The organism is Acinetobacter sp. BIGb0196 (assembly GCF_011759595.1).
GTDB classification, from domain to species: Bacteria; Pseudomonadota; Gammaproteobacteria; order Pseudomonadales; family Moraxellaceae; genus Acinetobacter; species Acinetobacter guillouiae.
In genome coordinates, this window is the sequence record NZ_JAAOZA010000001.1 from 1,038,086 (window position 1) to 1,153,428 (window position 115,343).

The window sequence follows — 115,343 nt, forward strand, 5'->3', positions numbered from 1 at the left end:
ATTGGTATATGCCATGCAGTACCAATGTTGAAAATCAATTAACTCAGATTGAAAAGACCAATATCCAGCGTATTAAAAAAATTCGCCCGTATATGGCGAAAATGGAATGGGGTCGTTGATCATTATTTTGATCATATCTGGTTTAAATGATAGCTAAAGCAAAAGCATTTTGATTTGATTTATATCATTATTTTTGCTTTAAAAAGCTCAAAGTCAGGTACTTTGAGCTTTTAAATTTTACGGAAAATGTTAAATAGCTTGGGTGTTTTCATTTAGCCAGTTTAAAACATCACCTTCTAGGTGAGGTGCTAATCGCTCTCTGACTGTTTGATGGTACTGATTCAACCATGCTTTTTCATCATGACTGAGTAGGTCTAAAACGATACACGTCAGGTTAATCGGACACAATGTTAGTGTTTCGAATTCCAAAAATTGACCATAGGTCGTATCTTCAAAATGCTTAATTTTGTTGACGACAAGATTCTCAATCCGAATGCCGTACTTGCCTTGATGATATAAACCAGGTTCATTGGAAGTAATCATCCCTTCGCGCATCTTGGTGGATGGTGTGACTGGGGCATAATATGAAATCACTTGTGGGCCTTCATGAACATTCAATGCATAGCCTACACCGTGACCTGTACCATGACGATAATCTAATCCGTATTTCCATAGCGTTTGACGGGTAATTGCATCTAATAGTGGTGATGCAATGCCTTCAGGGAAAACGCTTTGTGCAAGTGCAATATGGCTTTTTAACACCAAAGTGTAATCACATTTTTGTTCAGCGCTTGCTGTGCCTATGGGAACAACGCGGGTAATGTCTGTGGTTCCTTCATCATATTGTGCGCCTGAATCAATCAGCAGCAAACCATCACCACTAATCGCGCTAAAGCTTTCTTCTGTAGCGCGATAGTGGGGTAATGCGCCGTTGGCATTAAAACCTGCAATCGTTGAAAAACTTAAACCAATAAAACCATCTTGTTGTGCACGATATGCTGTGATTTTTTCATCAATAGTCAGTTCATTGATCGATTCTTTATCAGCCAATGCGTTATCTAGCCAATGAAAGAAATGACATAGGGCAACACCATCTTTGGTCATTGCACTGCGCACATGTGCAATTTCTGAAGGATGTTTACGTGATTTAAATAAACTGCTTGGATTAATGTCTTGGACTAAATGACTTTGCTGCTCAATGGCCTGTGCAGATGAAATTGAGACTTTAGCAGGATCAATTAAAATATTTTGTTGTTTAAGTTCGAGCAAAAACTTGATGCTTGCGTTATAAGCTAAGATTTCAATGTTATCCAAAGCAAATCTTTGCTGCATTTCAGTTGAAAGTTTTGCATCATCAATAAAAAGCACAGTTCGAGAATGGTCAATATATAAGTGTGCTAAGAACACGGGATTATATTCAACATCACGCCCCCTACAATTCAAAATCCAAGCAATATCATCGAGTGCAGAAATAAAATGCCCCGTTGCTTTTTTCTGAATAAGTTTGTGACGGATCGCAGTTATTTTTTCTAAGCGTGTTTGCGCATTTAAATCATCTGCCATTTGCCAAATGGGTTGTAGGGGCAGTGCTGGCCGTTCAGTCCAAATTTCATCAATTAAATCTAAGTCTGTTTGAATGACGAAATTGTGTTCTATCGCAAGCGCTGATAATGCGCTGTATTGTTGAGTTGAAATGGTATTTCCATTGACAGAGATTTTTGCATCTTTGGCTAAATGTTGTGAAAGCCAAGCCAAATGTGTTGAAGCAGGATCATGTGTCTGCTTTTGTAAAACGTAACCTGTATTTTCCAGTTGCTGTTCAGCTTGTACCCAATATCGACCATCTACCCACAAACCTGCGAAGTTTTGAGTAACTACAATTGTGCCGACTGAACCTGTAAAGCCTGTTAGCCATTGACGTATTTTCCAATAATCAGGTAGATACTCTGACATATGTGGATCTGCACTCATGGCGATAAAAGCATCCTGCTGATATTTCTTCATAATTGTACGAAGGTTTTCTAATTTGTTGGCAGGTGACAAACTGTTCATACTTTTTCCAATTGCATATCAATAGATTTTTGAGAGGGGGTCGATGTTTGATTGAGTAATTTACGAATCGGTTTTCTCATTAACCATAGAACGAGTGCGCCAAGAAGTAAAGCGATGACACATCGCACAAATAGCAAGGGTAATTGGTCAACTTCATGGATAGAAACATGACCACCAATTAAACCTGCCATCAAGTTTCCTAAAGCAGATGCTGTAAACCAAAGCCCCATCACTTGCCCACGAATGATAGTCGGAGCAAGTTTAGTCATGGTTGAAAGACCAACAGGGCTTAAGCATAATTCACCTAGTGTTAAAAGCAGGAGGCTTGATGCGATCCACAATGCAGAAACAGTTCCACCATTTTGGGTGATCAAGTAACTGGCAATGCTCATCACGAGGAAACCACCCGCAGCGAGAAGTAAAGCAATAATGAATTTGGTGATATAGCTAGGGTCACGATTTTGTTTGCCTAATTTAACCCAAAGCCATGCGATGATCGGTGCGAAAATAATAATGAAAAGCGGGTTAATCGATTGAAACCAAACTGCGGGTATTTCAAAGCCAAAGAATTGGCGATCTGTAAAGTCTTGGGCGAAAAGATTGAAAGATGTTGGTTTTTGTTCAAATGCTGACCAGAAAAGTGCAGCGGTGATGAGTAAAATAAAACAGATGATGATTTGTTTTTTCTCAGTATTATTCAAACCAGCAAAGAGCAATAGATAGCTGAAATATAAGGCAATACAAATACAGATTGTGATTGTGAAATATGTGGCGATCTGAATTGGATTGATGGTAATTACGCCAAGAGAAACTAGACCGATAATCAAGCCAACAACTGCAATAAAACCTATGATCATTTGGGGTGCTTTAGGATTGTAATGTACAGGACGAGCCCAGTTATTTTCATTGCCTTGCACATGATTAAATTGTTTTAATTGAGGCACAGTTATTAACTTAAAAATCAGTAAGGCGATTAACATTCCAACGCCACCGATTCCGAATCCCCAGTGCCAACCATGTTCTTTAACCAATAAACCAGTCAATAGTGGGGCAATCAACGAACCTAGATTAATTCCCATATAAAAAATGGAAAATCCTGCATCACGCCGTGAATCTTGAGCCTGATATAAAGTGCCAACAATGACGGAAATACAGGTTTTAAATAAACCAGAACCGATCACAATCAATACTAAACCAAAATAAAAAAAGAAATGTCCAAATAAAGCTGCTAATGCAATGGATAAATGTCCGAGTGCGATGATCAGTGAACCGTACCACACAGCGCGCTCCTGACCGAGATAATTGTCAGCAACCCATCCACCCAATACGGTCATTAAATACATACTGCCTGCAAATAAGCCGACAATTGCTGATGCTGTTGGGCGATCTAAACCGAGACCGCCATCAGCAACTAAAGCCGCCATATAGAGGATTAATAAAGGGCGAATACCATAATAGGAAAAACGTTCCCAAAGCTCGGTAAAAAATAAACCTTTTAATGGTTTAGGGTGACCAAAAAAAGCTTGATCTGGGTCGTGCACTTGTTTGGATAAATGTTGAGGCATCTTCAATTCCTTTGAAAATGTATTAATAAAAAAATTTTAAACAATATATAAAATAAAGTTATTTGTTGGGTGTTTTTTAAAGTAGTGATTTGTAAGTTTTATAGTAAAAATATAAATTTCAGTTTTCTATGCTTATTATTGGTATTGTTATGTTTTGATTTTAAATGAATTTTAAAATAAATAGATTATACCAAATGGTATGAATATGTAATAAAAAACCACCCCAAAGGGTGGTCTCTTGTTCGATCTGAACGCGTAACGAATTAACGTTTGATATCGCGTTGAGTTTCGCCAGTATAAAGCTGACGAGGACGACCGATTTTGTACGGGCCGCTGTGCATTTCTAACCAGTGGCTGATCCAACCAACTGTACGTGCAAGCGCAAAGATTACCGTAAACATTTCTGTTGGGATACCAATCGCTTTAAGGATGATACCTGAATAGAAGTCTACGTTAGGATAAAGTTTACGTTCGATGAAGTACGGATCGCTTAATGCAATACGTTCAAGTTCCATTGCAAGCGCAAGTTGTGGATCATTGATACCAAGTGCACTTAACACTTCGTCACAAGTCTCTTTCATTACTTTTGCACGTGGATCGAAGTTTTTATAAACTCGGTGACCGAAGCCCATAAGTTTAACTTCTTTAGTTTTTACTTTTTCCATGAACGGTGCAACATTTTCTACAGAGCCGATTTCATCGAGCATCTTAAGAACAGCTTCGTTTGCACCACCATGCGCAGGTCCCCAAAGTGCAGCAATACCCGCAGCGATACATGCATAAGGGTTAGCGCCTGTAGAACCAGCTAAACGTACTGTAGACGTTGATGCATTTTGTTCATGGTCAGCATGAAGCGTAAAGATACGATCCATTGCTTTAGCAAGAATAGGGTTAACTTTGTAATCACGATCTGCTGGAGTAGCAAACATCATGTACAAGAAGTTTTCAGCATAGCTTAAATCGTTACGTGGATATACGAACGGTTGACCGATTGTATATTTGTAAGTCCAAGCAGCTAAAGTAGGAATTTTAGCAACTAAACGAACTGCAGTGATTTCACGGTGGTCTACGTTTTCAACGTCAAAACCGTTGTGATAGAACGCAGATAACGCACCCACTACACCACACATAACCGCCATAGGATGAGCATCACGACGGAAACCATTGAAGAAACGGCTAACTTGATCGTGAACCATTGTGTGGTTGCGGACTTTGTTTTCGAAGTCTGTTTTTTGTTCAGCAGTTGGAAGCTCACCGCTTAACAATAAATAGCAAGTTTCTAAGTAAGAAGCTTGAGTTGCAAGTTGAGCAATCGGATAACCACGGTGTAAAAGAACGCCTTTATCACCATCAATGAAAGTGATTTTAGACTCGCAAGAAGCTGTCGCCATAAAACCAGGATCAAAAGTAAAGTGACCTGAAGCCAACACATCCTTAACGTCGATTACATCTGGGCCCAATGTGCCGCTGTAAATTGGTAATTCAATTTTTTTGCCATCAAGCTCTAGAACGGCTTTCTTGCCAGTTGCTGCAGACATTCAATAGATCTCCTGTCCTGGTGGATATTTTATCTAACTTGCTGAGTCATCTTGTAATGTACAAGTCAGACGGATCAAAAATTGCTATTTAGCTTAGTGAGTACTGAAATTTTGTCAATTATACTTATGGATGAAAAACAATGTTTTCATCAGTAGTTAGTCTAACTTTAACCAGTAAGATTGATCATTAAATTTCAGAGTCGGTCAGTATAATAAGGTAAATTCTAAAGAAGGTGCAGAAAAATAATTGTGATTGCTAGACAGGAAATGGCATTTTTGACCAATATTTTGTGGCTTTTGTAAGTTGCGAAATGCATTGTTGCTGTTTTAAAACCATCTGAATTTCACGACTTACATAGCTTTTGCCATTATTTTTGTGTAAAAAACACCCAAATGAGTTGATGAAATATTTATTTTCATTTTAATGCTTAATTGATTAAAAAATAGTTTTTATTGAAGCTTTTAAAGGATAAAAAATAATCGAATCAGTATAAAAATAGGCATTTAGTTGCCTTAGGAATAATCAAATACCATAAAATCTTGCAGCTAAATTATGAATTATTCACAAACTAAGTCTTTCTTTCTTATTATAAAGCTTTCAGTCAAATCACTGAATTAAATGGCACCCATTTAAAATAGGAATAAAGGACTATTTTAAAATAACATGTTGGGTATCTACTAAAGCTTAACCAGCTGATGAAAAATAAAACAGCAGGGAGAAATTAACCACAGGACGATTTTGTCCGTAATGTTGTGCTTTAGTCTAAATTTATAAAAATAATATAAGTCGTAATTATGTGTAAAAGTAATATGTTTAAATGTCATAAAAAATAACGAGATAGCCTTGAAAAACAGAGGTGGGGGATCTGCTTTATTTTTCAAATGGGTGTAAATGATTCTTATTTGAGTGATTTTTAAAGAAAAAGCCAATTTCGATGGTTTGTATTTTGACAGTGCACGTTTTATAATTCAGTGTCGTTTAAAGTTCAGGCAATTTAATTTGTCTGACAATGCTAGCTTTCCTTCGAATTAATTCCAACAAACTCCGGATGGAGTTTTTACTTACAGGATGCCCGCTGTGAAAAGCAACAGACCTGTCAATTTGTCCATGGGTCAAGTTTTAGATGTAAACTTAAAATCCCCTGTGGCTATTGCATCAATTCTACACCGTCTATCAGGTGTCATCGTATTTTTACTCGTACCGGTACTTTTGTGGCTTTTAGACAAGTCTTTGTCTTCGCCTGAAGGCTTTGCTCAAGTTCAAGCAATCTTTGGTGGCTTCATTGTACGTTTTATCGTATGGGTATTTGTCGCTGGTTTATTATTCCATTTCATTATGGGTATTAAGCACTTACTTGCTGACCTAGGCTTTGCTGAAGAGTTGCAAAGTGGTCGCGTAGCAGCAACTATTGCATTAATCTTGGCTGCGATATCAGTTATCGCTTCATTTGTATGGATCGTTCTCTAATGAAAAGTGCTACAGGTTTAACGGGTTCAGGTTCTCGTGATTGGTATATCCAACGCGTAAGTGCTGTAGTTCTAGCTGTTTATACTGTTGTGGTATTAGGTTGGATTCTGTGCAATGGCGGATTTAACTATGAGCAATGGTTTGGCTTTATGATGACACTTCCGATGAAGATTTTATCTTTATTGGCAGTCTTATCTCTTGTTGCGCATGCTTGGATTGGTATGTGGCAAGTATTCACTGACTATGTGACTACTCGTCAGATGGGTCCTTCAGCTTCAGGTTTACGCATCGTGTTAACTTCAGCAGTGATTATTGCTGTTATTGCATATGCGATCTGGGCAATCCAGATTTTTTGGGCGAATTGATAGGAAAATGTCATGGGCGCTTTAACCCCTAAAGAAGATTATTCAAATATTCCAAGCCAGTTCTTCGATGCAGTCATCGTTGGTGGTGGTGGTTCAGGTATGCGTGCTTCATATCAACTTGCTCAAGCAGGTTTGAAAGTTGCAGTGCTAACTAAAGTATTCCCAACACGTTCTCACACTGTTGCGGCTCAAGGTGGTATTGGTGCATCGCTTGGTAACATGCAAGACGATAACTGGCACTATCATTTCTATGACACGGTAAAAGGTTCTGACTGGTTAGGTGACCAAGATGCAATCGAATTTATGTGTCGTGAGGCGCCTAAAGTTGTTTATGAGCTTGAACACTTAGGTATGCCATTTGACCGTAATGCTGACGGTACAATTTACCAACGTCCATTTGGTGGTCACTCTGCGAACTATGGTGAAAAACCAGTTCCTCGTGCTTGTGCTGCTGCCGACCGTACAGGTCATGCGCTTCTTCATACGCTTTATCAAAGTAACGTGAAAATGGGTACTCAATTCTTTGTTGAATGGATTGCATTAGACTTAATCCGTAACGAAGCAGGTGATGTACTCGGTGTAACAGCAATTGACCAAGAAACAGGCAAAATTGCTGTATTCCAAGCCAAAGCAACATTGTTTGCTACAGGTGGTGCTGGTCGTGTTTACCGTGCATCTACCAATGCTTATATCAATACTGGTGATGGTCTTGGTATGGCTGCTCGTGCGGGTATTCCATTACAAGATATGGAATTCTGGCAATTCCACCCAACGGGTGTTGCTGGCGCAGGCGTATTATTAACGGAAGGTTGTCGTGGTGAAGGTGCAATCCTTCGTAACAAAGATGGCGAACCGTTCATGGAGCGTTATGCTCCAACTTTGAAAGATTTGGCTCCGCGTGACTTCGTATCACGTTCTATGGACCAAGAGATCAAAGAAGGTCGTGGTTGTGGTCCTAAAGGTGATTATATCCTACTTGATATGACTCACTTGGGTGCAGATACCATCATGAAGCGTTTACCATCTGTATTTGAGATTGGTAAGAAATTCGCAAACGTGGATATCACCAAAGAACCAATTCCAGTTGTACCAACAATCCATTATCAAATGGGTGGTATTCCGACCAATATTCATGGTCAAGTGGTTATTCCTGAAACAGCGAAAAATGCAGCAGATTTCTATGCAGGTTTTGATAAAGCTGCAAATGAATACACAACCAACGGTACAATGAATTACACAGTGCCTGTAAAAGGCTTCTATGCAATTGGTGAGTGTTCTTGCGTGTCTGTACATGGTGCAAACCGTTTAGGTACAAACTCATTACTTGACTTGGTTGTATTTGGTAAAGCTGCTGGTGAACACATCATCGATTACGTGACTAAACATCACGGTGATGAATACCAACCACTTCCAAATGATGTACTTGTGAACACGTTGAAACGTATCAATCATTTAGATGATTCTACTTCTGGTGAAAATGCACAAGAAGTTGCGGATGCGATTCGTGATATCGTTCAAGATCACGCAGGTGTATTCCGTACTCAAGCCTTGCTTGATGAGGGTGTTAAGCAGATTCTTGCGATTGAACCACGTGTACGTAACATTCATTTAAAAGACAAATCTAAAGTATTTAATACTGCACGTATTGAAGCTTTGGAAGTTGAAAACTTATACGAAGTAGCGAAAGCAACATTGATTTCTGCTGCTGCACGTAAAGAATGTCGTGGTGCACATACTGTTGTAGATTATGAATTGCCTGCTGATGATGAGCACTATTCATATGGTCGTCGTGACGATGAGTGGATGAAACATACTTTATGGTATTCAGCGGATAACCATCTTGAATACAAGCCAGTACGTTACAGCCCATTGTCTGTAGACCCAATTGAACCTAAACCACGTACATTCTAATCGGGAGAAATAAGATGAGTAGAGGTACACGTACATTCGAAATCTACCGCTATGATCCTGATAAGGATAAAGCACCGTATATGCAGACTTTTAAACTAGAGTTGACGGATAAGCATCGTATGTTGCTTGACGCGCTTTTAGCATTAAAAGTTCAAGACGAATCATTAACATTCCGTCGTTCTTGCCGTGAAGGTATTTGCGGTTCAGATGGTGTGAATATTAATGGTAAAAATGGTCTTGCGTGTTTATGGAACCTGAACGATTTACCTGAAAAAATCGTCATTCGTCCATTACCTGGTCTGCCAGTAGTGAAAGATTTAGTTGTGGATATGAATCAGTTCTACGATCAGTATGACAAAATTCATCCATTCTTAATCAATAATCAACCTGCACCACCAAAAGAGCGTTTACAATCTCCAGAAGAGCGTGAGCACTTAAATGGTTTGTATGAATGTATTCTTTGTGCATGTTGTTCAACGTCATGCCCATCATTCTGGTGGAACCCGGATAAATTCTTGGGTCCTTCAGCATTGTTGAATGCATACCGTTTTATTATTGATTCTCGTGATACTGCGACACAAGATCGTTTATCACGTCTTGATGACCCATTCTCATTATTCCGTTGTAAAGGGATTATGAACTGTGTGTCTGTATGTCCGAAAGGTTTGAATCCAACAAAAGCGATCGGTCATATCCGTAGCATGTTGCTCGATCAAGCGGGTTAATACGATGTGAAAAAAGGGCGTGCATCTTAGGATGTACGCTCTTTTTTTATTGGATTTTTAATGAGATGGTTGTTTTTTGTTCGAGTGAATGGGATCTAAGCTTTAAGCATTGAAAAAGGATCAACAGACCCGATATAAATGGATGGATAATAATAGATTATTTCTTGTATGTATTTCGCTAATTTATAGGTGGTATGTGTCAAAAAAATCAATTGAAGTGACAGATCATGTTACGATTTAACAAACCACTATATGTGAAAAACACACCATGTTTTTGGTACATTTTTTCTACATAAGTGTGATCCAGATCAGTTTATAAATAATTTTATAAGCAAAGTTTAGAACCGCTTTAGAAAAAGCAAAAAAGCCTTTGTTTTTTCTAAGTCGATTTGCAAAAAATTGCTCAGCTTCGGTTGAGTATATAAGTGAGTGATGATGCCATTGAGGGCGTTATGATTCATTGTATGCATTAGTAAAAGCTAATGTTTATAACGCCCCTTGGTCATGAGTATCTGATGGGTGAATGTCAATTTACCGATTTGGCATTATCAATCATGGGAGTGCTTAAAAAGCACCCTCTAATGTTTTTGCAATAGGAAATGGGTCCACAAATGCAAGAAGTTGCTGACGCATTGCGTCTTGATACTGAACTTTCCGCTGATAGTGCAGCGTATATTGAAGAGCTTTACGAACAGTACCTTTCTTCTCCAACCTCAGTAGGTGAGGATTGGCGTCAATATTTCGATAAATTCCCTAAAGGTGACCAACCACACGGAAATATTCGTGAGCAATTCTTATTATTAGGTCGTAATTCAAGTCGTGTTCAGCCTGTTGTGCAAAGTGAAGTAAGTACTGAGCATGAACGTCGTCAAATCGGTGTTTTGCAACTGATTGCAGCATACCGTAACCGTGGTCATCAAAAAGCGAAGCTTGATCCACTAGGTTTGGCTAAACGTGAAGATGTGCCAGATTTAGATCTTGCTGCACATGGTTTAACCAAGTCTGACCTAGATACAGTTTTCAATGCTGGAAATTTGGCGATTGGTAAAACTGAAGCAACTTTAGGTGAGATGGTTAGCGCAATGGAGGCAACATACTGTGCTTCTATTGGTGCTGAATATATGCACATTGTTGACACCAAAGAAAAACGCTGGATTCAACAACGTCTTGAAGGTGCACGCGGTCAGTTCGGTTTCTCGGCAGATCAAAAGAAACACGTACTTGAACGTTTAACTGCTGCTGAAGGCTTAGAAAAATTCCTCGGTAATAAGTATGTTGGTGCGAAGCGTTTTGGTGTAGAGGGTGGTGAATCTTTCATTCCAATGGTAAACGAACTTATTCAACGTGCAGGTTCTGTAGGTTGTAAAGAAGTCGTAATTGGGATGCCACACCGTGGTCGTTTAAACTTACTTGTGAACATCATGGGTAAAAACCCAGCTGATTTGTTTGGTGAGTTTGAAGGTAAAACTTTAGCTAAAAAAGGTTCAGGTGACGTTAAGTATCACCAAGGTTTCTCATCAAATGTGATGACACCTGGTGGTGAAGTTCACTTGGCTTTGGCATTTAACCCATCGCATTTAGAAATTGTTGGTCCTGTGGTTGAAGGTTCAGTTCGTGCACGCCAAGTACGTCGTAAAGACATTGGTGGTGATGACGTATTGCCTGTAATCGTACATGGTGATGCTGCATTTGCTGGTCAAGGTGTCAACCAAGAAACCTTCCAAATGTCACAAACCCGTGGTTATACCGTAGGTGGTACGGTTCATATCGTAGTCAACAACCAAGTTGGTTTTACTACATCTGATCCACGTGATGCACGTTCTACCGAATACTGTACTGACATTGCAAAAATGATTCAGGCGCCAATTTTCCATGTCAATGGTGATGACCCAGAATCTGTATTGTTTGTTGCGCAATTGGCACATGATTTCCGTCATACATTCCGTAAAGATGTTGTGATTGACATGTTCTGTTATCGTCGTCGTGGTCATAACGAAGCGGATGAGCCAGCAGCAACACAACCAATGATGTATCAAGTGATCAATAAAAAAGCGACTACACGTACGCTTTATGCGGATCAATTGGTACAAGAAAAAGTATTAGATCGTTCTGATGCAGATGCTTTAGTTGAAAAATATCGTGAAGATCTTGAAGCAGGTAACCATGTTGCCAATGCTTTAGTGCTTGAACCAAATGACAAAATGTTTGTGGACTGGAAACCGTATCTAGGTCATGAATATACAGATGTTTGGGATACGACTTTCCCAATCGAACGCTTAAAAGAAATTGGTACAAAAATGCGCGAATTACCGGAAGGTTTCGTGATGCAACGCCAAGTGTCTAAAGTGATCGATGAACGTTTGAAAATGCAAACTGGTGAAATGCCATTAAACTGGGGTGCAGCAGAAACTTTAGCTTATGCTTCTATCCTTGATGATGGTTTCTTGGTGCGTTTGACTGGTGAAGATGTTGGTCGTGGTACATTCTCACACCGTCATGCCAAGCTACATAACCAAGTTGATGGTTCGGTTTATATTCCGCTTTGTCATATCAAAGAAAACCAGCCACGTACTGCAATTTATGACTCATTATTGTCAGAAATGGCTGTGCTTGCATTTGAATATGGTTATGCAACAACATTGCCAAAAAGCTTGGTAATCTGGGAAGCTCAGTTCGGTGACTTTGCAAACTGTGCGCAAGTGGTTATTGATCAGTTCATCTCATCTGGTGAAACCAAATGGGAACGTGTGTGTGGTTTAACATTACTTCTTCCACATGGTTATGAAGGTCAAGGTCCTGAGCATTCATCTGCACGTCTTGAGCGTTTCTTACAGTTATGTGCTGAAGAAAACATGCAAGTGATTACACCAACGACACCTGCACAGATTTTCCATGCAATGCGTCGTCAGGCAATTCGCCCAATTCGTAAGCCAATGATCGTGACTTCACCGAAGTCATTGCTTCGTCATAAACTTGCAACTTCAACTTTGGAAGAGCTTGCAACTGGTACATTCCAGACTGTGATTGATGAAGTGGATCAAATCAACAAACAAGATGTAACACGTGTTGTACTTTGTGGTGGTAAAGTTTATTACGACTTACTTGAAAAACGTCGTGAAGAAAACTTGAACATTGCGGTGGTACGTGTTGAACAATTGTACCCATACCCAGAAAAACGTCTTGCTGAAGTGCTTGCGACATATCCAAACATAAAAGAACTTGTTTGGTGTCAAGAAGAACCGAAGAACCAAGGCGCATGGTTATTCATTGCTCCTCGTTTATACGAAGGTGTAATGAAGTCTGCTCTACAAGTTCAAATTAGCTATGCAGGACGTGAAGCTTCAGCTGCACCTGCATGTGGCTCACCATATTTGCATGCAAAACAACAAGCTCAGCTCGTGAATGACGCACTTGCGATCGTAGCTGAACAATCAGGAGAATCTAAATAATGGCAACCGAAATTAAAGCACCGGTGTTCCCAGAGTCAGTTGCTGACGGAACAATTGCAACTTGGCACAAACAACCAGGTGAAGCGGTATCACGTGATGAAGTCATCTGTGATATTGAAACGGATAAAGTTGTTTTAGAAGTTGTTGCTCCTGCTGATGGTACTATCTCTGCAATCATCAAAAATGAAGGTGACACTGTTCTTTCTTCTGAAGTTATTGCAACATTTGAAGAAGGTGCTGTTTCTGGCGCTACTCAAACTCAAGCAGTTCAATCTGAAGAGAAAGTAGAACAAGCTGCGGCACAAACTCAAGCGGGTAATGCACCTGTTGTTGAACGTGCTCAAGTACAAGATCAAGCACCTGCAGTGCGTAAAGCTTTAACTGAAACAGGTATTGCTGCTGCGGATGTAGATGGTACTGGTCGTGGTGGTCGTATCACCAAAGAAGATGTTGCGAATCATCAAACTAAACCAGCTGCTGCAGCTGTAACACCATTAAGCGTTGCTGTTGGTGAGCGTATTGAGAAACGTGTTCCAATGACACGTTTACGTAAGCGTGTTGCTGAACGTCTTCTTGCTGCTACACAGCAAACTGCAATGTTGACTACGTTTAACGAAGTCAATATGAAACCTGTGATGGAAATGCGTAAGCAATATAAAGATGCTTTCGAAAAACGTCATGGTGCACGTTTAGGCTTTATGTCATTCTTCGTTAAAGCTGTAACTGAAGCACTTAAACGCTATCCTGCGGTAAATGCTTCAATCGACGGTGATGATATTGTTTATCATGGTTACTATGATATCGGTGTTGCGGTTTCTTCTGATCGTGGTTTAGTGGTTCCAGTATTACGTAATACTGACCGTATGAACTATGCTGAAGTTGAATCAGGTATTGGTGCATATGCTGCAAAAGCACGTGAAGGTAAATTAGCAATTGAAGATATGACTGGTGGTACTTTCACAATTACCAACGGTGGTACTTTCGGTTCATTACTTTCAACGCCTATTTTGAACCAACCACAAACTGCTATTTTAGGTATGCACAAAATCCAAGAGCGTCCTATGGCTGTAAATGGTCAAGTTGAAATTCTTCCAATGATGTACTTAGCACTTTCTTATGACCATCGTATGATTGATGGTAAAGAAGCTGTAGGCTTCTTGGTAACTGTTAAAGAGTTACTTGAAGAGCCAGCTAAACTAATCCTTGACCTTTAATTCTTTAGAATAACAACACGAGTTTAGAGTGATCCTTTAAACTCGTTTTTGGAGATAAGCATGTCTCAGTTTGATTTAGTGGTAATCGGCGGTGGACCAGGTGGTTATGAAGCGGCAATCCGTGCTGCTCAACTTGGTTTCAAAGTTGCGTGTATCGAAAAACGTGTACACAAAGGTAAGCCATCTTTAGGTGGTACTTGCTTAAACGTAGGTTGTATTCCTTCTAAAGCACTTTTAGATTCTTCACATCACTATGAAGACACTCTTCATGGCTTAGATGTTCACGGTATTACAGTTGAAAATGTCCAACTTGATCTTCAAAAGCTTCTTGCTCGTAAAGACAAAGTTGTAGATAACTTAACTGGCGGTGTTGCTCAATTGCTGAAAGGCAATGGTATCGAGTGGTTACAAGGTACAGGTAAATTACTTGCTGGTAAAAAAGTTGAATTCACACCATTAGAAGGTGGCGATGTTCAAGTTTTAGAACCTAAATTCGTAATTCTTGCAACTGGTTCTGTACCTGTAAATATTCCTGTAGCAAAAGTTGATGAAGACCTTATCGTTGATTCAACAGGTGCATTAGAATTCCAAGAAGTGCCTAAACGTTTAGGTGTAATTGGTGCAGGCGTAATTGGACTAGAACTTGGTTCAGTATGGCGTCGTCTTGGCTCTGAAGTTGTTGTGTTTGAAGCATTAGATGCATTCTTACCAATGGCGGATAAAGCGTTGGCAAAAGATTATCAAAAACTTTTAACAAAACAAGGTTTAGATATTCGTATTGGCGCTAAAGTTTCAGGTACTGAAGTGAATGGTCGTGAAGTGACTGTTCAATATAACCAAGCAGGCGAAGATAAAACTCAAACTTTTGATAAATTAATCGTTTGTGTTGGCCGTAAAGCCTATGCAGAAGGTTTATTGGCTGAAGATTCAGGCATTAAATTAACTGAACGTGGTTTGGTTGAAGTGAACGATTGGTGTGCAACGTCTGTTGACGGTGTATATGCAATTGGTGACTTGGTACGTGGTCCAATGCTTGCGCATAAAGCAATGGAAGAAGGTGTAATGGCAGTTGAGCGTATGCATGGTCATGCTGCTCAAGTGAATTATGACACTATTATTTCAGTGATTTATACACACCCTGAAGCTGCGTGGGTAGGTTTGACTGAAGAGCAAGCTAAAGAGAAAGGTCACGACGTTAAAACCGGTCAATTCCCATTTGCGGTAAATGGTCGTGCTTTAGCTGCCAATGAATCTGCTGGATTTGTGAAGTTTGTTGCAGATGCAAAAACTGATCGTTTATTGGGTATGCATATCATTGGTCCAGGTGCTTCTGATATTGTTCACCAAGGTATGATTGCACTTGAATTTGTATCTTCAGTTGAAGATTTACAATTGATGACTTTCGGTCACCCAACTTATTCTGAAGTCGTTCATGAAGCAGCGCTTGCTGTTGATGGGCGTGCGATTCACGCGATTCAGCGTAAACGTAAATAACACAAAAAAGAGCGGTTTCGACCGCTCTTTTTACTTTTGATGGTTGTTTTTAATTGAATAATCATCTAAAAATAAAAGAACAAACTTTAATAAATGCCGATAGTTATTGCGATGGAAGTCTAATTATTGGTGTGTCATAACAATGTGAAAAGTAGTAAAAGGTAAAACATGAATCTACATGAGTATCAAGCGAAAACGCTGTTAAAAAAATATGGTATGCCAGTTCAAGAAGGCATTTTAATCACTACGCCCGAAGAAGCATCTGCTGCCTTTGAGCAAATTAGTGGCAAATTCGCTGTGATGAAGGCCCAAGTCCATGCAGGTGGTCGTGGTAAAGCGGGTGGCGTAAAAGTTGTTAAGTCAAAAGAAGAAGCAGCTGAATATGCAAAAAGCCTGTTAGGTACTCGTTTAGTCACGTATCAGACGGATGCCAATGGTCAGCCGGTAAATAGTATCCTTGTTTGTGAAGATGTTTATCCTGTAGAACGTGAATTGTATTTAGGTGCAGTGGTTGACCGTTCTAGTCGTCGTGTGACATTCATGGCGTCTACAGAGGGTGGTGTAGAAATTGAAAAAGTTGCTGAAGAAACACCTGAAAAAATTATTAAAGTCGAAGTAGATCCACTGGTTGGTTTATTGCCATTCCAAGCGCGTGATGTTGGCTTCCAATTAGGTTTAAAAGATAAGCAAATCAGCCAATTTGTAACCATCATGACAGGCGCGTACAAAGCATTTGTTGAAAATGACTTTGCACTATTTGAAATTAACCCACTTTCAGTTCGTGAAAATGGCGAAATCTTATGTGTAGATGCCAAAGTCGGTATTGACTCAAATGCACTTTATCGTTTGCCTGAAATTGCAGCGATGCGTGATAAATCTCAAGAAAATGAGCGTGAGTTAAAAGCATCTGAATTTGACCTTAACTATGTTGCTTTAGAAGGTAATATTGGTTGTATGGTGAATGGTGCTGGTCTTGCGATGGCAACAATGGACATCATCAAACTGTATGGTGGTCAGCCAGCAAACTTCCTTGATGTTGGTGGCGGTGCGACTAAAGATCGCGTAATTGAAGCATTTAAAATTATTCTTTCAGATTCATCTGTACAAGGTGTATTGATCAATATTTTTGGTGGTATCGTACGTTGTGACATGATTGCTGAAGCGATTATTGCAGCGGTTCAAGAAGTAAATGTAACCGTACCTGTAGTTGTTCGTTTAGAAGGGAACAATGCAGAATTAGGTGCTAAATTACTTGATGAATCAGGTCTAAAATTAATTTCTGCGAATGGCTTAGCTGATGCCGCAGAAAAAGTTGTTGCTGCTGTGAAAGCGTAAGGAGTATCAATCATGAGCGTATTAGTTAATAAAGACACAAAAGTATTGGTACAAGGCTTTACAGGTAAGAATGGTACATTCCATTCTGAGCAATCAATTGCATACGGTACAAAAGTAGTTGGTGGCGTAACACCGGGTAAAGGTGGTCAAACTCATATTGGTCTACCTGTTTTCAATACAATGCGTGAAGCAGTAAAAGAGACTGGTGCAAATGCAACATCAATTTATGTACCTGCACCATTTGTACTAGATTCTATTGTTGAAGCAGTCGATTCTGGTATTGAGTTAATCGTGGTGATCACCGAAGGTGTTCCAACCTTAGACATGTTAAAAGCGAAACGTTACCTTGAAACTTATGGTAATAATGCACGTTTAATCGGTCCAAACTGTCCAGGTATTATCACACCGGGCGAATGTAAAATTGGGATTATGCCAGGGCATATTCATCAACCAGGTAAAATCGGAATCATTTCTCGTTCTGGTACATTGACTTATGAAGCAGTTGCGCAAACGACTAAGCTTGGTTTAGGTCAGTCTACTTGTATTGGTATCGGTGGTGACCCAATTCCAGGTATGAACCAAATTGACTGCTTAAAACTTTTCCAAGAAGACCCACAAACAGAAGCAATCATCATGATTGGTGAAATTGGTGGTAGTGCGGAAGAAGAAGCTGCTGAATATATTCAATCTAATGTGACTAAACCTGTTGTTGGTTATATTGCGGGTGTAACAGCGCCTAAAGGTAAGCGTATGGGTCACGCAGGAGCGATTATCTCTGGCGGTAAAGGTACTGCTGAAGAGAAGTTTGCTGCATTTGAAAAAGCGGGTATGGCATATACGCGTAGCCCAGCTGAACTTGGTTCAACTATGTTTGATGTCTTAAAAAAGAAAGGCTTGGTTTAATTTAAAGTTTAAATTTTTAAGCTAGAAAATGGGAGCCGATCGGCTCCCATTTTTATTGGTTGAAGAGTATTGGTTGTATATTCTTGATTGTTAGCGTTTAATTTTGTGATCAAGATAGAAAAAAGGGAATTTATATGAGAGTGGTGATCTGTGATTAGCCTTTGACTAAACCACCATCCACAATCAAATTTTGTCCTGTTACAGCACGTGACCACGGTGATAAAAACATCAGCACGGCATCTGCAAACTGCTCAGGTGTGGTGACTTCTTGTAAGGGTGTGGAAGCAGCGATCAAATCAAACACTTGATCAGGTGTTGCACTGCTAGCATCAGTCTTACGTAATAGACCGCCTGAAAGCATATTTACATTAATACCATACTGACCTAAATCGTGTGACGTTGTGCGGGTAAAGGCCAAAAGTGCTGCTTTAGCTGCAGTATAATCATGATAAGGAACCACAGGATTCTGTACAAGATTGGTTCCAATATTGATGATTCGACCAAAATGATCTTTTTTCATATCTTCTAGTGCAGCTTGGGTGGTGTTTAAAGCGGCTTTTACTGCACTGTCCAATTGCTGTTGCATACTGTGCCAGCTCAAGGTTTCAACTTTTGGACGTAGATCACCATCAAATTTAAATGCCAATAGCGCATTATTAATCACTGAGGTGATTGCATGTCCATAATGCAGTTTTGCCTTTTTAAACATCGTGTTGACTTGATCTGCATCAGTTACATCTGCTTTGTAAATAAAAACTTGTTCGGCATGTTCCTTAGCAAGTTGTTGTGCGGATTCTTCACTATTGAAATAATTCACCACAACTCTTGCGCCTTCACGAATCAAAGCATGGGTAATTGCAAGTCCTAGACCACGTGCGCCACCAGTCACTAGAATAATTTGATCTCGTATTTCCATGTTCAAATCAACTCATTTGATATCAATTTAATTTTAGCACTTTTATCGATCAGACTCTTAGATTGAGAGATGAGTTACAAAGTTTATCAATTGCACATACTCAAGATGAAAAATATAAAAACATCTAGAGAAATTTAAGCATCTTAGTGCATTGATTACATATGAATATTCAAATAATTAAACTTTTTAAATCCTATTGATAAAATGATGGCTCAGAATGAAAGTTAATTGGTTTAACATATTGATCATATTATTTATAATTAAAACGAAACGCATTTGATATTGGGTGTGCTTCAGCCATTCTGATCTATATGTAGGCTACAATTAGACTGAACATTTAAGTGACGTATAAACAAACAGAGGAGACAACCATCTTGTTTTATGATTGGTATAACTCCGATAAAAATGATGAATTGATTAGGCAAAACATGCGACCTATTTACCCGCTCAATTTAATGGTCATTTTTATATTTTTTATAAATTCAAATGTTTATGCTTTTGATGATCTGGCACTTATGGCAGAAGAGGCACAAAATCAAATTGTGGAATATCAAGATGAATTATTAGGACAACCAGATCAATTGCAAGATGAGCAATTATTTAAAATTGAAAATCAAGAAAATAGCCTAAGTGATACTGAAATGAGCACTGAGCGAAATGATATTTTTTTTGAACAAGACCAATTGCAAAAAAAGCTAGCAGAACAGCATGAGCATGAATTGGCAGATTATTCAATTTTAACCAATAAATTTTATGAAAATGAGCGTATTCGTGTATTTAATTATACTGCTTACAATGTACAACAATTAAAGACATCATTACTCAACCCTTCAAATGATAATCCTGCATCAAGTGAGCTTTATCTTTCTTTTGGTTATGGTATTGAATTTAAGATCAATGCTTTAAACAAAGTGGGTTATGAATACATCTCTAGTTTTCCTTATGATCGTGGGCAATTATTGCGTCTGTTTTGGATTAGAACGCTGACCTATTAACCATAAATATTTTATCGATCATTTTTTATTACCGTGAAGAAATCATGGTGGAAATACTACAACTTGAAACATAAGCTTGTTTAGCACTACACATTAACAGACTAACTTAAGCAAAAATGAGATGAAGAGGTGAGTCATCATGTTAAACAAAGTTATTGTGTTGGGTGTAGTTGCTATTTCATTAACTGGTTGTATTGTTGCACCATTTGATGATGGTCATCGAGGTGGTCATGGTCGTTATGATCAGCGACATGATTCGGATCATCGCTGGGATCAGCGTCGTGATGGTGATCGACATCGTTATGACCGAGATCGTAATGATCGTGACTGGAATTGGAAAGGGCGTTAATTCTTTATCTTAAATATAAAAATGGGCAATGCATGCCCATTTTTTTCTATCTTGTTGTTTGAAAATATATGAATGAAGTAACTCATATATTTTTTTAAAAACTAATTTATATCTTTGTAGGGTGGCACTGCCGCATTTTACATTGAAAGTTTAAATATATTTGTGTAGGCAATAGCGTATTTTTTGTAGGGCATGCCACACGAGAACAATACCCTATATTATTTTTTTAAATAAACCTGCTTGTACTACACCAGCTTTGGTTTGTTTCTGTAATTGCCATGTTGAGGGTAAATTCAGTTGATTTAAGCCACGATCTGCTTCTACATAAATCAATGCTTGATCAGATAAGTATTGATCAGCTTTTTGAGCCAATTCATCCCATAAATTTAAACTATAGGGTGGATCTAAAAACATTAAATCAAACTGTTCATTTAAATTGGATAAGGCGTGTTGTGCTGTTTGAATTTTCAGCTGACAGTTTTCAGCTTTAAGCAACTGAATATTGTCTTTTAAAAATTTAGCTTGCGTGGCATTGGGTTCAATCATGATCACGTGCCTTGCACCACGTGAAAGTGCTTCAAATCCTAAAGCACCTGAACCAGCACAAAGATCTAAGACTTTGGCATTTTGAATATCCCACATCAGCCAGTTAAACAATGTTTCACGCACTCGATCAGGGGTAGGACGTAAACCATCGATATCAGCAAAAGGAAGAACTCGACGTTTCCATTCTCCACCAATAATACGTAATTGGTTTTTCACTTTATTATTCACTGATATCAGCCTCAGGTACAGGTGGGGGAGTGGGTTGTGTCGAAGTCGTACTATGACCTTGAGTTGGTATACGGTTTTGGGTAGCCGTATTGGTCTGCGTATTTGGCTTCGGTTTAGGCAAGGCATTTGGATCTGCTGCAAGAGAAACATCACCACTTGGCAGTTCACCCGGTTTGATCCCAGCTGTCATTAAGCCACCACTGACTTGATGGTTAAGCGGTACAATTGGATTCTTTTTGCGAGTCAGCAACCAGTAATCAAACACAGGACGAGCAATCTTGGCAGCAGAACCACCATGCTTACCATTTTCCCAAATCACCGCAATGGCAATTTCAGGGTTTTCAGCAGGTGCAAAACCAACAAATAAACCGTGGTCTAATTGTCTTGATGTCAGTGCAGCTTCGTTATAGCGCTTGCCTTGGGCAATACTCTTCACCTGTGCTGTACCTGTTTTACCTGCGATTTGGTACATTGGTGTACGGATACCACGACCTGTACCTGTTTGAATAACATCAACCATTGCATCACGCATTTTAATCCAGTCTTCATCTGTACCACTGAAGTTGATTTTTCCTGTCGGGGCATTGAGTACTTCATGCTTTTTCGCCCCTTTAGATTCACGTAATACGTGTGGTGTGACATGTGCACCATGGTTGGCGGTAATTGCTGTTGCCATCGCCAGTTGTAATGGAGTCGCGGTAAACGCACCTTGACCAATACTGACAGAAATGGTTTCACCCTTGAGCCATTTGCTTTTTCGGGTACGCATTTTCCATTCAGGACTTGGATATAAACCTGTACTTTCGCTTGGTAAATCTACCCCTGTCTTTTCACCGAAACCAAATTGGCGCATCCATTCATTCATGCGGTCTATACCCATCTGGTAAGACAAGATATAGAAGTAAGTATCACAAGAAACCACAATGGACTTATGTAAGTTGACTGAGCCATGTCCAGTCTTTTTCCAGTCACGGAATTTATGTGAATCGCCAGGTAAATGGAAATAGCCAGGATCGGAAATTGTAGTTCCCCAATCTACCGTTTTAAAGTGAATACCACCTAAGCCTTCCATCGGTTTAATGGTAGAGCCGGGAGGATAGGTTCCTTGGACAGCACGGTTATAGAGCGGTTGATCTAGGTTGTCACGCAAGGCTGTATAATCTGCGTGTCCAATACCTGTTACAAATAAGTTCGGGTTAAAACTTGGGCTTGAAACCAGTGCTAATATTTCACCAGTTCGTGGATCAATTGCGACGATTGCACCACGACGATCTTTAAGCTGTTCTGCTGCAATGGTTTGCAGACCATAATCGAGTGAAAGATATAAGTCATTGCCTCGGGTAGACTCTTTACGGCCTAAATGACGTAAGACATTACCATGTGCATCGGCTTCAATCGATTCATAACCAGGAACACCATGCAGTAAATCTTCATAGGATTTCTCTACACCAATTTTCCCAATCAGGTTGGTTCCTGCATAACTATCTTTATCAATTGCTTTGAGCTCTTTATCGTTAATACGACCCACATAGCCAATAACATGGGCAAATAGCTCACCATGTGGATAATAGCGGGTCATTTGTGTTTCGATATCAACACCCGGAAATTGAAACTTGATTTCACTAAAGCGTGCAATATCTTGTTCTGTTAGGTTTAGCTTTAAGGTGACTCGTTCTGTTTTTTTAGAGGCTTTAATACGGCTATTAAAACGGTCAATATCTTCTTGATTCAGATTTAAAATTGGAATTAAACGCTTAACCGTATCATCTATATCTTCGACATCGGCTTTGCTTAGGGTTGCAGTAAAAACAGGGTAGTTATCTGCCAGTAAAATCCCATTACGATCGTAAATATAACCGCGTGCTGGTGCGATGGGTTGTAGTCGAATACGGTTTTTATCTGATGCTTCACTAAACTCTTGATGATGAAAAATCTGCAGATAAGCATAGCGTGCAACCAGAAGGCACATAAAAAATGAAACAATACCAATCGCAAAAAAGACACGACTACGAAAGATGCGTTTTTCTTGTTGGACATTTTTTAGAGGAAACTGCTGCTTCATACGTCGTCGGCTTTAGTACTTAAAGATGGGTGAATTTAGGGGTCAAACATTTTACCCTAGATTGAGTCTTAAAAATTAAAAAACACAAATAACTCATCAAAATATATTTTAACTCAGTCTCTGCAACAAATTTGTTATGCCTTATGCAGGACCGTTGACATTTCACCTGAAAAATACGCATCGTTGTAAACATTGAGGAATTGTCAGCAGAGCCTGTATGGATTTGACCTTAGCGACATTAAATTTATAGCGTTTTGTATATGAGTGCTAAAATAATTCTGTTAAAGTCGAGCCTTAAGGATAAATAGATTCGACCTAAGTTAAGATTAGGGATAATGGAGAAAATAATGAAAAAAATCTTTCCCTTATTAATGTTAGTAGCTGTCGGAAATTTCGCGCATGCTGATGTTAAAGATTATTTGCCAGATATGAAGGGAATTTTACCAGAGGCAAAGTTTAAGCCTGAAGATGCTTCTAAATGGAATATCGGTGCGGGTGTAACGCAACAGATGGTCCATGCGAATGGTGAGTGGGTAAATCCTTATGGAATTGCGTATACTAAATTAGGTGTTTTTTATAATGGCGACCATGAGTTTGCAGGTCAAGTCGGCTATAGAATTCCTGTAGTATTAAATGGTAAAGATAAAAATGGATTCTATGTTGGGGTCTATGGCGGAACACTTAAAAGTAAAAAAGTGGACGGAAGTGATGAAGTTCAATATGGTGGTGGTGCCGATTTATCTTATGTTTTATTGAATAAAGAGCGTATAAGTACATTTAGTGTGGGGATGGGTGCAGGTAGTGAGCTTCATAATAAAAATGGAGATATGGTCCTGGAAACTCGTCCACAAATACAATTTGCTTATACCTTAAGTGTCGGGTTCTAAAGTTTTTATGATTTTATCCATATCCTTCGACCGCAAATAGAAATAAATACGAGAGTCATGCATGTTGGAATACGTTAATGGTTTGTGGCACGCTTTTACAGCTCGACCTGATCATCTTGCCATTTTAAGTATCATCCCAGTGACGGCCTTTGTAACGTGGGCACACGTTTGGATGGCACTGAAAATGGTATTTTATCCAATCACGTTCTGGGGGTTCCATATTGGTCCCTTACCCGTGGGTTGGCAAGGGATTGTGCCACGCAAAGCTGGGCGAATTTCAGGCATCATCACAGACAATACATTATCCAAACTGGGTTCTTTGCGTGAATTTTTAGATGCAATGGATCCTGAAGATATGGCTCGGATTATCGGTGAACAAGTCGGTTTTGAGCTTGAACATTTGATTGATGAGGTGATGTTAGATCGTAATGCTGTTTTGTGGGAAAACTTACCTTATTCGATTAAACGTCGAATTTATGGTCAAGCGCATAAACAATTGCCGGGTGTCTTAAGAGAACTCGTGACCGAACTGACCATGAACGTCGAGTCACTGGTCAACATGCGGGATATGGTCGTTACTCAAATGGAAGGCGATCGCCGTTTGATGGTCCGTATGTTTTTAAAAGTTGGGCAAAAAGAAATTAACTTTATTTGGCATATTAGTGCTGTAATCGGGAGTTTCTTTGGTATTTTCCAAATGTTTGTTTATGTCTTTGTACCACAACATTGGACGGTACCTTTCTTTGCAGCCGTTTGGGGCTTTTTAACCAACTGGATTGCAATCTGGATGGTTTTCAATCCAGTAGAGCCACATTACGTACGCTATCCACAATTTTTTGAACGTACAAAAGATCGAAAATTTCCATGGATTAAACCTGTTATTCCAAGAATTGGCACTTATAATGTTCAAGGTGCGTTTATGAAACGCCAAGAAGAAGTGTCAGATGTTTTTGCAAGTGTCGTGACTGAAGATTTGATTACGTTAAAATCAATCATGACTGAAATGATGTATGGTCCTAAGAAAGAAAAAACCCGTCGTATTGTAAAGCGTCATATTAACGAAATTATGGAAACTCCATTGGTTCGGACCTCTTTACAATTGTCTTTAGGACTAAAAGAGTATGCAAAACTCAAGACAGACTTGATTGATCGGTCAATTGAAATTACGATGGTGCCTGTTTGCGACCCTGCGTTTAATGCGAGCCGTGCACAGAAAATTTTTCAGATGTTTAAAGAGCGGATTAGAGAGTTAACCCCAAAAGAGTTTCAAAACCTGTTACGTCCTGCATTTCAGGAAGACGAATGGATTTTGATTGTACTTGGTGGTGTGACTGGATTTTTTGCTGGTCTAATACATTTATTTGTGGCTTTCTTATAAATTTGATGCCATTACGATGATAAGTTTTAATTTGTCATGGCAAACGGTATCATACATATTGTTTTAAATGAGGATGTTTTTTTATGCGCATTATATTACTCGGACCACCTGGAGCAGGTAAAGGTACACAAGCTCAGTTGATCTGTAAGCGCTACAATGTCCCACAAATTTCAACCGGTGATATGCTCCGTGCTGCAATTCGTGAAGGTACTGAATTAGGTCTTAAAGCTAAAAGTGTAATGGAATCAGGTGGTTTAGTATCTGATGAGCTTATTATCGGTTTAGTGAAAGAACGTATTGCACAACCTGATTGTGTAAATGGTTGTATTTTCGATGGTTTCCCACGTACGATTCCTCAAGCTGAGGCTTTAGAGAACGAAGGGATTAGCATTGACCATGTAATCGAAATTGAAGTACCAGACGAAGAAATCGTAAAACGTCTTTCTGGTCGTCGTCAGCACCCAGCATCTGGTCGTGTTTATCACACGATTTATAACCCACCGAAAGTGGAAGGTAAAGATGATGAAACTGGCGAAGATCTTGTGCAACGTCCAGATGACGAAGAAGCAACGATTCGTAAGCGTTTAGGCTCTTATCATAATGAAACTGAACAGCTTGTTGGTTTCTATCAAGGACGTGCAGCTTCTGGGGAAAATGCACCGACTTATAATAAATTGAACGGTTTACGTCCAATAGAAGATGTTCAAAAAGATTTATTTGCGATTTTAGATAAATAAGACCGCATTCAAAGCATTTTTTTAAGCTTTGACAATAACAGAGACCTGATTCATATTAGGTCTCTTTTTTTTTTGCAAGAGTGGCGTAGAGAGTGAAGTTTGTATTAATTGCCTTGGTCATTTTGAGTATATTGCTTCTTTTGGGCTTATTGTATATGAGCTTTAAATTGTTACGCAAAGCACAAAAAGAAGAGCTTCAGCAACGCCGTCAAATGAGAAAATCAGGCAATTACCAAGTGCATCCACAGGTGGCTGAAGAGTGGAAACGGCTTGAAAAGTTAAAGAAAGATTTGGAAAATAAAAAGTAAAATAATCAGGGAGATTAATGCTGAGGATAAATTAATCCTTATCTATCATCGAGCTTCATTATTCCAAATTGATGAATTTGTATGATTGAGATGTGCAAGCAATTAATTCTAAGGGTTTTGTTTATCCATCTACATGCTAAATTCACAGCATTCATATTATAAGAAGACTGTCCAAATGAAATTGATTGCCATAGCAGCACATCGTAGCGAATATTTAGAGCCTATTTATTTTTCAAAGGGGACTTTGCTCAACATAGGCGAAAAGTATCAAGGCTCGGAGAATTGGGACAATTGGTATTTCTGCACAGTCGACAGTGGATTAGAGGGGTGGGTTCCTACTCAAATCATTGAATGGATCAATAAGCATCAAGGCTATGCAATCGCAGATTACACAGCGAAAGAACTCAATGTAGATCATGGCGATCTATTGGTTGGAGAAGAACAACTAAATGGCTGGATTTGGTGTAGCAGATTATCTGATGAGCAGTCTGGTTGGGTGCCCTTAGAGGTGTTAAGTCAGATTTGATTGAGGGCTATTTTAAGATTCTATCTATTTCTTTAGTAAATAACTACCTCAGAAAAATGACAAAGCATAATCTTGATTAAATGATGACTATGTTTTGTCAAAATCTCTCATTTATTCGCTACTTTGTTCTGACTTCGCGTGCAGCACCAAACTCATATTTATCAGGCCAATTACAAACATCTGACACAATACATTCATTGCATTTGGGTTTACGTGCAATACAGCAATAGCGGCCATGTAAAATTAACCAATGATGCGAGTCAATAATAAATTCTTTTGGAATCACTTTAATTAAACGATGTTCGACCTCAAGGACGTTTTTCCCTACAGCCAGTCCAGTACGATTGCCAAGACGGAAGATATGCGTATCTACAGCCATTGTAGGCTGACCAAAGGCGGTATTCAGCACAACATTGGCAGTCTTACGACCTACGCCAGGTAAGGCTTCTAAATCAGCACGATTGTCTGGAACTTGGCTATTGTGCTTCTCAATCAGAATCTTACAAGCTTTAATCACATTTTCAGCTTTGGCATTATATAAACCAATGGTTTTAATATATTGCTTTAAACCGTCTACACCCAATGCATAAATTTGTTCAGGAGTATTGGCGACAGGGAATAACTTATCAGTGGCTTTGTTGACACTTACATCTGTGGCTTGAGCCGATAAGGTAACAGCGACAAGCAACTCAAATGGGTTTGAGTAATTGAGTTCTGTTTTAGGATTTGGGCGTTGCTCACGTAATCGTTCAAAGAAAATCTGAATCTGCTTTTTGGTCATATTCTTTACAGTCATGATGCATCCTCTTGCAAAACAGATAACTGTTGAATCAATTCATTTAATTGATGTTGCTTATTTTCATCTGCTCGAACACTCAATTGTTTCTCTAGTTTTTTAATTTGAGTCCGCAGCTTAGCCAATTCAATGGTGGTTTTCGCATCTGTAACAATTGGATTTTTTATTGTGGGCTGATTGATTTCAATTGTAGGTAAAGCCTGACTCTGTTGTGTTATCTGCGCAAAGAGTTCAGTGTCGATTTCTGCACGAACCACAGGACCTTTACGATGGATGCGTTGTTTTTCTTCACGTTGAATATGTGCATAGTAACGACCACGTAAGTCATTTTGTTCTAAAAGACGTTGTTGTTCATTTGGAATAGGCTGAATGTCTTCAACTAAATCAATGCAATCTACTGGACAGGGAGCAATGCATAGTTCACACCCAGTGCATAGATCTGTAAGTACGGTATGCATCAGTTTACCAGAACCAATAATGGCATCTACAGGGCAAGCACTGATGCATTTGGTACAACCAATACATTCATCTTCACGAATAATGGCTTTCATGCGTTGTGGACGGCCATCGCTTTGAATTGGCCAGACACTTGGTTCAGCAATGAGTTTATTACGATTGAGTATATCCGCAAGCGCATCTGCAACAGGTTGCCCACCTGGCACACATTTATTGGCTTCTTCGCCTTTTTCTACAATAGATTTTGCATAAGGTAGACACCCATCACGGTGACCACAGAGTCCACATTGTGTTTGTGGCAAAATGGCATCTATTTGCTGAATGAAGGAAAGCGATGAATTCATGTGAATAAAACTTTAAAGAAAAATGAACAAATGCTTGGTAAAAGCGAAGAATATTTTGCAATTTTAGCATGTTTTGTAGTGAAAATCTTTGCTCTAATTTGGCGCTAAAAATGCGCTAATTTAGATCAAAATATCGAATATTTTTTGGTTAAAAACGCCAACAAATTGACATTTTATTTGGGGTTGATTAGAAATTATCATATTGAATTTAAATATTATTTGAAAAAACATTTGAAAAAAGGTTGTGGATTATATACAAAAGGGATTAAATACTTTGCGCCAAAATTTATCATTTTATTAAAAGGGTTGACCTTTTTTGTATCATTTTCTGCTGAGGAATGAGCGTTGAAATATAATAGCCTGAATGACTTTTTAAATTACGTTAAAGCACGTGATCCAAATCAACCAGAGTTTTTACAAGCTGTGGAAGAAGTTATGACCAGTTTGTGGCCATTTATTGAGAAAAACCCAGAGTATGCTGAGCACGGTTTGCTTGAACGTCTTGTTGAGCCAGAACGAGCGATTCAATTCCGTGTTTCATGGGTAGATGACAAGGGTCAAACTCAAGTTAACCGTGCTTTTCGTGTTCAATATAATTCTGCTATTGGTCCATTTAAAGGCGGCATGCGGTTTCACCCATCTGTAAATCTCTCTATTTTAAAATTTTTAGGTTTTGAGCAGACGTTTAAAAATGCGTTGACCACACTGCCTATGGGTGGTGGTAAAGGTGGTTCTGATTTCGATCCTAAAGGCAAATCAGACGGCGAGATCATGCGTTTTTGCCAAGCATTAATCATCGAACTTTACCGTCACCTTGGTTCTAATACTGATATTCCAGCAGGGGATATTGGTGTGGGTGGTCGTGAAGTAGGTTACATGGCGGGTATGATGAAAAAGCTCAGTAATGACACTTCATGTGTATTTACGGGTAAAGGGTCATCATTCGGTGGTTCTTTGGCTCGCCCAGAAGCAACAGGTTTTGGTACAGTTTATTTTGCTGAAGAAATGCTAAAAACTCGTGGTGAAAGCTTTAAAGATAAAATTGTGGTGATTTCAGGTTCGGGCAATGTAGCGCAGTTTGCTGCAGAAAAAGCCATGTACTTAGGTGCGAAAGTGGTTTCATTGTCAGACTCAAATGGTACGGTACATGTAAAAAATGGCTTTACCAATGAGCTTCTTGCTGAAGTAATGGAACTTAAAAACGTAAAACGTGGACGTATTTCTGAATTTGCTTCAAAACACGGTTTTGAATATTTAGAAGGTCAACGCCCTTGGTCAATTCAGTGTGATATTGCATTGCCATGCGCAACTCAAAATGAATTAAATGAAGAAGATGCAGATGTACTGCTTGCCAATGGTGTAATCTGTGTTGCAGAAGGTGCCAATATGCCTTCAACACTAGAAGCTGTTGAAAAATTTGTAGAAGCAAAAATTCTTTATGCACCTGGTAAGGCGTCTAATGCAGGTGGTGTGGCCACTTCTGGTCTTGAAATGTCACAAAACTCGATTCGTTTGGGGTGGACATTTGAAGAAGTGGATGAGCGCCTACATGCAATTATGAAAGAAATTCATCGTAACTGTGTGAAATACGGTACTCAAGCTGATGGCACAGTGAACTATGTAAATGGTGCAAATATTGCTGGTTTTGTTAAAGTTGCCGATGCAATGTTAGCGCAAGGCGTGTTCTAATCTCAGTTTGATTTTGAACTTAAAACCGATGCTTTTGCATCGGTTTTTTATTTGAGTAATTTGAAAAACAGCAACAAGCTTATTTGCTCGGAATGGTTTCAACAATTGAGTCGAGTTCATATTGGTATTGAGACTGATCAGCTGCAGGATTGGCAATTTCTGTGCGTTTGACCTTAATAATTTGAGTAGACTTTGAATTATGGGTAAAGCCATCAATAGAGTCATAAAAATAACTCGCTTCTTTCTCGCTATAATTTTTTTGACCAGTTTCGCTCAAGGTTAATTCACGGACTAAAAGACAAGTTTGTGGTGCGACACCAGTACAAGGTCGAGTTTCAGGACTGACCTCTAAAAAAATAATTTGTGGTTGAGCTGCTGTATTTGAAACTTGGGTTTCTATAGGCGTTGGTGTTGTAGGAACTTTTTGAGTTGTAGATTCTTGGCTACATGTCATGACGAGCAACGGTAAGATTAATGCAACGCTTAATTTGTGATTCATGATTTTACCTTTATCGATCTTGCTGTATTAAAAATGAGCTTTGCTGCAATCACTATGGATTGTTAAGTTTCTATTATTGAGTGTATATATTCACTGCTTTTTTTAATTATTGTTCAATATTAGATGTTCTGCATCGATTAAAATAAAGATGCAAAGTTTAAGATAGAAATATTTTGATTATTTGGCTGGAAAAGCATAAAACTGATTTAAATCTAGGTGTTTATAAATAGTTAAACTAAGAAAAGCTGAAGTTGAACTTCAGCTTTTCTATACAATTATTTTACAGTTTCACGTTCGATAATCATGTCTTGTACATAAGCGTATTTAGACTGATCAGCAGCTGGGTTTTTAATCTCATAACGTTTTACACGAACCACTTGGCGCTCAGCAGGGCTATGCGTAAAGCCTTCGATTTGGTCATAGAAATATGTCCAATCTTTATCTACTTGGGTTTTTACACCATTGTCAGCATATTTGATTTCGCGTACTTGTAAGCACTGCATTTTTCTTACACCAGCAGAACATTCTTTAGTTTCTGGGCTGATTTCTAAGAAAATTGTTTCACCTTGGCTTTGGTATTTAGTTTCAGGTGTCATTTTACCTGTAAATACAACTTTACCACCTGTCGCGTTTACCAAAGTAAGCGTTGGGCTTTCAGTGTTTGCTGTGTCGAGTACAAATGCTGTTTTATTTGATTGGAACAATGCCGCAGCAAAACTTTCTTGTTTCATTAATTCAGGAGAACACATCATATTGGTTGATGCGATATTGCCAGTAACCAATAAACCGTTTTCAACTTTTGCACTGGTCATTAGTCGGTTACAGCCAGTCGCAACACTTAAACGTTGGTCTGCAAAATTAAGTACGATGGGTTGTTTGGTATCTGCTGGTTGATAAGACCATTGATAAGCATTTAATGTTTGCTCTGCATTACCTTGTTGTTGTAATACTTTCACAGCGGTATCACCCAATTTTTGAATATCGCCAGATTGGCAAGCCGCTAGGGCTAAAGGAAGTACAGCTAATGCTAAATATTTGAATTTCATATTCTATTCACGTTTTAAAAAACTATGCATAGGATAAACCATGAAACACTAAAAGATATGGATACAATTTATTAATTCGGTTTCAATATGTATCCATATAACTAAAAGTTAAACAATAATTAACAAATTGTTATCATTTGTGCTGAATTATGATCAATTGAATCATTTAGTCAAAACGATAAATATCCATACCTAGCGCGCCCATCGAAAAACTACTGTGCACAATACTAAAGCGATGGCCAGTACCCATTGCAAAGAAAAGAGGCGCAAAGTGTTCAAGTGTTGGGTGGTTTTTCTGTAGATAAGGAATGCTATCCCATTCCAATACAGCATCATAATTACTATGGTTGAGTTTGCTCACCACATAATTTCTAAATGTAGATGCCCATTCAGGGACATTTTCATCTTTGCCGTTCCATGACAATTCTCTTAAATTGTGAGTGATGCTGCCTGAACCAATCAATAAAATTTGTTTTTCACGGAGTGGGGCAAGTGCTTGACCAATTTGGTAGATTTGATCAGCATCCATATTCATCGGTAAAGAAATTTCAATGACTGGAATATCTGCCTCAGGGTACATATGTAATAAAGGCATCCATACACCATGATCACGAGGTCGAGTACTATTTGCATGTGCAGGAAGATGAGCTTCAGCCAAGAGATGTAGAATTTCTTCCGCCAATTCAGGATTTCCTGGTGCGGGATAGCGAATCTCATACAGCGCTTGAGGAAAACCACGAAAGTCATGCCATGTTTCAGGGCGTACACCTGTATTGACTTCTAAAGCCTCACTTTCCCAGTGGGCAGACATCACCACGATGGCTTGTGGTTTTGGCAAATTTAGACCAAGACGATGTAGTGCAGGACCGACTTGTTCAGGATCTAGCGCAAGCATGGGAGAGCCATGTGAAATGAATAAACCTGGGAGTGTTTGTAAGTTCATATCTTTGTGCCTAAATGATCATTAAATACAGCGTGAATTGCCCATTCTAGCTAAAATGTATGCTCTCAATAAGCCTTTTATTTCAACAGACTGTTTCATCAATGCAACTTTTGCCCAATTACATGACTAGCCTGCACGATGATACGGATGATTATGGTTAATACTCATCGCACGATAAAGTTGTTCAATCAGCATAACCCGAACCAATGGATGGGGCAGAGTTAGTTTTGACAGTGACCAGTGCCAAGCAGCAGCTTTTCGCACGGCTTCAGAATGCCCATCTGGTCCGCCAATGGCCAGTGCAACATCATAACCTTCAAGCATCCAACCTTTCATGGTTTCAGCCAGTTTTTCAGTACTAAATTCACGTCCGCCTACTTCAAGTGCAATCAATACTTCATTGTGTTTCAATTGGCTGAGAATACTATCGCCCTCAATTTGGCGGTATTTTAAAATATCTGCTTCGGAATCATTTTTGCCACGCTTTGCCATCGGGAGTTCAATAATTTGCGTCTGTACAAAAGGTTGGATTCTTTTGAAGTAATCCTCAAAACCAGTTAATACCCAAGCAGGCATTTTTTGACCAATGGTCAGAATACGGATTTTCATATTAACAATTTCTAACGTGGTAATTGCATCATTATAGCGTGATATTGGTTATTCTCAGGTGTACAACAAGAACTGAATGTCTAATTGCTGTTTTTTTAAATTATAGCTATACCAACACGCTTTTAAATTGGATTTATACATGCAAATAGCTTATCCAAATTTTTTAAATTTAAACTATCTTTTTATTATATTGCTCAGCTGTGGGCTTTCAACATGGAGTGTCGCAGCAGAACAACGCTATGATCAGCAAGCTGAACCTGATCGTTTAAACAGTTATTTACAACAAGTGATTCACCCCCAAGCGTTTCGAAATTATCAAAATATTCAAGAGCTCGATCGAGTTGCGGCATTCATTAAACAACAACTTGAACAGTTTGCGATTCCTTGTGAATACCAGCCTTATCAAGTCAAAGGCAAAACCTATCGAAATGTAATCTGTCACTTACAAATGGGTCATGCCAAAAAAGTGATTGTTGGTGCACATTATGATGTTTATGGGAATTTCAAAGGTGCTGATGATAATGCTTCTGGTGTGGTGGGGCTAATAGAGATTGCGCGAATTTTAGCAGCCAATAAGGCCAGTCTTAAACAGAATGTTGATTTTGTCTTTTATACATTGGAAGAACCTCCGTATTTCCGTACTGAACATATGGGGAGTTATATCCATGCACAATCCATTTTAAAACAAAAAGATCAAATTCAAGCGGTGTATATTTTGGAAATGATTGGATATTTTGACCATAAAAATGTTCAGGATTATCCATCGGGATTAGCTTTATTTTATCCCAAACATGGAAATTTTATTGGCGCAGTGAGTAATTTCACTTCACGTGGTTTGGGCGAAAAATATTGTGATGCCATGAAAGCGTTAAAACGCCTTGATTGTCAAAGATTGATAGCGCCATCATTTGTACAAGGCGTGGATTTCTCAGATCATTTGAATTATTGGCACTTGGATATCCCTGCTATTATGATCACAGATACGGCTTTTTTTAGAAATAAGCATTATCATACCCAAGAGGATACTGTTGAAAAACTCAATTTAAATAAGATGGCAGAAGTCATCAATGGTGTGGTGTATACAGTTTTACAAGACTGATATTTTTCAATCAGGTTATGTCATTTGCTATTTTGATCAAAGGAGAGCTTATGCAATACGGTGCAATGCAATTGCTCTCGATGTGGATTAAGGATCGGAAAATACAGAATCAATCGGTACATACCTTAGATGCTTATTTCCGAGATGTATCCAACTTTATTGATTTTTGTTATGACAAGCAGATTGAGTTAAAACAAGTCGAAGCTGCTGATTTAAGAGAGTATGTAGCTTATCGTGTCGAAAAAGACCAGCTTTCGACCAGTAGTTTACAACGGCATTTGACTTCAATTCGTCAGTTTATGAAGTGGGCCAAACAAGGTGGTTATTTAGAAATCAATGCAGCGGATGATTTTCAGATAAAGCGGCAAGCTCGACCATTACCAGGGATGATTGATATTGAAACGGTTAATCAAATCATGGATCAACCCGAACCTGAAAAGCCAACAGAAAAGCAATTGTGGTTACGAGATAAAGCCATTCTGGAATTGCTTTATTCCAGTGGCTTACGCTTGGCGGAAGTTCAAAGTTTAACCATACGAGATATTGATTTTACCCGTCATTTATTGCGTATCACGGGTAAAGGGAATAAGACTCGAATCGTACCTTTCGGCTCTAAAGCGAGAGAGAGTCTGATTGAATGGTTAAAAATCTATCGAATCTGGCAGGGGGAGTTTAGCCCTGAATCTTTGGTATTTATTACTCAACGTGGCACAAGTATTAGCCCACGTCAGATTGAAAATCGAGTCAAATACCAAGCACTACGTGCAGGGGTAAATGTTGATTTACACCCACATTTATTGCGTCACTGTTTTGCCAGTCATATGTTATCCAATAGTGGAGATCTGCGTGCAGTGCAAGAAATGCTAGGACATAGCAATTTAACCACAACACAGATTTATACCCACGTCGATTTTGACCATCTGGCACAAGTCTATGATCAAGCGCATCCAAGAGCTGCTGCATCAAAAATAAAAAATTAATTTTGAATATAAGGCTTTATTAAGCGTTGACCTTTGTATTTTGTAGCGAATAGACCTGGTGAAAAGCACAGTTGGTTTTTTAATAAAATGCATAGTGCTTAAACACATTTAGCACAGAAAAAAGTCGAATAGATAATTGTTTTTAAAAATGCTCTCATGTATATCTAGGTTTGGTATTTATTCAATACATTTCTATTGATTCAATTTTGCAGAAAAATTAGGTCTTTCAATGATCCCTGAACTTGAACAAAAATATAAGCAACTGACTGACGCTCAAAAAGAAATTTTTAAGGGCTATGGCTTACGTCAAATTAAACATTTTGTAGAATTCAGCCTCCCCAAAATTGAGGCAACCTTACCGCAAGAAGGAAAAGTATTGGGTATCAATGCTGAGGGTAAAGTTCAAGCTGTAAATACCGCAACCAATCAGACCTATTTATGGATATCAGACCAACAATGGCAAGCGGCACAAACAGTGTCTAATCATATTGATTTAAAAGAAGACTTTATTGAGATTTGGCAAGTGCTGGAGCTCAAAAATCAAGATTTGATTGATTTAAGCCATATTCATCGTGATTTTTTAGCAAGCATGGTGAAATAATGCAAAACTAAAATTGAAAATCTTGTTTTTGAATTCGATAGAGCTTCTCTTCATGTAGTGGATGGTGCTCATCAAAATCAGGATGCAGAAAGTCATGAGAAAAGCTCATTCCAATTTTTTTCATGACATTTTGCGAAGCAAGATTATGTTTAGATGTAAAGGCAACAATCTCTTGAAAATTCAGTTCTTCAAATGCAAATCTTAAACATGCTTGAGCTGCCTCAGTTGCATAGCCTTTATTCCAAAATTTTGGATCAAGCCGCCAGCCAATTTCTATACATGGTGAAAATTCAAATTTTGAGGGTTGTTGATGTAGTCCAACACACCCAATAAACTCTTGGGTTTCAATCAATTCAACTGCCCAAAGTCCCCAGCCTTTGATTTCGATTAAATATTTAATCTGATTTGCCAGTTCGTCACTTTGCTCACGATTTAAAATTTTTGGGAAAAATTGCATTACTTCAGGGTTTGCTGTGATTTTTGCAAAAGCATCGTAATCAGAAGCTTGCCATTGTCGAAGTAAAAGACGATCTGTACATAATTCATAAATCATTTTTATTGAACATCCTGATCAAAGTACTGCTTAGATAGAAAAGGGCGATAATTTTTAACGTATTTCCTCAGTCTTATTTAGCTCGATATGCAGATCTTTGTTTTACGATATAAAATTTTGCATCGCCCAAGATAACCCGCATATTGACCAGCGTTACAGCTTTGGATTTTGTATACAGTAAAGTACATGTTCAGCCAAAGCATGGTTTTTTTCTAAAGCGGGATGCATAAAGTTCTCGACATAATCCATACCAAGTCGTTGCATTACTTTTTCCGAAGCTTGATTCAGTACAGATGTGAAAGAAACAACCTGTTCTAAAGCTAATTTTTCAAATGCAAATGCCAAACATTGCTGAGCGGCTTCCGTCGCATAGCCCTGATGCCAATATTGTTGTGCAAATCGCCAACCAATTTCAACACAAGGAGAGAAAGTAAATTTTTCCGCTTGATTGGCTAGACCCACAAAACCGATAAATTGCTGATTTTCTTTTAACTCAACCGCCCAAAATCCCCAACCACATTCGGTAATTGAGTCTTGAAATCGATGTGCTAAAAGGTCACTTTCATTTTTTGACAAGGTCGCTGGAAAATACCGCATAACCTCTGGATCAGCATTTAAATCTGCAAAAGCTTCAAAATCACGAGTTTGCCATTGTCTAAGGATAAGTCTGGGTGTTTCTAATCGAACAGGGCGATTAAATGTTTTCATATTCACCTAATACGTATTTTTGAATTACAGATCTTCAAGAGGTAGCTGAAAGCTTTGTTTAATAATTTGACTTGGGACATCCGTTTTTACACTGGTAATACCATTCTTTTTGGTCAAATGTGTCGACTGAAATTTACGATAGCTTTCTAAATCAGGTACTACCACTTTTAACATCGCATCACATTCACCCAGAATAATATAACACTCCATGACTTGAGGCAGTTCTTTCATTGCTTCAATAAAGGTATCAATGGTTTCAGCATCTTGGCCTAACAACCAGATTCTTGAGAATAACATCAATTGAAAGCCAATTTTTTGTGGATCCACCACTGTTGTATAGTTTTGGATAACTTTGGCTTCTTCTAAGAGTCGAACTCGTCTTAGACATGATGAGGGCGAGAGCCCAATCTCACGAGCAAGATCATTATTTTGGATTCGACCATTGGCTTGTAAAGCACGAATGATATTTTTATCAATACGGTCTAGCTTAATTAGAATAGTCTTAGATGAAATTTTCATAAATTAGAATTTAATTTGAAAAATAATCATCATTATAGAATATTTGAAATCCTATTTTAAGCATTTTAAAAGATACTGTTTTCTTCTCGCAGTCAAACTTCAGAAAGGGAAAAGAGATGTCTGTATTTGTACTTTTTGCCTTAACGGTACTTCCGTTAATTTTCACACCAGGACCAGATATGTTATTTATCCTGTCACAAGTGATAGGTAAAGATGCGAAAGCAGGCATGATGGCGACAATCGGTATTTGTTCTGGCTATCTGGTTCATTCGATTCTGGTTGCGCTTGGAATTGCTGCAATTATTGTTTCATTCCCAGTATTGTTTGAGACGATTCGATATTTGGGGATCGCCTATTTATTGTATTTGGCATTTCATTTGATTAAATCAGTATTTAGCCAAAAGACATTACGTATTGAGCAGAAAGCAGTTTCAAATCCTATTCGCAAAGGCTTTGTTACGGCATTGTTGAATCCAAAAGGCATGTTGATCTATTTTGCGATTTTGCCACAATTTATCGATAAATCAGGCAACACTGTGTTTCAAGGCTTAGCCTTGTCAGCAATTTTTATTGCTTTGATATTCTTGGTGTATTGTGGTTTGAGCCTTTTGATTGCTCAATTGACCAAAGAGCAGCACATCAATGAACGTAAGCAAAAATGGATTGATGGTGGTTCAGGGACTTTGTTGACCATTGCAGCCGCATGGTTATTGGCAAATTAATCCAAGCAGAAACAAACGGGTGATTCTGAAAAGAAGCCCGTTTTTGTATATTTAGTATTTTGTTACAAGTTTAATGCCAAAAAGTTCACAAATTTAATCAATAAACATACTTAGAAAAATTGCTGAATCTGTCTAAAATGACAGAGTGTAGCAGTATCGATGAACGGGTGGTGTCATCCCTTTGATTGATTGATAATTTATCTTAATTCTTTTGATTATTTATACAGAATCTATACAAATAATGTTATTTATCAATATATAAATATTGTCGAAATAGTAGCCTTACGTGTCTAAGTTAAAATATTTAGAAAAAATGTGAACTGTACGTTCAAGCTTTTTTATGACTTTTTACAGCAGTTTTGCGAATTGTGACTTGACCGAAATGCCAATCACATTGCAAGATAGGACACCTAAATAATTTTAAATGAAGCGTTATTATAACTCTTCTTAACATTTACTTTTGCTAAAACAGCCGAGGATTACATGAAGGCTCTTGTTGCTGTAAAACGTGTGGTTGATGCCAACGTTAAAGTTCGCGTTAAACCGGACAATAGTGGGGTAGACCTTACTAACGTTAAAATGTCAATTAACCCATTCGATGAAATCGCAGTTGAAGAAGCGGTTCGCTTAAAAGAAAAAGGAACAGTTTCAGAAATCGTTGTTGTTTCTATTGGACCAAAAGAAGCGCAAGAACAAATTCGTTCTGCTATGGCGCTTGGTGCAGACCGCGGTATTTTAGTTGAGGCTGATGACAGTCAACTTGGCGCTTTAGAAGTTGCTAAAATCCTAAAAGCTGTTGTTGAACAAGAACAACCACAACTTGTGCTTTTAGGTAAGCAAGCAATTGATGATGACTCTAACCAAGTTGGTCAAATGTTGGGTGCTTTACTTGGCGCTGGTCAAGGTACATTTGCTTCTGTAGTAACTGTAAATGGCGATAAAGTTCAAGTAACTCGTGAAGTTGATGGTGGTTTACAAACTGTTGAGTTAAATACTCCAGCGATCATCACCACTGACTTACGTTTGAATGAGCCACGTTATGCTGCGCTTCCAAACATTATGAAAGCACGTAAAAAGCCACTTGATACGAAAACTCCTGCAGATTTCGGTGTTACAGCAACTTCTAAACTTAAAACAGTTAAAGTTGAACCACCTGCAGAGCGTAAAGCTGGTGTACAAGTGAAGTCTGTAGACGAGCTTGTTGAAAAACTTAAAAATGAAGCGAAAGTGATCTAATACAGAAGGATAAAATCATGAGTATTTTAGTTATCGCTGAGCACGACAATAAGACACTTAACGGTGCAACTTTAAACGTTGTTGCTGCGGCTCAAAAAATCGGTGGTGATATCACTGTATTGGTTGCAGGTTCTGGTGCTCAAGCAGTTGCAGACGCTGCTGCGAAAGTTGCTGGTGTAAGCAAAGTTTTGCTTGCTGATGATGCAGCTTATGCAAACCAATTGGCTGAAAACGTAGCGAAACTTGTTGCTGAATTAGGTAAAGGTTATTCACATATCCTTGCTGCTTCAACAACTACAGGTAAGAATATCTTGCCACGCGCTGCTGCACTTTTAGACTCAAGCATGATTACTGACATCATTGCTGTTGAAGGTCCTAAAACTTTCAAACGTCCAATTTATGCAGGTAATGCAATTGCTACAGTTCAATCTGACGAAGCAATTGTTCTTGCAACTGTACGTGGTACAGCTTTTGATCCTGTTGCTGCTGAAGGCGGTTCTGCTGCAGTTGAATCTGCGGCTTCTACAGGTGATGCAGGTATTTCTAAGTTCATTTCTGAAGAAATTGTGAAATCAGAACGTCCTGAATTAACTGCTGCGCGTATCGTTGTATCGGGTGGTCGTGGTGTTGGTTCTGGTGAGAACTATCATAAAGTACTTGATCCACTTGCTGACAAGCTTAGTGCTGCTCAAGGTGCTTCACGTGCTGCGGTTGATGCTGGCTTCGTTCCTAACGATATGCAAGTTGGTCAAACTGGTAAAATCGTTGCGCCTGATCTTTACATCGCTGTAGGTATTTCTGGTGCGATCCAGCACTTGGCAGGTATGAAAGATTCTAAAGTGATTGTTGCAATCAACAAAGATGAAGAAGCACCAATCAATGCTGTAGCTGACTACTGGTTAGTTGGTGATTTGAATACTGTTGTTCCTGAATTAGTTTCTAAACTTTAATTCTCGAATTAAGTTTTAAAAAATGCGCTTAGGATTTCCTAAGTGCGTTTTTTTATTTTAGAAATTTATTGAATACGTAGATGGATGGTGTGCACGGATAAATAAAGTCGTGATGGTGGGTTGTTCTCTATTCTAATAAAGAAACTCTGAGTAGCTTCTCTCATCAGCCCTTTTTATAGTGTGAATCAATTTAAAAGCTCCTTTATCGTCATTTTTTCCCATAGGGATAAGGAACCTTGCAAAACTAATATGATTCACGCTATATGATCTTTTCTTGATTTATAAAAGTGGTTTTAAACATAAGCTGTCATAAAATAAAAACAGTGATCAAAAATGCTATTTTCATTTTTTCTGATCTTAATTTTTATGTTTAAGATGCTGTATCTTGAGTGATTATTTTATCAATAAGTAATTGATGTAGGGAGATCAATGCCCTGGCTAAAAGAACAAGAGAGAATCAGTGGATAAATACCTTGAAGTCCAATTTTAAACCCGATAAGATCAAAGCATAAACACAATTAAATTTTCAATCGTATACTGGCGACATACAGAAAATTCCAGTGTAAATCAGCTGTTACAGATACAACATCGCATTTAATCCTGTAGTGGCTTTTGACCATTTTTTTAATTCTATACTTATTGGCGCGTTAGACTGGCTGATTCTGTCGTTTTAGACGCTGCGCTTTTCCATTACTGCTCAATTCCATATCATCTCACCTAGAATAGCTATAAATATGAAGTGTCCCAAATGTTACGCTGAGAATATCAATGAAGCCATGAAATGTGGTGTTTGTGGTACTCGTTTAAAACATGTTAAACAGACCAACGATTTGACAGGCAATAGCAATGTTGAATTTTCTGTACGCCGTGAAAATAAGCAAGGACAGTCAAATCCCACGCATAATATAAAACCTCGTCAGACTCCTCCGAACAATGAAACAGAAAGCAATCAGCATACATCTGTAGGTGATAAGGCGAGTGCGTTACTTGAATCATGGCAGCAGAAAGCCGCAAATACACAAAGAGAGTCTCAAAATCAGCCTAAAAAGAAAAATTTTAAAATTGTCTGGATACTTTTAGCCGTATTTATGTTTGGTCCCGCAGTGCTTGGGGTTATTTCAAGTGTGGTTATCCCTATTGTGATGTCTGTAATTGGGTCATCCAATCAAGATGACACTGCGACAACAGATGAAGCACTACCTGCAAGTGAAGAGGTGGTGTCTAACGAATACCAAGCACGTTATTTTGATATGCAAGCTTATCAAGCGCGTTTAGCACAGTATTATGACGCCAAGCATCGTTTTGCGACGAGCCTAAAAGATATTGAAAAGTTTGAACAGACCCAGTTTAGTGATTTTATTTTTGATCAAATTGAAATCACACAGCAAGGGATTTTAGTGGGTAAATTCACTGATGCGCCTGCAAGCCGAATATATATGGTTCCACAGCTTGAAAATAATCAAATTCGTGATTGGCAGTGTTATCGCGTAGCAATCAGTGATGATTTGCTGCAACACTGTGAATTGCTTCAGGCAGATCCATATAAATTATAGAAATTTACAACACTCTATATTTGGATGTGTTTAGATTTTTCTGATCAGTGGGGTTGGACTCCGTATTGCTTTGCTCATATTTTTTGCCATATCGGATTTTATATGGCAATTTTCAAGTTTGAGTTGTTTTAATCGATCCGAAATAAAACTGTTTGATGTGATTTATTTTTTACTGATAAACAAAGGGTCTGTTGACAATTCGTCTACGTTTGCGACTACGAGTGGTTTTTAGGTGATACAAGGTACGAAATATGAAATTTAGTCATTCTAAATGATGAGAAACATCGTTTCACAAGGAAACGACGTAGCGGTAAAAACCACTCTAGTCCCGAAGGGTTGTGGCTAAAATTATCTCAGCCTGTGTTATGAAACTCGAAAATAGTCTCGCTATTCTCATCGTTTCACGCCTTGCCTGTTCAATTTTAGCCTACAACGCAAGCCATTTATGAAATGTCAACAGACCCTAAAAAACAGTGAATGAAGAACACCATTGAGTATGATTGGATAGATAAAAACAGGTCAGGTTTTGAGATAAAAATACCCATTCATTTATAAATTTAGCGATGCTTGATTGACCGCCTAATCAGGTGGTTTTTTATTGTCAATAAATCGTTAAAATTGTTTAAAAATACTACAAAAAATCATGATTATAGTGTGGTCGGATAGGCACAAAATCGCTTGGTTTTATGCTATACTGTGCGACTGAATTTTAGATTTTGGCTCAACGCTTTTTGAGCTAAATTTTGACTAGCTAGATTATATAAATGAGCAGTTGCTGCTTGCACTGTTTGTAATAAGGAGTATGCATGAGCGTATCGGAAATTAGACCGATTGCCATTGAGGATGAACTAAAAAGCTCATATCTCGATTATGCCATGAGTGTTATTGTATCTCGTGCATTACCAGACGTGAGAGATGGTTTAAAACCTGTTCATCGTCGTGTGCTGTTCGCTATGCACGAGTTAGGCAACGACTATAACAAAGCCTATAAAAAATCTGCGCGTGTTGTTGGTGACGTAATCGGTAAATATCACCCACATGGTGATTCAGCTGTTTATGAAACAATTGTTCGTATGGCTCAAGATTTTAGCCTACGTTATCAATTGGTTGATGGTCAGGGTAACTTTGGTTCTGTCGATGGTGATAGCGCAGCAGCAATGCGTTATACCGAAGTCCGTATGCGTAAGCTCACCCATGAAATGTTGGCTGACTTAGAAAAAGATACAGTCGAGTGGGAAGATAACTACGATGGCTCTGAGCGTATTCCTCAGGTTATGCCAACACGTATTCCTAACTTATTGATCAATGGTGTGACAGGTATTGCTGTCGGTATGGCGACCAACATGGCGCCACACAACATGACAGAAGTAGTTAATGCATGTTTGGCTTATGCAAATAATCCGAACATCTCAATTGAAGGATTGATGGAATATATTTCTGGTCCAGATTTCCCTACAGGCGGCATTATCTATGGTAAATCAGGAATTGTAGATGCTTACCGTACAGGTAAAGGTCGTTTACATATTCGTGGTAAATACCATTTTGAAGAAGACCAAAAAACTGGTCGTACGACGATTGTTTTCACTGAAATTCCTTATCAGGTCAATAAAGCAAGAACCATTGAACGTATTGCTGAATTGGTAAAAGAGAAAAAACTTGAAGGTATTTCAGAACTTCGAGACGAATCTGATAAAGACGGGATGCGTATTGCAATTGACTTAAAGCGTGGCGAAAACGCTGAAGTTATTGTCAATAACTTATTTTTAAATACTCAACTTGAAAATTCATTCAGTATCAACATGGTTTGCCTAGACAATGGCCAACCTAAACTGATGAATTTAAAAGACATCATTGCGGCATTTATTCGTCACCGTCAAGAAGTGGTGACACGCCGTACCATGTTTGAATTACGTAAAGCGCGTGAGCGTGGTCATATCTTAGAAGGTTTGACTGTTGCTTTAGCCAATATTGATGAAATCATCGAAACCATTAAGACTTCTGCGAATCCAGCTGAAGCACGCGAGCGTTTACTTGCTGGCGAATGGGCGGGTGGAAATGTTGTTGCATTGCTAGAAAAAGCAGGCGCGATTTCAGTTCGTCCGGATGAGATCGAAGGTGAAGATCCAAGTCGTCCATTTGGTTTGGATGGTCAGCTTTATCGTTTATCTCCAGCTCAGGTTGGTGCAATTTTAGAATTACGTTTACATCGTTTAACCGGTCTTGAACAAGATAAGTTACAAGCTGAATATTCTGAAATTTTAGCTCAAATTGCTGAACTTACAGCAATTTTAAATGACTTCAATCTTTTGATGAATGTGATTCGTGAAGAACTTTCCTTGGTTCTTCAACAGTATGGCGATGCACGTAAAACGGATATTGTTGAATCACGTATTGATTTTTCTCGTGAAGATTTAATCCCAGAAGAGCAAGTTGTTTTAACTGTTTCAAAAACAGGTTATGCAAAAACTCAACCATTGTCTGATTATGCTGCACAGCGCCGTGGTGGACGTGGTAAATCTGCAACTTCGATGAAAGAAGATGATTATATTCAACATTTAATCGTGACATCGAACCATGCAACTGTATTGTGCTTTACCAATGTAGGTAAAGTTTATCGCTTAAGAGTATTTGAAGTACCTCAAGCGTCACGTGGTGCAAAAGGCCGCCCAATGGTGAACTTATTACCACTGGATGCAGAAGAGACCATTACAGCGATTCTTCCTGTAATTGATGCTCCGAAGAAATTTACCGAGCGTTTAACTGAGTTTAGAACTTTTGTCCGTGCCAACGTTGCTCAACTGCGTGAAAACACAATTATCGACTCACATTATGAAGCACTAAAAGCTGCGTTTGCAGAGCTTGGCGAAAATCCAGATGACTTATCAGATGCTTTACGTAAGCAACTCAAAGAAATTGGTATTGAGCTTTCTGCTTCTGATCTTGATGATGAATTAATTGCTGAATTTGCTGAACGTGTAGAAAGTGTGCGTAAAAACTTCTATGTATTTATGGCAACAGCATCAGGTACAGTAAAACGTGTTGAATTAGAGCAGTTTGGTAATGTTCGTTCAAATGGTTTACGTGCCATTGAGTTGAAAGAAGAAGATACTTTAATTGGTGTTGCAATTACTGATGGTGAACAGCAAATCATGTTGTTCTCAAATGAAGGTAAAGCAATCCGTTTCTCTGAAACTGATGCTCGTGTGATGGGTCGTACTGCGAAAGGTGTTCGTGGTATGCGTGTGGCATTGGCTGCGGCACAAACAGAAGAAGATGTTGAAGTTGATGTAGATTCAGATGATGAAGATACTGCAGATTCAAATACCAATGTGGTTAGCCGAATCGTTTCGTTAGTTGTTGTACCAGAAACTGGCGAAGTATTATGTGCTTCTGCAAATGGTTATGGTAAACGTACGCCAGTAGATGACTTCCCAACCAAAAAACGTGGTGGTAAAGGTGTTATTGCTATTAAAACATCTGAACGTAATGGTGAGTTAGTTGGTGCTGTTGCCATCGATGAATCTAAAGAATTGATGTTGATTTCTGATGGTGGAACGCTGGTTCGTACTCGTGCTTCTGAAGTAGCGAGAACAGGTCGTAATGCCCAAGGTGTCCGTTTGATCCGCCTAGGTAATGAAGAAGTCTTGGTCGGTGTGGTTGCAGTTGAAGCTGTCGAAGCTGATGATGAGATTATCGATCAGTTAGATGCGATCGAAGGCGAGACTGCTTTAGAGTCAGAGAGTTTAATTGATTCTGAAAAATTAGTTGATGATGAAACTGTTATGGATGAAGGTGAAACTGAGTCTGATAATACTGAATCTGACGAGTAATTTTTAGGGAAATAAGAAGAGCGCTGAGGCGCTCTTTTTTTTGTATTCTGATCAAGCTTATAAAATCTACAGTTCTGTTTAAATCTTATGAATTGAGCTAACTATACATAGCTTTTTTCTAACGAAAACCAAATAAAAAATAAATAAAAGTAAATGCGAACAAAGCTATAATCGAGTTTTTGAACATAAAATAAATGCTTAAATTGATCTACTACGTTCCAGAATCACACCTTGAAGTAACCAAACTTGCAATTTTTCAAGCAGGAGCGGGTGGTATTGGCGATTATGAACATTGTGCTTGGCAAGTGTTAGGAACAGGTCAATTTAAACCGTTAAGTGGTGCAAAGCCTTTTATAGGCGAGTTAGATCATTTGGAGCAACTGCCTGAATGGCGAGTGGAAACCATCGTTCCTGAAGATAAGGCAAAACAAGTGGGAATCGCTTTAAAAGCAAGTCATCCTTATGAAGAACCTGCTTTTGAGTTTATTCAAATGGTTGATATTGAATAATAGTTTAAAAATCTCAACCCTCTTCTGAATAGAGAGTGGGTATTGATTGGCTAAAATTAAACTTTTTGAATAAACAAATCACGATCAAAACGGTATTGTGGGAAGAATACGCCATCTTCAGCACGTTCACCGGCACTAATCACCATGACTGGAAACTCTTTATCTCCTAGATTGAGGATCTTGCGAACCAAAGGTTCATCAAAACCTTCCATCATGCAACTGTCAAAACCATAAGCACGTAAAGCCAATACCAAGTTTTCACAAGCCAAGGCTGTCGTTTTACTGGCCCAAAGCTTTGCATCAGCTGGGTTAAACGCAGTCACAGGGAGTTGTTTATCTAAAGTGCGTGCAACTTTAAAAGCCACTTTTTTAAAGTTACCTAAAGCATTCAGATAACCTGTTTTATAGTTATATGCGATAAATTTATAATATTGTTTTACTGCTCTTGGCGCTTCAGGCATTGGGAAATGGGTTAAATTGTTTTTTGCCATTTCATCAATACGGTCAATACGTGCCACACATACAATCAGTTCTGCTGCTGTTTTTGCTGATAATTGGCTTAAACAAGCTTTGACTAATTTTTTCTTTTTCGCTTGAGACTGAACCACATAGAACGTCCAAGGCTGTAGATTTGATGAGTTTGGTGCCAATAAAGCCAAATCTAAACAAGCATCTAAAACATCGGCAGGAATTTGCTTTTCAGTGTATTTACGTACTGAGCGACGACTTTCTATGACTTTACGGAAATTTTCAATATCGATATCTTGTGGAGCGGGTTCGTAATAGCGCTTCTTGGTCATTGTATCTTGTGACATGATCTTTACCCATAATTAAATGAACTGTTTTATTGGATTCAAAATGACCAAAGCCACTGAATAATACTCATGCAGTGGCTTTGATCAGATTCACTCAATTAATTAAATTGAGAGAAATTTGGCTTACGCTTTTGCATAAATGCAGCAACGGCTTCAGCCATTTCAGGTGATTTAACGCGTTGCATAAAGATCACCGCTTCATCATCCACGCATTGAATAATCTCTTCAAGATTATGTTTCATTAACGCTTTGGTTTGCTTGATTGAAGCCAATGGAAGTGCTGCAAGGGTTTGTGCTTGATGCAAAGCGTGTCCATATACATCATCTTCAATACTATTGATTAAGCCAGCATTGAGTGCTTTTTCACTGTTAAATTTTTGCGCAGTTAACAGCAATTCAGCCGCTTTATGATATCCCGCTTGTTGAATCAACAGTTTGCTTGAAGCACCCTCTGGAGAAAGTCCTAAGCTGACAAATGGAATTTGGAACAGGGCTGTATTGTCTGCATAAACGAGGTCAGCATGTAAAAGTACTGTTACTCCGATCCCAATCGCTACACCACGTACTGCACAGATCAATGGTTTAGATAAACGTGCAGCAGATTTTAATAATACAAATGGAGGGCCATCACCTTCTTTACCTTCAAGTGGTTGTTGAATGAAAGCCATAAAGTCTTTCATATCATTACCCGCACTAAAGTCAGCATCTGCACCACGTAAGATCACCACACGAACATCACGATCTTGATCAGCTTCATCTAAGGCTTTTGCAATCCATAGATACAATTCACCATACAGTGCATTTTTTGCTTCTGGTCGATTAATTGCTAAAGTCAGTACACCATCCTCTAAATTTGCGTTTAAATGTTGATGTGGCTGTTGAATACAACTAAGTGTCATCGTACTATCCTTGCTTTAAAATTTAATTGGATTTTATGCCCTCATTATGTCGCATATTTGAAATTCTGTTGCAACTGATGAGTTCATAAAAAATTACTTTTATGACTTATAAATTTGATTATCTTGTTTATATTGGACGTTTTCAGCCCTTTCATCTCGCGCATATGCAAACCATTAAAATTGCATTACAACAAAGCCAATATGTAATTTTGGCCTTGGGTTCTGCGCAAAATGAACGGAATACTAAAAATCCTTTTCTGGCATCAGAACGGGAACAAATGATTTTGTCTAATTTTTCTGAAGCGGATCAAAAACGAATCAAATTTGTACATGTTATTGATGTTTATAATGATACTAAATGGGTAGAGCTGGTTAAGTCCTTGGTCAATGCTACTGTTTTAGAGGCCGATAAGATTGGTTTAATTGGTCACTTTAAAGATGATTCATCTTATTACTTAAAACTATTTCCAGAATGGCAAATGGTTGAACTGGATAGTTTAGTCGGCTCTATTTCTGCGACCCCGTTACGTGAAGCGTATTATCGTGGTGAAATTTATCAGGTCGAGTTTCCTTTGGGCACAGCTGAGTTTTTAGAGAAATTTCAAAAAACGGAAATTTACCAACAATTAAAGTACAAATACCAAACGCAAGACAAATCAAATCTTTAATGTTTTTTGTGTGCATTGCAATACACTGAATAGAAATATATAGAATATGAATGGAGTATTGCATGCAGTTTAAATCAGTCGCTATAAACGGGGCTTTATTGGGTAGCTTCGTTATTTCGATTTCAAGCTATGCCGCGTCTTGGACATTGACACCCAATAGTGATGTTGGATTTCATATCGACTCATTGGGTATGAACATTGTCAAAGGGCAGTTTAAACGTGTTCAATCTTCTCTTAACTTTGATACGAGCACTCCGCAAAAGGCATCTACTGAATTTGTGATGGATGTAAATAGCCTAAGCATTAATAAATCTTCCTTGAAAAACATGATTATGGGTGAAGACTTATTTTATGCTGCTAAATATCCGTCCGCTTCTTTTAAAAGTACCGCATTTAAACCGCTTGCTAATAATAAATATCTAATTTCAGGTAATTTAACCTTGCGTAATGTCACTAAGCCTGTAACTTTTAATGCGACAATTAAACCCAATCTAAATAATCCAAAATTGCTGGATTTTAGTTCTACTACAGTCATAAAGCGTAGTGATTTCGGAATGAAAAAAGCTGTGGGTGGCGTTGGAGAAAAAGTGAATATCCAAGTGTCTGGGCAGTGGAAAGCACAATAGAAAATATCAGACCTAGAAAAGATCAAAGATAGAAAAGATCAGGGTGCGTTATTTTTTTTAATCTCATCGTTATTTCGAGCCTGTTTTTTGAGTCTAATATTTTAGATGTTCAATTAAAAAATCAATGAATAAGCGGATGTGTCGTTGTTCATATTTATTCTTAGGATAAAGCAGGGAAAATTGTCGTTGAGTACCTGAATATTGTTGTAGGACTTCGACCAGCTTTCCTTGTTTTAAATCATTTTCAATAATAAAACGACAGGTTTGCAACAGGCCACCACCATGTTGAGCTAAGGTAATGGTCGCTAAAATATCTTCACTGCAATTCAAGTGTCCTTGCGTTTGAATCTCTACAACTTCATTTTCAATGAGCATAGACCAAGGCACTTCTTTTCCTGTGCTAGGTAAGATAAATTGAATACATTGATGATGCTGTAAATCGGCAATCTCAGTAGGTGTGCCATGTTTCTTTAAGTATTCAGGAGAGGCGACAATCAGCAAGTCGGCTTTTTCTAAACAACGAGCAATTAAATTGGATTCAGGCACGTTACGGCCCCGAATTGCAAGATCAAAACCTTCCGTAATGAAATCTACATTTTTATTGGTGAGCTGTATATCCAAGTTAATTTCAGGGTAAAGCTGCTGAAATTTAGGTAAGAGAGGTAGGACTCTAAAGTGTCCAAAAGGTGTTGGTAAACTCATCCGGATCATTCCAGAAGGTTGAGCTGATTTATTTTTTAATCTTAATTCGACCTCAGCAATTTGTTTGAGTGCCTGCTGACATTCTAAGAAATATTCCTCACCCGCTTGGGTTAAACGAACATTGCGTGTTGTTCGATTAAACAGTTGAATTCCTAAGCGACCTTCTAAACGAGCAATTGATCGACTTACCGCTGCGGGTGTCAAACCAGCTTGATAGGCAGCCTTGGAAAAACTTCGCTGTTCTGCAACGAGACAAAATATTTCAACACTACTCAACATTGTTCGTTTTAATGTTGTGTTCATTATATACACCATGTAATAACTGAATTGATATTATGAGTATTTATTGTTCACGATGTTAAGAATAGCATGAAGTTAAAGCCACTTAAGGAATAAGTAGATGCAACTTTTTTACACAGCGGGTGCATGTTCACTTGACCCTCATATCGTATTACAAGAAATTAACCAAGATTTTAATTTAGTAAATGTTTCTTTTAAAAATCATCAGACGGAACAAGGTCAGGATTTTTTGAAAATTAACCCGAAAGGCCAAGTGCCATTTTTAATCAGTGATGATGACTTGCATTTGAGTGAGGGTGCGATCATTAGCCAGTATTTGGCTGAGACTGCTAAACGTAGTGATTTATTACCTACATTTGGCGATTTAAAGCGCTATAAAGTATTGGAGTGGATGAACTACATTAGTTCGGAATTACATAAATCGTATGCACCATTTTTTCAAAAAGGGTTTGATGATACGAGTAAAAATATTTTCAAAGAGAAATTATTAAAACAATACACATGGGTAGATGAGCAAATTCATGATTCAGAAAATCTGTTGGGGCAAGGATTTACCATTGCAGAGATTTACTTATTTGTTGTGACTCGTTGGGCAACATTTATCAATTTGGACTTAAGTCATTTGAAATCTTTACAAGCTTTTATGGAGCAAATGCAACAACATCCATCTGTACAAAAAGCAATGAAAGCTGAAGGTCTTCTTTAGGAGAAACATCCATGCCATATATTCTAATTCAAGTGACAGATGAAGGGGTGACTCAAGCGCAAAAGAAGCAATTGATTCAAGGTGCAACTGAGTTGTTGGTGAATGTGTTGAATAAGGATCCTGCAAAAACATTTGTAGTGATTGATGAAGTGCATACCGACAATTGGGGGGTGGCAGGGCAAACTGTAACAGATATACGCCAAAAATCATAAAGACAATGGAGAGTATATTATGGCTAAAACATTAGAGGATATACAGCAACTTATTCAATTGTATTTTGACGGTTTATACAACTGTGATATTGCTAAATTGCAGCAAATTTTTCACGCTAAAGCATGTTATGTTTCTGCAGTTGAAGAGCCACTGGTTATTTTAACGATGTCTGAATATTTTGCTATTGTTGAAAAGCGCATTTCTCCTTCATCTTTAAAGCAAGTAAGAAAAGATAAAATTTGTTCCATTCAAATACTGAGTGAAACTACCGCAGTTGTAAGCTTGGAATGTGTCATTGAACCAAAGTATTTTTATGATGTTTTAACATTGGTTTTTAATGAAAATCGCTGGTGGATTATTTCTAAAGTTTTTCATTATAAATTATTAAAATAAGATACTTTAATTTGGGTCGAGTCGTAGCTGCTATAAAGCTTAATCCAAAATAGATTGAGTATTACTAATTAAATCCAATGTGAGTTTTTCCAGTTGTTTAGATTGTTGTTTCCAATGATGCCAATATAGATGTAAATCAGTTCTTGCTTTGGGCATGATTTCAAGTAATTGTCCTGTTGCTAATTCTTTTTGAATTTGCATTTTAGGCACCATGCCATAACCTAAATCGAGCAAAATTGCATCCACAAAAGATGTTGCAGAAGGAATAAAGTGGCATGGATAACTGTTTGGCATCAAGCCAAAAACGTGTTGTAAAACTTCGGCATGTACATGGTCTTTATCATTAAAAATAACAGCAGGGATATGCCGTAACGTTTCACGTTGAATGCCATGCTGAAAGTAAGTGTGGATAAAATTCGGTGTAGCAACCATCCTATAAGTCATTTTACCTAAATGAATCGCCTCACAGCCTTTCATTGGTTTCGATTCGGTCGAGATACAGGCATTGACCAATCCCGCTTCAAGAAGGTGATGGGTTTGGGTTTGATCATCAATTTTTAAGTCTATAACAATTTTTTCTGTGAGTAAGGTGTGTTGAATTGTGGGTAATAGCCACGTCACCAATGAATCGGCATTAGCCGCGATATTTAATTTAAAAAATTGTGATTGCGAGCTTTGCCCTTGAAGATTTTGAATTAAATTTTGTTCCATCAAACGATGATGTTGCAGGAAAAGTAACACTTCCTGACCTGCTAGAGTGACTTTACATGGTCTTTCTCGAATAATCAGCACTTGCCCAAGTTGTTTTTCCAAAGTTTGCAAACGTAGTGTTACCGCTGATGCTGTGATATTCAAACGAATAGCAGCTTGTTCAAAGCTACCAGTTTCGGCAACCGCTAGAAATGCTTCACTATGCTTACTTTGTAACATGCGGATCCTCTAAAAATTAGGCATTTTTTATATAAAAATATGAGTTATTTTAAAAATACCCTCATTACGAATAGCTAAGAAAAACTTAGCTAAGATGATATTTATTTAGAAATACTCATTTAAAGAGATAAGTTTGGATAATAGCACAGTCCATTCAAAACTTTAAAAGTGTAGTTTTAAAATGTTGCAAAGTTATATGCAGGGGTTGGCTGTTGGGTTTAGCTTGATTATTGCAATTGGCGCTCAAAATGCTTTTGTACTCAAACAAGGTTTAAAAAAGCAACATGTATTTTGGGTTTGTGTGGTCTGTGCCGCATCTGACTCGATTTTAATTTTATTGGGTGTACTGGGATTTTCTAAAGTCATTCAAACGCATCCAGAGTTTGTCGATTGGGCAAAATATTTTGGAGCAACGTTTTTATTGGTCTATGGGGCGCAACATTTTCTACAAGCTTTTAGAACATCGACAGGTTTAAAACCGAGTGAAAAAAATGAATCCAAGCTTATGAAAATGCTTCTGATTTGTTTAGCTTTAACTTGGCTTAATCCACATGTTTATTTGGATACAGTGGTTTTAATTGGTTCTATATCGACAAAGTTTGAAACTACCGCACTTTATTTTGCGATTGGTGCAGTAACAGCATCGTGGTTATTCTTCTTTAGCTTAGGTTTTGGTGCGCGCTTTTTACTCCCGGTTTTTCAAAATCAACGCGCATGGCAAATATTAGATTTTATCATTGCATTGGTTATGTGGGGAATTGCAATCTCTTTGCTGCTTTGATTGGCATTGTTGGATCAAGTCAGAGTAATGATCTTTTTATGAGGAAAGAGGGAACAATCTATATCGGGCTTGAGGATGTTCTCAATAAGAACATTTAAAGTCCCTGACTCGTTTAAAGTCATGTTAACTTTAGAGCGAGTAGGGACTTTTGCAGTTAAGCTTTTTGTAGTGCTTTTAAGTCTTCTAAAACTTGTTCAGCATGTCCAGCCGCTTTAACTTTACGATACTCTTTAACCAGTTTGCCTTGATGATAAATAAATGTTGAGCGCTCAATCCCCATCACTTGTTTACCATACATATTTTTTTCTTTAATCACATCAAAGTGTTTACATAATACTTCTTCTTTGTCACTGATCAGATTAATGGTCAATGCTTGCTTCTCCGTAAAGTTTTGATGTGCTTTTACAGAGTCACGAGATACACCAATGATGGTGGTATTTAAAGCATCAAATTGATCTTTTATACAAGAGAAACCAACCGCTTGAGTGGTACAGCCAGGTGTAGAATCTTTTGGATAAAAATATAAAACTAACCAATCTGTAGAGAGCTCGGTGAGGGTGATTTCACCCGTAGTCGTTGGGAATTTCTGATTTGGAAGTTGTATTTGTTCAGTCATTATTTATCCTTAAATGCTGTTGTGTTTAAGTTCAAGTGCTAAAAAGGCATAATTTTCATGATAGAGAATATCACCTTTATTCAGTAAAAGCGGCTTTTTAAAAATTGGACCATCTATCAGTGTGGTATGAAATTCACCAGCTTCACCACATGGATCAATCCCACGTTCGATTAATTCATCCACAAAATCAGCTGTTAAAACTCTACCCAAATCTTCAACCCGCATACCGAGGTTTAAATTAATCGTCACAATGATGCTGACAAAACCCAGTTGAATAAATTCACCTACAATGTCGAGCCGTGGTTTTTGCCATAATGGCATGCATAACTGTAATTGGCTTTGCTCACAGACAGATTGGTTCCATTGCGCATGTCCAATCAGATCAATATCACCGGTAACAAGCGCTTCTGCACCCAACTGTTTGGCTTGATTGAGAAGATTTACAAATTGATGTTCATAGTCATTCCACGTGGCTGATGCTTTAAGTATAGGTAAACCAATCAGCTCGGCTTGGGCATCAATGATATCAAGTGGCATGGCATGAGAACGAGATCTTTGTCCGTGTTCTTCTAACATGACAATGAGAGCTACGGCTTGCCCACTTTGCAAAGCGTGATATAAAGCCAGGCTACTATCTTTCCCGCCACTATATGAAGCAACAAATTTTTGTTGCTGTATCACAGTATTCCATTGGTCCTGCATATGGTTTTGTATCATCCAATTGTAAAAAGAGCCTGCATGGGCAGGCTCTTTGCAATGAGAAGAAATTATTTCTTCGCTTGTGCAGCTTTCATTGCTTCTTCAGTTAAGGTTTTTAATTTACCTGTTAACTGAGGACCAAAACATGTTTGAAGGTCTTGGTTATTTTTTTGAACGAAAGCAAGTGTTGCTGGGCTTTTCTTTTGGTTAATGGCACTTTGAATTTGCCATTTTTGATCGTTGGTTAACTTACCATCAGATTCAACAGCACAGCTACAGTATTTGCTTACTTCAGCAGACGTTAATTTACCACCTTTAGCTGTTTCTGTTTTACACACGCCAATAAGTGCAGATTTAACATTTGCGCTTTTATAGGCTTGTTGGACTGCATTTGATTCAGCAGCAAAAGCCGTAGATCCCATTAAAGCCGAAGCTGAAAATAAAGCAGAAAGAATAAGACTTGATTTTAAATTTTTCATAAACAGTACCTTGTTATTGCGGTATATAACGTGTTGGGTCTGCAATACCTGCATCCTTAAAACCTTCTTTACGAAGTCGGCAGCTATCACATTTGCCACAAGCACGTCCTTGGTCATCTGCTTGATAGCATGAAACCGTTTGACTATAGTCTACGCCATGTTCGATGCCTAAGCGTATTATATTCGCTTTGGATAAATGTAACAGAGGTGTTTCAAACTTAAGCGGTTTTCCTTCTACGCCTACTTTCGTTGCAAGACGAGCCATGTTAGCAAAGGCCTCGATAAACTCTGGGCGACAATCAGGATATCCTGAATAATCAACAGCATTGATACCAATCACGATTGCTTGAGCATCAAAAACTTCTGCTGCTGCAAGTGCATAAGACAAGAAAATGGTGTTACGTGCTGGAACATAAGTTACAGGAATACCATCTGTTTCATGATCAGGAACATCAATGTTAAGGTCTGTAAGCGCTGAACCACCTAAATTACCTAAATCGATATTAATCACACGATGTTCTACACCTGCACGTTGCGTTAAAGCGCGGGCTGCATCGAGTTCAGTGGTAGAGCGTTGACCATACATAAAACTTAGGGCAATACAGTCATAGTTTGCTTGAGCCCAAGCCAAACACGTCGTTGAGTCTAAGCCACCAGATAATAAGACTACGGCACGAGGGCGCATATCCAACTCTCCAAATATTAATAATTGACGATAAATTTAACGACCAGTTTCATCGTTCCAAAGCAATTTATGTAATTGCAACTGGAAGCGAACAGGGAGATGGTCTTCTAAAATCCATTGTGCTAAATCGCGTGCAAGCTGAGGCAAGCGTGCCGCACCTTTTTCCACTGCAAAAGCAGGAGAAAACCATACTGTGCTGACTTTTTGCGCTAAAGCGTATTGTTCAACTTGCTGTTTAGACCACTCATAGTCTTCACGATTACAAATCACAAATTTGATTTGATCATGTTGAGTTAAATGATCAAGATTGCTGAGTAAATTCCGTGCAACCTCACCCGAAGTTGGGGTTTTTAAATCTAAAACTTTTGAAACACGTGGGTCGACTTTAGAGACATCTAAAGCGCCGCTGGTTTCTAAAGAAACTTCACAACCTAAATCTGCCAAACGTTGCATTAAGGGTAAGGCATTGGGCTGAGCGAGCGGTTCGCCACCTGTGACACAGATATAAGGAGTTTTATAATCTAATGTTGTTTGAATTATTTGGTCAAGCGATTGGCGTTCGCCACCTTCAAAAGAATAGGTGGTATCGCAATAGGTACAGCGTAATGGGCAACCTGTTAAACGAATAAAAACAGTCGGTAAACCCGCAGTGTTGGCTTCACCTTGCAATGAATAAAAAATCTCCGTGATACGCAGCCCCGCAGACGGATCAGAAACAGGAATAGTCGAAGAACGAAGAGAATTCATGAAATTTACCACAGATTACAAAATGAAAAATCTCTACGATCACGATTGACCGTAGAGATGAGAAGCGATTGCTACGCTAGATAACTAAAATTCCACGAGGGAATATAAATTAGTCTTCGCGAAGCAATTCGTTCAAGCTTGTTTTAGCACGCGTTTTAGCATCAACTTTCTTGACAATAATTGCAGCATATAAGCTATATGTACCACATTTAGATGGTAGGCTGCCTGAAACAACGACAGATCCAGCTGGTACACGACCATAATGGATTTCACCTGTTTCACGGTCAAAAATCTTAGTCGATTGACCAATGAATACGCCCATTGAAATAACTGAGCCTTCTTCAACAATCACGCCTTCAACGATTTCAGAACGTGCACCAATAAAGCAGTTATCTTCAATGATTGTTGGGTTTGCTTGAAGTGGTTCAAGAACACCACCAATACCTACACCACCTGAAAGGTGAACATTTTTACCGATTTGAGCGCATGAACCTACAGTCGCCCATGTATCAACCATTGTGCCTTCATCTACATAAGCACCAATGTTTACATAAGAAGGCATCAATACGACATTTTTCGCTTGGAAAGAACCTTTACGCGCAACAGCAGGTGGTACAACACGCACACCAGCAGCTTTAAATTGTTCTTCAGTCCAACCAGTAAATTTAGTCTCTACTTTGTCATAGAAACGAAGATCACATGATTCAATTGGCTTGTTATCGTTTAATTTAAAAGACAATAAAACAGCTTTTTTCAACCATTGGTGAACAATCCATTCACCGTCAATTTTTTCAGCTACACGAAGTGTGCCGTTATCTAAGCCAGCAATGGCTTCTTCAACAGCTTGACGTACTTCAGCAGGACAATCTACTGCTGTAAAGTTGGCACGGTTTTCAAACGCTTGTTCAATGATCGTTGAAAGCTGAGACATGATCTTCCTTCCCAAAAAATTTTAAAAGATTCTACACCAAATTGGACTCAGATTAGATATAAAATCTAGTTTCAATCGAAAAAACTAATCTTATAATTTAAAATAAAACAACCAAATAAGTGAATTGTTAAGTTTTTATTTAATTTATTTCTTTTAAAAACAACAATTAATATCTAATTGTATCAAAAAATAACAAAAAGTAATCAATTTCTCTATTAATTGTGCGGAGAGAATCACATATTATCGTTTCGAGTCCAACACATTAATGATTAAAGAACAAACTCTATTTTTTGAGGAGACATAAATGAAAGTGTTAAAATTATTGGCTGTTACAGCTGCATTATCTGCTTCTGGTTTAGCAATGGCTGATGGGTCTGTTGTTGACCAAGGTTATGCATTTGAAGCAAACCAATTAATCCCTACAGGCGCTCGTCTTGAAGTCGGTACAACTGGTTACGGTGGTGCTTTACTTTGGACTGCTAACCCTTATGTTGGTTTAGCATTGGGTTATAACGGTGGTGATATTTCTTGGTCTGATGATTTAAAAATCAATGGATCTAAGTATGACTTAGACATGGACAACAAATTAGCGTATTTAAATGCTGAGATTCGTCCTTGGGGTGCAAGCCAAAATGTTTGGGCACAAGGTCTATATGTTGCTACTGGTGTAGGCTATGTAGATAATGAATATGGATTAGAGCGTCGTATTTCTCAGGGTCGTAATTTCTCTGTGAATAATACTGATTTTAATGCTGAATCAAATGTTCAGATAAAAGGTAAGCAAAAATACGATAACCAATTTGCACCATATGTAGGTTTTGGTTTTGCTCCAAAAATTAACAAGAACTTCGGTGTATTTGGTGAAGTAGGTGCATACTATACAGGTAATCCTACTGTTTCACTACAACAAGTAAGTGGCTCTGATCAACAGAATGGTAAGGGCGAGTGGTTAAGTGATGCTATCCGTGGTGAAGAAAATAAAATTTCAAATGATGACAAATATAAATGGTTACCAGTTGGTAAAGTGGGCGTAAGCTATCACTGGTAATTTATTGTTGATCATGTAATAAAAAACGAGCTCCGGCTCGTTTTTTATTTTGAGCTTGGTATTTTTGATAGCTGAATTGAATTTTTAGATGTATCAAAAGCGATAGCCAACTCGAATTCCATGTGCAAAAGCATCATTATGGCCCACTTCAGATAACGTTGAGTTTTGGACAATTGAAGTATTGGCATCTAAGTTGCTAACTTTTGCTTTATTGAATTTAAAATATTTAACCCCATAAGAAATAAAGCTCTGCGGATTGATGTTATATAAAGCACCTAAACCTAAAGCATAAAAACCATCTGAAGGATTGAGTGTTCCAGCGGGATTAGCATTGCCTGAGTCCCATGAAATATCTGTAGTGGCAATCCATTGTTGTGAAAATACATGTGCAAGCCCAAGCTTTGCAGACCATTGATCCTTGTTGTAATCAATCAGATTAAAAGGTTTGATCAGTTCAGGGTATTGTTCAGCAGCAATCTTAACCACTGCACCAAATTGTCTTGGTTGAATTTCAAAATTTTTCCAATTGACCCACCTCAAATTGCCATAAAGAATATTCGATGGAGTTAAACCTGTTTGAAGATCCAGATTGACGGATTGAGGTGTGGTGATTTGTGTTTTAGCGAAAGGAATAATACTTAAAGTTTGCTCTGCAACATCTTCAGTGATTACCGACTGATGATTGATCTTGGAACGATAGGTAATCGCAGTTTTTACTGCATACTCTGGAATTTGATAGCTTAAACCTGCAAGCCAACCATGACCTGAACTTTGTTTTAGCTGTGCATGATAGCCACTCATCGCTGAATAGTTTGCTCCAAAAACTTTGAGTTCGCCTTCAAACTGTTGATACATGCCACCAGCGTATATATTCCAATTCGCACTAGGCTGATAACCCAATAACATCGAAAGATTTTGGCTTTTAAAATTAAATTGACCAGCTTCTAAAAGCTGCTTTCCAGCATAGCTTTGCGGGCGATATTCATAACTAAGATCCACACCATAAGGCTGATCATAAATCAGCCCAAATGAAAGTTGTGGGGCAATTTGTAGTTTTGCAGCAGCATTGACAAAGTGGTAATTGTTGACAAGGTTGCCTGTTGAAAAATCTTCAACGCCGAGTTGTATGAATTGCTCATGTTGAGGGAGTTGCCCTGAAACATCTGCATAGAGCTCTGCATAAGACAATTCTACATAATGATTCGGTTCTAAAAAAGCAAGGATAGACTGGTCAGATTTCTCCATACCTGCGGCATGGCTAAAAAGAGGAACAAAACTTCCAAGGGTTAAGCCCCAAGCAATAGAATTCATTCATTCCCTCCGAAATAAATTGATCAGTGATAAAGTTAAGACTAAATTTTATACTAAAAAGGCATGCTTAAAATAAAATATTAAATAAAATCAAATAGATTAATTATTCTTAAGAGTTTGTGTTTTATTTTTAAATGATAAAAAAAGAGAGCCGTAGCTCTCTATCTTTGATCGTCATGACTATTCGATGGTTTATTTATTGACGATTTATTCCTCGATGACTTAATTTTTTTCTTAGTCATTTATCTCAAAGTTTAATCATCAGGATACGCAATTTTTTTCAATGCTTTAATATCGGCTTCCGGTGAGCAGAGTGAAATAAACTCATAGCCATAGCCACGAAGTAAATGCCCTTTACGAACCGCAATCCATGTCGTATTTAAACCAAAAATATCAGTATCGATTTGTTTTAGACGTTTATCGCGTTCTGTGTCATAAGCGACATCATTGACAATACCGACACCCATTCCCAGTTCAACATAGGTTTTGATCACATCGGCATCCAGTGCTGACATGACGATATCTACATCTAAATTGGCATCTTCAAATGCTTTATCAATTTTAGAACGTCCTGTAAAACCACCATGGTAGGTGATAATTGGAAATTCAGCCAATTTTTCTAAGGTAATCTCTTTAGGATTAAGCTTAGTCAGAGGGTGATCTTGTGGCGTAATAATACTGTGTTTCCAGTTATAGAAAGATACACTGCCCAAATTATCTTCAGTGGTTAGTGATTCAGTTGCAATACCGATATCAGCCAAACCAAGCAATAACATTTCAGAGATTTCAACAGGGCTGGCTTGTTGCAAAATCAAATGAACTTTGGGAAATGCTTTTTTAAATAAATTGACAATCGGTGGTAACACATAACGTGCTTGTGTATGTGTTGTTGCGATTGTAAGCGTACCTTCATCAACTTTATTAAAATCATCAGCAAGACGTTTAATATTGTCAGCATCAATAAGCATGCGTTCAACAATACTCAACAATGCTTGACCAGGTTCTGTCAAACCTAATAACCGTTTGCCTTTACGAACAAACAGCTGTACACCCAATTCATCTTCTAAATCTTTAATATGCTTACTGACACCAGATTGTGAAGTATAAAGTGCAGCAGAGGCTTCGGTTAAGTTGTAATTTTGACGAACTGTTTCTCGGATAATTCGTAATTGTTGAAAGTTCATGATGTTCGATACCTCAAATGTGGATGAATAGGGGTAATATTCATCCTGTCGTCGATTACGCGACTTGATTTTCAAATAGGTGAAGTGTAGATGCACTTACCCAAACTGTTTGATTTGGTCGATATTGATGTAATTTTGCTTCATCAGGATTTAAAGCAATTTCAATCAGTTGTCCTTGACGATCTTGTAACTCTGCCATGACTTTACCCGCAATCCACAACTCACGTAAGAAGGTTGCTTGAATTGTATTTTCAGTCGGTTGCGTGTGAATTTTCAATTCATTTGGGCGGGCAAAGGCAATCACTTTACCATTTGCGGTTTGCGTAGCAGAAGGCAGTTGGATGCGATCTTCACCAATTTGAATGATGCCTTGATGGTTTTCACCTTCAAAACGGTTTGCTTGACCTAAAAAGTCAAATACAAACGGGGTTGCAGGCTTTTCATAAACTTCACGCGGTGAACCAATTTGTTCAATATCACCTTTGTTCATCACCACGATTTGATCAGCAACTTCTAAGGCTTCTTCTTGGTCATGGGTTACAAAGATTGACGTGATATGTAATTCATCATGTAAAGTCCGTAACCAACGGCGTAATTCTTTACGTACTTTGGCATCCAATGCACCAAAAGGTTCATCTAAGAGCAATACACGTGGTTCAACAGCCAAGGCACGTGCCAATGCAATACGTTGACGTTGACCACCAGACAATTGCGCTGGATAACGATCTGCCAAGAAACCAAGTTGTACCAAATCCAATAAACGGGTAACACGTTTTTTGATTTCAGTTTCATTTGGTCGAGTCGCCTTTGGACGAACACGTAAACCAAATGCAACATTGTCATAAACAGTCATATGACGGAACAGTGCGTAATGCTGAAATACAAAACCAACTTGACGTTCACGTACGTGAATATTGGTTGCATCTGTACCTTCAAGGATAACTTGTCCTCTATCCGTTGATTCCAAACCAGCAATAATACGCAGTAATGTGGTTTTACCACAGCCAGAAGGACCAAGCAGGGCAACCAGTTGACCTTCTGGAAAATCTAGCGATATGTTTTTAAGTGCATGGAATGCACCGAAGTTTTTTTCAATATTTTTAACTTGAATACTCATGTGCAATTCCTTAAGAAACAGTTGATTCTTTACTTTCGCGATCTTGTTTTTCTTGGCGATATTCAACCCATGTTTTTAAAATCAAGGTAATGATGGCCAAAAATGCTAACAATGTTGAGACGGCAAAAGCAGCACTAATCGAATTTGGTTCGTTATATAAAATTTCAATATGCAACGGCAAGGTATTGGTTTCACCACGAATATGGCCTGAAACCACAGATACTGCACCGAATTCACCCATGGCACGTGCATTACACAAAATCACGCCATAAATGAGACCCCATTTAATATTTGGAATGGTAATTTTCCAAAAGGTTTGCCAACCCGAAGCACCGAGCACAATTGCAGCTTCTTCTTCTTCTGTTCCTTGTGCTTCCATCAATGGAATTAATTCACGTGCAACAAAAGGAACAGTAATAAATACAGTTGCGAGGATAATGGCCGGTGTCGCATAGAGGATTTTAATATCATGTTCAATTAACCATGATCCAATCCAACCTTGTGAGCCAAAGATCAAAACCAGCATTAAACCAGCAATGACGGGTGAGACTGAAAATGGTGTATCAATAATGGTGGTTAAGAATGATTTTCCACGGAAATTAAACTTGGCAACACACCATGCTGCTGTAACACCAAAAATCACATTCAAAGGTACTGCAATGGCTGCAGTCAATAATGTGAGTTTGACCGCAGACAGGGTATAAGGATCAACCAGTGAAGCAAAGTAGACTTGAATCCCTTGTTTAAATGCTTCAACAAAAATAAGCACCAACGGTAGAATTAAGCAGCCTAAAAAGAAAATCAGACCAATAATCAGTAGGATATTACGTACCCAGGCAGGTTCACGTGTCGCATCACGAGATTGCAGTTTTTCAGCCAAAGCATTGCTGTTGGTATTTAAGCTCATCGTGCGGTTCTCCCTGTACGGCGACTTGCCCAAGCTTGTACCAAGTTAATCAGGAACAAGATAAAGAAAGAAATCACCAGCATCACCACTGCAATTGTCGTCGCACCTGCATAATCATATTCTTCAAGACGGGTAATGATCATTAATGGAGCAATTTCAGTTTCGTAAGGAATATTGCCTGCAATAAAGATGACCGAACCATATTCACCCACACCGCGAGCAAATGCCAATGCAAAGCCAGTCAGTAAGGCCGGAAACAAAATCGGTAAAATGATTCTTGTCACGATCTGAAAACGATTTGCACCCAATGCAGAAGCGGCTTCTTCTAGCTCAGTTTCAAGATCACTTAAAACTGGCTGTACTGTACGAACCACAAAAGGAATACCAATAAAAATTAAAGCAAGCGTAATACCTAGTGAGGTATAGGCAATTTTAATCCCTAAAGGCTCGAGCAAGTGACCAATCCAACCTGTTGATGCATATAAAGAGGTTAACGCAATACCTGCGACCGCTGTAGGTAATGCAAAGGGTAAGTCCACCAATGCATCTACTATACGTTTACCAGGAAATGAATAACGGACTAAGCACCAAGCCAATAAAAAGCCGAAAATGACATTGATCAAGGCTGCAATCAGGGCGGTGGTAAAACTGAGCTGTAATGATTTTAAAATACGTTCAGAGCTCAAGATTTCCCATAAACCATCCCAACCTACGCCTAATGATTTTATGAATACGGCAGACAGTGGTATCAGTACGATTAATGATAGATACGCTAGGGTGAAGCCTAGTGAAAGACCAAAACCTGGCAGCACTCGGGATCGCTGCGACATGATGACTCCTCAAAAGAGAGAAAGCTTATTGAAATCAATAAGCAAATTTAAAACGATTTTGCAAGCTTAAAAGGCAATGATTAAATTGCAAATTTAAATAACAACTTGTTGTCATCAGTATTACTGATAAAGAAGTTTTGCTTATCAAAAATTAAATAATCATAAATTTCAGGAAAGTGTCCAAAGCCTGATGCAACATTGATATGCCCAACCTGACCTAAATTTCGAGGCCTAATTTTCCACGCTTTCGCAAGCTTCTGTGCATCTTCAAAATTTAACCAAGGATCATTTTCAGAAATAATCATTTCAGCAGGGACCGTAATTTTCAACTCATGAAAATAAGCTTCATAGTCACCGATACTGTTTCGAGCAAAACCAGCCTCACCAAAACGTGCTGGATTAGCTGGTGCAACTAAAATAATTTTTCTTACTTTAGCTACAATTTCAGGATGCTGAGCCAAAGCAGCAACCGTGGTTAAACATCCGAAACTATGTGCAACAATTTGAACAGGTTGCGTAGCATTGACGACAGTCGCAACAAATTGGGCAATCCAGTCTTTAAGAATAGGTAAGTTCCAATCCTGTTGTTGTACGCGCGAGCAAGACATGAGTTCACGTTGTAATTTAGATTGCCAGTGATCGTAATCACTACCACCAACGCCTGGAACAATAATTGTATGAATCATGTCTATGCTCCTGTTTCCTTTCGCTTAAGTTTATTTTAAACAGTTATTTGCTGCTTGCATTGGCTTTTACGATTTGATCAAAAACACCATTATTTTCAAAATGTTGCTTTTGAACTTTAGTCCAACCGCCAAACTCTTTATCAATTGTAACCAATTTTAACGGTTTGAATGTTGTCGAATACTTTTGCAAAATTGCTGCATTACGCGGACGGTAGAAGTTTTTCGCTGCAATGTCTTGACCAGCAGGTGAATACAGATAGTTTAAATATGCTTTTGCTAAGTTTAAGTTACCGTCTTTTTCAGCATTCTTTTCAACAATTGCGACAGGTGGTTCTGCCAAGATCGATAGTGATGGGGTAATGATTTCAAATTTACCTGGTTGTTCACGTGTAGATAAATACGCTTCATTTTCCCAAGCCAATAACACATCACCAATGCCGCGTTCTGCAAATGTCGTCGTCGAACCACGTGCACCAGAATCGAGTACTTTAGTTTGTTTATAAATTTGACGTACAAACTCTTGTGCTTTTGCGTCTGAACCATATTTATGTTTTGCCCAAGCCCATGCTGCTAAATAGTTCCAGCGTGCTCCACCTGAAGTTTTAGGGTTTGGTGTTACAATTTCTACACCTGGTTTTACCAAATCGCCCCAGTCTTTGATGCCTTTCGGGTTACCTTTACGGACGAGGAAAACGATTGTTGATGTGTACGGTGTAGAGTTTTGTGGGAATTTCTTCTGCCAGTCTTTTGGCAATAAATTTGTATTTTGTGCAATCGCATCGATATCTGCGGCCAATGCTAAAGTCACAACATCTGCTTGCAAACCATCAATAACCGCACGCGCTTGTTTACCAGAGCCACCATGTGATTGTTTAAACTGGATGTCTTGACCAGTTTTAGATTTCCAAAACGTTGCAAATTGTTTGTTAAAATTATCGTACAATTCTCGTGTTGGATCATAAGATACATTTAAAAAATCTTTTGCAGCAACGCTGAAAGATGTGGTTGAGATCAGTACTGCTGCCACAGCGAATTTAAGTTTAGAGAACTGCATTTTTTTGCCCCATTTAATTCTGAAGTTCGGTAAGATGGAGTGAGCATAACGCTAGTCTTTATCCATAAAAAATAATAAAAAACGAATTTTATATGAATAAAAGAGAAAAAGAAAATGCTTATATTGCTTATAGTATTCGTGCAAAGCCATAGGAAATTGCTTAATGATCTGTTTTAAAAATGCTCAATTTGTTGATTCTATTTCACTTTTAGATCGAGCATTTCATTATGGAGATGGTTGTTTTAGCACAGTACGATTACATCAAGATGTTATGGAGTTGGAACTTTTACATCGTGCTCGATTGAAGTTGGCGGCTGAACGTTTATTTTTAGATGTGAATTTTGAGTTATTGGATCAGACTCTGGAATGTTTAAGACAAAAAAATGGAATATTAAATGGCACATTGAAGGTTATCATTAGTCGGGGTGATGGTGATCGTGGTTATGCGATGCCTGAGCATGAGGCCGATCTTTATGTGGTTTATTATCCAAAAACAACTGCATGCTTCCAGCCTGAATTAATTCACAGTGGTGTATTAGATCAAGCAATTGGTTTATTGATGCCGAATTTAGTGGGTTTAAAAACCTTAAACCGTTTAGAACAAGTGTTACTAAAAAAAGAAGCTCAAGCAAAAGGCTGGTTAGAAGCATTAGTCACAGATGTACAAGGTTCAGTTGTTGAAGGTGTGAGCAGTAATTGTTTTATTCGGATAAACAATAGATGGATTACGCCTGAACTTCGTTATAATGGCGTACATGGTGTGATGCGTGCCGAAATTTTGTCACGGATGCATTATTATGGTGTCACCTGTGAACAGCGTTTTATCGATATGGATGAAATTCGACATTTTCAAAGCCTGTTCTTTTGCAATGCCCTCAGTCCAATGAAAGTGGTCGAAACGTTGAATCATCAACATCTAGACACTCAATCCTGTGTTGAGTTATTTAATACTTTAAATTTAAGTCAGTTTAATTCTCATGCCTAAAACCAAACCTAAGCCAAAATCTAAAAAGAAAACTCAAGCCCAAGTGAGCAATAACATCTATAAAGGCATTGCGATCGTTCTGGTTGTTTTTTTGATTATTACTGCAATCATTTTAAAAATGAGTATTTTTAAAGCGTATCCAGTGACGGGTCTAAAACAAAAGCTGTCTATTTCAAATGGTGAAACCTATACCGGTTTTATTGATCAATTGGCCAAAGAAGATAAGGTCAGTTTTCCAATCATTCTTAAGCTTTATCGGAAAATTTTCATTCATGACACCATGAAAGCTGGTGTGTATGAAGTCACTAAAGGTATGAATGTACGCCAAGTATTAGAAATGGTTTCTAATATTGAAAATGCCCAGATGAGTCGACTTTTGGTGATAGAAGGGACGACAACGAAGCAATTAATTCAGTCATTAAAAAAAGATCCATTGGTTGAAAAATCGGTGATTCAGCTTCCGAGTGGTGAAATGCTGAAAGCCTTAAATATTCCTTATGATCACCCAGAAGGTTTATTTGCACCAGATACTTATTTCTTTGATAAAGGTGCAACGGATAAGCAAATCTTGACTGACCTGTACCAACGTCAAATGAAAATTTTAGATGAAGCCTGGGAAAAACGTGCGCCAGATTTACCTTATAAAAATAAATATGAAGCCTTAATCATGGCATCGATTATTGAAAAAGAAACCAGTGTAGACAGCGAGTTACGTCAGGTTTCAGGTGTGTTCTATCGTCGTTTAAAACTGGGCATGCGTTTACAAACCGATCCTACCGTGATTTATGGGATGGGTGATAAATATACGGGTAAGATTTCAAAGCAGGATTTACGTACTCCGACTGCTTATAATACATATACGATCAATGGTTTACCGCCAACACCGATTGCTTTACCAAGTAAAAAAGCCATTGAAGCAACAATGCATCCAGATAACTCTGAAAACATTTACTTTGTTGCCACAGGTAATGGTGGGCACAAATTTACAGCCAATCTGAATGATCATAATCGTGCAGTGCAAGAATATATTCAAGTTATGCGGTCTAAGAATTAAGGAATGAGCATGTTTATAAGTTTTGAAGGTACTGAAGGTGTAGGAAAAACCACGCTCATTCAAAAGTTATTTGATTACTTTCAACAACAAGGTCAACAGGTTGTTTTAACACGTGAGCCTGGTGGTACGCCTTTAGCTGAACAAATCCGTTCATTATTGCTGTCTGTTAATCATGAAGAACGGATGAGTAATGACACGGAGTTATTGCTGATGTATGCAGCACGAGCACAACATTTGGCAGCTGTGATTTTACCTGCATTGGCAGAGGGCAAGATTGTACTGTGTGACCGTTTTGTCGATTCAAGCTTTGCTTATCAATGTGCTGGTCGCGGGTTAAGTCGAGAGAAGTTACAACTGCTCAATGAAAATTTTGTCTCTAAAATGCCAGATATTACTTTTTGGTTGGATGCGCCAATTGAATTGGGAATGAACCGTGCACGTGCACGTGGTGCCTTAGATCGCTTTGAACAAGAAAAAGTGGTGTTTTTTGAATCAGTACGCAGTGGTTTTTCTGAAATTCATTTGCGTGATTCTCAACGAATGAAACGCTTAGATGCGACTCAAGCACCAGAGCAAGTATTTGCTGAGGCGTTGAACTACTTAAAATAAATACAAAACAATCCTCTAAATAAGTGAAATTGAGCAATTTATTCTGTTGATTTGAATGATAGCGTTAATGTTTTGGACCGAAAAAGTCTTTATATTGTTTTAGGTCAAGGATATAAAGACTTTAATTATGAAAAGCTCGAAAGCTGAAATCGTAGAATTCTTACAGCAATTTTTTTCACCTAGCTTACAACGTTGTGAAATTGAAGAAGTAACCGAAAAAGGGGCTTCTTTGGTTTGGCATGTCAGTGATCAAGATATACGACCAGGTGGAACTGTTTCAGGTCCAACCATGATGGCCTTGGCCGATTTTGCACTCTATGTTGCGATTTTGGGTGAAATTGGTTTAGTTGGTTTGACGGTTACGACCAATATGAATATTAATTTTTTACGCAAGCCAACGGGTGGTGTTGATATTCGTGGCGTATGTAAATTGATGAAAGTGGGTAAAGCTTTAATTGTAGGTGAGGTCTGGATTTATTCTTTAGGTTCGGATGATCCTGTTGCACATGTGACAGGAACTTATTCTGTTCCACCACAAAAATAAAGCATTTAGGGATTTTAAAAATGTGTATTGCGCGAATTTTTTTTAATCCCTGCTGCATTTCCTGATGGTGTTTCAATGATCACTATTTTTAATGATGGTTAAATTGTTTTGATCATCAATCTATATTCTTGGTTATAGCGTCATTAACAATAAACTTCTTACGCTAGTCCTTTTTAAAGTCATAGATCATCATAAAATCCCCCTCATCCTAGCCTTCTCCCAAAGGGAGAAGGGACTTTCAATATCAATCTGATTCACTCAACATGGTCATTTTTTGATTTATGAAAGATCTTTAATGGATACTTAGATCATGTATGGGCATGGATCATGAATATCAAAAACAATAATAAATAATCAATTGTATTGATTGATATAGATGCAATTACAACTTGAGTGATATATTGAGTTCTGCAAGGGATAATGCTAATTTATTCATAATAAATAGTTTATTTTGAAAATTAATATAGATTAAATGGAATAAAGAATATGTCATCAGGTCATGAAGTCGTAGATTTGTTTAAGGAACAGGTTTTTCCTTTATCAGATAAATTGACGGAGATGTTGAATGAACACTATTCACATCAAACTGAACGCCGTGGTTGCGGTTATACGCAGGCAACACGCGTATTGGCTGAGTACATTAATTTTCCGCGTGATCAAGTTGAAGCAACTGATTTAAAAATATTTAAAGATTATGATTTTAAGAAATTAAAAAAAATTCTTGAGCAAAAAAATGCTTATGGATTAGACATCGATGATTGGCATAACTTAGATCAAAATAAATCGATTCAAAATTTTCTTACTCAAGCCAAAGATGATGAGTTTAAAGCCTTAGTTGAACAAGAAGTTGCAATCCAAGCAAGCTTAAGACGCTTATCGCAACAAGCACAATTAGAAGAAAGCCATGTGATTTGCGCTATGTTGGAAGATGTGATTTTACCCAAAACAGCAGATGAAACAGGTTATGTTGAAATTGCGACGCTTGACGGCAAGCCTAAAGTGGGCTCATGTCCAATGGCAGAAGCATTTTTCTTAAAGATTGCCCATCGTTCCATGTTAAGACAAGGCTCAATCAACATTTTTGTAGATGATCAAAATCGTCCTCTGTTGATTGAAAAAATGAACATGGGGGATAATCATTCCTGTATAAATTTACAACCTTTATTGATGAATGGAATTCGTATTCCGATTGGTTCTTTATTTTCTGTCGATTATGATATTGAACAAATTGCCAACAAAGTCACCAATCAAGAGTTTAAAGGCTATATTATTCCTTATAAAGAGATTCAAGGTTTTTGGTTTTTGCGATTAACCACTTTAGCCATTTCACCTGAGAATCGACAAAGGGCATTTACGACACATTTTGAACAACAAGTGAATAATGGACTTTTTAGTCCTGACACAACACTTATAAAACAACTCAATGATGTTGCAAAATCACAATTGAGAGCACTCAGTCTCGGATAGCTTTATGTTAAATGTTTGTTTTTCTCCACGCTATTTTGCTCAAACACATACCAATAGCATGGAAAAACTTGTTGCAGTCGCAGAGCAACTACAGCAATTTAATGATTATAAATTTCATGAACCACAACAAATTGATCCAGAAATTTTAAAAGCCTTACATTCACCTAAATATGTCGAGGCTTTTTTAACAGGACAACCCGCAAAACTGGCAACTTTTGCTGGTTTTAAGCCTTGGAATGAACAATTAAGAGATGCAGTACTCTCCATCAATGCTGGGCAATTGTTGGCAACTGAACTGGCATTCCAACATGGGATTGCCGCCAATATTGCGCAAGGGTTTCACCACGCCAATTATGAATATGGTGGCTCTTATTGCACTTTTAATGGCTTGGCATTAATTGCACAACATTATGCAAATAAACGTATCTTTATTTTGGATTGCGATCAGCATGGTGGTGATGGGACAGCTGATTTTACCCGCAGATTAGATAATTTATATAATTTTAGTATTTACGGTTTGGCTTTTGGCTACCCCACGTATGAACGTGCGGAAAGCCGGCACATTCATACCAAGCATGGAAGTTTTGCTCAATATACTATGGCATTGCATGAAGCTTTTCAGCGAGCGAATGAGTGGAAAGCCGATATTATTATTTATCAAGCGGGGATGGATTGCCATCAAGCAGATCCTTATGGTTCGGCATGGTTTACGACAGAGTTGATTCAAAAAAGAGAGGAAATAGTGTTTAACCTTGCCAAACGTGACAATATTCCGATCATGTTTGTACTTGCAGGGGGCTATCAGAACTTAGATGATTTAGCAAAATTACATGCTGAAACTTTTCATATAGCGCATCGTACTTATTATGGAAAAAATAAAGACTAAACTCGCTGTTAAATTTGGCTGGAATACCGTATTTATTGGCTGAATTTAGTAATGTACGATCTGTATAAACCAATACAATGATAATTATTCTCATTTATGGTGGTTATCATGTTTATTCAAAATTTAGAAAACTTTCCAATCGTTCGTATTAGTTATCAAGCTGAAGATGCAGTTTCAGTTGATGAAACAATTGCAATTTATGAATCATTATTGAGTCGTAAAGAAACTTTCGTTTTTATCAGTGAAGGGGCTTTTCCTGAACAAAAAAATGATCATGAAGAACGCAAGCAAGTTGCAGCATGGGTTAAAGCAAAACGTGAAATTCTAAGCCAATATGTGAAAGCATTGATTCATATTGAACCTGATGAAAATATTCGACTAGAGACGCAAAAATTTGCCAATAACTTTATTAAGTTTACAGGCTACCCGATGTTTATTGTAGACAATCAACAACAAGCGCAGAAAGTCATCGACGCTGTTTTAAAGTGATAAATATATAGGCAAACCATGCTTGATAATGTGGATCCTTTTTTTGTAGATCAAATAGACCAAGCAATTATTGTATTAAAAATACATCAGCAAGTTCCTGATTGGGAGCTTGCGTCACATCAGCATGTAAAAAGCCAATTGATGATGACAGTTAATGGCTTAATTACTGTGGAAACACCGTCTGGTATTTGGGTTGTTCCAGCGCAACAGGCTTTATGGATTCCATCAAATGTGCCACATAAAGTCAGTAGTTATGGTGTCTCTTCTGGCTATGTTGCATTTATTGACCCCCAACTTGATCATCTTTTAGAACCGAATTGCACCATGTTGCAAGTGACAAATTTGCTGAATGCCTTATTGGAAAGAGTTGAAACCTTGTCTGATAAGGTGCTTTCAGAAAAAGACTTCCGTTTGCAGCAATGCTTGTTAGATGAAATTCAATCAGTTGTAAAGCCAACATTTTATTTACCCATTCCACAAGATCTTCGTTTAGTTAAATTGACCCGCCATTTATTAAAGCATCCTGAGCAGAATCAAAGTTTGGCTGAATGGGCAAAATTATGTTGTATGAGTGAACGAAGCCTTACACGAACTTTTCATCAAACGACAGGGATGAGTATTAATCAATGGCGAAGAAAGTTACATGTTGTATTGGCATTACAGTGGTTAACAGAAGGAGATTCAGTGCATCAGGTTGCAATGAAATTAGGCTATGATAGTGATAGCTCATTTATTGTAATGTTTAAGAAAATAATGCAGCTTTCTCCTCGAAATTATATGCAGCAAAAATAAGGTTTTATTTTCAAATAGAAATAGTTTTAGCATTTTATCAAAATGAATTTATAACTTTATGAATCATTAAAAGATTTGCACTGTCACATTTTAGCTTGAAGAGTTTAAATTGATTTGCGTAGACGATACCTCACCTTGTGCTACCACATCCTTGCGCTACAAACAAAGCAGTGCTTTGTTCTTGCTCAAGTGTTTTGTTTTACTCAGAATGAAAAAATCCATTTTTAGTAATTGATGAAACATGATCAAATAATAAAAAAAGCTTTGATTTATATTCAGTGAATTATGCTGATGCATATAAAATTTTGAAACCTCTAAAGCTAAAAGTAAAAATTGATAATATCTCCATAAAAAATAGCCAGAATGATCTGACTATTTTTTGTGATTTCAAAGGATTTTAAACTGCTTCATTTACCAATGGGGTTTCAACTGTAAAGTTTGGCGGTGTTAATACCGTTTTTCTTAACTCAGGTGAAAGCTCAGGATAATCAAGCGTGTAGTGTAGACCTCGTGATTCTTTACGCTGCATGGCACAACGAACAATCATCTCTGAAACCATGACCAAATTACGTAGTTCAATCAAGTTCTTACTGACATGATAATCCTGATAATATTCAGTAATTTCTTTCTTCAACATTTCAATACGATGCAATGCTCGTTGTAAACGTTTTGTGGTTCTTACAATCCCGACATAGTTCCACATGGTTTGGCGGAGCTCATCCCAGTTTTGCAGAATCACAACATCTTCATCAGGATTGGTCGATTGTGAAGCATCCCATTCAGGCACGGTCGGTATATCAAAGTGAGGATTAAACTTTGCTTCTATATCCTTGGCAGCACTCATACCATATACAAAGCATTCAAGTAGTGAATTGCTGGCCATACGGTTAGCCCCATGTAACCCTGTATACGACGTTTCACCAATTGCATATAAACCAGCTAAATCAGTTTGGCTATGCTCATCAACCACCACGCCGCCGCAAGTATAGTGCGCTGCTGGAACAACGGGGATCATATCCTTGGTGATATCAATACCGAGTTCTAATAAGCGCGCATATAAGGTCGGGAAATGTTCTTTAACAAATTCAGCCGGTTTATGACTGATGTCTAACCAGACATGACGGATGCCTAAGCGTTTAATTTCATAATCAATGGCGCGTGCAACAATATCTCGTGGAGCAAGTTCGGCACGTTCATCAAAGCGCAGCATAAAGCGTTCACCGTCAGGTAAACGTAAATACGCACCTTCACCACGCATTGCTTCCGTAATCAGAAATGAGCGTGCTTGAGGATGATATAAACAGGTTGGATGGAATTGATTAAATTCCATATTTGCGACACGACAGCCTGCGCGATATGCCATGGCAATACCATCGCCTGTGGCAATATCTGGATTTGATGTATATAAATAAGCTTTCATGGCACCACCACAAGCAAGGGCAGTGAATGGCGCTAAAAAGGTATGAACTTTTTCGTTGTTTTCATCAAGTGCATAAAGACCCACCGCACGATTGGGCTGTTGTTTATGTCCTAATTTATGTGTGGTGATTAAATCAATCGCAATGTAATTTTCAAAAATATGAATATTTTTCTTTTCTTGAGCACGTTGAACCAGTGTGGTCGAAATGGCTTTACCTGTGGCATCGGCTGAATGAATAATGCGACGTTGTGAATGTCCACCTTCACGGGTCAGATGTAATTGTTCATCTTCATCTAATGTAAACTGCACACCATGGTTGAGTAAGAAATCGACAGAAGGTCGACCACCTTCAACGGTATGTTTGACGGCATCAATCTCACATAACTGTGCGCCTGCAATCATAGTGTCATCAATATGCTGTTGAATGGAATCTGTTTCATCAAGTACAGCAGCAACACCACCTTGTGCAAAATATGTGCTTGCATCGGTTAAGGTTGATTTCGCTAAAACAGCAATATTAAAATGTTCAGGCAAAGATAAGGCTAAACTTAAGCCTGCACCGCCACTCCCCACAATAACCACGTCAAATTGATGAGTTGTACTTAAATTAGACATGTCCATCAGCTAATTTGAAAAATGTTTGCTAATAACACTCTTTTTTTTAACAAATTACAATAGTCACATGTGTCAGATTTTAGTATAAATAAGATATTCCAAGGCTTTTAATATAAAATTAAGTAAAGTCTTGTTTTATAAAAAAATGTAAACATATTTTTACGTAACGATATTAAATAATATGTTACAAACATTTTTAAGCAAATAATCATCAGATGCAGGTTCGTGAGAAATGAGTAATGGTCTAATACAAAAAGGAATGTATGCAGCAGTATTTACTGTCGCTGCGGCAACATCACAAGTTCAAGCTTCAACACCTGTGGATTTTTCTAACTTGGTCGAACAAGTCAGCCCAGCTGTTGTGAGTGTTAATGTTGTTAAAAAGTTATCTCAGGAAGAGTTGTTACAGCAACAAGTACCTGAAATTCTAAAGCGTTTCTTTGGTAATCAAATCATTATTCCACAACAACGCGCGCCACAAGAAAAGACTGCGTATGGTAGTGCATTTTTTATTAGTAAAGATGGTTATTTACTGACAAATCACCATGTGGTTGAAGATGCATCTAAAGTGACGATTATGCTGAATGATCGCCGTGAAATTGATGCAAAAGTGGTGGGCAGTGATGAACGTACAGATGTGGCATTACTAAAAGTTGAAGGGAATAATTTCCCATCATTATCTGTGGGTAATGTAGATCAACTTAAAGTCGGGCAGCCTGTTCTTGCAATCGGTTCTCCATTTGGTTTTGATTATTCTGCATCAGCAGGGATTGTCAGTGCCAAGTCACGTAATATGATGGGTGAAACCTCTGTCCCATTTATCCAAACCGATGTAGCGTTAAATCCGGGTAACTCAGGTGGTCCGCTATTTAACCAACAAGGTCAGGTTGTCGGTGTAAACTCTCGTATCTTTAGTGGTACGGGTGGTTATATGGGCCTGTCATTCTCTATTCCAATTGATGTGGCAATGGACGTTGTTGATCAGTTGAAAAAGAATGGTAAGGTCACTCGTTCTTATCTTGGTGTAATGTTACAAGATATCGATCGAAACTTAGCGGAAGCTTATAAGTTAGATAAACCAGAAGGTTCGTTGATTACCCAAGTTGCGCCGAATTCACCTGCAGAAAAAGCGGGCTTTAAATCAGGCGATGTGATCCTAAAATATAATGGTTCACCAATATCACGCACCTCTGAATTATTGAATTATTTGAATCGTACTCAACCTAATCAATCTGTTAAGCTCGAAGTTTTACGTGACGATAAACCAAAAGTAATTACAGCAACTTTAACTGTTGCACCAGATGATACCCCTGCAAAAGTTGACAATACCAACACTTCGGCTAAGCCAAATAAAGGGCCTATCATTGGTGTTGCGATTCGTGCTTTAACTGAACAAGAAAAAAATCGTTTAAATGTTAAAGGTGGTGTGTTTATTCAAGATGTAACCAGAGGCGGCTTAGCTGCACAGTCACGGATTTTACCTGGTGATGTGATCACCCAAGTAAATAACAAGAAAGTAAATACACCGAATGATTTTGTTGATGCTATTTCAGAGCTACAGAAAAATACGGTAGCGCGTGTAGCGATTGTTCGTGAAGGGCAACATGCTATGATTGGATTACGTATTCAATAAATACAACTGATCAGAATCAGCCACTCAAAGAGTGGCTTTTTTATATGATCAAGTTTATTTTGCAAATATTTTAAGAATAGCTTTTGAATCAATCCGATATAAAAGCGTCAAAGTCAAAATATTCCATTTTTCAGTATTCAATAAATCTAAAGCATAAGACGTATTCCTCGTCCATAGTTTTAACTTCAGATTTGATGGTATAGATATACTTTGATTCAGTTTTTTATATATAAAAATGTTTTAAATCAAATATTTATAATTTTATATAGTTTGTATCTATAATCTATAATATTTATTATTTATTTTATCTATATTTTGTTGCGTATTATCATTAGAAAAATTAATTGAATATTAAGGAAGGGCATACGTGAAAACTGTTCATCAATATACCTATGAAATATTGAGAAAAAATAATATTAAAATGATTTTTGGTAATCCTGGTTCGAATGAACTGCCTTTTCTAAAAAACTTTCCTGCTGACTTTCAATATATTCTGGGTTTACATGAAGGCGCGGTCGTTGGAATTGCCGATGGGTATGCTCAAGCAACGGGACAAACGGCGTTTGTTAATTTGCATTCTGCTGCTGGTACAGGAAATGCGATGGGGGCATTGAGTAATGCATGGAATTCTCATACACCTTTGGTAATTACAGCAGGCCAACAAACGCGAACGATGATGGGTGTTGAAGCGCTATTAACAAATATTGAAGCTGCTCAATTACCAAAACCTTTAGTTAAATGGAGTCATGAACCAGCAATTGCAAATGAAGTACCACACGCGATTAGTCGAGCAATACATATTGCTGGTGCAGAGGCTGCCGGGCCGGTATATGTTTCCATACCTTATAATGATTGGGATATTGAAGTAGATGGAGAAAATGAACATTTGCTTAAAAAGAACGTCACCAGTTCACAGTGTTTATCAGAGCAAGATTTATTATTTATAAGTCATAAAATAAATTCAGCTCAAAAAGTCGCTTTAGTTCTAGGTACGGATGTAGATCGACAATTTGCCAATCTTAGTGCAATCCGTTTCGCAGAAGCATTAAACGTTCCTGTTTGGGTTGCGCCATCTTCACCAAGATGCCCATTTCCAACAACGCATGCCTATTTTCAGGGGATTCTACCTGCAAGTATTGCGGGTATTTCCCAAATATTTAAAGAATATGATTTGGTTTTAGTATTTGGTGCACCTGTATTTCGTTATCACCAGTATGAACCTGGTCAATATCTATCTGAACATACAGAACTCATTGCATTTACTTGTGATATTCAAGAAGCAGCTCGCGCAGCAATGGGATTATGCTATGTGAGTGATTTAGGCGATAGCCTGACACGATTAAGTCAGAAAGTTCATGCAAAAACTGACACGGTAGTTCACCGTCACACAATAGAACTGTCTCAGCCAAGTGAAAATGGCTATATAAAGCCAGAAAGGCTGTTTGATATGCTTAATATTCTCGCGCCAGACGGCACGATTTATACAAATGAATCTACTTCAACAACCAATGCATTATGGGATCGTTTAAGTCTTACTGAACAAGGAAGTTATTATTTCGCAGCTGCGGGTGGCCTTGGTTTTGCTATGCCTGCTGCGGTCGGAGTTCAGTTGGCACATAAAACTCGTAGAGTAGTAGCACTGATTGGAGATGGTTCAGCAAATTATAGTATTACAGCGTTATGGACTGCTGCTCAGTATAAAATTCCAGTGATCTTTATTATCTTAAAAAATGGAACGTATGGTGCACTGCGGTGGTTCGCAGGGGTTTTAAATGCTGAACATGTTCCTGGTATGGATGTCCCAGATTTTGATTTTACACACATTGCCAAAGGCTATGGTGTAGATGCGTGTAGTGTAACGAATGACAGTGATTTTATTTCCGCTTTTAACAAAGCAGTCGATTCAGAGCAACCGACTTTGATTGAAGTCGTGACAGCTGAGTTAAGTAATTAATCATTATCAATACTTAAGCACGGAAAAACTTTTATGCAGACTAATTTTATTATTAAAGAATTGCATCAATTATTTAATCCACTGCAGATACTTATTGAAGATGTTGATAAAAGCTTTTATTTAAAAGGTTTTCGTGTTGGCAAGGGTGATGCACTTGCTGTGGTTATTCCTTATAGTTTATTCCAGCTATGGCAAGTTATTGAATTTGGAGTCAAACATAATTTAATCATAATTTTGCAAGCATCTAATACAGGTGTAACTGGTGGTTCTACACCACATTCTAATGATTATGACCGAGAAGTTATTGTTGTAAGTACAATGAAACTCAAAGGTATGCAGTTATTGGATGATGCCAAACAAGTTATTGCGTTTCCAGGGACAACACTTACAGAATTGGAAAATGCGCTGAAACCTCATCAACGCGAGCCCCATTCAGTCATTGGTTCATCTTGTATCGGAGCGTCTGTAATTGGTGGAATTTGTAATAATTCAGGAGGTTCATTAATTCGTCGAGGCCCAGCGTATACTGAAAAATCTTTATTTGCTCAGGTTGATGGAAGTGGAAAGTTAAAACTCATTAACCATCTGGGCATTTACTTGGGGGAAGATCCAGAAGAAATTCTAAGAAATCTAGAACAAAAAAACTATGATCTACAAAAAGTTAACTTAGCGCATGGAAAAATTTGGGCTGAAAATTATGCCAAGACACTACGAGATATAACTTCCCCAACAGCGACTCGCTACAATGGAAATCCTGAGTATTTACATGAAAGCTCGGGCTGTTCAGGGAAACTAGTCGTTTTTGCAGTCAGACTTCCAACTTTTGAAGCAGCAGAAGAGGCAACCACATACTTTATTAGTAGTAATAATGAGACCGAATTAATAGATTTAAGACGGTATCTATTAACAGAAATGACGACTTTACCGAGTCAGGCTGAGTATATCCATCGGCATGCATTTGATTTAACACAACGTTATGCAAAACATATGTATAAGGCGATTGATATTTGGGGCGCTGAAAAGATTCCAGCCTTATTTAAATTTAAAGCGCACATAGATCAATTTTTTAGAAAATTCCCTCTTTTTCCCAATAATTTTACAGATCGTTTGATTCAACTATTTAATCGTTTAACCCCTTCATGGATCGAACCGCGTTTGCAAGCATCCAATCAACAGTATGAACATCATTTAATGATTAAGGTTGATCAACAGCAAAGTGATGAATTACGAGAGCTATTGAATCATTTTTTTAATGGCTCTAAAGATCAATTTTTCCAATGCACTAAAGCTGAAGAAAAAAATGCTTTTCTTATCCGCTTTGCTGTAGGTGGTTGTGTGGTTTATTACTGCGAAAGTACGGGAATTGATCCAAATCAACGCTTAGTTTCTTTTGATGTTGCTTTTCGACGGAATGATGATTGTTGGTCAATAGATTTACCAGACTATTTAAAACAGCAAGTCATGATGGAGAGCTGTTGTGGTCATTTTTTCTGTTTTGTTTCACATCAGGATTACTTACTTAAGGAAAATGTTGATGCGATCCAATTTAAGCATGACGTACTTGCATACTTAGAACAGCGTGGAGCCAAATACCCCGCTGAGCATAATGTCGGCCATTTGTATAAAGCTTCTCTCGATTATCAGATTCATCTTAAAGAATTAGATCCAACCAATAGTTTTAATCCTGGTATTGGCAAGACAAGCAAATATAAACATTGGCATTAAACTAGGCCAAAATTTGAAATTTTTAATTGTAATAGGCTGAACAGGAACGCTCTTATGCCTCATAAAATGATCAATGTGGAAGACTACCAAAAACTTGCAAAATCGACTTTACCCAAAGTGATTTATGATTATCTGGAAGGTGGGGCAGATGATGAAAAAGGCTTACATCACAATCGACAGGTATTTGATCAATGGCGGTTTAAGCCGCAGCGTTTGGTCGATATTAGTGAACGAGACATTTCCTGTCAGTTGTTCAATCATCTTTGGAGTGCGCCCTTTGCGATAGCACCTACTGGATTAAATGGTTCATTTTGGCCTAAAGGGGATGCGTTACTTGCAAAAAGTGCTGCTAAAGCCGATATACCATTTATGTTATCGACAGCTTCCAATATGTCGATCGAGGAAGTCGCCAGATCTAGTGATGGTGAAAAATGGTTTCAGCTTTATGTTGTACATCAAGAACTAGCCAAGCAAATGGTGCAACGTGCTTTAGACTCGGGTTATACAACTTTGATTGTGACCTTGGATGTTGGTGTAAACGGTTATAGAGAACGTGACCTGCGTAATCAGTTTGGATTACCATTAAAATTTTCTGCAAGCTTAGTACTAGATGGTATGTTACATCCGGCATGGTCGTTACGTTTTTTAGCCAATAGCAAGCCACAGTTAGCAAATTTTGTAAGCTCTAAGACAGATAGTCTAGACATTCAAGTCGCAATTATGAAGCGCCAAATGGATGCCAGTTTCAATCAAGAAAGCTTAAAACGTATCCGTGAGATTTGGCCTCATCAATTATTGGTAAAAGGTATAATTAGCGCTGAAGATGCTCAAATTGCTATTCAGTGTGGAGTTGATGGGGTAATTTTATCTAATCATGGTGGACGTCAACTTGATTGTAGTGTGTCTCCTATGGAAACCTTGCAAGAAGTTTCTAGATGTATTCAACAACCGATTTTGATTGATAGTGGTTTTAGGCGGGGTTCAGATATTGTCAAAGCATTGTGTTTAGGCGCTGATATGGTGTGTTTAGGTCGCCCCACACTCTATGGTTTAGCATCTAAAGGTGAAGTTGGTGTTGATGAAGTAATCCAACTGATGAAGCAGGATGTTGACCGCACATTAGCACAAATAGGTTGCCCATCTGTAAAGCGGTTGGGCATGAGTTATCTTCAATACAACTCTGATATTTTGAGTTAGTCTATTTATATAAAATACTCATAAGATAAAAAGAGCAGGTCACGGAACAAAAAAAATAGATATACCTGTTCAATATCGCAAAATCCATCAATGAGGAATTTCTTTAGTTGAGGTCAGTTTGAGTTTAATACAGTAAGTTGAAAAATTGGACCAAAATGATTAAGTTTTTGCTTTTATTACAATAACAAGCGATGGACATAGCATAATAAGTAGATAAAGAAATAGTTTAAAATGATCTATTTGATATGGCAAACAGTTCTACAGTGCTAGCACCTTTGATCTGCTATCAAAGTATAAAAAATGAATTTTAATGTTATCAAGATTATACGTAAAACTCAGAATTATTAGGTTTTTAATTAAGATGAAACCTTTATGCAAAAGGTTGAAAGTAAAAATATTTTACTTTCAACCTGAGTCCATCAGATCTCTCATCATTTAGAGCGGATATTGAATCCCTTTGTCTAAAATACTGATCCATTGACGTTGACTGAACTCATCAAAGTTAGCAGGACCACCAAAGCGGCCACCATAACCTGACTCACCCATTCCACCAAAAGGTACGTGATATTCATTATTTACTGTCTGATCATTGATATGAATCATGCCACTTTTAATTTCTTTGGCTAACTCATAGACCCAAGCAGTGTGTTTACTATGAATTGCCACAGCAAGACCATATTTCGATGAATTGACAATATCAACCGCTTCTTTGATGTCATCAAAAATAATGATCGGTGCTACTGGACCAAATATCTCATCGGTAAAAATCGGATCATTTTTATCGATATTCGTTAAAATAGTTGGATGGAAAAACAGTTGTTCACCTTTACCACCACATTCCAATATAGCACCTTGACTTACCGCATCCTCAACCATACGGCTCACTTTTACATGCTGAGCCTGATTAATAAGTGGACCTAATTGTGTATCAGGCGAGGAGGGGTTGCCAACTTTTAGTGATAATGCTTTTTCTTTCAGTTTTTTAATATAGACACTCGCAATGCTACGATGCACTAAATGACGTCCAGTCTGCATACAAATTTGCCCCTGATGTAGAAAAGTTCCCCAGACAGCATTATTTACAGCGATCTCTAAATCTGCATCTTCACAAATAATCATCGCATTATTGCCGCCCAGTTCAAGCGCACATTTTTTTAATTGTTTAGCACAATCCACGGCAATTTTCTTACCGACAACAGTTGAACCTGTGAAAGAGATCATATTCACTTGAGGGTGATTCACTATCGTCTCACCAATTTCACTTTCGCCATTCAATACCTGAAAAACACCTGATTGCAAACCTGCCATTTCAAATAGCCAGGCTAAAAGAGAACCTCCCGTAACATTACTAAATTCTGAAGGCTTTAATATCACACTATTGCCCATTGCTAAAGCTGGTGCTATAGAGCGGATAGATAATAATAAAGGAAAGTTCCAAGGGGAGATTACACCGACAATACCGATAGGAACACGTAACCATACATTGGTTTTATTGGGGATAGCGGATGGAAAAACCTCACCTGATGCAGACATTGGCATAGATGAAGCCATGTATAATTGTTCGATACAGGCATTGGCTTCCCAGCCAGCTTTAAGCGCTGTTGATCCACACTCTTGAATGTTCCAATCAATAAAAGTTTGAATATTTTGCTCAAAAATTTGTGCGGCCTTTCTCAGGACCTTGGCACGTGTTTCAAATGTTGTATTTTTCCATATGTGTTGGGCTTGCATCGCTATTTGAACTGAAGTATTGACATTATCTACAGAAGAAAGCTGTACAGATGAAATAATCTCCCCAGTTGCTGGATTTATAATTTCACGTGAAGCGTTATTGGTTTTAACCCAAGTTCCTTGAAAAATATGTTCTTTCCAAATTTGTTCTATGATTTTTGTTTGTATATTCATGACTTTATCCTTTCGTCGTGAGTTGAACTGGAGACATCTTCTGATGTGTAAATAAAGCAATAACAATTGCGCCTATAATTCCGGGCAGTGCAAATACCATGAAGTTTTGCTCAAATGGCAAATTCATTGCGAGTAAAAATCCGCCGAATAATGGGCCAGAAATTGCACCAAATCGGCCCATTGCTGCGGCAAAACTGACACCTGTTGAACGAATATTCGCAGGATAGAAGTCCGCAGCTAAAGTGTGAATAACAGACATGGAACCAACAGTTGCGCCACCTGCGATCACTAGCAATATGCTCAGGACAAATGCAGGAGGGTGAAATCCTAGGCAGCTAATCGAAGCTGATGCAAGTAAATAACCAAAAATTAATGTGGGTTTTGATCCCCATTTATCAGCGAGGATTCCAAAAATTAAAGTGCCTAGAATCGCTCCAATGTTGAGTGTTACTAAAAATGTGATACTAGAGCCGAGAGAATATCCACCGACATTCATCAGTTTAGGTAGCCAAGTATTTAGACCAAATACCATAAGCATAACCATGGCAAATCCCGACCAAATCAGCAGAGTTCTGACAGTTTTGCCTTCTGTAAATAGACCAAGAACAGGTATTTTTTGCGTATTTGCTGTCATGTCTACAACATAGTGCATATTGTTTTCATGCTTATGGTTAGGATTTAATTTTTTTAGTGTGCTAATCACATCTATTTGACGGTTTTTATGAATGAGATAGCTGATGGATTCTGGAAAAGTCTTATACATTAATGGAATCAAGAAAATACATGTGCCAGCAATCCAAAAAGTTGCTTGCCATCCAAAAACTGGAATCAAAAACAAGCCTGCTAAGCCGGAAAGTATGGCGCCAACACCATAAAAGGCGAGTACTAAGTTAATCAAACGATTACGATGTGAACCAGGCGCCATCTCTTTAATAATTGTCACCAAATTGGGGACTGCACCACCTAGTCCGACACCCGTGAGTAATCTGCAAATAAAGAATGTTGTTGTATCATGTGCAAAGCCATTCATCGTGACGGCGAGACTCGATAAAATCGTACAAGCAATAATGATATTTTTTCGACCGAATTTATCAGCCGCCATACCGAGAGTAACAGCACCAAGCATCATCCCCATTAAAGATGCCGCACCGAGAAGTCCTGCTGTTTGGGGCGAAAGTTGCCATTCAAGCATTAAGTGGGGGAGAACAGAGCCATAAATTACAAGGTCATATCCATCAAATAACATAATAACAGCACACCAAAAGACTAAAATTTTATGGTGTTTATTGAGAGGAACCTTATCAATAAGGTCTACAGCATTAATATTTTGCATCGCTTCCTATCCTTTGGATAGAATCAAAAGTTATCTATAATTCAACGTAGTGAATTTCAATCCCTTTTAACTCAATAGCTTTTTCTCCAGGCATCCACTACCTGAAAAGATTTTATAATCAATGATTTCTCATGATCTTTATAAATCATATAGTTTATTATTTTTATAGATCAAATTAATAAAACATATTATGCAATATATGTTTTATCTATATTTATTTTCTATACTGAAATATTAAATTTTTAATGAATTGAAATATAAGAATAAATAATTATTGAAAAAAGCAGAGAATTACTAAAACAGTGTCCGTTATATTTGGCATTGCAACGCACCAACATAGAAGCAAGCAGTCAACGTCCAAGTCATTATTTTTATTTCATTTCGTTGTGATCGGTTAAAATCTCTTTTAAAAAATTTATAAACCATTTTTGTGCAGAGGTATCAGCTGACTTTTTATACCAATGTAGAGTTACATCGAAACAAGGCAATTCAAAAGGCACATCAAAAATTTGAATATCAGAATTGTGTTTAAAATATTCACCTATTCGAGAAGGTACAGTGACAATTAAATTATGTTTGGCAATGAGCTCCCCTAAAATACTGAACTGAGGAACTTGTAGTTTAATTTTTCGTCTTAATCCTTGTTTACTTAAATAATTTTCTACTAGGTTATGACCTGTAGATGCGGGTACAACAGCATGATTGCCTTTTAAGAAATTATCTAAAGTAAATTTATTGTCTTCTAGAACGATCCCTCGACTGACTAAACAAGTATATTTTTCTTCAAATAACGTTAAAGCATTTAAACTTTTGTCCTCTAAATTTTTATTGCATATTGCCGCATCAACCTTACCAGTGATTAACCAATCCGATAATTTATTCATATCGACAGTCGTTATTTCCAATGTTATGTGGGGTGCATGGATTTCTAGGTGTGACAAAATGATAGGGAGGAAATATAAGCCACCGATGTCTGTTAAAGCAATTCTAAAGCACCTTTCACTCGTCTTGGCATCAAAGTTTTTTACTTCACTGACAACACTTTCAATCTCAACAAGATGATGATTCAATGATTCATACAACTGAGTTGCATAAGTTGTTGGAATCATACCTTCTTTTGTTCTGATAAATAGCTGATCTTTAAATAAATATCTTAATCTGGATAAATTGTGACTTACTGATGGTTGAGTAATATTTAAATGCACAGCAGCTGTACTCACGCTACGTGTATTGTAGATTGTGACAAAAGCCCGAATTAAATTTAAATCCACCATAATAGATACCACTAATATTTATTAGAAAAAATAACAATTTGACTAATAATACATAAAAAAATAAATTTAGCAAATCAGTCATAGAACTGACTTGTTAAGAGAAATTAACAATAGGGAATTTAAAGTAAGCAATGCTTTGATGATGGAAGAAATAATTTTATCAACGTCAAACATCTAGTTTTTTAATTTCTTTGAGTCACTTCTTATTTTATTCACTGATCATATTGCACTCAATGTTGAAATGATAAAAACAATCAGCTTTGTATTCTCAACTTAAGTTGATCACCATCATGTAGGCACTCAATATCGATAGGAACCGAGATATTTGCTCTACATGATTTACATCATTATTTCAGCTTGGTGGCTTCCCTCATTTGGAAAGTTGGAGAAAGGACATGCCACGTATTCCTATAATAAATACCAGCCATCTAGATCGTATCGATGAGTTGTTTGTAGACAATGTCGATACGGGTGAATTTAAACTTCATCGTTCAGTTTTTACTGATCAAGCGTTGTTTGAACTTGAAATGAAATACATTTTCGAAGGTAACTGGGTGTTTTTGGCACATGAAAACCAGATCCCAAATAACAATGACTACTACACCACCTATATCGGTCGTCAACCGATCATCATTGCACGTAACCGTGCTGGTGAACTCAATGCCATGATCAATGCCTGCTCGCACCGTGGTGCACAGCTTTGTCGTTATAAACGTGGCAATAAGGCCACCTATACTTGTCCTTTCCACGGTTGGACATTTAATAATTCAGGAAAATTGTTGAAAGTTAAAGATCCTTCTGATGCAGGTTACTCAGATGGCTTTAACAAAGACGGTTCACACGACCTAAAAAAAGTTGCGCGTTTTGAAAATTACAAAGGATTTTTGTTTGGTAGTTTGAATCCTGATGTTTCTTCACTTAAAGAGTTCTTAGGTGAAGCGACGAAAATCATCGATATGATTGTGGATCAGTCCGAAGATGGTCTAGAAATCTTACGTGGTGCATCTACCTATACTTATGAAGGTAACTGGAAGCTGACTGCCGAAAATGGTGCCGATGGTTATCATGTTTCCGCCGTTCACTGGAACTATGCTGCAACCACACAACAGCGAAAGGAAAAGCAGCCACAGGATAATATTCGCGCCATGAGTGCCGGTGGTTGGGGTAAGCAGGGCGGTGGCTGCTATGGCTTTGAACATGGTCATATGTTGTTGTGGACACAATGGGCCAATCCAGAAGATCGCCCGAACTATGCACGTTATGAGGAGTATATCGACAAGTTTGGTGGAGCAATGGCTAAATGGATTGTTGAGCGTTCACGTAACCTTTGCCTCTATCCAAATGTTTACTTAATGGATCAATTTGGTTCACAGATTCGTGTATTGCGTCCGTTAAGTGTGAATAAAACTGAAGTGACGATTTACTGCATTGCACCAAAAGGTGAAGCACTTGATGCACGTACCCGCCGTATTCGCCAGTATGAAGATTTCTTTAATGCATCAGGTATGGCAACACCTGATGACTTAGAAGAATTCCGTGCGTGTCAAGCTGGTTATGCCGGTATTGAACTCGAATGGAATGATATGTGCCGTGGCTCTAAGCACTGGATTTATGGTCCAGATGACGCAGCCCAGGAAATTGGTTTAAAACCTATATTAAGTGGCATCAAAACTGAAGATGAAGGCCTATACCTTGCACAACATCAATATTGGTTGAGCTCAATAAAACGTGCGATTGCCAGAGAAAAAGAGCTTGCAGGACAACAAGATTTGGGAGAAACCGTATGAATACCCCAATCAATTTAGACAATATAAGTCTCGAGCAAGTGACCCAGTTTTTATATCGTGAGGCACGTTATTTAGATGAGGAACAGTGGGATGAATGGTTACAGTGCTATGCGCCCGAGGCTTCTTTCTGGATGCCAGCATGGGATGATGATGATCAACTGACAGAAGACCCACGATCAGAAATTTCGTTGATTTACTATCCGGATCGCCAAGGTTTAGAAGATCGTGTATTTCGGATTAAAACAGAACGTTCATCTGCGACCATTCCTGATACCCGTACCAGCCATAATATTTCCAATATTGAGATTGTGGAACGTGATGGTGACGAAGTCACGGTACGTTTTAATTGGAACACTTTGAGTTTCCGCTATAAAACCAACTACAGCTATTTCGGCATGTCATGTTATGTGATCGACTTTTCAACTGAACAACCCAAAATCTTAAGTAAGTATGTTGTGCTTAAAAACGATTATATCAACCAAGTGATTGATATTTACCACCTGTAAACACATTGCTCAGCCAAATGGAATGTTGGTTCAGTTTTAGCAGTTTTTAGACTTTTTGGAATCAATAATTTAAATAATCAAAAGGAAATGTTAAAGATGGATAGGTTAAATCAAGGGACTAATATATTTAAAATGATACTTATGGCGATTGTGGCTGGTGTATCGAGTAACAGCAGTTTTGCCAATATCAGTCAGAATGAACATAACGAACTCAGAAAAGAACTTATGGCACTTCAGAAAGAGGTTCAAAACTTAAAAAATGAGAATAGTCTGCAGTTACAATCTGCACCGTCGATGTCCATGATAGAAAAAAAGAGATCTACTGAGGTCAATATTTATGGATTTATACGCGCTGATGCAACCTATCAAGCTACTGGTGCATCGACAATGTATAATAATATCAATGCTGTACCATTAAAAAATACCCATGAGGAATATAAGCAACGTGATCGATTCCGTGCGACTGCTGCTGCTACACGTATCGGAGCAAACTTCAGGACTGAAACACCAGTAGGGGAAATAAAAGGTAAGATTGAAACAGATTTTTTTGGTGGTGCAACAAGAGATCAATTTCGTATACGTCATGCTTATTTGACATTTGATAAATGGTTAGTCGGTCAGACATGGTCAAATTTTATTGCACCTGAATATTTACCTGAAACTATTGAGCCTGCTTCATATGTTGGAGGATCCTTATTGCGAGTACCTGTGCTTAGGTATACAGATAAGATTACGGATCAGACAAGTTTTGTTATTAGTATCGAAGACCCTAAATATACAGCTGCCACTGATCCTGACAATGAAATGAGATTACCTGCGTTCGTTGGACGTATTAACCATAATTTTGATAATGGCTCATTAATTTCAGGTCGTAGTTTCCTTGCAGAAAAGAAAACAGCAAATGATGAAAAGTTAGCTTGGGGAATCGGTTTGGGGGGAAAATATCTAATCTCTCCTAATACAATATTGAAGGCTGATTATTATCATGTAAAAGGAGATGGCCGGTTTTTAGCTTGGAGTAATAGTGGCTATGCTTTGGATATAAATAATCAGATGCATGAAAATGAGTTTGATACGATCTCGTTAGGAATAACGCATAAGTTTAATCCTAAATTACGTTCTACGATTGGTTATGGCTATATGAAAGCCAATGATAGTAGCACGTTTGCAAATTTAAAATATGATGATAATACACAAAATAAGCAACTTTGGCAGGGCTGGGCAAATGCGATTTATAGCCCATTCAAGTCGATAGATTTTGGATTAGAATATGTTTATGGACAGCGAGAAACTTTCAATGATTTAACAGGTGTAGATAATCGCTTTAACATGATGATTAGCTATGATTTTTGATCACTATATTTTTATAATAATTTGATGCTTGGTATATATCTACATTAATCATCCAATTTTAGCTTCTTAGCTAAAGTGTTAATGATCTGTGGTTGGGAAAGTCTGCCAATTTAACTTATGCTCAAGCGGTGTAGTCATGAAATAGTTTGAAATTTATTTCGCATCAACGCCTGATGAATGTCATCAGGCGTTTTATATTTCAGAACATATATGCTCTATGAGTATTATAAACTTCTATAGGTTATGCTCTTTATGTATTTATTCATGATGTGACCAGAGATAGCTTGGCTGCACAGTCACGGATTTTACCTAGTGATGTGATCACACAAGTAAATAACAAGAAAGTAAATCCAACGAGTGATTTTGTTGATGCTATTTCTGAGCTACAGAAAAATACGGTAGCGCGTGTTGCGATTGTTCGTGAAGGGCAACATGCTATGATTGGATTACGTATTCAATAAATACAACTGATCAGAATCAGCCACTCAAAGGGTGGCTTTTTTATGTCAAACTTATACGGATGGTTGAAAAAGTGGAAAAGGAAAGAAGATATGAGTTCAGTATTTGATTTAAAAATCGAAGTAAAACCAGAGCATATAGATGTCTTAGGTCATGTAAACAATGTGGTCTATGTACAATGGATGCAGGATGTTGCATCTGCACATATCGAAACATTGGGTGTTGGACTCGATCAATATTTAGAAATGAAACATGCAATGGTTGCTGTAGAACATCATGTTCAGTATCGCAAAGCAGCAATGTTAGATGATGATATTATTTTGAGAACTTGGTTATACGAGATCAACGCACTTTATTCTTTCCGTCAGTATGCTTTTTTTAATGCCAAAGACCAAAGCTTGCTCTTTACTGGCAATACCAAATGGGCATGTATAGAAATTGCTTCAGGGCGTCCGAAACGGATGTCACCGACTTTTATCCAAGCCTATCAACCCATTAATTCTGAAATAGATCCTTTTGATTTAAGTTCAATCATTTAAATTACTTGGATTTTTAGATGAAGTGCAATAACGCATAAAGAAAATCTTATATTTAATGAAAGCGACCTCTCTGTTATACACGAGAGGTCGGTATGTTTTATATCAATTCGACTCGTGGAAAGTCTACAGGCGTATCTAGTGCAATATTGATGTAGTTAGTGAATATATTCAAAGCCACATGCGCCATGATCTCAACGATTTGTTGGTCATTAAAACCTACATTGCGAAGTGTTGTGATATCAGCATCAGTCATCTGAGCATGTTGATTGACCACCTTTAAAGCAAAAGTCAGTGCTGCTGCTGTTTTATCATCAGCTGCTTTTCCTATTTGCGCTTCAGCCATTTCAGCAGCGCTAGCGCCAGCATTTTGACCGAGTACAGTATGTGCTGCTAAGCAATATTCACAGCGGTTTAAATTGGCGATTGCAACAGCAATCTGTTCACCTAATTTTGCACCAAGTGTACCTTTACCTAAGGCAGCAAAAGCGGACCACATGCTTTGTAAAGCTGCTGGCGAATTTGCCACTGCCTTAAACATATTTGGAGTCGTGCCAAAAGCTTGTTGAATTTGGGTTAATAAAGGTTGACTTGCTTGGGGTGCAAGTTGAGTGTCAAGGTTGATACGTGACATGTTGTTCTCCTTAAAGGATCGTAGTGATAGTAGAAGTGCATCAAACTTTGATTATTATGTGTAAATTCACTGTATGATTAGATACAATATGTTCATAAAATATATCAATTCGTTCAAATGAAAACTATTCACCCCATTGATCGCCTTTCAGGTCTACTTGACCGTTTCCGTATGCAGGCAGAGTTGTACCATACTGGTGTGTTATGTGGCGTCAGCCATTTTGATGCTTGTGAAGGGTTTGGCTATTTACATGTCTTACGTCAGGGACAACTGGAAGTCAGTCATCCAGCTATGGCGCATTTGCCAAGACGTATGCGTTTTGATGAACCAACGCTACTTTTTTATCCTGGCCCAATTACACATCATTTTCATAACCCGCCCAGAGAAGGTGCTGATTTTACCTGCGCGCGGTTGATACTGGATGGTGGGCAACAGAATCCACTGGTAAGGGCATTACCTGCCGTAATTGCACTTCCTCTAGCGCGTGTACAAGGATTGGATCAGGCGCTTGCGCTATTATTTGCTGAAACAGACCATGCCCGTTGTGGGCAACGATTATTAGCGAATCGGTTATTTGAAGTGGTGGTACTTCAACTATTACGTTGGTTATTAGATCATCCTCATGAAGCAGGAGTAAGCACTGGACTTATTATTGGTCTTTCAGATCCACGTTTGGCGCGCACGCTGGTGGGAATACATGAATATCCAGGTGAATCGTGGACACTAGAGCGCATGGCTGAACTGGCATGTATGTCTAGAACAGCTTTTGCCAATACCTTCCGTGATGTGATGGGACAGACACCAGCTGAATATTTAACAGACTGGCGTATTGCTTTGGCACAAAGTAGATTGCGTGAAGGGCATTCAATTAAAATATTGGCTGAAGAACTGGGTTATGCTAATCCATCAGCATTATCTCGCGCATTTTCAGTCAGGGTAGGCATGTCTCCCCGAGAATGGTTGACCAGCCATCCTGTCTAATGCTTAGTTAATGGTGATCTTTAACGAAAGTAAGATTGAGTAAGACAGTTCAATTTATATTGAACTGTCTGAGTTTAATGATCTATGAGTTGAGTTAACTTAAACACTTCATCGATTGGAAAATTGAGCAGGGGAATCGACCATTACGGCTTCAGCACCTAACTGTTTTGCTATTCGATAGTCTGCTTCAGAATTGATACCGAACAGGACAATACGATTTGCTGCTTGTGTCCTAAAACAGTTCATAATTTCCTTATCCCAAACAAACTCTGCTTTTGAACGGCCTTCACCTAAGGTATAGGTTTCTACAACCTCAACCTGCCGTCTTAACTCCAAACCATGCCACCCAATTGGTTCTTGAGCAGCCTGACAATTATGGTTCAGTGCGACACGAGCTAAAATATCCCGAGTATCATCTCTTGCAACAAAATACGGAATTTGACCGACCTGTTTGATGGCATCTGTATAACGGCGTTCAGTGGAGTAGAGCCTTACTCGGTTAAGTGAGTTGGTGGAAACGAGGACACGTTTAATAGCCGTAGCAATTTGCACAGGATCAGCATCAGGCGACTTAATATCAATATAAAAAGTGGTTCGAGGAAATTGAGTAAGCACCTGTTGAAGTGTTGGGATATGGATTCCTTTACCTCTCCATGGGTAAATTGTTTGTTGTCCTACATTGCGGGCGACATTCCATCCTGCATCCAAGCCCTGTAATTGTTTTACAGTATATGCAGAGACCAAACCTTGGGCATTACTTAAAGCATTTAGATTATTAGGGCGATAGAGTACAGGAACACCATCATTGCTTAACTGTACGCTGATCCAGATTACATCTGCGTGATTCCTTAGAGCGAGATCAATTGCATAGGCTGTGTTCTCAGGTGCATCTGCCGTTCCACCGCGATGCGCAACAATTAGTGGTGATTGACCAGTTTGATTTGAGTAAGGCGCTGCATTTAATACCATGCTATGTAATCCATAACCGAATATGCATATCAACATGATGTTTTTAAACACGCTATTTTTCATAATAATATTGCAACCTATTGATTAAAATTTATAGCCATATTGGAGTCTTATGCCATTTTCACTATATTTTTTCGCGAACTGTCCTTCATAATTGACCGAAAACCCGTGGGTATTGGCGATATCGACATTGAAACCAAAATTGATGATGCCTGTGTTCTGATTATTGGGAACATCTAAATAACCAGCATCTCCAGCAATAAGTGAGTTATTTGATATAAATGTTAATTTGCCCGCTTTATCATTATTTTTTAAACGGTTTTGCCATGCTAAGCTTGCATTTAAACTTAGAGATGTTGTATCCCATACGTTCCATTTTTGAGATATATCCAGACCGACAGTTGAAGATACACGGTCAATATTCGTTTTTTCACTATTTAGTGAATAGTATCCATTACTTTGTTGAATGGAATCATTTTCTAAGTAGTCGTATGCAACACCGATAAATGGTTCCATATATAGGTTATTGTGTTGCAATGCATAGCCCATCTCAGCGTTCAACTGATAAGTACGACCATTGTATTTTGCATTAAATTGACCATCGTTCTGATCATTAAATCGTGATTTAACCTCATTACGTCCCAATGTACCACTGAAACGAAAATTGATTTGATCAATTTGAGTCCCTGTATAGATACCGAACTGATAATTATCGATTTTAGCTTTGGCATTATTTTTGTTATTTAAATCTTTGGTATTAATGGCTGCCGTTATTCCGATTGCCCAATCTCCAAGTGTAGTATCTGCGCCTAAAGCTAGACCCTGCCTCTGAACATTATAATCATGCATTTTGGCATTGCTGAGATTATTCCATTCCCCCAGACGAGACTTGCTTTTTGAGTCTGAAAAATCTATCCAAGCATTATTACTGTTCTCCTGATTACGTTGAATATAGCGTAGACGTTGATTGGTTAAACGACGATTGTGATCCATATCCTGAAATTCTTCTGCCAGAATATCGCCATGAATTGATGCAATTTGGGTCGCTTTTTCAGCTCTAGCTTGCTCCAATAACTTTGCTTCAGCAGCGGCTTTATCGGCAGCAGCTTTATCGGCAGCGACTTTATCAGCAGCGGCTTGATCCGCGGCAGCTTTATCGGCAGCGGCTTTATCGGCAGCAGCTTTCTCAGCAGCGGCTTTTTCAGCAGCAGCTTTTTCCGCGGCAGCTTTATCGGCAGCTTTATCGGCAGCGGCTTTTTCCGCGGCAGCTTTATCGGCAGCAGCTTTTTCCGCGGCGGCTTTTTCAACAGCGGCTTTATCGGCAGCGGCTTTTTCAGCAGCGGCTTTCTCTGCAGCGGCTTTCTCTGCGGCAGCTTTCTCAGCAGCGGCTTTCTCAGCAGCAGCCTTGTCAGCGGCGGCTTTATCATTAGCGGCTTTCTCAGCGGCAGCCTTGTCAGCAGCGGCTTTATCAACAGCAGCTTTCTCTGTGGCAGCTTGATCCGCGGCAGCTTTTTCAGCAGCAGCTTTCTCTACGGCAGCTTTATCGGCAGCAGCTTTCTCAGCAGCGGCTTTATCCGCGGCAGCTTGATCTGCGACGGCTTTATCGGCAGCGGCTTTTTCCGCGGCAGCTTTCTCAGCAGCGGCTTTCTCTGCGGCAGCTTTATCGGCAGCGGCTTTCTCTGCGGCAGCTTTATCGGCAGCAGCTTTTTCCGCGGCAGCTTTTTCCGCGGCAGCGGCTTTATCGGCAGCAGCTTTCTCAGCGGCAGCTTTTTCAGCAGCGGCTTTATCGGCAGCGGCTTTCTCTGCGGCAGCTTTATCGGCAGCGGCTTTCTCTGCGGCAGCTTTATCGGCAGCAGCTTTTTCCGCGGCGGCTTTTTCAACAGCGGCTTTATCGGCAGCGGCTTTTTCAGCAGCGGCTTTCTCTGCAGCGGCTTTTTCAGCAGCGGCTTTTTCAGCAGCGGCTTTCTCTGCAGCGGCTTTATCGGCAGCGGCTTTATCAGCAGCGGCTTGATCCGCGGCAGCTTTATCGGCAGCGGCTTTATCGGCAGCAGCTTTCTCAGCAGCGGCTTTTTCAGCAGCAGCTTTTTCCGCGGCAGCTTTATCGGCAGCTTTATCGGCAGCGGCTTTTTCCGCGGCAGCTTTATCGGCAGCAGCTTTTTCCGCGGCAGCTTTATCGGCAGTTAAGTCCCTGAATTGTAATTTAAGTTTCTTATCTTCTTCAGTTTTTGTTAATTCTGGTTGAATATTTTCAGTAGCAATCGATGTAAGATAGTTATTATTAAATATTCCATTAATTTTTGTAGCATCCATTAAGGTATATTCATTACCTTGATAGCGGAGGGTATCATTTTTCCCAAGTAATTTATCTGGGCTTTGTTCATAGGTCTGGAAGTTAGCTCCATTTAAATAAGCATTACCCCGAACAACCAATTTGTCCACTTGCTCATTTTTGTCTCTAATTTTGGCTGAATATGTGGCGTCAGGGCTAAATTTAATATCTCCATTAATAGTAAATGTACTAAATCCTGTTTGATTGTAAAGTGATGGTGCAAATCTGCCACTATTGATTTCGATTGTTGCAGACTGACCTTGACCAGAAAGTGTCCCTAATTTATTGACAATAATGCCTGAAGATAAAGATCCTGTAATATCAATACCACCTTCATTAATGAAAGTATTGCCTGCATAGGTATTGTTTCCCGATAACTGTAATGTTCCACTGCCTTTTTTAATCAGACCACCGCTACCAGCGATATTGTTTGACCAAGTATCGAATGAACATTCAGCTGCATCACAACTACGTTCTCTGGTTGTGCCAATATCATATTTTATCCCTTGGCCCATATTGACGGTGAAATCACCATTTCCAAAAGTATTGGCCAGATTATCCAGATCATCACCCAAATTTTGTTTTACATCCTCAGCAAGCATGTTTTTTACATCATCCGCTGAAGCAAACATTGCTGGTCCTTTAATGGCGTTTTCCAGATCAATTTTTCCCCAACCAAAGTATTTATCAATTACTTTGGCACGACCATCAGTTACTCTACCATTTTCATCCATATCAGCAGCTGTGGTTTTTAAAACAGAAACAGTCTGGCTGGAGCTCATATAGGGAAAGCGTTCCATAAGAACAGCGAGAGCACCTGTGGCATGTGGTGCAGCCATTGAGGTTCCAGTCATATACTCATAATTATCAGCAAGCTTTCCATCTTCAACTTTAAATGTTGAACTATAAATCCCTGTTCCGGGCGCTGCCACACACCACAATGCGGTATAACCACATTGTGAAGACCCTGTATACAGTGTTTCTTTGGTGCTATCGTCATTCACCAAAATTTGAGTTTGTCGAAGACCTTGACCGACTTGTTCCCACAAATAGTCTTCTTTGCCAATTGCAAGATTTGCTTGACGTAAATATTTTTTATTTTGAAAAGTAACTTCAAAAAATTGTAAATCATCACCCGCACTGAGCGTTTCACTATCTTCTGGAACAGTGATTTCTTTACTGCGAACCAATGTTAGATTACTGACAGTAAGATAATTGGGCAGTAAGTCATTATAAACGATAGGCATCCCTTGAAAGGCACCAGGTTCGTTATAATGATTGTAATTTCCAGCAGCAAAAACGTTGACTACGCCTTGTTTTCCAGCTTCTCGAAGGGCCCTGATTTGGTTGACAAGCCCATTGTTTGATTTGTCATTTGCCCCAAAATTGAATTTTTGACCATTACGCTCAATTATACCGTCTTCAGCTTCAACTACATCTTTCACTGTAATTGAAATTTTAGATTCCCCCCTTTTCGTGGGGGTGGTCGTATATATGACTCGATTTAAAAAATCATAGGGTTTGGTTTTATCAGACTTTTTTTCAAAGTCTTTTACTGTTGATGTGCTTATACCATCGATACCAATCAAGTCTTTCCATTGAGGATCTCCAGGATTGATGCCATAGTCTTTATCTCCCTCTGTACCCCAGCTATTATTAATCAGACGAACTGCCGTAGTGTCGAGAAAAGGGTAAATATTATTATTCATATGTTGTGCAAAAATATCTGCACCATAGGCTACGCCGTGCATGCCTTGATCATTCTTTTTAGCACGAATGATCCCAGAAACATGAGCGCCATGGGTATAATCTTCGGCATTGAATCCGTCAGCTACTTTACTGCCGATACTTAAGTCTGAATTATGTTCTTTACCATCTTTATTGGGTGTAACAAATGTGAGTTTGTCAGTAAGTTCGCTTATTCCTGAGGGAAAGTCTGAATCTGCAACCCCAATGGAAATTCCCTTACCCGTATAGCCTTTTTCATAAGCATACTGCGCACCAATACGACTTAGTCCCCAATTGGCATTGAACTCATCAGTTTCAGCACGCAGTGGTACTGCAAAGGAGGACGATGAAATAATCGGATACCCCAGCAAAATACTACGTAACAGTATGCTTAACGTTTTTTCTTTAAATATACGTTTCATCTAAATTTTTTAACCCTGTAAGTTTTTGTTTCTGTCGTTTATGTATGTGGAGTGAAAATAACTCAGTGATTTTTAACTTAATTTAAACCATGCCATCATTTATATTTAATATTGTAAATATATGATTTTACCAAGGTTTATATATTTTTTGTCGAGCCTTTACGTTCGACAAGTAAATGAATCATTTGGATGTTATTTAATTTATTTTGTCCTGTGACAAAATAAATTAAATAATGGGACGATATCATAATGATTTAAATAATCAATTTTTTTTGCATGAATAATTGTAAAAATTATACGATTTTTATGATCAATTCTTATGCGTTGATTGACTGACTATCATCTTCATGTGTCACTGAGAAAATACACTTAAAAAAACACTCAGATGAGCAATCGCGAATTTCAAAAAACATTAAATTAGACCAGAGCTAATGGTTTTTTGCCGTGGATATTGTGCGCAATTTTTAGCGATTTTGTGATTAAACCCGTTTCCAAATGGATACCATAGATTTGTATAAGTCTTCTGTAATTCTATTCATATTGGATCATGCTTTGCGCATACTGAGATCGCTCAATGTAGACAGTAAGTGCAATGATAACTACATCAAAAGGCTCCTTAGCTTATGAATTTTATTATTAATTTGATGAAATTTTTCATGTAGTTAAATATGTACTGTTTCGTTAAACAGCATCTAGAATCTAGTAATTTTTTAATTAATGAAGTGGTAATCTATGAAAAGTTTGACCAAGAATATTCTGATCATCGGTGGAAAAGGCAAAAATGGACGACGCGTCGTAGAGAAATTAAAGTCGCATAAATTTAATCCAATTGTCACTACTCGTATCATCAATGCGCATGTAGAAAATGAACGGTATTTTGATTGGAATGATAGCAGTACATTTGGCCCAGCACTGAAGAATATTGAAATCGTTTACATTGTTCATCCAGATACTTCAATGTCAGGAGCAGAACAACAGCTTGAAGGATTGATCACAGAAATGATGAATCAGTCTGTTTCCAAAGCTGTATTATTATCAGGCAGAGGTCAAGCATCTGTTGAAAAGTGTGAAAAAATTTTAATGCAGGCTGAACTTGATTGGACGGTCATTCGTTCAGCATGGTTTAACCAAAATTTCAGTGAAGGTCATTTTCTACATGGCATAAGATCTGGCGAAGTGACGTTTATGGCAGATACTGTAAAAGAACCATTCGTTGACTTGGAGGATTTGTCAGATGTTGTGGTTGAATGTCTGACTGATGATTTACATAACGGCAAAATTTATGAAGTCACAGGATCAGAGTTATTGACTTTTGCAGAAGCGGTGAATGCTATCGGAGTAAAGCTTAAGCGAAATATACAGTATCAATATCTTAATCAAAAAGCATATAAACAATATCTGCAAAATGCAGGATTGGATAATTTTATTGCAGAACATATGGCGCAGGCATTTTTTGAAATATTAGATGGGCGAAATGAAAGTATCGGCAAAGGTGTTACTCAGGTTCTGGGGCGAGATCCGATTAAATTCACTGATTTTGTAAAATCAAATAAATTCTAGTTTTATGATTTATAAGGTAGCAAAGCGATGTCTTCAGAATTATCAATTTCACAGAAATATTTAACCAAACTGGGCGTGGAAGGTGAGTATTTACCTACGCTTGAGAGTCTAAAAAAGTTGTTATTTCTACATGTAACCAGCATCCCGTTTGGAAATATTTCTTCTTTTCTTGGTGATAACGTGTCTATGGAATTATCACAGATCGCAGATAAATTACTTGATCAAGGACGAGAAGGCTATTGTTTGGAACAGAGTACGCTGACTAGAACAGTATTAAGTGAACTGGGATATGAGGCTTTTAATCTTTTGGGGCGCGTATATTATCAATCTCAACCTATAGAAGCTCCGATTCGTACTCATCTGGTGACTGTGGTAAAACTGGTGGATAAATTATATTTATTTGATCCCAGTTTTGGTGGAACGACTCCGACAGCCGTTCTTTCACTGGATAAGCTCGGGGAAATTCAGAATACACCGCATGAAGCTTTCCGTTTTATTGATGTAAAAGACAGTGGTGTTGCTGAAAGTGCCCTGACAGGTGTGAAGATTATGCTTCAAGCTTATATACGTGATGAGTGGGTCAATATTTATGCACTTGATCCAGAACAGAAAGTCTCGGAGTCGGATGCTGTGATTGCCAATTGGTATATTGCAACATCACCAGATTCTATATTTACTCAACATTTGATGCTTGCTGCAGTTACTCCAGATGAACGAATAAACTTAAGTGGAACGACTGTAAAGATCCATGGTAAAAATCATTCAATAAAAAAAGAGCTCACAAGCGAAGATGAATTTCGCGAATATCTTGAGAAGTATTTTAAAATTAATACACCACAATTGAATGTAGCTTTAATATTTAAAAAAATAATCAATCCTGCCGAGTGAAAGATGCACTTCTAAGAACAACAAGCAACGCTTGCAACCTGTTGAACAGACCTGAATGAATCATCGCAAATAGGCTTAAAGTAAGATTCACAATAATCATCAGGTTGCAGCTTGCGCATATTTTCCGCATAGTATGTCAGTGGAATATCATCCTTGGAATTAATATTCAATATATGAATAAATAAGAAATCTCAGAGAAAATCTCAAGAATGAATGGAGGAAACCTTGGGTCTAAAGCTGCGGAAAAACCGTGCGCCTTCGCCAAATAATGTCTGTCCCTTGAGTAAGAGTATGGCACTGCTACGGGGTGCTTGGACTGCAGAAATCATCTGGTGTTTAAGTGCTGGACCACGTCGATTTGGCGAGTTAAGAGCTGACTTGCCATCAATTACTGCAAAAGTATTGACAGAACGTCTACGTCATTTGGAAAGTAAAGGAATTATACAACGTCTGCCAATCCCGACATCGCCGCCCTCTGTAGAATACAAATTAACAGTTATTGGTGCAAAATTCCTACCCGCTATTCACGCAATCGCCAAAGTTGGTGATGAACTCAAATTTGGCATGCCAGATTCCGAAGCAGACTTAAATGAATACTAAAGCTAACTATTAAAATACTTTGATTTAACAATTTTTTGCACAATACATTTTTAATAAGCGCAGTTGTGTTTTATTCCTGTGCAGGATTATTTTTAAAGGATTCTCTAAACTCAGAAGGTGAGTAGTTAAATGTTTGGGAGAATACTCGGCTGAATGCAGCCTGAGAGGAATAGCCAACAAGCTCAGCAATATGAAAAATACTTTTTTGCGTGGTTAATAGCAATTCACTGGCTAATCGCATTCTCAGCGATTTTAAATATTGTATTGGGGTGGTCCCGACAGATTCTGTAAATTTCTTGTAAAAGCTTGATTTAGAATAATTGGTAGATTTTGCGAGTTCTTCAACGGTCCAGTCAAAATGCGGGTGATTATGCATTAAAGACATGGCTTTACTGATCATCGGTTCCTGTAATGCTGAGATCCAGCTTTTATGATTCGGTTCAACAGTGCTAAGCCAGCACCGAATTGACCAGATAAATAAAAGATCAATAATTCTGGTTAGCATAATCTGACTGCCTATCGAAGGCGCTTTGAGTTCCTGTTGAATTGCATGAACAGTGATTGGGACCCATTCTGCAATAATATTTGTGGCTTTACAGGTAAAAGGGACGTGAATGAAAGCAGGCAAACCCTCGGCAATGGCTGAGCCATAAATACCTGAAAAATCAATTGTACAGGTGATGATTTTAGCATCCTGAAATGCATCTGTACTCAAGCTTATACTGTGAAAGTTACCAGGTAAAACCACAGCTATGTCGCAATGTTTCAATTCCAGATGATGTTCCAGATCGTTCATTGTTAAAAGGCATTTTTCTTTCTGAATAATATGTATATAGCCATGATTTGGGGAAAATTCTAGTATTTCTCCAGGTAAAAGAGTTGAAATACTATGGATTTTGCCTGCTATACCTGATAACCGATAGATATCAAAAAAAGTATCTGAAAACGAACTAAGCATATTTTTGGAATTCCGAGAAAAATACTGTTTCTGCAAAAACTTTGCATTCTTGGTGATTGTTAGCTTGTGATTTATGTCTAATAATCATTGCAAGAAGCTTTGACTGACCAAAAGTATCAATTATTAATTCGCTCTTAATAGCTATGCCATGAAACTTCTTGAAAAGCTAGATCACTTGAATATGAACATAATAATTTTATGGAGTAGCGAATGGGTTTAAAACTTATGATTATATTGGTACATGTTTTTTGTAGGGAGCAGCTACCTTTTTAGCTGGTTAATGATTTTGCGAAATATCGGAAAATCTGAGGTTGTGAAAAGCATAATAAAATATTGAAAAAGAGATATAACATGGACGTTATAAGCCACTATAAAAAACATCTGTTGTTGCTGTTGGTTGTCTTATTTCTTGTTGGAATAGTATGGTATTTAAAACCAGAAACCAATACTGTAATAGCCCCATCAAGTTCAGACTCCGCGTTACAAAATCAGCAATCGTTGAGTACTGTTGCGTCAGTTTCTGATACTAATCAACAAGTCTTAAAGTTTCATGGTGTTATGCCTGAGTTGGCACCATCACTAAGAGGAACAGAGGTGAATTGTCCTTTACAGGTTGATACTAAAGGGCAGTTGGTTTTATCTCGTGGAATTCGTGACTGCTTCGATTATTTTCTTTCAAGTATTGGTGAAAAAACGGAAAGCAGTATTGTTGCTGATATTCGTCAATACCTTGCTGGTCTTCTACCAACGACTGCTCAACCTTATTCTTACCAACTACTTGGTAAGTATATTGATTATCTACATCAGCGTGAAAAGTTACCTGCAGCACAGTCCAATAGTGCAAAGGACTTTAAAACAGTTGCGTCAGCCATGGTTAAACTTCGCAGACAGATTTTTACGCCACAAGAAGCAGATGTATTTTTTGCGCAAGAAGAAAGCTATGACCAATATACAATCGCACAATACGCGATCAATAATGATAAACGCTTAAGCACAGATCAGAAGGCAGAAAAAAGTGCAGCATTGCTGAATGAACAGCCAGAAGACCTGAAAGCAAGTATGCAGCCGATTTTACAATACAACCAATTACAGGAATTGACCACTGAAATTAATCAACGTGGAGGTTCAGCGAGTGAGCTGTACGAGATGCGTAAAAAATTAGTGGGTGCAGCGGTAGCAGATCGCCTGACTCAGGTTGATTTACAGGAAAGCCAGTGGCAAAAAAAAGTGGATAGTTATCTTGCAGCAAGGACACAAATTACGGCGAGTCAGCAAGATGCGGCTCAACAACAGGCTGCAATAAATGAATTACGCAATAGATCTTTTAGTAGCCCAGAAGAACGAATCCGTGCACAGACTTTTGAACAGATGCAGGCTAATTCGAATAAAAAAGTGGCTGAATAGGCAATGAGGAAACGATAAATAACAGAAATATAGCATTGAGAATTAGACAAGGAGATTTTCAGGGAAATATTTTGAAGTATCAAGAAATCAATGTAATACAAAAATAATGTTCAAATATATGGAGTCTTGAACAATGAAGAAAGCAATCCCGGCCTTGGTATTTGGGGCCATCATATTCACATCGGTTAATAGCTCAGCAATTGTAACTACAAGTTATCAAAATTGCGGTATCAAAAACGATCAAGCTGGTTGTAGTCAAACATCTGCAACAGATTGGGGGCTGTTTTCTAAAAAAACAGATTATGCCAAAACTAAATATCCGTTGGTGTTTGCACATGGTTTATTCGGTTTTTCACAGATTGGACCTGTCAATTACTGGGATAGAATTCCTCAGGATTTAAGCCGTCAGGGTGCAAATGTATTTGTCACCAATACATCTTCTGCTAACTCTGACGCTGTGCGAGGTGAACAATTACTTAAACAAGTTCTCACGATTCAGGCTTTAACAGGTGCTGAAAAAGTAAACTTGATTGGTCATAGCCAAGGTGTGCAAACTGTACGCTATGTTGCGGGTGTTCGTCCTGATTTGATCGCGTCAGTAACAGGTATTGCGGGCTCAAATAAAGGTAGTCCGGTTGCAGATTTGGTGGAAACACTTGTACGTAAACCCGCCAGTGTAATAGGCTTTGATAAAACTATCGGAGCTATAATCAATACGTTTACAGGTATAGAAAGCTTTCTGGGTGGTACTTCTAGTAATGGTGGAACATATGATCAAGATGTTTTAAGTGCACTTGCAGGATTGACCAAGGCTGGAGCTGGTGAGTTTAATGCCACTTTCCCTCAAGGTATTCCAGTGACTGAATGTGGGTCAGGAGCTGCCACAGTGAATGGTGTGAATTATTATTCATGGTCAGGTAACGGTGGACTTACAAATTTATTAGATGGTTCATCTTACGGGTTGCTTGCTGGTCAAGCATTTATCAAATTGACCACTGGTAGTGATAGTGACGGTTTGGTACCGGTATGTTCATCTCATTTGGGCAATGTCATTCGTGATAATTATCCTCAGAACCATTTGGATGAGATCAATCAGATACTGGGACTTGCTGGCTCTGGTGCTGGTGCAGATCCCGTTCCGTTATATGGTCAGCATGCCAATCGTTTAAAATTGGCAGGTTTCTGATTTTTAAATTCAATGTTTTTTCATGAGGGAAAGTAGGAAATTAGTTTTCTACTTTTCCTTAGTTTAAGATCGTTAGCAAAAATAATGGATGAAAAGCATAAATTTTAGAGTGTCATTATTTTAGTTAAGATAAATGATAAATCATTGAGTAGGTCCATCGCTTTTTGTTCATCTAATTCAGAAGTGGTAATACGTATACCTTTAATATCCTGGCCTAATGAAAACTCTTTTCCAAGTCTGACTTTCCATCCCATTAGCGCGAGTTGATATGCTATTTCCTGAGCTTGTTCATGTTCGATCCATAGATTTAAACCATCACAATAACCTAGATCTAGAAGGTTTTGATCCAATAATTTTTTAACGATTTCTTGATTTTTTGTCTGATAATGTATTTTTGCTTTATTGATTAATTGATGAACTTTGTCCGATGTCATGAGCGAAAATATCATCTTTTGTAAGATATGACTCACCCAGGTACAGTTTGGATTTAGTTTCATCCTTAGTCTGGTCGCAGTCTGAGGATCACAATTGATAAATGCAAATCTAAAGTCTGGACCTAAAAATTTTGATACAGATCTTATCACCGCCCAATGTCTGGTAGATTCAGGCACAATATGATAATAAGGTGTTGTGGCAAGTAATGAAAAGTGATCATCAATAATAATGAGTACATCAGGGTATTCAGAAAATAACTGATGTAATTCTTGTGCCGTTTTAGCATCAAGACTATAACTGGTCGGATTCTGTGCTCTTGGTGTAATGACAATTGCTTTGGCTTTTTGCTCAAGTGCTTTTCTTATACTGTGAATATCATAGCCATGTGCTGTGACTGGGAAAAACACCATATTAAAGCGATTCACCTGTAAAGTATGAATACTGGTAATGAAACCTGGTTGTTCAATCGCAATACTGTCAGATTGGATTAAATGTGCATGGAGAATTCTTTCAATTGCATCTACCGCACCATGGGTAAATTCAATTTCAGCAATTTTATGGCTGATGTCAGCAAAAACTTCATTTCGAGCAAAGGTCTCCAAATCTGGAAGCTTGGTACTGTCACCATATAAATACGGTGCACTAAAATTAAAGTTGATGTCATGTAGCTGAGGTAAAAAACCTTGGCATGGATTTCCATGCGCGAGGTCAAAAAATGTTTGATTTGTTTTTTGAAGGTTTTCAAAACTATTAATTTGTGGATTTTTACGGACTTGGGTACCTGCACGGCCTTTGGATATGACAATCCCCATTAAGGCTAAATCTTTATAGGCGGCAGCGACAGTATTACGATTTACTTCCAGCTCAGTGGCTAAAGCACGAATATTGGGTAATAATTCCCCCTCCTTCAAAATCCCATTCTGAATAAGTTCTCGAATACTATTTTGAATGTCCTGAGATGTTTTACCTTTAATTTCAGCCATATAGATCCAATCATTTACTTTAAAACCTGATCAAGTTATTTAACCAGTCTTCAAGTACAAGTTTTGCTTTGTCTGCCAGTATATTGCCATAATATTGATTCTCAAGTCTTAAATCCAGAATATCTATCTTATGTTGCTTTAATTCATCAGTATGACCGATGAGCCATCTTTCAAATTGTTTAGGATCGGCTTCAGCATGGAACTGTAATGCCATAATATTACTCCCTACACTAAATGCTTGATTTGGATAATAAATTGAGCTAGCTAAGTGCGTGCCAACAGTCGGCAAATCAAATGTATCACCATGCCAATGTAAAACATGTATACCTTCAAGAAACCTTAAAGGTGATGCAAATGCCTGAGCACTCAAGGATAAACGCCCCCATCTTATTTCTTTGATATGGCCGGGATATACTCTTGCACCTAAAGCAGTTGCAATCAGTTGAGCACCCAAACAAATACCAAAAGTTGCATAATTGGTTATTAATCGTTGCTTCAATCCCACGATGATTTCTTTTAGATAAGGGTAGGTGATTAAGTCATATGCACTGATTGGCCCGCCAAGAATGATAAGCGGGTCCTTTTCTTGTAAGATAGTACTTAGGTCATCTACACCTGCTTGAAAAACACAAATGTCATAGCCCATCTGTTTAAGTACGGGGCTAAAACTTCCGGTATCCTCAAAACTTAAAAATTGGATCACATTAATAACTTGGTGTTTTATCATGTTCATGTTTGTCTCTCGGTGAAATAAGTGTGGATCAGCGCTATGAATCAAACTGAATTGGATGACTCTTCATTCTGTTGAAAAACTAAATCAGCAGTTGTATTTTGATAAGAGTATTGAGAGGACAACGTTCTCATCTGACCATTTTGATAAATAAGAACACGCATATCTTCAGTCACTTGTACAAACTCAACGTCAATAGGATCAATTGCTGTTAATGTTGCGATGAGTTGTTGAATCGAATTTTGTGAAGCAAGATGATTGGGTGTAAAAGTACCGAGTAACTTTTTTTCTCGATATATATTGATCTGATAATGAGTTTTCATCGTGATGCTCTATTCAGTAGGCCAGTAATAACTGTCTGGTTTGGAACGTGCGCCAAAAATTGCTTGTCCAATCCTGATATCTGTTGCACCTTCAGCGATCGCAAGTTCAAAATCTCCAGACATGCCCATTGAAAGCCGTTGTATCTCTGGGTGCTTTTTTGAAATTTGATCTCTTAGGGTTCTTAAAAGCTGAAAACACTGCCTGACCTCATTAGGGACATGGCTATGTATTGCCAGAGTCATCAATCCAACGATTTTTATGTAGGTAAATGGCAGACATTGTTCTATGAAATGTTCTAGCTCGTGAGGCTGAATGCCATATTTACTGCTTTCGCCTGATGTATTGACTTGGACAAAGACAGGCATAACCCGATTTTCTTTTTCTAAGGCGCTATTCAGTTTGTAAGCAAGTTCGACGCGATCTAAGGCATGGAATTCACTGATAAATTGGGCTACATATTTCACTTTATTGCGCTGTAGATGCCCAATCAGCACCCATTTTAAATTGCTAAGTTGTTTTAGTTCCTCATATTTACTCTTGGCTTCAAGAACTTTATTTTCCCCTACACAGTCATATCCTAGAGCGTGAATTGCTCGGACATGTTCTGCTGAAAAGGTCTTACTGACGGGCAATAATCTGATTTCAGAAGGATCTCGATTCACCTTGAGACAGGCTTTCTCAATCGTTAATTTAATTTCACTCAGTCTGTCTGAAATAATTTCTTTGAGCACAACATTGACCTATGACAAAACTATTTATTGTATAGAACAATATCATGAGCGAGTTCAATAAACAAATGCTTAAAGAACACCTCCACTCAGCAGAATTTATTTTTGCTACCTGAGCAAGAACAAAGCCCTGCTTTGTTTGCAGCGCAAGGCGTAGCGGTGACTAGCGTGTTTTTGCCGCTACGTGTTAGCTTGTGAAATGATGTTTCTGATCATTTGGAATGACTAAATTTCGTATTTTGTGCCTGCTAACGCCTAATAAACACACGTAGTCGCAAACGTAGATGAGTTGTCAACAGACTCTTTACCATTGCTCATGTTCAGTGGATTGGCTGATGCAAATGACAGTATGAGTAAAAAATGTCTAGGTTTTGCGATTGGGCAGCATCAAGAAAATGCTAAAATTTTAAATATAAAATATTTGAAGCTGGAGCGTATTCAAATCAATCATTTTGATGACTATATTGGAAAGTAATATGTTTCTAGAGAAGTTATTGGAAAAATGCAGAAGGATAAAAATCAATAATTAATTTTTTATCTATTATCAAATAATGAACATGTTATGTCCTTTATTTTTTTGAATAAAGAATCATTTGATCAGGTTTTTATAAATTTAAAAATTGTGCATTTATACAGCTTATAATTAAATATTTTAAATTTAAAAGATCGGCAGTCAAATATTATGAAACCGCTTCTATAAATCAAAAAATAATCATGTTAACTGAATTATATTGGTACTGAAAGTTCCTTCTTTATAAAAAGGATTGATCAAATATCTATTTGATAATAAAAAATTAATTAAGGGAAGGTCCTGTTCGCATTAAGAAAAATTCAGCTCCTGAATTCAATATATTAATCAGCATATTTCTACTAAATTCTTTTTTAACTGCAGTATCCTGCATACCCAGATCTATTTGTATATCACTTGGCAATAAAACTGTTTCACCTTGTTGGATGCTTAATTCAATATCCAGTTTTTTTAAACCATTCAGTAATTTATTTAATTTTGGGTTGAGAAACTGATCATAGATCAGTGTTTGCGGAATCGTTGCATTGATCAATGGGGTATATTGAGCGACATTGATCAATATTATCAATTTTTCATAATCGATTTGGTAGCTTTGTTTATGTTGTGGACCAATTAGCCATTCATTATAAATATATGTGTTTCCATTATAATATCGTAGCTTTCCTGGATCTAAAATATAAGTGCGGGTTTCAATTGTAATTTGCATAAATTTTCAAAAAATCGTTTAAATAAAGACCAGTAGAGAAATAAATTTTCAGAGTCGTAAATGTATAGGGGATTTGATCGTAACGACATGCATCTCAGGACTCATTTACACTATTGCTAAATAATGTATCGTTCAGCAACAAATTCATTTCGTTACGACCTGACTTTATTGAGTCAAACCAAATAATATTTTGTGTGCCAAGCTGTCCTGAGTTGGATCCATCACTTGTACCTTCTCAGCAACTTTATATGCACGCTGAATAGCAGGGCGTTCACGGATTGTTTCAAACCAAGTTTTAATATGAGGGAAATCAGCAAGCTTTATGCCATGTTCTTCATGGTGAACGATCCAAGGATATGCTGCCATATCGGCAATTGAGTAATCTTGACCTGTAATGAAAGTACGTCCGTCGAGATGAGTATTCAACACTTTATAGAGGCGTCGGGTTTCATTGACATAACGTTCGATTGCATAAGGAATTTTTTCAGGTGCATACTTTGCGAAATGTTGATTCTGACCTAACATTGGACCAAGCCCACCGACTTGCCAATACAGCCATTCCAATGCCATGATTCGTGCTCTGGGTTCACTGGAGAGAAATAATCCGCTCTTTTGAGCCAAATATTGAAGAATTGCGCCAGACTCAAACACACTCAAAGGCTCGCCACCATCATCTGGACTATCATCGATGATTGCTGGAATACGGTTATTGGGTGAAATAGCAAGGAAGGCTGATTTTAACTGATCCCCCCGACCGATATTCACAGGTGTTACATCATATTTAAGACCTGCTTCCTCAAGAAAAATAGTGATCTTATGGCCATTTGGCGTTGGCCAGTAATGTAGGTGGATCATAGGATGATGCCTTAATTAGGTTTTGAGCGAAAATCAAATTATTTAAATTATGATCAGGGAAATAACAGCTTCACTTAGCGCAGGCTGTATAACCCTGATCTTTTGAGTGGTGGTTATAAATCGATAACCGTCACGCCATCATTACCATTGAGTCCCAGTACCATACTCTCAGCAAATTGAGGCTCTTTAAGTATTGAAATCACATGATCACCAAAAGCTCTCGGTGGCATAGGTGCCCCAAAGCGGGAGACAAATTCTTCAGGTGTAATTCCCATGGCTGCTGCATAAGCACCTGCTGCTGAGTCGCCAACTCCCGTACCAAGAACCATCAGCCGTGGAACGATGGCCTGAAACTGAATACCAAGATTTTTATCTTGCGCAAACAAATTGGCATATTTGGTCATGAACCAAAGCGCACGTTTAGAACTGGCGTAGCCACCTGTCATTTGAGAACCAGACTCAGCGGCACCACTAGATCCCACTAAAACTCGGCTGCCTGGATCAAGTGGTGTTTTTAATACCGCTTGAAACCAGAAAAAGGCTGCTTTGACATCGGTTTCCCAATTGATAGAGAATTCTTCCCAAGTTAATTCGTCCAAAAGCCCCATACGAGGGGCTGCTCCAGCATTTAACACAAGTACATCTGGACGAATGTCTGCAATGATACGGTGTGCCGCAGCTTCATCTGTGATATCTGCTGAAATGGTATAAACACCTAGCCGTTCAGCGACTGCATCAAGATCTTTTACATTACGTGCAACCACAGTTACTTTTGCACCCTGATCAACCAGTGCTTCAACTAGACCTAAACCGAGACCACGACTACCACCAGTGACCACGACTTTTTTGTCTTTCAGATTCATGACGATTTCTCCAATGTCTAATAAAGTGATGTACTACTAAAACGATTGAAGCCTTGGAAAAGAGTCAAAAAGCCTCTAAATTATTTTAATTTGATCTAGCGACGTACTTTCGACTCGACTTTTTATATCAGTTGATGGGTCGCTGATCATTCTGATCATGTGGATGTGTATTGATAACTTGCGATGATGAGGCAGGTGTGGAATCGAAAGATAGTTGACGTGATTTTTTTGGCAGGACATGATTTTTATCATCTACGCTTAAATGTGTTGAATCACTTTAAATCATCATCTACAGCCGAAAAGGCAGGATAATGTATTGGCTACTTGGCCATACTAGGCAAAATTACAACATCGATTAGAAGGGAATATGGGGGGTAGGAAAAATTTGAGCAAGATAGACAAATAAAACAAAGCTCTCAATGGAGAGCTTATCTGTAAAAAAACATGCAATTGTATGAGTGACATTACTCAATTTTGAGATGAGCTATTTTTAAACAATAAAAATGTATGATTTTAATTTCATACGCTCAGCCGCAGTGTTAAGTAAATATGGTGCAATGAAGCGATGCGGAACTGTCATCATTTTCAAGGTGGGTGTTGAGAACCATTTATGACCGCGGCTAAAGAAAGAAGAGAAGATCAGCTGAGATTCGATCAGGTTGATGACCATACATATTTGAATATCAACTGAATCAGAGTGAACAACCATCATGATTAAATCATCTTGCTTGATCATTGTTGCTGATTCTAGTGATTGCCAGTGTGATTCAGATTTAGATTTAAATCCCAAGGTATTCCATGACTGACTAACGATCTGATTGATTGCTGGAGGAGCATTGGCAAAAATCTCATATGCCCATTTTTCAGCGCTGTACTTTTTAGTCATCATGGGAGTCGGAATATCAATGCTAAAAGCATCTTCATAGCCAATATTTTCTAAAGGACATACTTCACGTGCTAAATCTGGAATACGGATTGCTTGTGCTTTCATGGCATTCTCCTTAAGGCATTTGGCTCATCAACAATAGCTATGCTCAATGGCGAGTGGGTTTGAGTATGATGACGAGCCTAATTGTTTATTTATTTGGGGTTAATATCAGCTCTGCATCAGCGGCAACATATCGCACATAGCGGTAATCTCGAATAAAGCTAATCTTGCCTTCTTGCCATTCCAGCCACATGATATAACTTGGTTTGAGGTCTATACGGTTTTCAAAGACAGCAATGACCTCACGATCTCCAAGCCAGGCGGGAACAAGCCAGATATGGTCAATTTTTGCGTAGGCACCAAAGAACATGGAGACATCGGCAGCGCCAACACGGATAGGATGAGTAGACTGACTGAGTTTGACATCATCAGAAAGTAATGCTTTTAACCCATCCCAGTCGCGTAGGTTAAACAGCTTTACATAGTTTGCTACTGCATCAGATGTTGGTCGGACAATTTGTGCTTCTTCAGTGGTTATGTTGAGTTCGCGCAGTCGAGCACGTCCACGGGAAAGATGGGCTTTTACTGAGTCTACTGAGAGATTCAGTAGGGTAGCAATGTCTACAAGAGGCTCATCAAGAACATCTTTAAGAATGATGACACTGCGCTGAAGTACTGGGAGTTGCATAAATCGTGAAACGGCCATTTTAATTGTTTCCTCGCGCATCAGCATCTCCATCGGATCAGAGGTATTTATATCTTCAATATCGTCAGTAGTAGTATCTATAGCTTCTGTTATTCGAATGGCTCGACTTCGGAGTAAGTCAAGTGCTCGGTTATGTGCTACACGGAATAACCAGGCACGTAACATCTGAAAATCTTGTATTTTGTCAATCACAAGCAATGCCCGTGCAAGCGTATCCTGAACAACATCTTCACCTTCAATGACAGAGCCCATTAGTCGCGAACAGTAGCGATGCAGTTCAGGGCGAAGCTGTTCTGCCAGAGTAATCAGTTGGGTCTGTTGCATGTTAGGCTTAGGATCATGGTCTTTATTCAAATTGTCTCACCATTCAATCATGGTCACAGCGGTATGGCCGTTGCAACCTAAAAGGATAATATTCATATCAATGACCTGACTGTTTTGTCATTTTGGGGTCACTGTAATCTGTTGTTGAACAAAGATTTCTATTGAGCTTGAATCAAGTGCTTTAGATTCGCCAATAAGGTTAATTTCTATCTGCACAGCACCACGTTAATGTTTTTGTTTAGATAAGCTATTACTAAAACGATTGAGGAATATAAAAAGAGTCAAAAAGTTGTAAATTATTTTAATTTTGTTTGAAGCTGCTGAAGTTATTTTATGTGTTTTATTGATATTTTGTTGAATCATTCTTTTTTATCATGATATTTAATCAGTTATTTTTTTATAGTCTGGCTCAAACTTTTTATGAGTCCGATCCTATTTTTATTAAAAAGACGATTACAGATTCTACGAACAGAAAGAACATCGCTCATTTCTGCATTTGCGAATGATTCATCTCCTATGATTAAGGTGACATCAATGAAAAATCATGAGGCTAATGATTGATGCAGCGTTAAAGATAACTATCCATCTATGCATCAAGTATGCTGGAACACTATTTAGCTAAGAATAGAAGTGTCAGGATGCATAAGTATCAAGAAAAAGCGCTTGGTTCTGCTCGTTCTTGTGAGTCACCAGATTAAAAGCATGGATTGACACAGTTGATAAAACAATACACAGCAGGTCTTATTTTTATATGTAATTACTATATTTTTGACCATGTTCTGCTTATACTGTGCAGCAATTAAGATATTTCATTTTTTGCACGTCATAAGTACTTTTGATATTGAGTACATGATTGTGTACATATTTTTAGAGTAGTGTATGGCAGTAGCTAAGAAATCCGTTAATATCAACAATATACGTAATTTTTCGATTATCGCTCATATCGACCACGGCAAGTCGACACTTGCAGACCGTTTCATTCAAATGTGTGGTGGATTGCAAGACCGTGAAATGCAGGCTCAAGTCCTAGACTCTATGGAGCTTGAGCGTGAACGTGGGATTACCATTAAAGCGGCTTCTGTAACCTTGTACTATACCCATCCAAATGGGCAAGAGTATCAATTAAACTTTATTGATACACCGGGACACGTGGATTTCTCTTATGAAGTATCGCGTTCTCTTGCAGCTTGTGAAGGTGCATTGTTGGTTGTCGATGCTGCACAAGGGGTTGAGGCGCAATCTGTTGCAAACTGCTATACCGCAATTGAGCAGGGTTTAGAAGTACTACCTGTCCTGAATAAAATCGATTTGCCACAAGCAGAACCTGAACGTGTTATTCATGAAATCGAAGAAATTATCGGTATTGAAGCAACACATGCACCAACATGTTCGGCAAAAACAGGTCTAGGTGTAGAGTCTGTTTTAGAGACATTGGTCGACATTATTCCAGCACCGCAAGGTGACCGTGACGCACCTTTACAAGCCTTAATTATTGACTCTTGGTTTGATAACTATTTAGGTGTTGTATCACTTGTTCGTATCAAACAAGGTCGTGTGCGTAAAGGCGATAAAATGTTGATGAAATCAACAGGTCAATCGCACATCATCACTTCGGTTGGTATTTTTAATCCAAAACATACTGATACAGGTATTTTAGAAGCGGGTGAAGTTGGCTTTATCATTGCTGGGATCAAAGACATTTTTGGTGCGCCAGTTGGTGATACGATTACCTTGGCAACCACACCTGATGTTGCAACTTTACCGGGTTTTAAAAAGGTAAAACCACAGGTATATGCGGGTTTATTCCCAATTGATGCCAGTGATTTTGAACCATTCCGTGAAGCGCTACATAAGTTACAAATTAACGATTCTGCGTTGTTCTTTGAACCTGAAAGCTCAGATGCTTTAGGTTTTGGTTTCCGTTGTGGCTTCTTGGGAATGCTACACATGGAAATTGTACAAGAACGTCTAGAGCGTGAGTATGATTTAGACTTAATCAGTTCTGCGCCAACCGTAATCTATGAAGCATTGATGAAAAATGGTGAAACGATTTATATCGATAGCCCATCTAAAATGCCTGACGGTTCAACAGTTGAAGATTTACGCGAGCCGATTGCTGAATGTCATATTTTAGTGCCTCAAGAATACTTGGGTAATGTCATGACTTTATGTATCGAGCGCCGTGGTGTGCAAAAAGATATGAAATTCTTGGGTAACCAAGTATCAATTACCTTTGAAATTCCAATGGCAGAAGTGGTTATGGATTTCTTTGATAAATTGAAATCTTGCTCACGTGGCTTTGCTTCACTGGATTACAATTTCGTGCGTTTTGAGAGTTCATCTCTAGTTAAGGTTGATGTGTTAATTAATGGTGATAAGGTTGATGCTTTGGCAATGATTTGTCATCGTAATGATGCACGTCACCGTGGTATTGCTTTAGTTGAAAAGATGAAAGACTTGATTCCGCGTCAAATGTTTGATGTGGCGATTCAAGCTGCAATTGGTGCACAAATCATTGCACGTTCAACAGTCAAAGCGATGCGTAAAAACGTATTGGCTAAATGTTATGGTGGTGACGTTTCTCGTAAGAAGAAACTGTTATCGAAACAAAAAGAAGGTAAGAAACGCATGAAGCAAGTGGGTAGTGTTGAAATCCCACAAGAAGCGTTCCTTGCTGTGTTAAAAGTAGAAAGATAAAAACTAGAGGTCTTATTGCTCATGGATTTTGATTTTAATTTAATTCTCGTTCCTGCAACGCTTATATTTTTTGGGCTATGGTTACTGGATAAGTTTGTACTGAAACAACGTGCAACAAAAGGTAAGGGGAATGAAAATGTCATCATTTCATGGGCATATGATTTCTGGCCTGTTCTAGCAGTAGTTTTGGTATTGCGTTCATTCTTATTTGAACCGTTTAATATTCCTTCTGATTCTATGGTACCGACTTTAGAAACAGGTGATTATATTTTGGTGAATAAGTTCCAGTATGGTGTGCGTTTACCGATTACCAATACCAAGATAATTAATATTGGTGAGCCACAACGTGGTGATGTTGCTGTTTTCCGTTATCCAGAAAATCCCAAAATAAGTTATATCAAACGTATTATTGGTTTACCGGGTGACCATCTTG

109 protein-coding genes (2 of these 109 running past the window's edge) are annotated in these 115,343 nt (G+C 38.2%); 60 read left to right on the forward strand and 49 right to left on the reverse strand.

The annotated features are described in order from the left end of the window. A protein-coding gene (locus tag FHR28_RS04740; protein ID WP_034612492.1) for a YARHG domain-containing protein crosses the window boundary here: on the forward strand, positions 1–119 show its 3' end. The gene continues 550 nt to the left of window position 1, outside the view; only the last 119 of its 669 coding nucleotides appear in the window; the start codon falls outside the window, past its left edge; the stop codon is at positions 117–119. 130 nt (positions 120–249) lie between these two features. On the opposite strand, the gene FHR28_RS04745 is transcribed toward FHR28_RS04740, so the two are convergent. The 3 genes from FHR28_RS04745 to gltA all read right to left on the reverse strand — a co-directional run bounded on the left by FHR28_RS04745 (position 250) and on the right by gltA (position 5,155). Then, entirely contained in the window at positions 250–2,052 is a 1,803-nt protein-coding gene (locus FHR28_RS04745; RefSeq protein WP_166782039.1) for an aminopeptidase P family protein, read from the reverse strand. Next, a complete protein-coding gene (locus FHR28_RS04750; protein WP_166782040.1) occupies positions 2,049–3,617 on the reverse strand; it encodes a peptide MFS transporter in 1,569 nt (522 codons plus the stop codon). The genes FHR28_RS04745 and FHR28_RS04750 overlap by 4 nt, the downstream gene beginning before the upstream one ends. 263 nt (positions 3,618–3,880) lie before the next feature. Further along, positions 3,881–5,155, reverse strand: a complete 1,275-nt coding sequence (gene gltA / locus FHR28_RS04755; protein WP_004717293.1) for a citrate synthase — start codon at positions 5,153–5,155, stop codon at positions 3,881–3,883. A 1,069-nt stretch (positions 5,156–6,224) separates the two neighbouring features. On the opposite strand from gltA, the gene sdhC reads away from it, so the two are divergent. The 9 genes from sdhC (at position 6,225) to sucD (ending at position 18,019) form a co-directional block, all read left to right on the forward strand. After that, positions 6,225–6,623, forward strand: a complete 399-nt coding sequence (gene sdhC, locus FHR28_RS04760) for a succinate dehydrogenase, cytochrome b556 subunit (protein ID WP_126606943.1) — start codon at positions 6,225–6,227, stop codon at positions 6,621–6,623. Further along, a complete protein-coding gene (gene sdhD, locus FHR28_RS04765) occupies positions 6,623–6,988 on the forward strand; it encodes a succinate dehydrogenase, hydrophobic membrane anchor protein (RefSeq protein WP_004717289.1) in 366 nt (121 codons plus the stop codon). The genes sdhC and sdhD overlap by 1 nt, the downstream gene beginning before the upstream one ends. A 12-nt stretch (positions 6,989–7,000) precedes the next feature. Next, positions 7,001–8,899 carry an FAD-dependent oxidoreductase gene (locus tag FHR28_RS04770; protein WP_004717286.1) on the forward strand — a complete coding sequence of 633 codons (1,899 nt, stop codon included), beginning with the start codon at positions 7,001–7,003 and terminating at the stop codon, positions 8,897–8,899. Between the two features lie 14 nt (positions 8,900–8,913). Then, positions 8,914–9,624, forward strand: coding sequence for a succinate dehydrogenase iron-sulfur subunit (locus FHR28_RS04775; RefSeq protein ID WP_004717284.1), 711 nt, complete (start codon positions 8,914–8,916; stop codon positions 9,622–9,624). A 611-nt stretch (positions 9,625–10,235) separates the two neighbouring features. Continuing rightward, positions 10,236–13,073: a 2-oxoglutarate dehydrogenase E1 component gene (locus tag FHR28_RS04785; RefSeq protein ID WP_004717282.1), complete on the forward strand. Its 2,838-nt coding sequence runs from the start codon at positions 10,236–10,238 to the stop codon at positions 13,071–13,073. Next, the gene (odhB, locus tag FHR28_RS04790) at positions 13,073–14,287 is read left to right on the forward strand and encodes a 2-oxoglutarate dehydrogenase complex dihydrolipoyllysine-residue succinyltransferase (protein ID WP_004717280.1); all 1,215 of its coding nucleotides are present in this window, start codon (positions 13,073–13,075) and stop codon (positions 14,285–14,287) included. Before FHR28_RS04785 ends, odhB begins: the two co-directional genes overlap by 1 nt. A gap of 60 nt (positions 14,288–14,347) precedes the next feature. Next, complete coding sequence (gene lpdA / locus FHR28_RS04795; RefSeq protein WP_004717278.1) at positions 14,348–15,781, forward strand: dihydrolipoyl dehydrogenase; 1,434 nt, start codon at positions 14,348–14,350, stop codon at positions 15,779–15,781. A 168-nt stretch (positions 15,782–15,949) separates the two neighbouring features. Beyond that, positions 15,950–17,116, forward strand: a complete 1,167-nt coding sequence (sucC, locus tag FHR28_RS04800) for an ADP-forming succinate--CoA ligase subunit beta (protein ID WP_004717276.1) — start codon at positions 15,950–15,952, stop codon at positions 17,114–17,116. Positions 17,117–17,128: 12 nt separating this feature from the next. Then, complete coding sequence (gene sucD / locus FHR28_RS04805; protein ID WP_004717274.1) at positions 17,129–18,019, forward strand: succinate--CoA ligase subunit alpha; 891 nt, start codon at positions 17,129–17,131, stop codon at positions 18,017–18,019. A 154-nt stretch (positions 18,020–18,173) separates the two neighbouring features. On the opposite strand, the gene FHR28_RS04810 is transcribed toward sucD, so the two are convergent. Beyond that, positions 18,174–18,935: a 3-oxoacyl-ACP reductase gene (locus tag FHR28_RS04810; protein WP_004717273.1), complete on the reverse strand. Its 762-nt coding sequence runs from the start codon at positions 18,933–18,935 to the stop codon at positions 18,174–18,176. 515 nt (positions 18,936–19,450) lie between these two features. Here FHR28_RS04810 and FHR28_RS04815 point away from each other — a divergent pair. Both FHR28_RS04815 and FHR28_RS04820 read left to right on the forward strand, forming a co-directional pair. After that, on the forward strand, positions 19,451–19,930 hold the full coding sequence (locus FHR28_RS04815; RefSeq protein WP_224964007.1) for a hypothetical protein: 480 nt from the start codon (positions 19,451–19,453) through the stop codon (positions 19,928–19,930). A gap of 139 nt (positions 19,931–20,069) precedes the next feature. Then, positions 20,070–20,279: a hypothetical protein gene (locus FHR28_RS04820; RefSeq protein ID WP_004717269.1), complete on the forward strand. Its 210-nt coding sequence runs from the start codon at positions 20,070–20,072 to the stop codon at positions 20,277–20,279. A 213-nt stretch (positions 20,280–20,492) separates the two neighbouring features. Here the strand turns inward: FHR28_RS04820 and rsmD are convergent, their stop codons facing one another. Together rsmD and mrdA are read right to left on the reverse strand one after the other, a co-directional pair. Beyond that, a complete protein-coding gene (gene rsmD, locus FHR28_RS04825; RefSeq protein ID WP_056518213.1) occupies positions 20,493–21,041 on the reverse strand; it encodes a 16S rRNA (guanine(966)-N(2))-methyltransferase RsmD in 549 nt (182 codons plus the stop codon). 4 nt (positions 21,042–21,045) lie between these two features. After that, positions 21,046–23,115 (reverse strand): penicillin-binding protein 2, encoded by a 2,070-nt coding sequence (gene mrdA / locus FHR28_RS04830; RefSeq protein WP_056518124.1) that lies wholly within the window; start codon positions 23,113–23,115, stop codon positions 21,046–21,048. A 347-nt stretch (positions 23,116–23,462) separates the two neighbouring features. Here mrdA and FHR28_RS04835 point away from each other — a divergent pair, with 347 nt between their 5' ends. The 5 genes from FHR28_RS04835 to FHR28_RS04855 all read left to right on the forward strand — a co-directional run bounded on the left by FHR28_RS04835 (position 23,463) and on the right by FHR28_RS04855 (position 26,951). Continuing rightward, complete coding sequence (locus FHR28_RS04835) at positions 23,463–24,002, forward strand: hypothetical protein (protein ID WP_004717263.1); 540 nt, start codon at positions 23,463–23,465, stop codon at positions 24,000–24,002. Positions 24,003–24,063: 61 nt separating this feature from the next. Next, positions 24,064–25,380, forward strand: coding sequence for a hypothetical protein (locus FHR28_RS04840; protein WP_004717262.1), 1,317 nt, complete (start codon positions 24,064–24,066; stop codon positions 25,378–25,380). 83 nt (positions 25,381–25,463) lie between these two features. Further along, positions 25,464–26,117, forward strand: coding sequence for an adenylate kinase (gene adk, locus FHR28_RS04845; protein WP_004717260.1), 654 nt, complete (start codon positions 25,464–25,466; stop codon positions 26,115–26,117). A gap of 92 nt (positions 26,118–26,209) precedes the next feature. Further along, positions 26,210–26,425 (forward strand): hypothetical protein, encoded by a 216-nt coding sequence (locus FHR28_RS04850; RefSeq protein WP_166782042.1) that lies wholly within the window; start codon positions 26,210–26,212, stop codon positions 26,423–26,425. Between the two features lie 175 nt (positions 26,426–26,600). Next, positions 26,601–26,951: an SH3 domain-containing protein gene (locus FHR28_RS04855; protein WP_166782043.1), complete on the forward strand. Its 351-nt coding sequence runs from the start codon at positions 26,601–26,603 to the stop codon at positions 26,949–26,951. A 118-nt stretch (positions 26,952–27,069) separates the two neighbouring features. Here the strand turns inward: FHR28_RS04855 and nth are convergent, their stop codons facing one another. Together nth and FHR28_RS04865 are read right to left on the reverse strand one after the other, a co-directional pair. Further along, positions 27,070–27,747 carry an endonuclease III gene (nth, locus tag FHR28_RS04860; RefSeq protein WP_216076323.1) on the reverse strand — a complete coding sequence of 226 codons (678 nt, stop codon included), beginning with the start codon at positions 27,745–27,747 and terminating at the stop codon, positions 27,070–27,072. Beyond that, positions 27,744–28,547 (reverse strand): RnfABCDGE type electron transport complex subunit B, encoded by an 804-nt coding sequence (locus tag FHR28_RS04865; protein WP_166782044.1) that lies wholly within the window; start codon positions 28,545–28,547, stop codon positions 27,744–27,746. The genes nth and FHR28_RS04865 overlap by 4 nt, the downstream gene beginning before the upstream one ends. A 345-nt stretch (positions 28,548–28,892) precedes the next feature. Here FHR28_RS04865 and gdhA point away from each other — a divergent pair, with 345 nt between their 5' ends. Further along, on the forward strand, positions 28,893–30,236 hold the full coding sequence (gdhA, locus tag FHR28_RS04870) for an NADP-specific glutamate dehydrogenase (RefSeq protein WP_004823182.1): 1,344 nt from the start codon (positions 28,893–28,895) through the stop codon (positions 30,234–30,236). A 79-nt stretch (positions 30,237–30,315) separates the two neighbouring features. Here the strand turns inward: gdhA and FHR28_RS04875 are convergent, their stop codons facing one another. From FHR28_RS04875 to rlmH, 4 genes are all read right to left on the reverse strand, one after another. After that, on the reverse strand, positions 30,316–30,735 hold the full coding sequence (locus FHR28_RS04875) for a DUF4377 domain-containing protein (RefSeq protein ID WP_166782045.1): 420 nt from the start codon (positions 30,733–30,735) through the stop codon (positions 30,316–30,318). 275 nt (positions 30,736–31,010) lie between these two features. Continuing rightward, positions 31,011–31,781, reverse strand: a complete 771-nt coding sequence (locus tag FHR28_RS04880) for an META and DUF4377 domain-containing protein (RefSeq protein ID WP_004717248.1) — start codon at positions 31,779–31,781, stop codon at positions 31,011–31,013. A gap of 166 nt (positions 31,782–31,947) precedes the next feature. Next, positions 31,948–32,724, reverse strand: coding sequence for a dioxygenase (locus FHR28_RS04885; RefSeq protein ID WP_166782046.1), 777 nt, complete (start codon positions 32,722–32,724; stop codon positions 31,948–31,950). Positions 32,725–32,850: 126 nt separating this feature from the next. Beyond that, positions 32,851–33,333 carry a 23S rRNA (pseudouridine(1915)-N(3))-methyltransferase RlmH gene (rlmH, locus tag FHR28_RS04890; RefSeq protein WP_004717243.1) on the reverse strand — a complete coding sequence of 161 codons (483 nt, stop codon included), beginning with the start codon at positions 33,331–33,333 and terminating at the stop codon, positions 32,851–32,853. Between the two features lie 139 nt (positions 33,334–33,472). On the opposite strand from rlmH, the gene FHR28_RS04895 reads away from it, so the two are divergent. The 3 genes from FHR28_RS04895 to FHR28_RS04905 all read left to right on the forward strand — a co-directional run bounded on the left by FHR28_RS04895 (position 33,473) and on the right by FHR28_RS04905 (position 36,013). Further along, positions 33,473–34,432 (forward strand): M28 family peptidase, encoded by a 960-nt coding sequence (locus FHR28_RS04895; protein WP_166782047.1) that lies wholly within the window; start codon positions 33,473–33,475, stop codon positions 34,430–34,432. Between the two features lie 80 nt (positions 34,433–34,512). Then, positions 34,513–35,412 (forward strand): tyrosine recombinase XerC, encoded by a 900-nt coding sequence (locus FHR28_RS04900; RefSeq protein ID WP_166782766.1) that lies wholly within the window; start codon positions 34,513–34,515, stop codon positions 35,410–35,412. 229 nt (positions 35,413–35,641) lie between these two features. Further along, entirely contained in the window at positions 35,642–36,013 is a 372-nt protein-coding gene (locus tag FHR28_RS04905; RefSeq protein WP_166782048.1) for a hypothetical protein, read from the forward strand. A gap of 7 nt (positions 36,014–36,020) precedes the next feature. Here the strand turns inward: FHR28_RS04905 and FHR28_RS04910 are convergent, their stop codons facing one another. The 3 genes from FHR28_RS04910 to FHR28_RS04920 form a co-directional block, all read right to left on the reverse strand. After that, a complete protein-coding gene (locus FHR28_RS04910; RefSeq protein ID WP_056518140.1) occupies positions 36,021–36,566 on the reverse strand; it encodes a GNAT family N-acetyltransferase in 546 nt (181 codons plus the stop codon). A 153-nt stretch (positions 36,567–36,719) separates the two neighbouring features. After that, positions 36,720–37,274 (reverse strand): GNAT family N-acetyltransferase, encoded by a 555-nt coding sequence (locus tag FHR28_RS04915; protein ID WP_166782049.1) that lies wholly within the window; start codon positions 37,272–37,274, stop codon positions 36,720–36,722. 24 nt (positions 37,275–37,298) lie between these two features. Beyond that, positions 37,299–37,793 carry an Lrp/AsnC family transcriptional regulator gene (locus FHR28_RS04920; protein ID WP_004717233.1) on the reverse strand — a complete coding sequence of 165 codons (495 nt, stop codon included), beginning with the start codon at positions 37,791–37,793 and terminating at the stop codon, positions 37,299–37,301. 116 nt (positions 37,794–37,909) lie between these two features. On the opposite strand from FHR28_RS04920, the gene FHR28_RS04925 reads away from it, so the two are divergent. From FHR28_RS04925 to FHR28_RS04950, 6 genes are all read left to right on the forward strand, one after another. Then, positions 37,910–38,515, forward strand: a complete 606-nt coding sequence (locus FHR28_RS04925) for a LysE family translocator (protein WP_056518144.1) — start codon at positions 37,910–37,912, stop codon at positions 38,513–38,515. A 483-nt stretch (positions 38,516–38,998) separates the two neighbouring features. Beyond that, positions 38,999–39,751, forward strand: coding sequence for an electron transfer flavoprotein subunit beta/FixA family protein (locus FHR28_RS04930; protein ID WP_004823176.1), 753 nt, complete (start codon positions 38,999–39,001; stop codon positions 39,749–39,751). A 17-nt stretch (positions 39,752–39,768) separates the two neighbouring features. Beyond that, on the forward strand, positions 39,769–40,701 hold the full coding sequence (locus FHR28_RS04935) for an FAD-binding protein (RefSeq protein ID WP_004717227.1): 933 nt from the start codon (positions 39,769–39,771) through the stop codon (positions 40,699–40,701). Positions 40,702–41,435: 734 nt separating this feature from the next. Beyond that, positions 41,436–42,254, forward strand: coding sequence for a zinc ribbon domain-containing protein (locus FHR28_RS04940; RefSeq protein WP_228722017.1), 819 nt, complete (start codon positions 41,436–41,438; stop codon positions 42,252–42,254). A gap of 806 nt (positions 42,255–43,060) precedes the next feature. Then, positions 43,061–46,084: a DNA gyrase subunit A gene (gyrA, locus tag FHR28_RS04945; protein WP_166782050.1), complete on the forward strand. Its 3,024-nt coding sequence runs from the start codon at positions 43,061–43,063 to the stop codon at positions 46,082–46,084. Between the two features lie 194 nt (positions 46,085–46,278). Further along, positions 46,279–46,593 carry an NGG1p interacting factor NIF3 gene (locus FHR28_RS04950; RefSeq protein WP_166782051.1) on the forward strand — a complete coding sequence of 105 codons (315 nt, stop codon included), beginning with the start codon at positions 46,279–46,281 and terminating at the stop codon, positions 46,591–46,593. A 56-nt stretch (positions 46,594–46,649) separates the two neighbouring features. Here FHR28_RS04950 and FHR28_RS04955 read toward each other — a convergent pair whose 3' ends face one another. Together FHR28_RS04955 and FHR28_RS04960 are read right to left on the reverse strand one after the other, a co-directional pair. Then, a complete protein-coding gene (locus FHR28_RS04955) occupies positions 46,650–47,408 on the reverse strand; it encodes a nitroreductase family protein (RefSeq protein ID WP_166782052.1) in 759 nt (252 codons plus the stop codon). Between the two features lie 98 nt (positions 47,409–47,506). Further along, entirely contained in the window at positions 47,507–48,307 is an 801-nt protein-coding gene (locus FHR28_RS04960) for an enoyl-CoA hydratase (RefSeq protein WP_166782053.1), read from the reverse strand. A 101-nt stretch (positions 48,308–48,408) separates the two neighbouring features. Here FHR28_RS04960 and FHR28_RS04965 point away from each other — a divergent pair, with 101 nt between their 5' ends. Continuing rightward, on the forward strand, positions 48,409–48,975 hold the full coding sequence (locus FHR28_RS04965) for a nicotinate-nicotinamide nucleotide adenylyltransferase (RefSeq protein WP_166782054.1): 567 nt from the start codon (positions 48,409–48,411) through the stop codon (positions 48,973–48,975). 62 nt (positions 48,976–49,037) lie between these two features. Beyond that, the gene (locus FHR28_RS04970; RefSeq protein ID WP_166782055.1) at positions 49,038–49,601 is read left to right on the forward strand and encodes a YceI family protein; all 564 of its coding nucleotides are present in this window, start codon (positions 49,038–49,040) and stop codon (positions 49,599–49,601) included. 93 nt (positions 49,602–49,694) lie between these two features. Here the strand turns inward: FHR28_RS04970 and FHR28_RS04975 are convergent, their stop codons facing one another. Continuing rightward, complete coding sequence (locus FHR28_RS04975) at positions 49,695–50,606, reverse strand: LysR family transcriptional regulator (protein ID WP_166782056.1); 912 nt, start codon at positions 50,604–50,606, stop codon at positions 49,695–49,697. 97 nt (positions 50,607–50,703) lie between these two features. Here FHR28_RS04975 and gstA point away from each other — a divergent pair, with 97 nt between their 5' ends. From gstA to FHR28_RS04990, 3 genes are read left to right on the forward strand one after another with little or no spacing between them, the layout of a single operon-like run. Then, positions 50,704–51,309, forward strand: a complete 606-nt coding sequence (gene gstA / locus FHR28_RS04980) for a glutathione transferase GstA (RefSeq protein WP_166782057.1) — start codon at positions 50,704–50,706, stop codon at positions 51,307–51,309. Positions 51,310–51,320: 11 nt separating this feature from the next. Further along, complete coding sequence (locus FHR28_RS04985) at positions 51,321–51,521, forward strand: 2-hydroxymuconate tautomerase family protein (protein ID WP_004717208.1); 201 nt, start codon at positions 51,321–51,323, stop codon at positions 51,519–51,521. 19 nt (positions 51,522–51,540) lie between these two features. After that, positions 51,541–51,915, forward strand: coding sequence for a nuclear transport factor 2 family protein (locus FHR28_RS04990; protein WP_166782058.1), 375 nt, complete (start codon positions 51,541–51,543; stop codon positions 51,913–51,915). Positions 51,916–51,954: 39 nt separating this feature from the next. Here FHR28_RS04990 and FHR28_RS04995 read toward each other — a convergent pair whose 3' ends face one another. Continuing rightward, positions 51,955–52,845, reverse strand: a complete 891-nt coding sequence (locus tag FHR28_RS04995; protein WP_105713606.1) for a LysR family transcriptional regulator ArgP — start codon at positions 52,843–52,845, stop codon at positions 51,955–51,957. Positions 52,846–53,026: 181 nt separating this feature from the next. Here FHR28_RS04995 and FHR28_RS05000 point away from each other — a divergent pair, with 181 nt between their 5' ends. Beyond that, a complete protein-coding gene (locus tag FHR28_RS05000) occupies positions 53,027–53,626 on the forward strand; it encodes a LysE/ArgO family amino acid transporter (protein ID WP_151957152.1) in 600 nt (199 codons plus the stop codon). Positions 53,627–53,780: 154 nt separating this feature from the next. On the opposite strand, the gene FHR28_RS05005 is transcribed toward FHR28_RS05000, so the two are convergent. The 6 genes from FHR28_RS05005 to dapD form a co-directional block, all read right to left on the reverse strand. Continuing rightward, a complete protein-coding gene (locus FHR28_RS05005; protein ID WP_166782059.1) occupies positions 53,781–54,242 on the reverse strand; it encodes a peroxiredoxin in 462 nt (153 codons plus the stop codon). 9 nt (positions 54,243–54,251) lie between these two features. Next, entirely contained in the window at positions 54,252–54,944 is a 693-nt protein-coding gene (locus FHR28_RS05010) for a diphthine--ammonia ligase (protein ID WP_004717197.1), read from the reverse strand. A gap of 65 nt (positions 54,945–55,009) precedes the next feature. Further along, entirely contained in the window at positions 55,010–55,420 is a 411-nt protein-coding gene (locus FHR28_RS05015) for a hypothetical protein (RefSeq protein WP_004717195.1), read from the reverse strand. Positions 55,421–55,433: 13 nt separating this feature from the next. Next, entirely contained in the window at positions 55,434–56,105 is a 672-nt protein-coding gene (gene queC, locus FHR28_RS05020; protein WP_004717194.1) for a 7-cyano-7-deazaguanine synthase QueC, read from the reverse strand. Between the two features lie 36 nt (positions 56,106–56,141). Further along, positions 56,142–56,852 (reverse strand): 7-carboxy-7-deazaguanine synthase QueE, encoded by a 711-nt coding sequence (queE, locus tag FHR28_RS05025; protein ID WP_004717192.1) that lies wholly within the window; start codon positions 56,850–56,852, stop codon positions 56,142–56,144. A gap of 109 nt (positions 56,853–56,961) precedes the next feature. Further along, positions 56,962–57,783, reverse strand: a complete 822-nt coding sequence (gene dapD, locus FHR28_RS05030; protein WP_034612558.1) for a 2,3,4,5-tetrahydropyridine-2,6-dicarboxylate N-succinyltransferase — start codon at positions 57,781–57,783, stop codon at positions 56,962–56,964. A gap of 304 nt (positions 57,784–58,087) precedes the next feature. Here dapD and carO point away from each other — a divergent pair, with 304 nt between their 5' ends. Next, the gene (gene carO, locus FHR28_RS05035; RefSeq protein WP_166782060.1) at positions 58,088–58,831 is read left to right on the forward strand and encodes an ornithine uptake porin CarO; all 744 of its coding nucleotides are present in this window, start codon (positions 58,088–58,090) and stop codon (positions 58,829–58,831) included. Between the two features lie 93 nt (positions 58,832–58,924). Here the strand turns inward: carO and FHR28_RS05040 are convergent, their stop codons facing one another. The 7 genes from FHR28_RS05040 to FHR28_RS05070 all read right to left on the reverse strand — a co-directional run bounded on the left by FHR28_RS05040 (position 58,925) and on the right by FHR28_RS05070 (position 65,920). Then, positions 58,925–60,142, reverse strand: a complete 1,218-nt coding sequence (locus FHR28_RS05040; protein WP_166782061.1) for an OmpP1/FadL family transporter — start codon at positions 60,140–60,142, stop codon at positions 58,925–58,927. 254 nt (positions 60,143–60,396) lie between these two features. Beyond that, complete coding sequence (locus FHR28_RS05045; protein ID WP_004717184.1) at positions 60,397–61,326, reverse strand: CysB family HTH-type transcriptional regulator; 930 nt, start codon at positions 61,324–61,326, stop codon at positions 60,397–60,399. Positions 61,327–61,381: 55 nt separating this feature from the next. Next, on the reverse strand, positions 61,382–62,443 hold the full coding sequence (locus tag FHR28_RS05050; protein ID WP_004717183.1) for a sulfate/molybdate ABC transporter ATP-binding protein: 1,062 nt from the start codon (positions 62,441–62,443) through the stop codon (positions 61,382–61,384). A gap of 10 nt (positions 62,444–62,453) precedes the next feature. Beyond that, entirely contained in the window at positions 62,454–63,350 is an 897-nt protein-coding gene (gene cysW / locus FHR28_RS05055; protein ID WP_151957150.1) for a sulfate ABC transporter permease subunit CysW, read from the reverse strand. Further along, positions 63,347–64,180, reverse strand: coding sequence for a sulfate ABC transporter permease subunit CysT (cysT, locus tag FHR28_RS05060; protein ID WP_004717179.1), 834 nt, complete (start codon positions 64,178–64,180; stop codon positions 63,347–63,349). Before cysT ends, cysW begins: the two co-directional genes overlap by 4 nt. Before the next feature lie 80 nt (positions 64,181–64,260). Further along, complete coding sequence (locus FHR28_RS05065; RefSeq protein WP_166782062.1) at positions 64,261–64,866, reverse strand: RBBP9/YdeN family alpha/beta hydrolase; 606 nt, start codon at positions 64,864–64,866, stop codon at positions 64,261–64,263. Positions 64,867–64,909: 43 nt separating this feature from the next. Continuing rightward, a complete protein-coding gene (locus FHR28_RS05070; RefSeq protein ID WP_004717173.1) occupies positions 64,910–65,920 on the reverse strand; it encodes a sulfate ABC transporter substrate-binding protein in 1,011 nt (336 codons plus the stop codon). A 163-nt stretch (positions 65,921–66,083) separates the two neighbouring features. Between FHR28_RS05070 and pabC the strand changes: the two genes are divergently transcribed. The 8 genes from pabC (at position 66,084) to FHR28_RS05110 (ending at position 72,746) form a co-directional block, all read left to right on the forward strand. Then, the gene (pabC, locus tag FHR28_RS05075) at positions 66,084–66,905 is read left to right on the forward strand and encodes an aminodeoxychorismate lyase (RefSeq protein WP_166782063.1); all 822 of its coding nucleotides are present in this window, start codon (positions 66,084–66,086) and stop codon (positions 66,903–66,905) included. Then, entirely contained in the window at positions 66,898–67,959 is a 1,062-nt protein-coding gene (mltG, locus tag FHR28_RS05080; RefSeq protein WP_151957148.1) for an endolytic transglycosylase MltG, read from the forward strand. Before pabC ends, mltG begins: the two co-directional genes overlap by 8 nt. Before the next feature lie 9 nt (positions 67,960–67,968). Further along, the gene (tmk, locus tag FHR28_RS05085; protein WP_166782064.1) at positions 67,969–68,568 is read left to right on the forward strand and encodes a dTMP kinase; all 600 of its coding nucleotides are present in this window, start codon (positions 67,969–67,971) and stop codon (positions 68,566–68,568) included. A 127-nt stretch (positions 68,569–68,695) separates the two neighbouring features. Continuing rightward, a complete protein-coding gene (locus FHR28_RS05090; protein ID WP_166782065.1) occupies positions 68,696–69,112 on the forward strand; it encodes a PaaI family thioesterase in 417 nt (138 codons plus the stop codon). Between the two features lie 486 nt (positions 69,113–69,598). Beyond that, the gene (locus FHR28_RS05095; RefSeq protein ID WP_166782066.1) at positions 69,599–70,579 is read left to right on the forward strand and encodes a hypothetical protein; all 981 of its coding nucleotides are present in this window, start codon (positions 69,599–69,601) and stop codon (positions 70,577–70,579) included. A 4-nt stretch (positions 70,580–70,583) separates the two neighbouring features. Next, on the forward strand, positions 70,584–71,465 hold the full coding sequence (locus tag FHR28_RS05100; protein WP_004717161.1) for a hypothetical protein: 882 nt from the start codon (positions 70,584–70,586) through the stop codon (positions 71,463–71,465). 108 nt (positions 71,466–71,573) lie between these two features. Further along, complete coding sequence (locus FHR28_RS05105; protein WP_004717160.1) at positions 71,574–71,954, forward strand: hypothetical protein; 381 nt, start codon at positions 71,574–71,576, stop codon at positions 71,952–71,954. Between the two features lie 18 nt (positions 71,955–71,972). Continuing rightward, a complete protein-coding gene (locus tag FHR28_RS05110) occupies positions 71,973–72,746 on the forward strand; it encodes an AraC family transcriptional regulator (protein ID WP_166782067.1) in 774 nt (257 codons plus the stop codon). 397 nt (positions 72,747–73,143) lie between these two features. On the opposite strand, the gene nadB is transcribed toward FHR28_RS05110, so the two are convergent. Then, entirely contained in the window at positions 73,144–74,787 is a 1,644-nt protein-coding gene (gene nadB, locus FHR28_RS05115) for an L-aspartate oxidase (protein WP_016539132.1), read from the reverse strand. A 226-nt stretch (positions 74,788–75,013) separates the two neighbouring features. Between nadB and FHR28_RS05120 the strand changes: the two genes are divergently transcribed. From FHR28_RS05120 to FHR28_RS05135, 4 genes are all read left to right on the forward strand, one after another. Next, entirely contained in the window at positions 75,014–76,414 is a 1,401-nt protein-coding gene (locus FHR28_RS05120) for a Do family serine endopeptidase (protein ID WP_166782068.1), read from the forward strand. 367 nt (positions 76,415–76,781) lie between these two features. Then, positions 76,782–78,368, forward strand: a complete 1,587-nt coding sequence (gene mdlC / locus FHR28_RS05125) for a benzoylformate decarboxylase (protein ID WP_166782069.1) — start codon at positions 76,782–76,784, stop codon at positions 78,366–78,368. 33 nt (positions 78,369–78,401) lie between these two features. Further along, the gene (dld, locus tag FHR28_RS05130; RefSeq protein WP_166782070.1) at positions 78,402–80,093 is read left to right on the forward strand and encodes a D-lactate dehydrogenase; all 1,692 of its coding nucleotides are present in this window, start codon (positions 78,402–78,404) and stop codon (positions 80,091–80,093) included. Between the two features lie 54 nt (positions 80,094–80,147). After that, on the forward strand, positions 80,148–81,290 hold the full coding sequence (locus FHR28_RS05135; protein ID WP_166782071.1) for an alpha-hydroxy-acid oxidizing protein: 1,143 nt from the start codon (positions 80,148–80,150) through the stop codon (positions 81,288–81,290). A 435-nt stretch (positions 81,291–81,725) separates the two neighbouring features. On the opposite strand, the gene FHR28_RS05140 is transcribed toward FHR28_RS05135, so the two are convergent. The 3 genes from FHR28_RS05140 to FHR28_RS05150 form a co-directional block, all read right to left on the reverse strand. After that, positions 81,726–83,195, reverse strand: a complete 1,470-nt coding sequence (locus tag FHR28_RS05140) for an aldehyde dehydrogenase family protein (RefSeq protein WP_004717145.1) — start codon at positions 83,193–83,195, stop codon at positions 81,726–81,728. Positions 83,196–83,199: 4 nt separating this feature from the next. Further along, a complete protein-coding gene (locus tag FHR28_RS05145) occupies positions 83,200–84,528 on the reverse strand; it encodes an MFS transporter (protein WP_151957141.1) in 1,329 nt (442 codons plus the stop codon). Between the two features lie 371 nt (positions 84,529–84,899). Then, the gene (locus tag FHR28_RS05150) at positions 84,900–85,802 is read right to left on the reverse strand and encodes a LysR family transcriptional regulator (RefSeq protein ID WP_166782072.1); all 903 of its coding nucleotides are present in this window, start codon (positions 85,800–85,802) and stop codon (positions 84,900–84,902) included. Positions 85,803–86,197: 395 nt separating this feature from the next. Here FHR28_RS05150 and benA point away from each other — a divergent pair, with 395 nt between their 5' ends. The 5 genes from benA to FHR28_RS05175 all read left to right on the forward strand — a co-directional run bounded on the left by benA (position 86,198) and on the right by FHR28_RS05175 (position 90,446). Further along, on the forward strand, positions 86,198–87,589 hold the full coding sequence (benA, locus tag FHR28_RS05155) for a benzoate 1,2-dioxygenase large subunit (RefSeq protein ID WP_166782073.1): 1,392 nt from the start codon (positions 86,198–86,200) through the stop codon (positions 87,587–87,589). Continuing rightward, a complete protein-coding gene (gene benB / locus FHR28_RS05160) occupies positions 87,586–88,095 on the forward strand; it encodes a benzoate 1,2-dioxygenase small subunit (protein WP_151957138.1) in 510 nt (169 codons plus the stop codon). The genes benA and benB overlap by 4 nt, the downstream gene beginning before the upstream one ends. A 96-nt stretch (positions 88,096–88,191) precedes the next feature. Continuing rightward, positions 88,192–89,448 (forward strand): DcaP family trimeric outer membrane transporter, encoded by a 1,257-nt coding sequence (locus FHR28_RS05165; RefSeq protein ID WP_154130869.1) that lies wholly within the window; start codon positions 88,192–88,194, stop codon positions 89,446–89,448. Between the two features lie 260 nt (positions 89,449–89,708). Beyond that, positions 89,709–89,909 (forward strand): PDZ domain-containing protein, encoded by a 201-nt coding sequence (locus FHR28_RS05170; protein ID WP_416377026.1) that lies wholly within the window; start codon positions 89,709–89,711, stop codon positions 89,907–89,909. A gap of 90 nt (positions 89,910–89,999) precedes the next feature. Then, positions 90,000–90,446, forward strand: coding sequence for an acyl-CoA thioesterase (locus FHR28_RS05175; protein WP_252715974.1), 447 nt, complete (start codon positions 90,000–90,002; stop codon positions 90,444–90,446). 97 nt (positions 90,447–90,543) lie between these two features. Here the strand turns inward: FHR28_RS05175 and FHR28_RS05180 are convergent, their stop codons facing one another. Beyond that, positions 90,544–91,077: a carboxymuconolactone decarboxylase family protein gene (locus FHR28_RS05180; RefSeq protein ID WP_151957134.1), complete on the reverse strand. Its 534-nt coding sequence runs from the start codon at positions 91,075–91,077 to the stop codon at positions 90,544–90,546. Positions 91,078–91,194: 117 nt separating this feature from the next. Between FHR28_RS05180 and FHR28_RS05185 the strand changes: the two genes are divergently transcribed. Then, complete coding sequence (locus FHR28_RS05185; protein ID WP_105713620.1) at positions 91,195–92,058, forward strand: AraC family transcriptional regulator; 864 nt, start codon at positions 91,195–91,197, stop codon at positions 92,056–92,058. A gap of 108 nt (positions 92,059–92,166) precedes the next feature. Here the strand turns inward: FHR28_RS05185 and FHR28_RS05190 are convergent, their stop codons facing one another. Then, complete coding sequence (locus FHR28_RS05190) at positions 92,167–93,027, reverse strand: glycerophosphodiester phosphodiesterase family protein (RefSeq protein ID WP_166782074.1); 861 nt, start codon at positions 93,025–93,027, stop codon at positions 92,167–92,169. A gap of 84 nt (positions 93,028–93,111) precedes the next feature. Beyond that, the gene (locus FHR28_RS05195) at positions 93,112–97,506 is read right to left on the reverse strand and encodes an autotransporter domain-containing protein (RefSeq protein WP_166782075.1); all 4,395 of its coding nucleotides are present in this window, start codon (positions 97,504–97,506) and stop codon (positions 93,112–93,114) included. A gap of 732 nt (positions 97,507–98,238) precedes the next feature. Between FHR28_RS05195 and FHR28_RS05200 the strand changes: the two genes are divergently transcribed. The 3 genes from FHR28_RS05200 to FHR28_RS05210 all read left to right on the forward strand — a co-directional run bounded on the left by FHR28_RS05200 (position 98,239) and on the right by FHR28_RS05210 (position 100,554). Continuing rightward, a complete protein-coding gene (locus tag FHR28_RS05200; protein ID WP_166782076.1) occupies positions 98,239–99,066 on the forward strand; it encodes an NAD(P)H-binding protein in 828 nt (275 codons plus the stop codon). A gap of 27 nt (positions 99,067–99,093) precedes the next feature. Further along, complete coding sequence (locus FHR28_RS05205; protein WP_004717119.1) at positions 99,094–99,954, forward strand: arylamine N-acetyltransferase family protein; 861 nt, start codon at positions 99,094–99,096, stop codon at positions 99,952–99,954. A 291-nt stretch (positions 99,955–100,245) separates the two neighbouring features. Continuing rightward, the gene (locus tag FHR28_RS05210; RefSeq protein WP_004717116.1) at positions 100,246–100,554 is read left to right on the forward strand and encodes a winged helix-turn-helix transcriptional regulator; all 309 of its coding nucleotides are present in this window, start codon (positions 100,246–100,248) and stop codon (positions 100,552–100,554) included. Positions 100,555–100,624: 70 nt separating this feature from the next. On the opposite strand, the gene FHR28_RS05215 is transcribed toward FHR28_RS05210, so the two are convergent. Then, positions 100,625–101,512, reverse strand: a complete 888-nt coding sequence (locus FHR28_RS05215) for an AraC family transcriptional regulator (RefSeq protein WP_004717114.1) — start codon at positions 101,510–101,512, stop codon at positions 100,625–100,627. Between the two features lie 351 nt (positions 101,513–101,863). Here FHR28_RS05215 and FHR28_RS05220 point away from each other — a divergent pair, with 351 nt between their 5' ends. Both FHR28_RS05220 and FHR28_RS05225 read left to right on the forward strand, forming a co-directional pair. Then, a complete protein-coding gene (locus FHR28_RS05220) occupies positions 101,864–102,916 on the forward strand; it encodes a lipase secretion chaperone (RefSeq protein WP_004717112.1) in 1,053 nt (350 codons plus the stop codon). A gap of 133 nt (positions 102,917–103,049) precedes the next feature. Beyond that, positions 103,050–104,102, forward strand: coding sequence for a lipase family alpha/beta hydrolase (locus tag FHR28_RS05225; protein ID WP_004717111.1), 1,053 nt, complete (start codon positions 103,050–103,052; stop codon positions 104,100–104,102). 104 nt (positions 104,103–104,206) lie between these two features. On the opposite strand, the gene FHR28_RS05230 is transcribed toward FHR28_RS05225, so the two are convergent. The 4 genes from FHR28_RS05230 to FHR28_RS05245 are packed head-to-tail and all read right to left on the reverse strand — an operon-like array spanning position 104,207 to position 107,305. After that, on the reverse strand, positions 104,207–105,520 hold the full coding sequence (locus FHR28_RS05230; protein ID WP_166782077.1) for a GntR family transcriptional regulator: 1,314 nt from the start codon (positions 105,518–105,520) through the stop codon (positions 104,207–104,209). A 19-nt stretch (positions 105,521–105,539) separates the two neighbouring features. Continuing rightward, positions 105,540–106,253, reverse strand: a complete 714-nt coding sequence (locus tag FHR28_RS05235; RefSeq protein ID WP_166782078.1) for a glutamine amidotransferase — start codon at positions 106,251–106,253, stop codon at positions 105,540–105,542. Between the two features lie 41 nt (positions 106,254–106,294). Next, on the reverse strand, positions 106,295–106,573 hold the full coding sequence (locus FHR28_RS05240) for a hypothetical protein (RefSeq protein ID WP_004717105.1): 279 nt from the start codon (positions 106,571–106,573) through the stop codon (positions 106,295–106,297). Between the two features lie 9 nt (positions 106,574–106,582). Next, on the reverse strand, positions 106,583–107,305 hold the full coding sequence (locus tag FHR28_RS05245) for a YggS family pyridoxal phosphate-dependent enzyme (RefSeq protein ID WP_004717103.1): 723 nt from the start codon (positions 107,303–107,305) through the stop codon (positions 106,583–106,585). Positions 107,306–107,591: 286 nt separating this feature from the next. Here FHR28_RS05245 and FHR28_RS05250 point away from each other — a divergent pair, with 286 nt between their 5' ends. Next, a complete protein-coding gene (locus FHR28_RS05250) occupies positions 107,592–107,777 on the forward strand; it encodes a hypothetical protein (RefSeq protein WP_166782079.1) in 186 nt (61 codons plus the stop codon). Positions 107,778–108,096: 319 nt separating this feature from the next. On the opposite strand, the gene FHR28_RS05255 is transcribed toward FHR28_RS05250, so the two are convergent. From FHR28_RS05255 to FHR28_RS05275, 5 genes are all read right to left on the reverse strand, one after another. Next, positions 108,097–108,537 carry a hypothetical protein gene (locus FHR28_RS05255; protein WP_166782080.1) on the reverse strand — a complete coding sequence of 147 codons (441 nt, stop codon included), beginning with the start codon at positions 108,535–108,537 and terminating at the stop codon, positions 108,097–108,099. Positions 108,538–108,702: 165 nt separating this feature from the next. Beyond that, positions 108,703–109,392: a glutathione binding-like protein gene (locus tag FHR28_RS05260; protein ID WP_004717100.1), complete on the reverse strand. Its 690-nt coding sequence runs from the start codon at positions 109,390–109,392 to the stop codon at positions 108,703–108,705. 113 nt (positions 109,393–109,505) lie between these two features. Continuing rightward, positions 109,506–110,255, reverse strand: coding sequence for an SDR family NAD(P)-dependent oxidoreductase (locus FHR28_RS05265; protein ID WP_105713628.1), 750 nt, complete (start codon positions 110,253–110,255; stop codon positions 109,506–109,508). 490 nt (positions 110,256–110,745) lie between these two features. Next, positions 110,746–111,246: a hypothetical protein gene (locus FHR28_RS05270; RefSeq protein ID WP_166782081.1), complete on the reverse strand. Its 501-nt coding sequence runs from the start codon at positions 111,244–111,246 to the stop codon at positions 110,746–110,748. A gap of 85 nt (positions 111,247–111,331) precedes the next feature. Further along, a complete protein-coding gene (locus tag FHR28_RS05275; RefSeq protein WP_228722018.1) occupies positions 111,332–112,243 on the reverse strand; it encodes a sigma-70 family RNA polymerase sigma factor in 912 nt (303 codons plus the stop codon). Positions 112,244–113,092: 849 nt separating this feature from the next. Between FHR28_RS05275 and lepA the strand changes: the two genes are divergently transcribed. Both lepA and lepB read left to right on the forward strand, forming a co-directional pair. Continuing rightward, complete coding sequence (lepA, locus tag FHR28_RS05280) at positions 113,093–114,910, forward strand: translation elongation factor 4 (RefSeq protein WP_004717093.1); 1,818 nt, start codon at positions 113,093–113,095, stop codon at positions 114,908–114,910. A 21-nt stretch (positions 114,911–114,931) separates the two neighbouring features. Next, positions 114,932–115,343 carry the 5' portion of a signal peptidase I gene (gene lepB, locus FHR28_RS05285; protein ID WP_166782082.1) on the forward strand. It continues 443 nt past the right edge of the window, so the window shows 412 of its 855 coding nt (coding positions 1–412); its start codon is at positions 114,932–114,934; its stop codon lies off the right edge, out of view.

Coding starts and splice junctions, on each gene's coding strand:
- FHR28_RS04745 (WP_166782039.1), bottom strand. CDS start 2,052: ATGAACAGTTTGTCACCTGCCAACAAATTAGAAAACCTTCGTACAATT.
- FHR28_RS04750 (WP_166782040.1), bottom strand. CDS start 3,617: ATGCCTCAACATTTATCCAAACAAGTGCACGACCCAGATCAAGCTTTT.
- gltA (WP_004717293.1), bottom strand. CDS start 5,155: ATGTCTGCAGCAACTGGCAAGAAAGCCGTTCTAGAGCTTGATGGCAAA.
- sdhC (WP_126606943.1), top strand. CDS start 6,225: ATGCCCGCTGTGAAAAGCAACAGACCTGTCAATTTGTCCATGGGTCAA.
- sdhD (WP_004717289.1), top strand. CDS start 6,623: ATGAAAAGTGCTACAGGTTTAACGGGTTCAGGTTCTCGTGATTGGTAT.
- FHR28_RS04770 (WP_004717286.1), top strand. CDS start 7,001: ATGGGCGCTTTAACCCCTAAAGAAGATTATTCAAATATTCCAAGCCAG.
- FHR28_RS04775 (WP_004717284.1), top strand. CDS start 8,914: ATGAGTAGAGGTACACGTACATTCGAAATCTACCGCTATGATCCTGAT.
- FHR28_RS04785 (WP_004717282.1), top strand. CDS start 10,236: ATGCAAGAAGTTGCTGACGCATTGCGTCTTGATACTGAACTTTCCGCT.
- odhB (WP_004717280.1), top strand. CDS start 13,073: ATGGCAACCGAAATTAAAGCACCGGTGTTCCCAGAGTCAGTTGCTGAC.
- lpdA (WP_004717278.1), top strand. CDS start 14,348: ATGTCTCAGTTTGATTTAGTGGTAATCGGCGGTGGACCAGGTGGTTAT.
- sucC (WP_004717276.1), top strand. CDS start 15,950: ATGAATCTACATGAGTATCAAGCGAAAACGCTGTTAAAAAAATATGGT.
- sucD (WP_004717274.1), top strand. CDS start 17,129: ATGAGCGTATTAGTTAATAAAGACACAAAAGTATTGGTACAAGGCTTT.
- FHR28_RS04810 (WP_004717273.1), bottom strand. CDS start 18,935: ATGGAAATACGAGATCAAATTATTCTAGTGACTGGTGGCGCACGTGGT.
- FHR28_RS04815 (WP_224964007.1), top strand. CDS start 19,451: ATGGCAGAAGAGGCACAAAATCAAATTGTGGAATATCAAGATGAATTA.
- FHR28_RS04820 (WP_004717269.1), top strand. CDS start 20,070: ATGTTAAACAAAGTTATTGTGTTGGGTGTAGTTGCTATTTCATTAACT.
- mrdA (WP_056518124.1), bottom strand. CDS start 23,115: ATGAAGCAGCAGTTTCCTCTAAAAAATGTCCAACAAGAAAAACGCATC.
- FHR28_RS04835 (WP_004717263.1), top strand. CDS start 23,463: ATGAAAAAAATCTTTCCCTTATTAATGTTAGTAGCTGTCGGAAATTTC.
- FHR28_RS04840 (WP_004717262.1), top strand. CDS start 24,064: ATGTTGGAATACGTTAATGGTTTGTGGCACGCTTTTACAGCTCGACCT.
- adk (WP_004717260.1), top strand. CDS start 25,464: ATGCGCATTATATTACTCGGACCACCTGGAGCAGGTAAAGGTACACAA.
- FHR28_RS04855 (WP_166782043.1), top strand. CDS start 26,601: ATGAAATTGATTGCCATAGCAGCACATCGTAGCGAATATTTAGAGCCT.
- nth (WP_216076323.1), bottom strand. CDS start 27,747: ATGACTGTAAAGAATATGACCAAAAAGCAGATTCAGATTTTCTTTGAA.
- FHR28_RS04865 (WP_166782044.1), bottom strand. CDS start 28,547: ATGAATTCATCGCTTTCCTTCATTCAGCAAATAGATGCCATTTTGCCA.
- FHR28_RS04875 (WP_166782045.1), bottom strand. CDS start 30,735: ATGAATCACAAATTAAGCGTTGCATTAATCTTACCGTTGCTCGTCATG.
- FHR28_RS04880 (WP_004717248.1), bottom strand. CDS start 31,781: ATGAAATTCAAATATTTAGCATTAGCTGTACTTCCTTTAGCCCTAGCG.
- FHR28_RS04885 (WP_166782046.1), bottom strand. CDS start 32,724: ATGAACTTACAAACACTCCCAGGTTTATTCATTTCACATGGCTCTCCC.
- rlmH (WP_004717243.1), bottom strand. CDS start 33,333: ATGAAAATCCGTATTCTGACCATTGGTCAAAAAATGCCTGCTTGGGTA.
- FHR28_RS04895 (WP_166782047.1), top strand. CDS start 33,473: ATGCAAATAGCTTATCCAAATTTTTTAAATTTAAACTATCTTTTTATT.
- FHR28_RS04900 (WP_166782766.1), top strand. CDS start 34,513: ATGTGGATTAAGGATCGGAAAATACAGAATCAATCGGTACATACCTTA.
- FHR28_RS04905 (WP_166782048.1), top strand. CDS start 35,642: ATGATCCCTGAACTTGAACAAAAATATAAGCAACTGACTGACGCTCAA.
- FHR28_RS04910 (WP_056518140.1), bottom strand. CDS start 36,566: ATGATTTATGAATTATGTACAGATCGTCTTTTACTTCGACAATGGCAA.
- FHR28_RS04915 (WP_166782049.1), bottom strand. CDS start 37,274: ATGAAAACATTTAATCGCCCTGTTCGATTAGAAACACCCAGACTTATC.
- FHR28_RS04920 (WP_004717233.1), bottom strand. CDS start 37,793: ATGAAAATTTCATCTAAGACTATTCTAATTAAGCTAGACCGTATTGAT.
- FHR28_RS04925 (WP_056518144.1), top strand. CDS start 37,910: ATGTCTGTATTTGTACTTTTTGCCTTAACGGTACTTCCGTTAATTTTC.
- FHR28_RS04930 (WP_004823176.1), top strand. CDS start 38,999: ATGAAGGCTCTTGTTGCTGTAAAACGTGTGGTTGATGCCAACGTTAAA.
- FHR28_RS04935 (WP_004717227.1), top strand. CDS start 39,769: ATGAGTATTTTAGTTATCGCTGAGCACGACAATAAGACACTTAACGGT.
- FHR28_RS04940 (WP_228722017.1), top strand. CDS start 41,436: ATGAAGTGTCCCAAATGTTACGCTGAGAATATCAATGAAGCCATGAAA.
- gyrA (WP_166782050.1), top strand. CDS start 43,061: ATGAGCGTATCGGAAATTAGACCGATTGCCATTGAGGATGAACTAAAA.
- FHR28_RS04950 (WP_166782051.1), top strand. CDS start 46,279: ATGCTTAAATTGATCTACTACGTTCCAGAATCACACCTTGAAGTAACC.
- FHR28_RS04955 (WP_166782052.1), bottom strand. CDS start 47,408: ATGTCACAAGATACAATGACCAAGAAGCGCTATTACGAACCCGCTCCA.
- FHR28_RS04960 (WP_166782053.1), bottom strand. CDS start 48,307: ATGACACTTAGTTGTATTCAACAGCCACATCAACATTTAAACGCAAAT.
- FHR28_RS04965 (WP_166782054.1), top strand. CDS start 48,409: ATGACTTATAAATTTGATTATCTTGTTTATATTGGACGTTTTCAGCCC.
- FHR28_RS04970 (WP_166782055.1), top strand. CDS start 49,038: ATGCAGTTTAAATCAGTCGCTATAAACGGGGCTTTATTGGGTAGCTTC.
- FHR28_RS04975 (WP_166782056.1), bottom strand. CDS start 50,606: ATGAACACAACATTAAAACGAACAATGTTGAGTAGTGTTGAAATATTT.
- gstA (WP_166782057.1), top strand. CDS start 50,704: ATGCAACTTTTTTACACAGCGGGTGCATGTTCACTTGACCCTCATATC.
- FHR28_RS04985 (WP_004717208.1), top strand. CDS start 51,321: ATGCCATATATTCTAATTCAAGTGACAGATGAAGGGGTGACTCAAGCG.
- FHR28_RS04990 (WP_166782058.1), top strand. CDS start 51,541: ATGGCTAAAACATTAGAGGATATACAGCAACTTATTCAATTGTATTTT.
- FHR28_RS04995 (WP_105713606.1), bottom strand. CDS start 52,845: ATGTTACAAAGTAAGCATAGTGAAGCATTTCTAGCGGTTGCCGAAACT.
- FHR28_RS05000 (WP_151957152.1), top strand. CDS start 53,027: ATGTTGCAAAGTTATATGCAGGGGTTGGCTGTTGGGTTTAGCTTGATT.
- FHR28_RS05005 (WP_166782059.1), bottom strand. CDS start 54,242: ATGACTGAACAAATACAACTTCCAAATCAGAAATTCCCAACGACTACG.
- FHR28_RS05010 (WP_004717197.1), bottom strand. CDS start 54,944: ATGCAGGACCAATGGAATACTGTGATACAGCAACAAAAATTTGTTGCT.
- FHR28_RS05015 (WP_004717195.1), bottom strand. CDS start 55,420: ATGAAAAATTTAAAATCAAGTCTTATTCTTTCTGCTTTATTTTCAGCT.
- queC (WP_004717194.1), bottom strand. CDS start 56,105: ATGCGCCCTCGTGCCGTAGTCTTATTATCTGGTGGCTTAGACTCAACG.
- queE (WP_004717192.1), bottom strand. CDS start 56,852: ATGAATTCTCTTCGTTCTTCGACTATTCCTGTTTCTGATCCGTCTGCG.
- dapD (WP_034612558.1), bottom strand. CDS start 57,783: ATGTCTCAGCTTTCAACGATCATTGAACAAGCGTTTGAAAACCGTGCC.
- carO (WP_166782060.1), top strand. CDS start 58,088: ATGAAAGTGTTAAAATTATTGGCTGTTACAGCTGCATTATCTGCTTCT.
- FHR28_RS05040 (WP_166782061.1), bottom strand. CDS start 60,142: ATGAATTCTATTGCTTGGGGCTTAACCCTTGGAAGTTTTGTTCCTCTT.
- FHR28_RS05045 (WP_004717184.1), bottom strand. CDS start 61,326: ATGAACTTTCAACAATTACGAATTATCCGAGAAACAGTTCGTCAAAAT.
- FHR28_RS05050 (WP_004717183.1), bottom strand. CDS start 62,443: ATGAGTATTCAAGTTAAAAATATTGAAAAAAACTTCGGTGCATTCCAT.
- cysW (WP_151957150.1), bottom strand. CDS start 63,350: ATGAGCTTAAATACCAACAGCAATGCTTTGGCTGAAAAACTGCAATCT.
- cysT (WP_004717179.1), bottom strand. CDS start 64,180: ATGTCGCAGCGATCCCGAGTGCTGCCAGGTTTTGGTCTTTCACTAGGC.
- FHR28_RS05065 (WP_166782062.1), bottom strand. CDS start 64,866: ATGATTCATACAATTATTGTTCCAGGCGTTGGTGGTAGTGATTACGAT.
- FHR28_RS05070 (WP_004717173.1), bottom strand. CDS start 65,920: ATGCAGTTCTCTAAACTTAAATTCGCTGTGGCAGCAGTACTGATCTCA.
- pabC (WP_166782063.1), top strand. CDS start 66,084: ATGATCTGTTTTAAAAATGCTCAATTTGTTGATTCTATTTCACTTTTA.
- mltG (WP_151957148.1), top strand. CDS start 66,898: ATGCCTAAAACCAAACCTAAGCCAAAATCTAAAAAGAAAACTCAAGCC.
- tmk (WP_166782064.1), top strand. CDS start 67,969: ATGTTTATAAGTTTTGAAGGTACTGAAGGTGTAGGAAAAACCACGCTC.
- FHR28_RS05090 (WP_166782065.1), top strand. CDS start 68,696: ATGAAAAGCTCGAAAGCTGAAATCGTAGAATTCTTACAGCAATTTTTT.
- FHR28_RS05095 (WP_166782066.1), top strand. CDS start 69,599: ATGTCATCAGGTCATGAAGTCGTAGATTTGTTTAAGGAACAGGTTTTT.
- FHR28_RS05100 (WP_004717161.1), top strand. CDS start 70,584: ATGTTAAATGTTTGTTTTTCTCCACGCTATTTTGCTCAAACACATACC.
- FHR28_RS05105 (WP_004717160.1), top strand. CDS start 71,574: ATGTTTATTCAAAATTTAGAAAACTTTCCAATCGTTCGTATTAGTTAT.
- FHR28_RS05110 (WP_166782067.1), top strand. CDS start 71,973: ATGCTTGATAATGTGGATCCTTTTTTTGTAGATCAAATAGACCAAGCA.
- nadB (WP_016539132.1), bottom strand. CDS start 74,787: ATGGACATGTCTAATTTAAGTACAACTCATCAATTTGACGTGGTTATT.
- FHR28_RS05120 (WP_166782068.1), top strand. CDS start 75,014: ATGAGTAATGGTCTAATACAAAAAGGAATGTATGCAGCAGTATTTACT.
- dld (WP_166782070.1), top strand. CDS start 78,402: ATGCAGACTAATTTTATTATTAAAGAATTGCATCAATTATTTAATCCA.
- FHR28_RS05135 (WP_166782071.1), top strand. CDS start 80,148: ATGCCTCATAAAATGATCAATGTGGAAGACTACCAAAAACTTGCAAAA.
- FHR28_RS05140 (WP_004717145.1), bottom strand. CDS start 83,195: ATGAATATACAAACAAAAATCATAGAACAAATTTGGAAAGAACATATT.
- FHR28_RS05145 (WP_151957141.1), bottom strand. CDS start 84,528: ATGCAAAATATTAATGCTGTAGACCTTATTGATAAGGTTCCTCTCAAT.
- FHR28_RS05150 (WP_166782072.1), bottom strand. CDS start 85,802: ATGGTGGATTTAAATTTAATTCGGGCTTTTGTCACAATCTACAATACA.
- benA (WP_166782073.1), top strand. CDS start 86,198: ATGCCACGTATTCCTATAATAAATACCAGCCATCTAGATCGTATCGAT.
- benB (WP_151957138.1), top strand. CDS start 87,586: ATGAATACCCCAATCAATTTAGACAATATAAGTCTCGAGCAAGTGACC.
- FHR28_RS05165 (WP_154130869.1), top strand. CDS start 88,192: ATGGATAGGTTAAATCAAGGGACTAATATATTTAAAATGATACTTATG.
- FHR28_RS05175 (WP_252715974.1), top strand. CDS start 90,000: ATGAGTTCAGTATTTGATTTAAAAATCGAAGTAAAACCAGAGCATATA.
- FHR28_RS05180 (WP_151957134.1), bottom strand. CDS start 91,077: ATGTCACGTATCAACCTTGACACTCAACTTGCACCCCAAGCAAGTCAA.
- FHR28_RS05185 (WP_105713620.1), top strand. CDS start 91,195: ATGAAAACTATTCACCCCATTGATCGCCTTTCAGGTCTACTTGACCGT.
- FHR28_RS05190 (WP_166782074.1), bottom strand. CDS start 93,027: ATGGTATTAAATGCAGCGCCTTACTCAAATCAAACTGGTCAATCACCA.
- FHR28_RS05195 (WP_166782075.1), bottom strand. CDS start 97,506: ATGAAACGTATATTTAAAGAAAAAACGTTAAGCATACTGTTACGTAGT.
- FHR28_RS05200 (WP_166782076.1), top strand. CDS start 98,239: ATGAAAAGTTTGACCAAGAATATTCTGATCATCGGTGGAAAAGGCAAA.
- FHR28_RS05205 (WP_004717119.1), top strand. CDS start 99,094: ATGTCTTCAGAATTATCAATTTCACAGAAATATTTAACCAAACTGGGC.
- FHR28_RS05210 (WP_004717116.1), top strand. CDS start 100,246: ATGGCACTGCTACGGGGTGCTTGGACTGCAGAAATCATCTGGTGTTTA.
- FHR28_RS05215 (WP_004717114.1), bottom strand. CDS start 101,512: ATGCTTAGTTCGTTTTCAGATACTTTTTTTGATATCTATCGGTTATCA.
- FHR28_RS05220 (WP_004717112.1), top strand. CDS start 101,864: ATGGACGTTATAAGCCACTATAAAAAACATCTGTTGTTGCTGTTGGTT.
- FHR28_RS05225 (WP_004717111.1), top strand. CDS start 103,050: ATGAAGAAAGCAATCCCGGCCTTGGTATTTGGGGCCATCATATTCACA.
- FHR28_RS05230 (WP_166782077.1), bottom strand. CDS start 105,520: ATGGCTGAAATTAAAGGTAAAACATCTCAGGACATTCAAAATAGTATT.
- FHR28_RS05235 (WP_166782078.1), bottom strand. CDS start 106,253: ATGAACATGATAAAACACCAAGTTATTAATGTGATCCAATTTTTAAGT.
- FHR28_RS05240 (WP_004717105.1), bottom strand. CDS start 106,573: ATGAAAACTCATTATCAGATCAATATATATCGAGAAAAAAAGTTACTC.
- FHR28_RS05255 (WP_166782080.1), bottom strand. CDS start 108,537: ATGCAAATTACAATTGAAACCCGCACTTATATTTTAGATCCAGGAAAG.
- FHR28_RS05260 (WP_004717100.1), bottom strand. CDS start 109,392: ATGATCCACCTACATTACTGGCCAACGCCAAATGGCCATAAGATCACT.
- FHR28_RS05265 (WP_105713628.1), bottom strand. CDS start 110,255: ATGAATCTGAAAGACAAAAAAGTCGTGGTCACTGGTGGTAGTCGTGGT.
- FHR28_RS05270 (WP_166782081.1), bottom strand. CDS start 111,246: ATGAAAGCACAAGCAATCCGTATTCCAGATTTAGCACGTGAAGTATGT.
- lepA (WP_004717093.1), top strand. CDS start 113,093: ATGGCAGTAGCTAAGAAATCCGTTAATATCAACAATATACGTAATTTT.